This window comes from Chromatiales bacterium (assembly GCA_024234935.1).
In the GTDB taxonomy this organism is placed as follows: Bacteria; Pseudomonadota; Gammaproteobacteria; order Steroidobacterales.
Genome location: JACKNI010000002.1, coordinates 1 through 114,857, shown reverse-complemented (window position 1 = coordinate 114,857; position 114,857 = coordinate 1). Strand labels below are relative to the sequence as shown.

Sequence of the window (114,857 nt, the reverse complement as noted above, 5' to 3'; positions counted from 1 at the left end):
CAGCAGGACGGCACTCAATCCGGTTACCGCCAGATAGCGCTGTTGCCGGCCAAGCCGGTGAATGGCCACTGCCAGCAGCAGGGCCGGACCGGCCAGGGCCGTATAAAGCTGCCGGTCGTTGACCAGATCGAGCCGTGCGAGCAATGAGTTGCCCGGCGCCATCCACAGCAGGAACCACAGCACTGCAAAAGCGGGTAGCGGGAAGCGGCGGATATTGCTGATCGCCATGCCGGCAGCGATCACGATGCCCGCCAGCACCAGTGAGCCATCCAGATCGAGCGTCGTCAGCACCGGCAGGGCCGGGTCAGCGTTCAGGTGGTCGATGTCGAGCAGCTGGCCGAGCAGATATGCAACGCCATGCAACTGGGCGACGAGGTTTTCAGCGACCGGGCGCGTGGCAAGGCTGGTGGCCAGAAATTGCTGATAGGCGGGCAGCAGCAGGGCCGTGGGCAGTGCCGCCAGCAACAACAGCCAGTGCACTGCCGATTCCCGCCAGGCTTGCCGCCAGCTGAATGGCCGGGATATGTCGGCGGCGGCCCACAGCAGCAGTATTGCCGGCACCATGACCGCGCTCTCTTTGGTGGCGATACCCAGCAGCATGAGCAGCGGAGACGCGACATACATATGAATGACGGCGTGTTCCTTCCTGGTGCTGCGCCCGGCGACCCACACGGCGACGCTTGCCAGGGCAAAGAACGTGCTGAGCGACATTGAGCGCCCTGATGCGTAAGTCACGGCTTCCGTCTGGACGGGGTGCAGGACAAAGATCAGGGTGGCCGCAAACGCCAGCCCGCCGGACCGATGGCTGGTCTGCATCTCCAGATGCCGCATGAGGTACAGGATCAGCAGGCCGTTGCCCGCATGAATCAATATGTTGACGGCATGAAAGCCGACCACGCCAAGACCGCTGGCATGGTTGAGCGCATAGCTCAGCTTCAGCACCGGGCGCATACCCGGCATGGATGACCACCAGGCCGCGAGGCTCTGCACGCGTGGATCGCGGACGATCACGTCCCAGTCGTCGAACTGGAAACTCGCCTGCAGCGCATTGGCCCAGGCGATGGCTACCGCCAGCACGACGAGCAGCGGTGGCAGCCAGCGGGAGCCGGTGTCAGTGACGGCTGGCATCGAGTGCGGTGAAGGCATCTTCGACAAGTATCGAGGCTGACCACCAGCGATCCGGTGCATTGAGCAGCACGACTGCCACCTCGTCAGTGCCTCGGCGAACGAGAGCTACCAGGCACTTGCCGGCACCGCTGGTGAAACCGCTCTTGACGCCAACCGTGCCGGGCAGTCGTCCGAGCAACTTGTTGCCGCTGTCTTTGCTGAAGCGTCGTCCGCCCAGCGTGCTGATGGTGATCCCGGGCATCCTTGCTGCGCGGGCGAACTCCGCTTTGCTCATGGCAAGCATCGCCAGACGGTACAGGTCGCTGGCCGATGAGCGATGTCCGGGTGCATCCAGTCCGCAGGGATTGCGAAAGCTGGTCGCATCAAGGTGCAACTCCCGCGCCTTGCGGTTCATGCTGGCGACAAATCCGGTCACGCTGCCGGCAACGTGTTCGGCGAGCGCGAGGCAGGCGTCGTTGGCAGAGGTGACCAGCAGTGCGTCGAGCGCCGCCGCCATGCTCAGCTGCTCGCCGGCCCGCAGCCCGAGCCGTGAACCGCTTGCCGCAGCAGCAAGCGGGCTGACCTTGACGACAGCGTCGGGTGACCAGTGTTCCAGTACCAGCAGTGCCGTCATGATCTTGGTGAGGGATGCCGGGGGCAGGGCTCGATCCGGAGCACGCGCCCACAGCACCGCGCCGTTGACGACGACCAGATAAGCCGCCGCTGCTCTGGGCCAGGGATCGGGCGGTGGGCTGGTGTTGTCCGGCGTGGCTGCAACCGGCAACAGCAAGGCGAGCAAGAAACCCGCCAGCCGTTGCCGATACATCAGCAAGGCAGCCCTGGTCTAGCGACCGAACAGTCCCTTGAGCCGCTTGGCGCCTTCTTTCAGTACGTCCTGCGCTTTCGGCGCGACGCCGCCTGCTTCGCCACTACCCTGCATCATGTCCCGCGCATAGCTGTTGCAGAAATCCCGGTACTTCTCGGCTGGGGGCGTGCTGAAGCTGCGGCCTGCGCATTCGCGCTGGGCAATGGGCGCCGCGAGTGCCGGGCACTGGGCGCCGAGGAACCTGAAATCCTCGCGCTTGTTCGCGTCATCACACAGGCGTGTCAATGTAGACCCGGCTGCCACGCCACAGTATTTTTCCACTGCCGGGAGCAATCCGGAATCCAGCATCGGATCCCCGCTCGGCTGGCGCTCACTGGCCAGCAGATAGCCTTCCTGTGTGTTGAGCTTCGTGCAGAGCTGCTGCTTGTCCTTGGCCGCACACTTGTTGTTGGTGAGGCCTGCCGGCAGCATGGCGTCTGCCATTGCACCACATGACTGCCGCATGCCGGCCGCGGCCTGCGCCTCCATGGCAGCAACCTGTTTGCTCTTCTGTTTGGGGTCACAGGGTCCGCCACGCCTGCCCTCGGACACCATGACCATCGTTTCACCGTCGGCGGTAATGGTCATTTTCGAGGTATAGCTGTCCTTGCCGTGATAGGTCATCTCGCCGGTACCCGAGCCATCCGGGCAGTTGACCTTGTAGCTGTACCGCCCGGGCGAACTCTTTACATCGCTGATCGTGCAGCGCTTGTCGTCGCCCGACATCGCATCGGGCCCCTCGGCCCGGTCCGCAACGCAGACCTGCTGCTTCTGTCCGGGCAGTTTCATGCCCCCCATTTCCATGCTGGTCGTGATGTCCCAGCTGTGTCCCGGCTCTGTCTGGCCGAAGGCGGCCGGGGCGATCAGGAGCAGGGCGATGAAATGCAGACGCATGACAGATCTCCGATGGGTTACGACCGGCCGTGAGTATATGCCGGACCGGTGCCCGCCGAGAGAGCTTGCAACGTCATTAATCAGGGTGCCGGTTGTACAGGTTCAACGCATCACGCATCATCGGCCTCAAGAGGTCGGCCATGCCCGAAGCCGTGCGCAAGAAACCATTCGCTTTTCTCAACCGGCCGGTGTTCTGGCTGGCAATTGCCGGGCTGCTCGCGGCGTACGCGGCGCTCGGCTTTTACGCGGTGCCGCGATTGCTGAACGGCCTGCTCAAGGACACGGTCAGGGCCGAATACGGCCGCGAACTCGCCATCGGTGCGATCCGTTTCAATCCCTTCAGCCTTGCCCTGGAAATTGACGGGCTTGCCCTGCCGGATGCAGATGGCGGACCGCTGGTGGCCTTCGATCAGCTGCGCGTGGACCTGGACCTGGATTCGCTGTGGCATCGCGCACTGTCCTTTCGCGAGATCGCAGTCGACGGGCTGGCAGTCAACGCTGTCGTGCGCCCCGGTGGAGCGCTGAACCTTGCTGATCTGCAGTCTGCAAAGTCACCGGATGCCGAACACGAATCGCTGCCCCGCCTGATGGTGGCTGACCTGCGGGTCAGCAAGAGCCGGATTCGCGTCACCGATCTCGATCGTGCTGAAGCCTTTGTCGCGAATATCGATCCCGTCGAGTTCCGGCTGAGCGACTTCACGACCTTTCGCGACGGTGCCGACCGTTACCGTCTTGACGCGCATGTATTCGGCAGCGGGCGGATCGCCTGGCAGGGGACGCTGCAGGCTTCGCCGCTGGCCTCGGTTGGTGAGTTCCAGCTGACAGACCTGCCGCTGCCGGAGATCGCGGCACTTCCGGGCGATGCATTGCCGCTGGAGATTGCTCGCGGCAGCCTGGCGGTGCGCGGCCGCTACCAGTACGCGGATACCGCAGATGGCGCGCAAGTCGAGCTTGCGGATAGCGAAATCACCATCGCGAAAGTCGCGCTGCGCGCACGAGGTCAACCGGACGACTATGTGGTGCTCGACCGCCTGGTTGCCAGCGGTGGCCGGATGTCGCTCGCAGAGCGTCGACTTGAGTTTGCATCGCTGGCAATCGACGGGGGTACCGTGTCTGCCTGGCTGACGCCCGACGGAGAGCTGAACCTGTCGGCGCTTGCCGGCGGAGCGCCGGAGGCTGCGGGCCCCCCATCGCAGGCACTTGCTCCATCGGCCGCGCAGGAGCCGGCCTCCACCCCGAAGGCAGCCGTGCAGCCCGCGTCGCAGGCTGCGTCCTCCCGCAAGGACTGGGAAGTGCGTCTGCCCGCCATAGCCGCAAGCAATCTGGATGTGACCATCGAAGACCGCTCGGTGCAGCCGGTCCCGGTACTGCATCTGAAACCGCTCGGCTTCACGGTCAGCGACTACAGTACCCGGCCCGATGCCGTCGTGAACCTGACGGTGGATACCGCTGTGAACGAGAAAGGCAAGCTGCACACCGCAGCTGTGCTGGCAATGGACTCGCTGGCTGCACAGGCAGATATAGAGCTGGCCGATTTCGACCTGAGCGTATTGCAGCCCTGGGTAGCAAAAAAGTCGAGCATGACGCTGGTCTCCGGCGAGCTGGGGCTCAAGGGCAAGCTGTCCTATGTGCCGGCCGAGCCGACGGCAAGACTCGATGTCGAAGCCGATGTCACGGTCAGCGGCCTGCGCACGGTCGATAATGTCCTCGAAGAAGATTTCATCAAATGGGACCGGCTGCAACTCGACGGCTTGCGATACCGGTCCGCACCCCAAAGCCTGCGCATCCGCACGGTCAGCGCGCAAGGTCCATATGCGCGGCTGATCATTGCGCCCGACGGCAACACCAATGTAGCCGCGGTTCTCGCTGGTCCGGGAGCGACTGCGACGCCGGCGGGCGGGCCGACGCTGGGTGGGCAGACGGCAGATGTCGTGGTCAGTAATCCGTCTGCAGCGCAGCCGAAACCGGCGCCGTTCCCGATGCAGATCGGCACCGTCAGCATCAGGAACGGTTCGACAAACTTTGCGGACCTGAGCATCCGGCCGAATTTCGCGACCGGCATCGGCAAGCTCGAGGGCACGATCAGCGGGCTGTCTTCAGACCCCGCCTCACGCGCAAAGGTGGAACTCGACGGTCAGGTCGACCGCTTCTCGCCGGTTACCATCCGCGGCGAGGTCAATCCGCTGGCCGCCGAGGCCTGGCTCGACATGGCGATGAACTTCCGCAATATCGAGATGGCTTCGTTCACGCCTTATTCGGGGCGCTTTGCGGGTTACACGATCCGGCGCGGAAAGCTGTCTGCCGAGCTCAACTACAAGCTGAACGCGGGCAAGCTCCAGGCCGACCACAAGATTGTCATCGACCAGCTGGAACTTGGTGACAAGGTGGAAAGCCCGGATTCGATCGGCGTGCCGCTCAAGCTCGCGGTCGCCCTGCTCAAGGACCGCAATGGCGTCATCGATATCGACTTGCCGGTAGCCGGCAGTCTTGATGATCCGCAGTTCCGCATCGGACCGATCATCTGGAAGGTCTTCGTCAATCTGCTGAGCAAGGCGGTCACTGCGCCCTTTGCGCTGCTGGGAAATCTCTTTGGCGGCGGTGAAGACATGAACCTCATCGGCTTCCCTGCGGGAACGGCGACAATCGACGAAGCCGCACAGCGGAAGCTGGACTCGCTGCTGAAGGCGCTCGATGAACGTCCGGGACTGAAACTCGATGTGCCGGCGGTCTTCAGCCGCGAGGCGGATGCTGCCGGGATCATCGAGTCCCGGCTGAGGCGTGATGTCGTGGCGGCCAGGAAGGCTGAGCTGATTGCCAGAAAGCAGCCCTCGGACGGCTTGAACTTTGCGGCGGTCAGCGCCAACCGTGAAGACTACCTGCGCCAGCTGACTGCCGTATACCGCAAGGCATATGGCGCGAAGGCGAAACTGCCGGAGCCCCCGGCTCCGCCGGCGGGCGCAACGCCCGTACCGGATACACCGGAGGCAATGATCTCGCGGCTCGAGCAGGCGGTGCGCCAGCATGTCGAGATCACGGACGACGATCTGTTTGCGCTCGCCCGGGCGCGGGCCGAGGCGGTACAGGCGAAGTTGCTCGGTGATACCGATATCGATCCGGGCAGGGTGTTCCTGACGTCGCCGGCTGAAGGCCGGGCAGAAAGTGGTGCGGTGATCATGGAGCTTGCGCTGCGCTGAGGCTGGCAAGCCCTGGCGGGTTGCTTGGATACCGGGCGCCCTTCGTGTATGGTGCGCGCTGCTAAACAAGCTTTCGTCCGGTCAGCTCGTTCATTATCTCGCAGTTTTTGCACTGGAACTCCGCACGGCATCGCCGCTTGCGGCAGCGCTCCGGAAACACCCGAGACCATTACCCTGCCTCTACCGGACCAGAGGATTATCCCGATGACACGGGACGCTCTGCAGGCTGGAGAGGAAAATCAAAGATGTCATTTCAAACGCTCGGGTTGAAGCCCGAACTGTTGCGCGCCATTGCGGATAGCGGTTACGAAACACCGACGCCCGTACAGGCCCGCGCAATTCCCGAAGTGCTGGCCGGTCGCGACCTGCTCGCCGGTGCGCAGACGGGAACCGGCAAGACGGCCGGTTTTGTCCTGCCGATCCTGCAGTTGCTGGGCACACCAAAGCCCGGCGAAGCGCCCGTCGCTGCGGGCCGCAATGGCTGGCGCGCACCGCGTGCGCTGGTGCTGGTCCCCACACGTGAGCTCGCTGCACAGGTGGCGGAAAGCGCGCGCACTTACGGCCGCTATACGCCGATGGCCGTCACCGTCGTGTTTGGCGGTGTGGGTTTCAATCCACAGGCGGAGAGCCTGCGCCGTGGCACCGACATCGTTGTCGCCACGCCGGGCCGTCTGCTCGACCATGTGCAGCAGCGCACCATCGACCTTTCGAAGATAGAAATCCTCGTTCTCGATGAAGCTGACCGCATGCTCGACATGGGCTTCATTCACGACATCAAGCGGATACTCAAGCTGTTGCCGGCCAAACGCCAGAACCTGATGTTCTCCGCCACCTACAGCGAGGAGATCCGCACACTGGCCGCGGCTTTTCTGCATCAGCCGGTCAATATCGAGGTCGCGCGCCGCAATGCTGCGGTGGACAGCGTCACGCAGCATGTGCACGAGATCCGCAAGGAAGACAAGCGCCGGCTGCTGTCGCACCTGATCCGCACCAATGACTGGGGCCAGGTGCTGGTCTTTACACGCACCAAGCACGGCGCCAACCGGCTGACCAAGCAGCTGGAGGACGACGGCATCATCGCGTCTGCCATTCATGGCAACAAGAGCCAGTCTGCGCGTACCAAGGCGCTGAATGATTTCAAGCAGGGGAAGGTGACGGCACTGGTGGCCACCGAAGTCGCATCGCGCGGCCTTGATATCGACCAGCTGCCCTGTGTCATCAATTACGAACTGCCGAATGTTCCCGAGGACTACGTGCACCGCATCGGACGCACCGGCCGGGCCGGCGCCAGTGGTGTAGCGGTCTCGCTGGTATCGGCCGACGAGCGTGGGCAGCTCAAGGACATCGAACGCCTGCTGGGGCGTCCGCTCCTGCGTGCACAGTTGCCGAAGATTTCCGAGCCACCGGTGCGTCCGGGTCGTCCCGCGCAGCCGGAGCAGGACACGCGCGGTAACCAGGCGCATCAGCACCGTGACGGACAGCGTCATGGCCAGGGTGCCGGTCAGGGCCAGCGCCAGAACCGCTATCGCGGTAACCGCGGTGGCGGTGCGCGGGCACGCAGCGGTTAAACCCGAATCAGGTCCGCCCTGTTCCGCAGCGGTGCTTGTATATTTGAGGACTGCTTTCTGTAGCCCGTCAAAATCATCCGGGAGACTTGATGAATACGAAAGAACTCCGCTGCGGCCTCGTACTGGTTCTGACCCTGCTGGCGTTCTCGCCGCTCCACGCGGCAAAGGTCCGGGATCCGGACAGCCCGACCATCCTGCTGACCGGTTCGAATCGTGGTGTGGGCCTGGCCCTGGCGCAGGAGTACGCGGCAAAGGGCTGGAACGTGATTGCAACCTGCCGCACGCCTTCGAAGGCCAAGGAACTGCAGGCACTTGCCGCCGGCAATCCGAAGGTCCTGGTCGAGAAACTCGACGTGACCGATCTCAGGGAGATCGGCAAGCTTGCGGAAAAGTACCGCGGGGTTCCCGTCGATGTGCTGTTCAACAATGCCGCCTGGCTCGGTGAACCAATTGCCAGGCAGCAGTTTGGCAACCTCGATCAGGACATGTTCGTTGAAGTCATGAAGACCAACGCCTACGGACCACTGAAACTGTCCGAGGCCTTTGTCGAGAACGTCGCTGCCAGCGAGCAGAAAAAGATCATCGGCATGACCAGCGGGCTCGGTTCGCTGACAATCATGGCCCGGATGTCGCGCTTTTATTTCTACCAGATGAGCAAGGCGGCCATGAACATGGGCATGCGTGCGCTGCGCAACGACCTGCGGAGTCGCGGCATCATCGTGGCCATTGTGGCCCCCGGCATGGTCGACACGGATATGCTTGTCGCGTCCGGCTACAAGGGTGACAAACTGACGCCGGCCGACAGCGCGGCGGCACTTTACGCGATGGTTGCGGCGCTCACACTCGAGGACAAGGGCGTACCGGTCAATGTCGATGGCAAGCCCATACCCTGGTAGCCCATAAAAAGGTGCCATAAAAAGGTGCCAGATTTATTTTCCGTAAGAGCTACCTTTCCTTTCCTCCCATGAAAATAAATCTGGCACCTTTTTCATGTCCCTGAGTCGTCGCAAGCTGCTGATCAGTACGGCGGTGCTGGCCGGTGGTGGCCTCGCACTGACCTGGCTGCGCCCGGCCCGCAACCGGACGCCGGCGCCGGAAACGCCCGGTAACCTCTCGCCGAACGCCTGGCTGCAGATCACGCCCGGGGGCGACATCGTTCTGCAGGTCGACAAGGCCGAACTTGGTCAGGGTGTGATGACCGGTTTCGCCACCCTGCTGGCCGAGGAACTCGATGTGTCGCCGGCGCAGATCACGCTGCGTTTAGCGGCGATCAATCCGCTGTTCCAGGATCCGCTGCAAATGACGGGCGAGAGCAAGACCACGCGCACCCGCTGGCTGCCGATCCGGGAGACCGGTGCGCGGGCCCGGCAGATGCTGCTGCAGGCAGCCGCGAACAAGTGGCAGACCGATGTGGCCGCACTCGATACCGATGGTGCAGCGGGAGTCATCGACCGGCGCGGCAACAGGCGTCTGGCTTATGCCGAACTTGCAACAGCGGCGGCGCGCCTGCCGGTGCCTGACAAGGCGCCGCTCAGGGAGCCCGGTCGCTGGCGGTGGATCGGGACCACGGTACCGCGGCCGGATATCCTGCCGAAACTCACCGGTCGCGCGACATACGGCGTGGATACGCAACTCCCGGATCTGCTCGTCGCCGTGATCGCCCGCCCACCGCGTCTGCTTGCACAAGCACTTGGCCATGATGCGACTGCGGCGCGTGCGCTACCGGGCATCGTTGACGTGCGGGCTGTGCATACCGGCGTCGCCGTGCTTGGCGAGACTTTCTGGCATGCGCAACAGGGTGCGAACGCGCTCACCATTGAATGGAGTACGGGTCCGCTCGCCGGCATCAGCAGCGCATCGATCCGGGTGGAGCAGGGGAAGCAGCTCGATGCCGCCGACACGCACCGGGTGCGTGATGACGGCGATACGGATCAGGCACTGCAAGCCGCTGCGCGGTTGGTGGAGGCGGAGTACTGGCTGCCCTATCTGGCGCACGCCACGCTCGAGCCGATGAATGCCACGATCTGGTTCCATGACGGCGGATGTGAGGCCTGGGTGCCGAGTCAGGGACCCGACATGGTGCGCCAGGTGATCTGCGACATGTCGGGGCTGCCCCGGGAGCAGGTGCGGGTGCATACAACCTACGCCGGCGGTGGTTTCGGGCGGCGTGCGACCATGGAGTATGTCGTCGAGGCGGTGGAAATTGCGCGGCACACCACGCGCCCCGTGAAGCTGATGTGGACGCGTGAAGACGATATGCGTCAAGGTCTCTATCGCGAGGCGACGCTGCATCGCCTGCGCGCCGCGCTGAATGCCGACGGCGAGCCGCTGGCCTGGCAGCATCGACTGGTCGCCACAAACCTGAACCGGCTGGTTGTTCCGGTCGCGCTTGACGTGCTTGCACCGGAGTGGATGCCGCAATCCGTAACCGGCGGCTTCAGTGACGGCGTCACCAGCCTGCTCGATCGCTTCAGGGGTTCGGAGTCGGCGCGTGCCGGCGCGCGATCCATGCCCTATGCGATTCCGAATGTGCAGATCGACCTGGCCGACTGGAACCCCGGCGTTCCGGTGACGCTGTGGCGCTCGGTCGGTCACTCGTATACGGCTTTTGTCATCGAGAGTTTCATCGACGAGCTCGCGGCTGCAGCTGGACAGGACCCCGCAGCCTTTCGCCGACGTTATCTGGCGGCGGCGCCGCGCCACCTCGCCGTACTCGATCTGGTGCTGGAGAAATCCGGCTGGGCCACGCAGGTTCCGGGCCGCCACCGGGGAATCGCGATACAGGAAGCCTTCGGTACCATCGTTGCTCATGTTGCAGAGATCAGTATCGGCGCTGATGACGCCATTCGCGTGCATCGCGTGAGCTGTGCCGTGGATTGCGGACTGGTGATCAACCCTGACATCGTGCGTCAGCAGATGGAGGGCGGGATCCTGTTTGGCCTGTCTGCGGCGCTGTATGGCGAGATCAGCATCAAGGACGGCGCCGTACAGCAGAGCAACTTCCACGACTACCGCGTGCTGCGCATGGCTGACTCACCAGCCATCGATGTGCACATCGTGCCCGGGGGTACAGAGCCGAGCGGTGTGGGCGAGCCGGGCGTGCCGCCGATCGCCCCTGCGGTTGCCAATGCGGTGTTTGCGGCAACGGGGCAGAGATTGCGCACCTTGCCGCTGCGTCTTGGTGCCTGAAAGGTGCCGCTAAAAAGGTGCCACGCTAAAAAGGTGCCAGATTTATTTTTTCTCAACGGAAAAAATAAATCTGGCACCTTTTTATGGCACCTTTTTAGCGGAGAAAAAATAAATCTGGCACCTTTTAGGTGCGGCACCTTTCAGGTGGTCAGTAGCAGATAGCGCAGCGCTTCTGTACCGCCGGCATTATCTTCCTGATGCGGTACCCGGGCCGGGATGACAACCAGATCGCCGGGCCCGGCGGTGCAACAGGACTCCAGGCTCTCGCCCCAGCGGATCGTGGCCCGGCCGCTGATCACGCAGATGACGCTTTCGGTGGGCCCCTGATGAGGAGGTGCCTGACTGGCGCCGGGCGCAAGTTCCAGGCTGCGGGCAGCCAGTGTGCCGTGGCCGCCTGGTGCGTGGCTGAGTTCGGCTACAAGCCGGACAGCAAGATCTCCGGCACCACCCTGGCTGACCTCTTCGCTACGTATCACTCGTACGCCATGATCGCGCGAATTCGCAGGGGTTCCGGACATGCGCGGAATTATTGCATGGGGTTGCCAGGATCATCTGCCAGCCGTCTTGCGGCAACGCCGGCGTCTGAGTTCCCGGTACAGGGTATGCGTATCCAGATCGACCCCGCCGGGCCAGACGATCAGGCTGCGGCTGCGATCGATGCGCAGCTTCCGGAACTCGCGGACATCGCGCAATGTTTCCAGCGACCAGGGCGCCAGTTGTTCCTCGAGGTCGACGACACCTTCGGTGCCATCGGCGTAGGTGAGCCACAGCTGATAGCGTTCCAGGGGCCAGGCGGCGATGAGTCGGGAGATCATTGCGGCAAATCCTGCGCCGCGCCGCTGTGACCAACAAGTCGGCAATCTCTGCAAAGTTACCGCTTATGCAGCTTCAACCTTGCTGCCGCCAGAGTGCAACCCGCTCACGCACCAGCCGCTCGATGCCATCCCAGTCGGTTGCGCGCGGCGGTGGAAGCTCGCGGTTGGTTGAATTCACCACGACGATGGTTTCATGACCGGTGGCGCGCAGCGCCCTGATGTTGTCGGGACTGTCCTCCAGATACAGGTCGGCACCGACGGCTGCCTTGTCGCGCATGAAGCACAGGTCCCAGTAGGGAATGCCGTGTCGCTCCAGCCACTCGGTGGTCTGCCGGATCGCTTCCTTGTGGAACCAATGGATATACAGGCGGTGGGTGATGATGCGGATGCGGACTTCGGGGATGGTGTCGAGTCGGCGCAACGCCGCCGGTGCACCGCTGACCGGCGGCAGGCGCGCGAACAGCTCGCGTTCCTTCACCGCAAAACGATGCAGGGCATCGTAGCCCCCGGCAGCCTCCAGCCCCCATTCGCCGAAGCCATAACTGATCTCATCGGTCAGTTGCTGTTCGGCGAGGCCCAGCCACTCGGCAGCGACAGGCTTCAGCCCGCGCGCAAAATCCGCGACCACGCCGTCGAGATCCACGCCGAGTACAAATTGCCGCTCCGTTCTCATGACAGGCCGGCAGCCATCAGGCCGTGCGTTGCGTGATTTCGATCAGATGGTAGCCAAACTGTGTCTGTACCGGACCGTGTACCTTGCCGACCTCGGCGCTGAATACCACCTGATCAAATTCCTTCACCATCTGCCCCGGCCGGAACTCGCCGAGATCACCACCCTGTTGTCCGGAGGGACAGTTGGAGTGTTCACGGGCGATATCGGCAAAGTCCTCGCCTGCTTCGATGCGGGACTTCAGGGCTTCGCAGCTGCTTTTGTCGTCGACGAGGATGTGGCGGGCGCTCGCTTTGGTCATGGTCAAGGTCTCCGTTCGGCAGGGCGGGCAAGGCTAGCATGTCCCTGCGACATAAGGGACAAGCGGTCGTTTCTGCCGACGAGCGGTTGTAAGCTGATGAAAAATATGGATTTTTCCGTGGAAAACGGAAGTGCGTCACGGTCTCCGCGGGCCTCGATCGCCATAGTTGCACCCATCTGGAAGACGCGGAGATGACGGGTGTTTCGTTCCTGCCTGCATACACGGCGTACCGGTCTGGTTTCAGGCCATCGGGGCATGACAGCCATTGAGCTGCTGGCCGCGCTGTCCATCGTGGCAATTCTCAGTGCGATGGCCATTCCCGCTTTTCGTGATTTTCTGCAGAACAACCGCGCCGCCGAACAGAGCAATGCACTGGTCGGTGCGCTGGCGCTGGCCCGCAACGAAGCGGTAACCCGCGGCATTCCGGTGTCTGTCTGTGCGAGTACCGACGGCGAGAGCTGTGATCCCGTCGGCGGCCTGTTTACGGTATGGACGCCGGGCTGGATCGTGTTTACGGATGCTGCCGGAGCCCTCGGCACCGTGGACGATGCGGCAGTGCCGCCCGATACCGTGCTGCGCGTATTGCCGGCTTTGTCCGGCGAGGCGACGCTCGCCAGCAACACGAACTTCATTTCCTATACCCCCAGCGGCTTCCTCAGTGGTGGCCAGGTGTCATTCCTGCTGTCTGTTCCCGACTGTTCGGGTGACCAGAACCGGCAGATCGTCATCAATCCGCAGGGACGGGCCACGCTCAGCCATGTGGCATGTGGAACATGAACAGGAAGCCTGTCGTGAAGATTCCAGGACATATCCGGCACCAGTCGGGCATCACCCTCATTGAAGTACTGATCACGGTCGTGCTGGTTTCGATCGGCCTGCTCGGCCTTGCCGGCCTGCAGCTGACCAGCGTACAGAACAGCAACAGTTCCGGCGAGCGCTTCGTCGCCACCACGCTTGCACAGGACATCCTCGAGCGCATGCGTGCCAACCGCAACAGGGCCATCGGTCCCGGCAAGGTCTACAACCTGGCGATGGGTGCCGATCCGGGTGTGGGCGGTGTCGAAGGCGATGACCTGAACGCCTGGAAGGATGCGCTTGAGGCCGCGCTGCCATCCGGCCAGGGTGCGGTCCAGGTCGACAACAGCAATGTCGCAACGATCACGGTGCAGTGGACGGATGCCTCCGACAACAACCCGGACGACAGCCGTGCCATGTCGCTGGTGCTGAGTACGACGCTATGAACGGCTTCAACAGGCAGGCTTTCACCGGAATCAGGCACCAGCGCGGCATCGGCCTGGTCGAGATCATGATCGCCGTGACGCTCGGCATCATCGTTACCGGTGCAGTTGTGCAGATCTACCTGAGCACAAAGCGCCAGAACGACATGCAGGGCGGGCTCAGCGGCCGGCAGGAAGTCTCGCGCTACGCCACACAGCTGATCCAGCGGGATCTGCAGATGGCCGGCTTCCGTGGCTGCCTGCGCGACCTGGGGACTGTCGTGAACACGCTCAACAATCCGAACGACTTCCTCAACAACTATGCCCGGCATGTCGAAGGTTTCGAGGACGTGGTGAGCGCCGATCTGCCCGGCGAGATTACGGCAGGCGGCAACGTCGTCGTTGCAGATACCGACGTGCTGGTGATCCGTACGGTCGATAATCCGGATCTGCAGCTCACTGCCAACATGGTTAACAGTTCCGGCGATCCCGTGACGGTAATCGATCTAGACCCGGCCGCGCCGGACACTCCGGCTGCCGGAGATATCATGCTGGTCAGTGATTGCGGGGGGTCGGCGATATTCGAAGTTACCGGTTTTGATGAAGGTTCCGGCACCATCGCCCACGAGGCCGGCGCCGGCACGCCGGGCAACAGCAGCAAGAACCTGGCCCGCCGTTACACTGCCGGCGCACAACTCTTCACGCTGCGTACCACCACCTACTTCATACGCAACAACGCTGCCGGCATCCCAGGTCTCTGGCGGCGCGTCGGCAGCGGTGCCCCGCAGGAACTCGCCGAGGGCGTCGAAGACATGCAGATCCTGTACGGCGAAGACACCATCGGCAACGACCAGGTGCCCGACCTGTACCGGACTGCCGATACCGTCGTCAACTGGAATAACGTCGTCAGCGTGCAGGTTGCCTTGCTGGTATCCAGTGTGCGGGAACAGGTGGCTGACGCCGATCCGCGCACATTCGTTCTGCTCAATGAAGCGGCAGTCGGCCCGTTCAGCGATGGTCGTCTGCGGCAGGTCGTGAGCTTTACTGTGGCAGTGAGAAACCGCTTGTCATGAACATGAAATCAGCTTTCAGGAAATCTCCGGTGCGGAAAGGGATGCAGGCGCAGCGTGGTGCCGCGATGGTCATCGCACTGGTCATGCTGCTCGTGTTGACGCTGCTCGCAACGGCCAGTGCCCGCATGACGCTGCTCGAAGAGCGCATGACCGGCAATACCCAGGATCGCAATGTTGCTTTCCAGGCGGCCGAGGCCGGGCTGCGCGCCGGTGAACTGATTGCCCAGGTGCCGGTGATACCGGTTTTCGGCGGCGCGAACGGTGGCCTGTACAAGCCGGCTGATCCCGACGACATGCCGCTCTGGGAAACCCTGGACTGGAACAACGCCGCGGCTGTTCACGCCGATGCAGCCCTTGATGCCGCGATGGACGATCTTGGCGGCGCCACGGCTGATTACATTGTCGAGCAGTTGCCACGGGTGCCGACGCCGGGCGAAAGCCTGGCTGCAGATACCACCGTGGATGAAGCAACCTTTTATCGCGTGACGGCGCGCGGTGTGGGCATGGCAGGCAATGCCAGGGTCACACTGCAGACCACGTTCAAGCGCTGAGGCGACCCAGAATGAGCCATTGGAGGCACGATATGCGCAGCTCTCTCCGGACCGGGATGTCCACATTTCTCGCCGCCTTCCTGCTGACCATGAGCCAGGCGGGCAATGCGGTGTCGATTGCCCAGATGCCGCTGTTCATCGCCGCCGGCGTCACGCCGAACGTGATGCTGGTGGTCGACAACTCGGGCAGCATGAACAACATCATCTGGGCCACCGGTTTCAACCCGAGTGTCACCTATCCCGGCTGGGGCTGGAGCTCGACAGATGGCAATATCTATCATTCGGATCTGGCACGCGGTACCTGTGCGGTCGGTTGGGTGCGGGGCAGGAATAGTGCCGGGGTGACCAAATGCATGGTCCTGCCGGATCCGGTCGGCGGGCGGAATACCCGCTATTCCGGCAACTATCTCAACTACCTCTTCCAGACCTATGCCAACAACACCAATCTGACCGGTGGACAGATCCCGAATACCTACCGCATGGCCGTGGCTCGCAATGTCGCTACCCAGGTGGTCAACGACAATGCCAATCTGCGCCTCGGTCTGACCCGCTTCAATACCGATGCCGGTGGCCAGATCGTTCAGAACTGCGGCGCGACCACCGCCGCACTCAATACCTCCATTGCCGCCCTGAGCGCGACCACCTGGACGCCGCTCGCCGAGACGCTGTACGAGGTCACGCGCTATTTCCGTGGTCTCAAGAGCGAGTACAACGGAAACGTCTACTACACGAGTCCGATCCGGTATCGCTGCCAGAAGAGCTTCGTGATCGTCATTACCGACGGCTATCCGACCCAGGATGATAGTTTTCCGAACAATGATCCCGCGGACGTTGCGGACACCAGCCGCGCGCTGCCAAACTGGGACAACCTGGCGCCGACCACACTGGCGTCGGATTACCCGAATTTCCCGCAGTACTCGGATGGTTTCAAGACCGGCGCCTCGACCGACGAGGGCAATACCCTGTACCTCGACGACATGGCGAAGTTCGCCTATGACATCGACATGCGCACCGGGAACGATGACACCGGCAAGAGCTTTGATGATCCTGATGATCCCCGCCAGAACCTCGTGACCTATACGGTCGGGTTTACGGCAGCAAACCAGATGCTGGCAGATGCTGCGCAGTACGGCACCGGGCGCTACTACCAGGCCAATGACCAGGCATCCCTGACCATCGCCCTGCAGGCGGCACTGGCCGATATCGCCCGGCGCACCGGTTCAGCTGCTTCGGTGGCCACCAACTCGACGCGACTGGCCTCTGATACCTTCATCTACCAGGCGCGTTTCTCGAGCAAGGACTGGGGCGGACAGCTGCTGGCCTATCCGATTGGCGACGACGGCAGCATCGCCAACCTGGAAGAAGGGGAATCGGTCCCATCGCTTGACCTGGGAAATGGCAACACGCGTACTGGCTGGAACGCGGCCGAGCTGATGCCTGCCGCCGGCGATCGCAACATCTACACTTACGACCCGAGTGCGGCACTGGGTTCACGCGGCCGGGTATTCGCCTGGGCCAACCTGACAGCCGGCCAGCAGGCCGAGCTCAACAAGAATGTATTCGGCACGGCTGACGGCAATGGCGCAAACCGCCTGCTGTACCTGCGTGGTGATCGTTCCAACGAAGCGCCAAATGGTGTTGCTTTCCGGCCGCGCAGCTCGGTGCTGGGCGATATCGTGAATTCGGATCCGACCTATGTGGGGCAGCAGAACTATGGTTTTGACGTCTTGCCGGGGACAGAAGGAAGCTCCTATCTGACTTTCCGGGAGAGTGCGGCCTATACCGGCCGGACGCCCACCGTTTATGTGGCGGCCAACGACGGCATGCTGCATGGTTTCAACGCGGAGACCGGCGTGGAGCTGATGGCCTACATGCCGAATGCCGTTTATCCGCAGCTCAGTGCGCTCACGCATTCGTCCTTCAACACCAATCACCGCCTGATCAACGACGGTGCGCCGCGCGCCATGGACGCCTACATCGATGGCAGCTGGCGAACCATTCTGCTGGGCAGCCTGGGGGGCGGGGGCAAGGGTATCTATGCGCTGAATGTAACTGCCCCCGGCAGTTTTTCCGCCGGCAACGTCATGTGGGAGTTTACATCCGCAGATGACTCCAACATGGGCGTGGCAATCCCGAGTCCCACGATCGCGCGGCTGGCCAATGACAAGTGGGTTGCAATCGTGGCCAACGGCTATAACAGTGGCGGCAACGCGGAACTTTTCGTGCTTGACCTGAAGACCGGTGCAATCATCCGGGAGATCGATACCGGCGTTGGCGGTGACAACGGCCTGTCCAACCCGACGCCTGTGGACGTCGATGCGGACCGGATTACGGATTTCGTCTATGCCGGCGATCTCAAGGGCAACATGTGGAAGTTTGACCTGAGCAGCAGCAACCCGGCCGACTGGCATGTGGCATTCAGCAGTGGCGGCGCACCGGCGCCACTGTATACAGCCTGCAGCAGCGATCCGTGCACGGCGGGGAATCGCCAGCCCATCACTGCGCGCCCCGAGGTGGGTATCAGCCCGCCTGCCGGCTACTTCGTGTACTTCGGCACCGGCCGCTATTTTGCGGACGGTGACAACGGTGTGGGTACCGGCGCCAATACGGTCTATGCAATCCGTGACAAGAACGAGAAGGGCGCAACGACGCTGGTCCTGCCAGCAGCCGGGCGCTCGACTCTGGTGAAGCAGGAAGTGCTGAATGAACAGGTGATCAACTTCGATGGCCATATCGAAGGCATCCGCGTCACCACCAATAATGTGATCGAGGATGACGACGACGGCTGGTACCTTGACCTGCCGACTTCGGGCGAGCGCCAGGTCAGCACGCCGATATTGCGTGCCGGGAGAATCATCTTCACGACCGTCATACCCTCCGGCGACCAGTGTTCGGCCGGCGGTGACAGCTGGCTGATGGAGCTGGACGCCCTGTCGGGGTCTCGTCTGGAGTCTTCACCCTTCGACCTGAACCGGGATTTCGCCTTCGATGTCGAAGACTTCGTGCACCTGGATCCAAATGATCCGGACAGCCCGCTGGTTGCCGCCAGTGGCCGCAAGTCGAAGGAAGGCATCATCAAGACGCCAGGCATCATCAGCAGCTGCGGAGCGGGCAACATCGAATGCAAGTACGCCAGCGGCAGCAAGGGCAAGATCGATACGACCATCGAGAATGCGGGCAACCAGAAGGGACGCCTGTCCTGGCGTGAAATCCAGTGAGGAAGCGAAACATGCAACGAAACGATCACAGGGTCCCGGTTGCGCTGATCAAGGCGCTGGCGTTTTGCTCGCTGCTGGCATCGACGGTGCTGTTCGCCGGCGAGCCTGCGGAGCAGCTGGTGATCAGGATTGAAGCGGTCGATGTTCCGGCCAGGGAGATCCGCGCAAACGGCACTGATTACAGCCTCTCGGGCCGGGCAACCGTGACCTGGCCACAGGGTACGCGCCTTGAGCTTGGCGAGCTGAAGCCCGGCATGCGTGTGAGGATCGGCCTCGCGAAGCCTGGCGAGAGCGTGGTCGACAGTGTCGTACTGCTGCCGGACTGAACCGGACCCGCAACAAGGAATGTCCTGATGAAATCCAGAATGAGCGGCTTCACGCTGATCGAGTTGCTGATCGTGATGGTGATTGCGAGCATCCTGATGATGATCGCCGTACCGAGCTACCAGCAAAGTGTCATCAAGAGCCGCCGGGCCGACGGGCGGATCGCCCTCAACGATGTCGCGCAGCGCCTCGAACGCTGCTACACGCAGTTTGGTGCCTATGATGCCGCGGCCTGCGGAATTGCCGATGGTGACGAGATAACCTCGAAAGAAGGCTTCTACCTGGTGACGGCGACGATTGAAGAGGGCGATATTCCGGGCATTGCGACCTATAGCCTGAGTGCCGCACCCCAGGGCGCACAGGCCGACGACACGGATTGCGGCGACCTCGAATTAAACGCTGTCGGCGCCCGTTCCGCGACGGGCGACAATACCGCGCACTGCTGGTAATTCATGCTGACCAGTTGACGATGCCGCCATATGCGGTGCCGAGGACGATCAGGCCGAACACGATCCGGTACCACGCGAAGATCGTGAAATCGTGTGACACGATGAAGCGCAGCAGCCAGCGCACGCACAGGAACGCCGAGACAAAGGCCGCCACCAGACCGACACCAAACAGGCCGATATCGTGCACATCCAGCAGCGCACGATTTTTCCAGGCGTCATAAGCACCCGCGGCGACCAGGGTGGGAACGGCAAGGAAGAATGAAAACTCGGTGGCTGCACGCCGCGAAAGGCCGAACAGCATGCCGCCGATGATCGTCGATCCGGACCGCGAGGTACCGGGAATCAGTGCAAAGCACTGGGCACAGCCGACCAGCAGGGCGTCACGCCAGCTCATGTCGTCGACTTCGACGACCCTTGTCCGGTGCTGGCGTTTCTCGGCCCATAGAATCACGAAAGCACCGGCAATGAAGGCGATGGCGACCGGCACCGGCCTGAACAGCATCGCCTTGATGTAGCTGCCGAAGAGCAGGCCCATGATCGCCGCCGGCATGAAGGCCACCAGCAGCCTGGCGATGAAGCGCTGTGCGGCGGCGTCACTGAACATTCCGCCCAGAACACGGCTGAAGCGCAGCCGGTATTCCCAGACGATCGCCAGCATGGCACCAGTCTGGATCACGATCTCGAAGATCTTGCCTTTGTCGTCGTTGAAGCCGAGGAGGTCAGCCGCAAGGATCAGGTGACCGGTAGATGAAATCGGCAGGAATTCGGTCAGCCCTTCGACGATGCCGAGAATGAGGGCCTTGAGGAGGAGGGTGGAGTCCATCCGCCCATGGTACTAAATCGCACCGGGCGGGTTGGGGCCAGGCTGCAAAATAATCCGCAGCCTGGCCCCGCGCCGGAATCAGTAGATGTCGTGAACCGTGTTATGCACGTTGAACTTGCCGGTCGGGGTGATGATCTTCGGCCCCTTGATGACCTTCTTCAGCTTGCGGGTCTTGTCGTCCACGATCACGATCGCGGACTCGTCGGCCTGGCCGCTCCATACGGAGAACCAGACTTCGTTGCCGGCCTTGTTGTATTCAGGCTGTACGACGCGCTTCGGCCCGGGTCCGAGCTTCGCCCATTCGGCAATCGGCAGCACCTTGTATCCGGCATCGAGATTGTTGATGTCGAACACCGCGACCGTCTGGGCAATCTTTTCATCCGGATTCAGCGGCGTATCCACCCAGAGGTTGCGGGACTTCGGGTTCGTCTTGACGAACAGTGATCCGCCACCCTGGCCCTTCAGTACCTTGACGACCTTCCAGGCGTACTGCCCATGCTTGTCCGGATCGGTACCGATCATCGTGATCTTGTCGTTGCCCAGCGCACTGGTGACCCAGACCGGTCCGAATTCAGGGTGAATGAAGTTCGCGCCGCGGCCCGGATGTGGAATCTCGTCTACCGGCACCATGGCAGTCAGTTTGCGATCCTTTGAGTCGATGACCGCGACCATGTTCGATTTGTTCGCCGCAGTCAGGAAGTAGCGCAGGGTGGAGTCCCAGCCACCGTCATGCAGGAAGCGGGCGGCATTGATGGTGGTGACGCTGAGGTTGTTGATGTCACTGTAGTCCACCAGCAGGATGCGGCCGGTTTCCTTGACGTTGACGATGAACTCGGGGTGCTGGTGCGAAGCGACGATCGCCGCTACGCGTGGCTCCGGATGATACTCCTGCGTGTCGACGGTCATGCCGCGGGTGGACATGATCTTGAGTGGCTCAAGCGTGGCGCCATCCATGATCACGTACTGTGGCGGCCAGTAGGCGCCGGCGATGGCGTACTTGTCTTCGTAGCCCTTGTACTTGGAGGTCTCGACCGAACGCGCCTCCAGGCCGACCTTGATCTCGGCGACCGTCTGCGGCGGATTCATCCACAGGTCGATCAGGTCGGTCTTGCCATCGCGGCCGATGGTATACACATAACGACCGGAGTGGGACATGCGGGAGATATGTACTGCATAACCGGTCTTGATGATGGTGACGATCTGCTTCGTGTCCCCATCGATGATGGCAACCTCACCCGCGTCGCGCAGCGTGACCGCGAAGATATTGTCGAGGTTCAGCTTGTTCTGCGGACTGGTGGGGCGCTTTTCCGGCGGTACGAGTACCTTCCAGCTGTTCTTCATTTCCGGCATGCCCCATTCCGGAGGCTGTGGCGGCTCGTGCTGGAGAAAGCGCGCCATCAGGTCGATCTCGTCATCCGACAGCTGTCCGGACGTACCCCAGTTGGGCATGCCGCCCGGTGAGCCGAACTTGATCAGTGCCTTGAGGTAATCGGTGCCCTTGGCCTGGGTGAGATCGATGGTCAGCGGCTTGCCGGTTGCACCCTTGCGCAGCACGCCATGGCAGCCTGCGCAGCGCTCGAAGTAGATCTGCGTGGCCTGCTTGAATTCTGCCTCGGTCATCGGCGGCGCCTTGACCTTTGCCGTCCGCTCCGGGGGCTCTATGCCGATCGGTGCCGACTGGTAGATCTGCTCGGATTCACCGGTGCCGGGGTGACGCTCGCCTGCGCCCTGCTTGGCCTGCAGGTCATTGGCCTCGCGGAACTTCTTGATCTCTTTCGTCGTGATCTTGCCACCGGGATTGCCCCAGCTGTTCAGGACGTAGGTGGTGATCGCCGAGAGGTCCGCGTCGCTGAGATAGCTCATCGACGGCATGATGTTGTTGTATTCCTTGCCGTTGACGACCATCTTGCCCTGCTTGCCCTGGAGGGTGACTTCCATCAGCACCTTCGGGTTCTGGGCGATGTAGTCGGAACCGGCCAGCGGCGGAAATGCGCCGGGCAGCCCCTGCCCGTTGGCCTGGTGACAGGCGGCGCAGTTGGCCTGGAACAGTGCCTCGCCCTTGCTGCCCTTGCCGGTGGCCGCACTGGCGACCTCGGCCTTGTGTACTTCCGGTTCCCCTGATGCCGCAAGCCCCTGTACTGCAAAAAGCTGCAATGAAATTGCTGCAGTTCCTGCCAGTACCGCCAGGCTACGCCCCCTGAAACGGGTCAACGTCGACTGATTATTCATGAATAAATCCCCAAAAAAAGCACTGTCTGAGTATGTGATTGCTCAATCAGGACGCTAACGCGCTGCCACATGAGCAACAATCGTGACTTGTACCTAAGTTCTTGTACCTAATTTACTCCGGCGGGCGCGCGTTTCCAGGCACTTTCTAGAACTTGAGGCGGACGGTAATTCCGGCCTGGCGGCCCGGCGCGAGGGGGATCGCGAAGCCACGCGGAATGGAGCTTGCCCGCGCGACGCCCGGTGGTGTTGCGGGGAGCGGCGGATTGTAGGGTTGACCATCCGGATCCGTTGCCAGGCTGCGATAACGCCCGTCGAAGTAGCGGATCACGTCCGCCGGCGTGTCGTCGTCGAAGAGGTTGCGTACCCAGAGGCTTGCGTCCCAGCGGCCGTGCTGCAGTCCGGCCTGCAGGCCCACGAGCTGCCGGTCACCGGTCTCGATCAGGTTGTGTTCCTGGGCATACTTGGAAGACTCGTATGTCCAGTCGGCGGCTGCATACCACTGCGTATCGGCAGTCAGTGCCCGCTGATAGCGGGCCGCCAGCGAGGCCATGTGCTTCGGTACGCGGGGCGAATCCTTGCCGCTCACGTCACCCAGGCGCTGCGTATCAGCATAGCTGCCATTGCCGCCGCGCAGATCCGCTTCCTCCGGGCTGATGTACTCGTCGAATTCCGAACGGGTCCAGGCGTAGCTGGCATGCACGGAAAAATTGTCGGTCAGTGCCGCCTGAACTTCCGCCTCGATGCCGTATGCGTCGGTCTTGCCCGCATTGACCAGTATCGACGCGGTTCCGCCGCTGTCGAGTTCGATGAGCGTCGTCACCTGCTGGTCTGCAACCTCCAGATACCAGGTCGACAGCAGCAGCGTCAGGCGGTCATCGAGCATCGCTGACTTGAGGCCGAGTTCGTAGCTCCAGAGGGTTTCCTCATTGACGACGCGGTAGCTTTCGTCGGGCGATCCGTCGGTCAGCGTCGGTACCTTGCTGTTGAAGTCGCCGGGCTTCGTTCCCTTGGCGATATTCGCGTAGGCGGTGAGATCATCCGCAGCGCGCCACGCCAGCGTGAAACGCGGCGTCAGGCTCCTGAAGGTGTCATTGCAGCGCGTGCTGTCGCAGCCGGTTGCGCTGGCTGGTGTGGTGGTGACTGTCACCTCGTCTTCTGCCCAGCGCAATTCAATGCCTGCGGTCCAGCGCGGTGCGAAATCGTATTCCAGGCTGCCGAATACTGCGTGATTTTCCACCTCGTCCCGGCCACGGGAATCCGCTATCGGCGTGCCGAGTGTCGGGCCCGGTCGGGGGTCGATACGGTCGCGGCTGACGGTCTTTGCGTCACCCTTGTAGTAGTAGAGTCCGGCAATGAAACGCAGCGGCCTGTCGGTGGCCGAAGTCAGGCGCAGTTCCTGCGATACATCATCGAAGTCGCGGACTTCGTGAATCAGGAATGATCCTGGCATGGTTGGCGGGCTGGGATCATAGCCGCCATAGGAGCTGTCGAAGCCGCTTTCCAGCCTGTCTCTCAACAGGCCGGTCAGGCTGGTCAGCGTCATGCCGTCGAGACGCCAGTTGATCGCCAGACTGCCTGAGGTACGGTCAAGTTGATTGCCGGCACCACCGTTCTGTTCAAGAAGGTCGGTATAAAGGTTCAGGTAGTTTTCCGGCTGGGCCTTGCCAATGTAATAGCCGCGGGCGCGCGGCGCGTCGGCACTGCGCTCGCAGCAGTTGTTCAGCGTGCTCGGCTGCAGGTACATCGCGAAATGCTCATCGTCGGTGTGCTGCCAGGCCAGCCGCAGCGTGGCATCCAGGGCATCAGTCGGCCGCAGCAGCAGCTTGGCGCTCGCTTCGTCCGATTTTTCGCCGCCGAGGCTTGATCCGTCCCGGCTGTTGGTCCATTCGCCGCCGTATTCGCGGTGCCCCGCACCGATCCACAGGAGGGTACGGTCATCGACCAGTGGCCCGCTCCACCAGCCCGATACTTCATGGGTGTCATGTTCGGCGACGGTGAGCTTGACGGAAGCTGCCGGGGCCGCGAGCGGTGCGCGGGTCACATAGTTCAACGCGCCGGCGTAGGTATTGCGGCCAAACTGTGCGGATTGCGGACCTCGCAGGATCTCCACGCGCTCCAGGTTGTCCATCTCGGCTGCCAGCAAGCCGCCGCTGACATAGATGCCGTCCACGAAGGTACCGCCAGCGCTGGCATTGGCGACGCCGTTGCGTACGGTGGTGACGCCGCGAAATACCGGCCGGTATGAAGTGGCCTGCCGGCCAGTCGCGGAGTTCAGCGCCACGCCCGGCGTAAAGCGCGTGAGATCGACCAGGCTGACGACGGCCGGCGACTCCAGTTCATCCGTCGAGAACACCGTTGCGGAAACCGGTACCGACACCAGCGATTCACTGCGCTTGCGGGCCGTCACCACCACTTCGGGAATCGGTTCTGCAGCCGCCAGGCTCGCGCCGACCAGGAGCAGCAGAATCGAGGTCAGACTGCTATTTTTCAGACGCCGACGAACAATCGCGGGCTGACCCCGACCTGGAATGCATCGGTTCGGCGCAGGGGGCATGGGTGATCTCCGGATTCCGCTTGTTTGCCGTCAGGCGCGGCGCTCAGCTCAACAGTGCTTTCAGATCGGTGACCATTGGGCCACAACTCATTCCGCGGCAGACATACGCGGTTGTACGTTCGCTGCCTGCTTTTACAGACAGCACATCCGGCAGTCCGCTGGCATCGTTCGGAATCGCAAAGATCATGCGGTGTGGATTGTAGGCGGCGCCAAGTGTGCCGGCCCAGCTGGCGGCTTCTTCATCTGCACCGCGGATGATGATGATCTCGGGCGGTGCCAGGTATTCATCCAGCGCTTCCAGCAGGCTGCAGTGACCGTGCGGAAATTCCTGCATGGCCTGCCATCCGGCACGCAGTGTGCGTTCTGCTGCATCGAGGTAGCATACTTCGCCGAGCAGCCAGCCGAGCCGGGCCAGTGCAAAGGCGGCGATACCGTTACCGGCGGGCATGGCGTCGTCGGCGAACTGTTTCGGTCTGTGCAGCAAGGTTTCATGATCGTGTGAGGTAAACCAGAAGCCGCCGTTGCTGCTGTCCTCGAAATGCGTCAGCAGACAGTCGGCAAGCCAGATCGCATAGTGCAGATGCTCCGCGCTGAAGCGCGTCTGCAGCAGTTCGAGGACGGCATCCAGAAGATAAGCGTAATCGTCGAGATAGGCATTGAGGCGGGCCTGGCCGTCGCGGCTGGTGGCACGCAGACGGCCATCGGCCGTCAGCTGCGTCCGGATGAAATCGAGGCTGCGGGCTGCGTCGTCTGCCAGGCTGCTGCTGTTGAGCACGCGCGCGGTGATGGCCAGACCGCGGATCATCAGCGCGTTCCAGCTGGTGAGGATCTTGTCGTCGCGGCCCGGTGCGATCCGGCGGTTGCGCGCCCTGAGGAGCTTTGCCCGGCCGGTCAGCAGCAGGCGGCGTACAGCTGAAACCGGTTGCCCCGTCTGTTCGGCGATCTGTTCCATGCTCCGGCAGATGCGCAGATGCCAGGCGCTGATTCCATGCGCGGGCTCGGCAAAATTGGCCGGCTGGTCCAGGCCAAATCGGGGTACAAGCACCGCGTACTCATCCGCATCGACCAGTGCCTGGACCTGCCCGGGTGTCCACACGTAGAACTTGCCTTCCTGGCCTTCGGAATCGGCATCCAGGCTCGAATAAAAGGCACCTTCCGGTGACCGCATGTCGCGCAACACCCACGCGGCGGTGTCGCGCGCGATGGTCCGGTAAGTCTCGTCACCACTGATCTGGAACATCCGTGCGTACAGTGCGAGCAAGGGTCCGTTGTCGTAGAGCATTTTCTCGAAGTGCGGAATCGTCCAGTAGCGATCCACCGAGTAGCGGCAGAAGCCGCCACCCAGATGATCGTAGATGCCGCCTTCGGCCATGCGATTGAGGGTCAGCGCGGCCATGAACAGTGCCTCGGTATCCGGTTTGTCTTCATGGGCGGTACTGCGCCAGTGGTGCAGCAGTCGCTGAATGGTGGCCGGATGCGGAAATTTCGGCGCCCCGCCAAAGCCACCGTGTTCACGGTCGAACTGCCGGACGATGAGCTGTCGAAAAGCCGTCAGCGGCGTGTCGTCCAGCGCTTCGGTTGCGGCGGTCTGTGCCGGTTCGAGTTGCGCCAGTGCCGCACGTATCTGTTGCCCCTGCTGACTCACTTCGGCCGCGTTGGCGTGGTAGTAGGCTGCGACGCGCTCCAGTACGTCGGCAAAGGCCGGCATCCCGTAGCGCGCGTCATTGGGAAAATAGGTACCGGCAAAAAACGGCAGCTGCTCATCCGGTGTCAGGAACATGGTCAGTGGCCAGCCGCCGGCGCGCTGCGTGATCATTTGATGGGCGGTCTGGTAGATGCGGTCGAGGTCCGGGCGCTCTTCGCGGTCTACCTTGATGTTGATGAACAGCCGGTTCATGACCGCTGCCGTGGCCGGATCCTCGAAAGACTCGTGGGCCATGACGTGGCACCAGTGACAGGCCGAATAGCCGATCGAGAGCAGGATGGGCTTGTTTTCGCTACGCGAGCGCTCAAGCGCCGCGGCATTCCACGGGTGCCAGTCGACGGGATTTTCTGCATGCTGCAGCAGATAGGGGCTGGTTTCGCCGGCCAGATGGTTCATGGGGCGGATCCTGACTGTAAATGTCATCTGAATCCATTATCCTTTTTCCCGCGCTGCATGGCCTACGGTCTATACTTGCGCCCCTGTCACATGACGAGGCCTGCGGGGTCCCCGCGGAACCGGCAGCAAACGATGAAACGAGTTGACGATTTCCGGTTGAGATTCGGCAAGAGGGAGTTCGTGCCGATCATTACCGGCGGAATGGGTGTGGATATTTCCACGGCAGAACTTTCGCTTGTTGCCGCCCGGCTGGGCGGGATCGGGCATATTTCCGATGCCATGGTGCCCACGGTCTCCGACCGGCGTTTCAAGACCGGCTTCGTCAAGGAAAAGCAGAAGAAATTCAAATACAACGTCGCCAACCGCGACAAGTCGGCAGTCAAGTTCGATCTGGTACGGCTGGCCGAAGCGACCAGGTTGCACGTGGGTCGCACCATGGAGGCCAAGCGCGGTGATGGCATGGTGTTCATCAACACCATGGAAAAGCTCACCATGGGCAATCCGCGCGATACCTTGCGTGTACGCCTGACGGCGGCGCTCGACGCCGGCATCGATGGCGTCACGCTGAGCGCAGGCCTGCACCTCGGTTCGATGGCGCTGATTGAAGACCACCCGCGCTTCCGTGATGTGAAGATCGGCATCATCGTCTCGTCGCTGCGCGCGCTGATCCTGTTCCTGCGCAAGAGCGCGCGTCTCGACCGCTTGCCGGATTACGTCATCGTCGAGGGGCCGCTGGCCGGCGGCCATCTCGGATTTGGCCTGGACTGGGCGCAGTACGACCTGAAGACCATCGTCGACGAGGTTATCCGGTACCTGAAGCAGGAAAACCTGGATATCCCGGTGATCGCGGCCGGCGGCATCTTTACCGGCAGCGACGCGGTCGAATTTCTGGAAAGCGGCTGCGCGGCCGTCCAGCTGGCGACGCGCTTTACCGTGGCCCGCGAATGCGGCCTGCCGGAAAAGGTCCAGCAGGAATATTTCCGCGCCAGGGAGAGCGATATCGAGGTCAACCTGATTTCGCCCACCGGCTACCCGATGCGCATGCTGAAGAGCAGTCCGGCGATCGGTTCCGACATCCGCCCGAACTGTGAAGCCTACGGTTACCTGCTGGATGCCTCAGGCAACTGTGCGTATATCGAGGCCTACAACCGCGAACTCGACAAGCATCCGGATGGCGAAAAGTTTTCCGTCATGGACAAGACCTGCCTGTGCACGCACATGCGGAATTTCGACTGCTGGACGTGTGGCCACTACACCTACCGGCTCAAGGACACCACGCACCGTCTGCCCGACGGCAGCTGGCAGCTGCTGAGCGCGGAGCATATCTTCCGCGACTACCAGTTCAGCACCGATCACCAGATCCTGCTGCCGCCGGAAGAGGTCCTGCTGCCGTCCGAATAGGCGGCGCGGCCTTCAGACGCGGTAGCTGCCCGAGGTGCGTCCCTGCCCCGGCTTGTTCGGCGGATAGCTTTTCCATTTGTCGTGGTAATAGCGCATGCGCAGATCGCCAGCCGACTTCCGGTTGAAAGTCAGGTAGATGTTGCGGCGGGGCGCGTTGCTCGTGTTGGCCGGCGAGCCATGCGGCACATATGAGTCAAAGAACACCACGTCGCCGGGATTCGCCTCCAGCAGTTCATAGTCGCTGGCCGGTTCCCAGGGCGGATCCGCCTCGGTGAGCGGCTGCCACTCCGGCCCCATCAGCGCTTTTTCGTATTTGCCGTTGGCCAGAAAGCTCAGCGCGGCGTTGTCACGCCGGTTGGCATCGATGACCACCGCCATGGTGACAAAGAAGTCGGTATAGGCGTTCCAGCCGGCAGCCTGGTCCTGGTGCAGCTTGTCGGCACGGGTGCCCGGCAGCTTGTAGTTGACCTTTTCCTTGAACAGCACCGGTTCCTCGCCGAGCAGGTCGGTGATCGCGCCCAGCAGCTTCGGGGTGAGCATCAGACGGGTGATTTCCGGGTTGTGCTCGCCGAGTACGTGCTCGACGCGAACCAGCAGTTCTTCGCCGGTGACCGGACTCTGTTCGTAATAACAGGCCTCGGCGCCGTCCGGTGGGGGTGTGGTTTTCAGCGCATCCAGCCAGGCAGAGATTTTCCGTATGGTCGCCTGGTCATAAAAGCCGGGCTGCACGCAATAGCCGCGCTGGCGGAACCGTTCGACGTCCTGGGTGCTCAATTCCATCTGTTCATTCTCTCTTCTGTCTGCTGGCACGGGAGTGGCGGCATTATCACGTATTGTCACCCGCGGCGGCTATTTCCCAGACGGTTACCGCGTTGTTGATCGGCCTGGACTGCATGAGAAATTCATATATCGCACCGAGGTCGTCATCGGTCATGCCTGAAAACTGGGTCCACGACATCTGGGTGTTGAAGTTGTCAGCACCAAGCGGCAGCGCCTCTGCCCCGGATCCGGAATAGGCGCGAAAGCGGCTGATGAAATCCTGTTTGCTCCAGCTTCCGATTCCGGTTTGCGGATCCGGGGAAATGTTCGCTGACCGTACGGTTCCACCCTGCATCGGAAATGCCTGGCCCCCTGCCAAAGCCATTTCGGGGATCGAGCGTGACTGGGCGTTGACCGGTGTATGGCACCAGACGCAGCCGCCGAGAGTGGCAAGGTAGCGCCCGTATTCGACAGTGTTGCCGTGATCGACCTTGCGAAACTCCGGCGGTTTTGGAATTGCATTGACGATCAGGTTCAGCGGGAAGTCGAGCTGATGGCGTGGTACCTCGTTGGCCTGCGCCGGAATGGTGCGCAGATACGCGATGATTGCCAGCGCATCAGCCTCATCCATGAAGCGGTAGGCGTCGTAGGGCATGAGCGGAAAGAGCGCATGCCCGTCCTTGCTGATGCCCCCGGCCATGGCCCGGACGATTTCGCCGTCTGACCAGTTGCCCAGCGCCGATGGCGTGATGTTCCTGCTGATGATCACGCCGGGCAGGCCATTCTTCTCGTCGAAGCGTTCGCCACCCTTGCCCAGTGTTCCCGCGACGATTGGCCCGGAGAACCGGTTCCAGTCGCGTGTCGAGTGGCAGTCCATGCACACGGCCACATGCCGGGCGAGGTATTCGCCCCGGGCAAGAGTTTCCGGTGTGGAAACAGCCTGTACCTGGGGTATGGGCATGTCAGCTGGCAGCAACACGCCGAACCAGATGAAGAATCCACCGGCGCCGAGCACGAGCAGGAGGGCGGCACCGATCAGAACTTTGCGCAGCATGGGACTTTTCCTCTCCGCAGCGATGACGCATGGTAGTCAGGTCTGCGTGCGTCAGCCAGCGGCCCGATCCCGTACCTGAAGTCAGGCTGGACTATAGGGTATTGCCATCATATAGTCCGTCCTGACTATGGATTCCGCGACGTCGAAAAATCTGGCGGTGGCATCTGCTGCGCAGGCAACCCGCATGCTGATGGTACTCGGCGTCCTGCATGCCGGCGCCCGGCACGGTTATGAACTGCACCGCATCCTGGTGGCTCATGGAACGGTCTATGTGGATTTCAAGAAGCCGACGCTGTATCACCTGCTGGCCCGCCTCGCCGAACAGGGAGTGGTCGATCTGAAGTCCGAGACCGGTGCGCGTGGCCCGCGCGGCGAGCGTCTGGTCTACTCGATCACCGCGCGCGGCAGGGCATTGTTTCAGCAGCTCCTGCGCTCGGTACTCGGCAGTTATGATGGGAACAATGGCGGCTTTCAGGTGGCCGCCGGTTTCCTCGCGTGGATTCCGGTGCGCGAAGCGCAGGCCCTGCTGCGCAAGCGCTGCGCCGGGCTGCGCGCCCGGCAGGCGGCAATGCGCGAAGCAATGGAGCAGCATGTCAGTCTGGCGCAAAGCGGGGCCATGACCGAACAGCAGGCCACCTCGCGTTTCCTCAGCGCCGATCACCTGTTGAGCATGATGGATGCCGAACTGGCATGGATGGAAAAAACCATTGGATATCTCGGGCACGGTCCACGCAAGGCGCTGGTCGCTGCCATGAATTCGCGACGTCGTGCCGCAGGCGAATAGTCAGCAACATTATTTCATACGGAGAGAGTCATGTCGGAATTGAAGAAAGTGCTTGTCGCCGCTGTCGCGGGTCTGTTTCTGTCGCTGCCGGCATTTGCGGCCGGCACCGTGGATTTCAGCGGGAACTGGGAACTGAATACCGACAAGGGCCAGAACCTCGGTATGGTCAAGGCCATCGATGAGACGATCGTCGTGACCCAGAATGCGGAAAAACTGGTCATCGACTTCAGCTCGAAATTCATGATGAAGACCACCAAACGCCAGGTCACCTATGACCTCACTGGCAAGCCGGTGCCGAACGAAGGGGCAATGGGGGACAAGGCACAGACGGTCGCCCACTGGGCAAACGGGAAACTGGTCGTGACCTGGACCAGTGAAGGTGCGGTGGCCGGCTCGCAGACCGTGAAAACCGAGACGCGCTGGCTGTCTGCTGACGGCAGGGAAATGAGCGTCGAAACGGCGCGCGCGAACAAGCCGCCGATGGTTCTCGTATACGACAGAAAATGAAAGCAGCGACAGCGTTTGCAGTGACCGGCGCTGCCCTGGTGGCGGCGGCGGGCGGCTGGTGGGCGTGGAGCCAGGCCGGTGCTGATACGGAGTCTGCGACAGAGCGCCGCTTCGTCAGTCCCGAGCGTCGCAGCGTGGCCGCAACCGTGCTCGCTACCGGCGTCGTGCGCCTGCGGGTTGGTGGCGAGGTCCGTGTGGGCGCCCAGCTTTCGGGGATCGTCGACAAGCTGAACGTCGAGGTGGGGTCGAAGGTCAGGCGCGGCGACATCATCGCCACCATCGATTCCAAAGGACTCGAGGCGCGGCTTGCCCAGGCGCGGGCGCAGGTCGCTGTCATCGCGCAGGAAGTGCGACGGGCTGAAATCGAACTTGTCCGCATGCAGCGGCTCGATGAGCAAAAACTTGTTGCGGCCAACGATGTCGAGGATCGCGCACTGGCCCTGGATGAGGCCCGGGCGCGTCTCGAAAAGGCGCGCCGGGATGCTGCTGTTGTCGAAACCGACCTGGGTTATGCGGTGATCCGCTCGCCGATCACCGGTACGGTCGCCGCGGTGACCACCCAGGAAGGTGAAACCGTGGCTGCGTCCTTCACGACGCCGACCTTTGCCACCATCATCGAGGACGGCGCGCTGGAACTCATCGCCATGGTCGATGAAACCGATATCGGCAACGTCATGATCGGCAACCCGGTGCGCTTTACGGTGGAAGCGTATCCGGCCGAGGAGTTTGAGGGCCATGTGGTGCGGATTGCTCCGAAGGGCACGATCATCTCGGGTGTCGTGAACTTCGAGGTGATGATCCACATCGATTCGCCCACCGAACTGCTGAAGCCGGACATGACAGCGAACGTATCGATCCGCACTGCCGAGCGCGAGGCGCTGGTGGTGCCAAACGAAGTCATTCATCGTGACCGCTCGGAGCGCTTCGTGTTCGTTGATCGCGATGGTGAACCGCAGCGCCAGCCAGTCGTTGCCGGTACCCGCGATGCAGGCTTCACCGAAGTCATCCAGGGCGTGCAGCCTGGCGATCGCATACTGGTGGGGCCGCCGTCTGCCGAGGAAACCACCGGCCGGCAGGAAGACAGCCAATGATCGAATTACAGGGTATTTCCAGGATCTATATGCGGGAGGACGGTACGCCAGTGCCCGCGTTGCGGGATGTGTCTTTCAGCATAGACCGGGGTGAGTTCGTCACCGTGCGCGGTGCGTCCGGTTCCGGCAAGTCCTCGCTGCTCAATATCCTCGGCTGTCTGGATACGCCGACTGCCGGCACCTATCGTCTCGATGGCGAGGATGTGTCCGGCTATACCGATGAGCAGCGTTCGAACATCCGTTGCCGCAAGATCGGCTTCGTATTCCAGTCTTTCAATCTGCTGCCGCGCACAACCGCCGTCGAGAACGTGGAGATTCCGGCGCTTTATGTCGGCGGTCGCGTGGACCGCGACCGGGCGCTGGATATTCTCGGACGGGTGGGGCTGGCGGAGCGTGCCGGGCATTTCGTCAGCGAACTGTCGGGCGGCGAGCAGCAGCGCGTGGCCATTGCACGTGCGCTGATGAACGATGCGCCGCTGCTGCTGGCCGACGAGCCCACCGGAAATCTCGATTCCGCGGCGGGTGAGTCGATCATGCGACTGCTTGCCGAGTTGCATCGTGAGGGACGCACGATCGTGCTGGTGACGCACGATGACGGCGTGGCTGCATATGCGCAGCGTGAACTGCTGATCCGCGATGGTGTGATTGCCTCGGACCGTCCGCTGCCCGGGGTATCTGGTCGCGTGGCAGCCGTGCCGGCCGCTGGTTGAGATCGGTGCAATGAACCTGGCAAAAACCACAAAGCTCGCGCTGCTCAGCCTGTCGCGCAACCGGCTGCGCAGCTTCCTGATGATGCTCGGCGTTACGGTCGGTATCGCCTCGCTGACGGCGCTCGCGTCGGTCGGCGAAGCGACAAGGCAGGAAACCATGCGCCGCTTCAAGCGCATGCTCGGTACCTTCGACATGGTGATCATCGAGCCGGGCGGTGCCAGCACCCGCGGCATGCCGTCGCTGGCCACGGTCGAGCCGGTGCTCAAGTTTGCCGACGCTGCTGCCATCGCGGCCGAGATCCCGGCGGTGCGGCAGGTATCGGAAATGCAGTTTGCCATCGACCTCGATGTGAAATATCGCGACAAGGCCACCAGTCCCTCGGTGATCGGTGTGGCGTCCAACTGGACCGAGGTGCGGGGCGAGGAGATTGCCGCCGGCAGGGGCATTACGCCGGACGATGTGGCCTCCCTGGCACGCGTCGCGGTGATCGGCCAGGACGTGGTGAACGATCTGTTTGCCGGCGAAAACCCGCTCGGTCAGACGCTGCGCATCGCCGACGTTCCGTTTCAGGTCCAGGGCATACTGGCGTCGCGCGGCGTCGGGCCCGGCGGTGCGAGCATGGACAACACCATCGTCATTCCGGTGACCACGGCATCCAGGCGACTTTTCAATCGCGATTACCTGACTGCGGTGATCGCGCAGCTCAGGGATCCGACACAGTCGGAAAGGGCGATTGCCGATATCAGCGCGCTGCTGCGCGAGCGGCACGGCATCATTCCGCCAGCTGACGACGATTTCCGCGTCAGCAGTCCGGCGGCCCAGGTGACGCAGGTCACCGAAGTCGGTTCCACGCTCTCCAAGGTGCTGGTCGGTGTGGCGGTGATTGCCACGCTGATCGGCGGTACGGTGATCATGAGTCTCATGCTCATCGCGGTGTCCGAGCGCCGCCGGGAGATCGGTATCCGGCGCGCAGTCGGTGCGAGCCGACGCGACATCATGGTGCAGTTCCTGATCGAAGCCGCAGCGGTTGCCGTGCTTGGCGGCATCGTCGGCGTGCTGATCGGGGTTGCCATTACGCTGCTCATCACCATGCTCGGCGAACTGTCGCCGGCAATCATGTGGAGTGCGGTGGGGGGCTCGGTGCTGCTGTCGGCCGGCATCGGCCTGGTGTTTGGACTGCAGCCGGCATGGCGAGCCGCGAATATCGATCCGATCGAGGCACTGCGCTCCTGAGGGTATTCATGCGGTGTGGATGACATGGCGCCACCTGATGCGCGGCGGACTCCGCCAGATCTGGCGTTACCGGCTGCGTTCCATGCTGGTGATCTGCTGTGCGGCGCTCGGCGTGGCCGGTGCCGTTACCTCGGTGAACTATGCCTCGGGTGGCAGGCAGCAGGTTCTCGGCCGCATACAGCAGCTCGGCACCAGGCTGCTGGTGATCAATGCCGGGCAGAGCAGGAGCGTCGGTGGGCGTGCCCGTACCGGCACCATCGTGACGACGCTCACCGAGGCCGACTATCTGGCCCTGCGTCGCGATGTGGATGGCATCGCACGCTCCTCGGCAATGGTCAGTTCGGGGTTGCGTCTCAAGGCCGGCTACCTGTCGAAGGTTGCGCCGGTGCTGGGTGTGGAACCGGATTTTTTTTCCATCAAGTCATGGGCGCTGGCGAGCGGTGAATATTTCCAGGCCGAGGATGTGCGCCGCTCGGCCCGGGTGGTATTGCTGGGCTGGCAGGTGGCCCGGGATCTGTACGGTGATCGGGATCCGCTTGGCGAACGGCTGTTCATCAATCGTGTGCCCTTTGAAGTGGCTGGCGTGCTCGCCGAGCGTGGCCAGGGGCTCGACGTCATCAACGAAGACCAGCAGGTGTATGTGCCGCTGACGACAGCCATGCGCCGCCTGCTCAATCTGGATCACTACCGGTCGATTCTGCTCGACGTGAAGGAATCGCATGACATGGCGCGTGTTGCTGCTGATGTGACCGCGCTGCTGCGGGTCCGCCACCGGATCTCGCCATTCCGGCCCGATGATTTCTCCGTGGGCAGCCAGCAGGAGCTGATCGAGACGCAGCTGGCGGCCGCCAGCCGGCTGGGCTTTCTGGTTCGCTGGATCGGCTTCAGCGGGCTGGTGGTGTCGGGGCTCGGGGTACTCGCCATTGCCTGGATCGCCGTGCGCGACCGGACGCGCGAGATCGGCACTCGCCGCGCACTCGGTGCCAGGCGACGGGACGTGTTCTTCCAGTTTGCTTTCGAGGCCAGCACGCTGGCGATGATCGGTGCCGGCTCCGGTCTCGGTGCCGGGTGGCTGGCTTCGCGACTTGCTGCCAACCAGGCGGAACTGCCCTTTGTCTTCGATCTGGACAATGCCCTGCTCGCGCTCGGCATGGCCGTGGTGCTCAACTTTGTCTTTGCCAGCTGGCCGGCAATCCGGGCTGCGCGCATGGATCCCATCGTGGCCCTGCGCCACGAATAGCAGATTTGCGGCCTGACCCCGGTTTACAGGGACCAGCTCAGCTCGAAGCGCAGCATGGCGACGACTGCATTGCCGAGCTGAGCGTCGGCGCCCGGGTTGACGATGTACTGGACACCCGGTTGCAGCGTCAGCCAGTCGGTAACCGGTGCGCGCCAGGTGAGTTCGATGTTCGTTTCATGGTGGTCCGCGTCGGCGCCGGCGAGGCGCTGTGCTTCGCGGTAGTCGTCGCTGGTCATGGTGGCGGCGATGGCGAGGCCGATTTCATCATCTGCGCGCGCAGGCCAGAACCCCGTCAGCGTCGCACCGGTGCCGAGGTAGGTATCAAACTGGTTGAAACGCCCGGCCGCATGACCCAGGCGCAGAAAGCCGGCGACGGTCGCCGATTCGCCGCGCCAGAGGGTCCGGTCGGCAATGCCGTAGATGCCCGCGTTGCCGTTTCGCCGCAGGGGCAGATCCTCGTCATCGGTGCCCACCAGGGTGTCGAAGGTGGCCGTGTATTGCCATGCGCCGATCGCCAGCTTGCGCCAGTCGCCGCCGCTCCAGCCAGCTTCGATCACGAGCAGTGCACCATCATCACGCGAGAGATCGATTTCGTTGCTCGACGGGTCGTCGGGGTCCCCGGGCACGCCATCAAGGACAGCGACCTGGCCATAAGCACCGTTCCCGCTCGCGACATGCAGCCGCAAGGCCAGCGAGGTGACCGGAAAGATGGACGGGCCGTTCTCGCCGGTCTGGCCAAAATCGGTACCCATGCCCTGCGCACCGTTCAGAAACAGGCCGGCGGTCTCGATGGCGTCGAACTCCGTGTTCAGGTCGTAGAGACCCAGTCGGGCCGAGATCGTGCCGGCATCCGGTGCCCAGTCGAGCCAGGCCTCGTAGAGGCGCCAGGCGTCGGGCCCGCCATCGATATTGCTGACGACCTGTGCATCGCCGACATACTTCTCGCTGAAATCGGCACCGTTGTTGTGCAGGACATAGACGAGGCCCGACAGGCCCGGAATACCGAAGATGCTGCCGCGGTCGGCGGACAGTTGCAGATCGACGTTGTCGATATAGCTGTTGCCGGACCGGATGCCGCCGGTCATGTTGCGAACCAGGTCGCCGGTATAGGCAGCCGAGAAGTGAATGCCGTTGCAGCCGGGATGAGCGCAGTTGGCCTCAGCGACCGCTGACGACAGGGTAGCGATCATGACGAGGGCGACGATTGCCCGGGTTTGGCGGTTGATCGGGGTGGCACGACACATGACGAATACCAGGCTCCGGATGCTGGAGGGCCTGAACTGATCCAGATCAGCTCAGGACGGCGACTGACCGGCACAATGTACCATCGTGACCACACATGTCTTCCCTGTTACGCCACCGGAGCGACCCATGCGTGTAGATGTATTGCTTGAGCCAGACCAGACCGCCGCACAGCTGACCGAGCTGGCACAGCTCTGCGAGCGTTCCGGCATCCAGACCATGTGGTTGCAGAACTACGTGTCCTGCCGTGATCCCTTCATGTCCCTGGTGCCGGCTGCGCTGGCCACCAGCCGCGTCGGTCTCGGTGTGTGCGTCATCAGTCCCTGGGAAATGCATCCGGTCAAGATGGCCAATGCGGTGCTGACCCTGCATGAACTCAGCGCCGGGCGGGCGCGGCTCGTCATCGGCGGCGGCGGTGAGTGGCCGGCGCGCCTCGGCTTTGAAACGCCGCGGCGGGTGCGTGCGGTGCGTGAAGCGATCGAGCTGGTGCGCGCCGGGTGCTCCGGCAAGAGCCTCAGCTATCCGGGGGAGATCTGGAAGGTCTGGGGCTATCGACCGAAATTCGGCGCACCCGGCAGCGTGGCCGGTGCACCTGGCATGCCGCCGCTGATCTATGCGGGTGCCAACCAGCCGCAGATGTTGCGCGCAACGGCGCCGGCGGCGGATGGCGTGATGTACAGCGACATGCCGCGCGGACGGGTTGCGGAGACAGTCCGCCAGACTTATGCGGCGCTTGCCGACAAGGGCCGCCCGGCGGAAGGCTACCGGGTCAGCAATATCTGGGCCTGGCATGTCAAGGCTGATCGACAGGTGGCACTGACCGAAGCGCGACGCGAACTGCTGTTGCGCGGCCTGCTGGATCGCTGGTATCTCGAATCCTTTCTGTCGCCGGAAGATTGCGATTTTGTGGAGAAGAACAAGAGCGCCTTCTTCAAGGCATACCGCAACCGTGATGGTGTAATCGAGGGGGTGCCGGAACAACTGGTTGACACCTTGCTGCACAACTTCAGCATTACCGGAACACCGGACGAACTGGAAAGTCGCATGCCTGAATTGCTGGCATTCCATGCCGCCGGTGTCCAGGAACTCTGCTTCAGGCTGCATGACGATCCTGCCGATGCGATTCGGCTGATTGCCAAGCACGTGATTCCGCACCTGCCGCCGGACTGAGCGGTATCCCCGCCTGGCTTGCGGTTGTGCTGCGGTGGACCGACAAATGTCCGTGATCCTGCAGACACCGCGACTCGTGGTTCGCGAGTTCAGCCTGACAGATGCACCGGCGCTGCAAGGGATCTGCGGGAACCGGCGCACGATGCGTCAGGTTGGTGATGGCACCACGCTGGATCTCGCGCGCTGCGAAGAGTGGATCGGTGTGTCGCTGCGCGATTACGCCGGCAAGGGTCATGGCGCCTGGGCAGTGTTCGTCAAGGGCGAGGCGCAGATGGCCGGCTACGCGGGAATCGTGTCTGCGCCGCGCCGCGCAGATCCGGAAATCATCTATGCCTTGCGGCCGCAATGGTGGCGGCAGGGACTCGCCGGTGAGCTGATTCCGGCCCTGCTCGAATACGGGTTCTCGAAGCGCCGTCTGCCACGCATGGTGGCCACGGTGGCGCCCGGCAACATCGCCTCCTGCCGTGCGGTCGAGCGGGCCGGCATGCATTGCGCCGGCGAGGAAATCGAGCCGGATGGCCGCAGCATGCTCGTCTACGCGATCGAAGCGCCAACCAGCCAGCCCCTCTGGCGCAGTACCCCACACTGACATGTATGATATACAATACATGTATTCACAACACGCCGGGGCTGATCATGAAAATCGATGTGCTGCTTGAGCCGGACCAGACGCCTGACCAGCTCGTCGAGCTGGCGAAACTCTGCGAGCGGGCTGGTATCCAGACCATGTGGCTGCAGAACTACCTGTCGAGCCCCGATGCCTTCCTGTCGCTGGTGCCGGCAATCCTTGCCACCAGCAAGGTCCGGCTTGGTGTCTGCATCGTCAGTTCCTACGAGATGCACCCGGTCAAGATGGCCAACGCGCTCTTCACCCTGAACGAATATGCCAAGGGCCGGGCCGGGCTTGTCATCGGTGGTGGTGGCGAGTGGATGCTGCGCCTGGGCATGAAGGCCGACAAGCGGGTTACCGCCGTGCGCGAGTCGATCGAGATCATCAAGCAGGCCTCGGCCGGCAAGCCGCTCGCCTATCATGGCAAGGTATTCAAGGTGTTCGGTTACCAGCCGAAGTACGCCACCCAGGCTGCGCCGCTGGTGTATGCCGGCGCCAACCGCGAACAGATGCTGCGCGCGACGGTCGCGGCCGGTGACGGAGTGATGTACAGCGACATGCCGCGAGGCCTCGTGCAGAAGACCACGGATGCCGTGCGCGAAGTGCTGCAGGCGGCGGGACGGCCCGTCGAGGGATACCGTATCAGCAATATCTGGGCCTGGCACTTCAAGCGGAATCGCGAGGACGCGCTGCGTGAGGCGCGGCGCGAACTCTTGCTGCGTGGCTGGCTCGAGCCCTGGTACCTGGAGTCATTCCTGAGCGAGGATGAAGCCGATTTCGTCGTGCAGAACAAGGGCGCCTTTTTCAAGGCCTACCTCGGCCGCAGCGGCGTCGTCGACGGGGTGCCGGAAGAACTGGTCAACCGGCTGGTCGATAACCTGAGCCTGACCGGCAGCATCGACGAACTGCCGTCGAAGCTGCCCGAACTGGATGCCTTCGGTGCTGCCGGCGTCAACGAGCTCTGCTTCCGCCTGCACGACAATCCGGCCGAGGCGATCAGCCTGATCGGCGAGCACGTGGTGCCGAAGTACGCTTCGTAGGCGTTTCTTCAGCCGCGATCTTGTGGCCAGAAATTGGAATCGCGGCCCAGACCGCTCCTGCCGGCTGATTCCGCAGCTCAGTAAGCCGCCTGCCAGCGCCGCTCCTTGCCGCTGCCCCGGCGCAGGAGCGTGGTGCGGTATTCGTAGCGGTCTGGCCGGAACAGGGCTTCGATCAGCGCCACCGGGGCTTCGTTTGCATCGCTGAACAGGGTGCGCATCGCAATCAGGGGCGCGCCGACGGGAACCTGCAACTGCGTGGCGCTGAGGTCGTCGGCCACCGTCGCGGTGATCATGTGTTCGGCGCGCATCAGCGTGATGCCCGCCTGCTCCAGCGCCATGGGCAGCGAGTCCGATTGCAGCGCCTCGGTACCGAGCATGGCGGCGACCGGTTGTGGCAGATAGGCACTCATCACCGTATAGGGCTCGCGACCGGCGGTGCGCCGCCGCACGATGCGTGTGATTTCCTTGTGACCGGGCCCGAAGTGCGCGGCAACTTCCGTCGGCGTGGCGATGACCGCTATGGAAATCGTCGTCGCCCGCGTTTCGCCGGCCTGCCTCGCCGCCTCGTCCGTGAGGCCGCCGATGTTGTAGCGTTCCTGTCGCTCGGCCGCCTGCGCGACGGGAAAGGTACCCACACCGCGCCGCCGGTTCACAAGTCCTTCCAGCTCCAGGGCCTCCAGCGTGCGCCGGACGGTGACGCGTGACACGCCATACTGGGCCGCCAGCTGATGCTCGCCGGGCAGGGCGATTTTCGGATCGCACTCACCGTTGAGAATCTTCTGTCGCAGCGCCAGGTACACCTGGTGGTAGAGCGGTGTCACGGTGCGCTCGCCCGAGCCGAGCTTGCGCCGTGCGGCAGTTTGTCTCATGCGAGTCCTTCCCTGCGCATAGGTGCTGTCGATGGTACAGGGTGCACCATACGGTCGCTATTCCTCGGGCGGGTTCTCCGTCGCTTCCCAGCGCTCGCGGTGGGCCTGTGCGGCTTCGGCGCGGACGCTGGCGTGGCGGTTCGAGAGCAGCAGTGAGTTGGGGTCGCAGACACGCGCGCGGATGACGCCGAGGTCGACGGCGGCGTCGAACAGGCTCGGATACCAGCTGCGCCAGTTGGGCAGCAGGCTTTCCACTTCTTCGCGCAGGCTGGTCATGCCCCGAACTTTACGCCTGCGGCGGAAATCGCGCACCAGAGGCCGGTCACGGTATGCGCCGGGCGTTCGGCAGCGCATCAGCGGTGTGAGTCGTCGCTACAATGTTGCCGGTATGGACAAGCTGCTTGAATCCGCCTCGGCCGGCGACGCGCTGGCGCAGTACGAACTGGCGCTCGGATACGACAACACGGAGGGCGAGGGCCGCGACCCGGCAGCCGCCGCCCGCTGGTACCGGTTGGCCGCCGGCCAGGGGCATGCGGATGCGCAGCTGCATCTCGGCCTGATGTACGACAGCGGCGACGGCGTGGTGCAGGACGAGGCCGTCGCCGCGGATTGGTACCGGCGCGCGGCGGAGCAGGGAAATGCCGATGCGCAGGTCAACCTGGGCTTGATGTATCTCAATGGCTCGGGTGTTGCGCAGAACGACGCTGCGGCCCTGCAGTGTTTCCGCCTGGCAGCGAAGCTGAATCACCCCAAGGCACAGTTCAATCTCGGTGCGCTGCTGTACAACGGTACCGCGGGAGAGCCGGACCTGGGCGAGGTTTGCCAATGGTGGACGCTGGCAGCAATGCAGGGACATCCTTCGGCGCAACAGAACCTGGAAATCCTCACCGGCAAACTGTCGCGGGAACAGCTCGCGCGGAGCCAGGCTGCCGTGGCGGAGTTCATGCATCGGCTGTCGGTGTAGGCACGAGAGGGTTTTTCAGTTTCGACCTCGAGATGGTGGCCGTGCGCGCCGCGTGGGTTCGGCCTGGTGTGGATCTTCGGGCCAATAGTGTTTCGGGTAGCGGCCTTTCAGTTCCTTGCGCACCTCGTGGTAGGTGATTTTCCAGAAACTCTCGAGGTCGCGCGTGACCTGCACCGGCCGGCGTGCCGGTGACAGCAGCTTGAGCAGCACGCCGATCCGTCCGCCAGCGACGCGTGGGGTTTCGCGCAGGCCGAAGACTTCCTGCAGGCGCACCGACAGGCTGGGTATCGGCCCATCCAGGTAGTCGATGGCGATTCTCGAGCCGCTCGGTACCACGAGATGGGTGGGTGCGAATTCATCAAGCCGTTGCTGCTGTTGCCAGTTCAGCAGGCTGTAAAGGGCTGCACGCAGATCGAGACGCGCAAGGTGCGTGCGCCGGGAAATACCATCGAGCCACGGCAGCAGCCAGCTTTCGAGTGTGGCGAGCAGTGTTGCATCGCTGACATCCGGCCACGGCGGCGTCGTATCCGGCTGTGCATCCCGACTCAGGCAGACGCGCGCCTGCCACTGCCGGAGTTCCGTATTCCAGGGCAGGGAATCGAGTCCCATGCTGCGGATGCCTTCGAGCATCGCGACGCCGATTTGCGCACGATCCGGATCCGGCCAGATCACATCGCTCAGGATCAGCTGGCCGAGATTTTGCTGCCGCCGCGCGAGCACCGCCTGCTCGCGCTCGTCCCAGTACACGCGTTCGGTGTTCTGTATCGCATCACCGAAGTGCTGCTCGATATCGTTCAGGCGGAGCGGCACGGCGCTGAAGATCCGCGCCTCGCGTTCGCCGGCATCGAGTTCCGCAACCACCAGAAACTGGCTGCTCGCCAGCGACTGTGGTTCGGCGAAGAAGGCGCCGCGCCCGTTGCTGAGCTGATAGCGGCCCGAGCCCGGCGTGCGTGCGCGGCCGATGCGATCGGGATAAGCGCTGGCCAGCAGCCAGCCGGCTTCATGCACGTCCATGGCTGCGGGCTGGCCACGCAGCCCGAGCTGACGGGCAAGGCTCTCGGCACTGCGCTGTACCTGGCGGAGCGCGTGCCGGTCGGCATCCGGGTGCCCGATGCCATCCGCCTGGCGTGCGATGAGTTCCAGCCGCGTGCGCAGATCGGCGTCGCGTTCATTCGGTCGCGTGCGCAAAATGTCGCGCTCACCGAGCAGTGCGGCCAGTGCGCAACCGGTGCTGGCTATGCCGGCTGCCTGCGCGCACAGCAGCAGATGCGCGAGGCGCGGATGCGTGCCGAGCCGGTGCATCTCCCGACCGTGTGCCGTGATGCGTTCCTCGCCGTCCAGCGCGCCGAGTGTTTGCAGCAGTTCGCGGGCCTGTGCCAGTGGGCCCGCCGGCGGCGGCGTCAGCCAGGACAGTTCGGCTGCGTCGTGTGTGCCCCAGCAGGCGAGTTCCAGCGCCAGCGATGCGAGATCTGCGCTGACGATCTCGGCCGGCGTGTGCGCGGCAAGGCTGCGCTGCCGTGCTTCGGTCCACAGCCGGTAGCACACACCGGGCGCCAGTCGTCCGGCGCGGCCGCGCCGCTGATCGGCCGAGGCCAGCGAGATCTGCACGGTTTCCAGCCGGTTCATGCCGCTGCGCGGGTCGAACTGGTTGCGGCGTTCGAGGCCGGTGTCGATCACCACGCGCACGCCTTCGATGGTCAGGCTGGTCTCCGCGATGTTGGTGGCGAGTACCACCTTGCGCTGTCCGGCCGGCGCCGGCTGGATTGCCCGGTCCTGTGCTTCGCGGGGCAGGTCGCCGTAGAGCGGGTGCAGCTGTGCATCGATGTTGCCACTGAGCAGGCTTTCCACGCGCCGGATTTCGCCAGCACCGGGCAGGAATACCAGCAGGTCGCCTGCATCGTCGCGCAGCGCGCGATGGATCGCTGCCGCGACCTGGCGGTCGAGGTAGTCACTGCTGTCGCGTTCGGCGTAGCGCGTTTCAACCGGAAAGGAGAGGCCCGGCGAAGCGATCAGCGGTGCATCGTCGAGCAGGCTTGCGACCGCCGCACCATCCAGCGTGGCCGACATCACCAGCAGGCGCAGCTGTGGCCGCAATTGGCGGCGCGCATCCAGCGTCAGTGCGAGACCGAGGTCCGCCTGCAGGCTGCGTTCGTGAAACTCGTCGAAGATCACCAGGCCCACGCCCTCGAGCGCCGGGTCGCGCTGCAGTTGCCGGGTCAGGATGCCCTCGGTGACGACTTCGATGCGCGTGCGTGGACCGACTTTGGTATCCAGCCGCATCCGGTAACCGACCGTTTCGCCCACGCTTTCACCGAGCAGGCTTGCCATGCGGTTCGCCACCGCGCGCGCCGCCAGCCGCCGTGGTTCGAGCACCAGCATCCGCTGACCGGCAAGCCACGGCGCATCGAGCAGCGCAAGCGGCACGCCGGTGCTCTTGCCCGCACCGGGTGGCGCCTGCAGGACGGCGAGACCGGTGCGCGACAGGGCTGCCGCGAGCTCGGGGAGTGCGGTGGTGATGGGCAGAGTAGGCTGTGCGGGGACATTTATCAGGGGGGATTACCGCAGCAGCTTCCAACGTCCTCAATCCGCCCAATCCGCAATCCGCAGCCCCTTTACCCTGGCAAATTCCCGGGTATTGTGGGTCACCAGTGTTGCATCCAGTGACAGCGCGTGGGCGGCGATCATCATGTCCATGGGGCCAATGGGTTGTCCGCGTTTTTCCAGATCGGTGCGCAATTCGCCGTAAAAAACAGTCGCATCTGCGCTATACGCATGTACGTTGAAATCCAGGAGAAACTTCTCCAGTAAGGTCTGATTGGCTTTACGCCAGCGGCTTTTGTGTATGCCGAATCGCAGTTCAGACAAAGTGATGGTGGAAATCACCGGACGCTCATTGCGTGGCAATGCATCCAGCCTGGCGAGAATATTTTGCTGATATGTGGGCTGATTACCGGTAAGCAGATAGATGCAGGTATCGGTGTCCAGCAGGTAGGCCATGTTTACCAATCGCGCTGCTCAGGCTTCAGGGGTTGCTTGCGTTCAAACTCACCTTTGAATTTTCCCAGACAGGCACGTACATGGCGCCAGCGGGCTGACAATTTTGGCAGCAGCACAATGGCTTCACCTTCGCGGCGAATTTCGACTTCATCCTCCGAGAGGCGAAATTCCTTAGGGAGACGCACCGCCTGACTATTGCCATGTTTAAAGACCTTTGCAGTTTTCATGTGTGTGCCTCCATCACGAAGTATATACGCGAGAGTCTATACATACTTGTGAATCCGGTAACGAAAATAGGTTGGCGTTCTTCATTATCGATTGCGTTTGAAGATGCTCCTGCTCAGTGCCGATCTCGTTGCCGTGCGCTGCTATAAGGCTCCGCAGCGGCGATAAGCAGTCGTCCCGCTTTGTGCGATGTAGTCCGACGCCCGATAGTCAGTTTCACGTCGTGGCCCAGTGCATTCAGGAAAGTCAACAATCGCTCCAGTGAGAATCCGTCCATTTTGCCGTTCATCAATGCCGAGATCTTTGGCTGATTGACCCCGAGTACGCGAGCTGCCTGGATTTGCGACAGGCCCTGCTCACGGATCGACTGATGGATCAGTACACCGAGTCGCGCTTTATGCTGCAGTTCGCCTGCGCCAGGCAGCCCCAGATCGGCAAAGACATTGCCCGATCCCCACTCGACTTTGGCTTGCTTGGGTTTCGATTGGACCATGGCGTTTCTTGTGCTCAATCTACGCGACACGACTATCCTTATTCTGGGATATTCAGTCAAGGGGCTGGGATATATTTCCTCATGACGGTGCGGAACCTGTCCCATGGATAAATTGCCCGCAATCAACAGTTTCTATTTGCAGGCCCAACAGGCTGAAGCGTCCCTTGCCGGGGAATGGTCATCCGCAGTGCGTCTGGAAGTAGAAAGCCGGCAAGGGTGACGCTACCCTTTGAGGAACCTCGGGAAAGGGGCGCATCCCCTTCCTTCCGCGCCCACAAAGGAGAAAAAAGATGGACAGCAACTGGATGAACAAGCCGCACACCCGGCGTGACGCGCTGGGCTCGATGCTGATGGCCGGCAGCATGGCCGGGGGCGGGTTGCTGCTGAGTGCCTGCGCGGGGTCGGGCGGTCTGCAGAAGGCGAAAGCGGAGCGTGTGCCGGTGGATCTGAAGGATCCGGCACAGAGCCTGCGCACCTTCATCAAGTTGACCGGGGACCTGGATCCGGTGAAGGAAACCCCGGGCTGGTTTGGTGGCACGATCTTCGGTGACACGCAGCGCAACCGGCCGCTGATGCCGCTGATCGGCGTGGAGGGTTTCGGGGTGGTGCGCACCGAGGTACAGCCGGACGGCTCCTTCAAGGTGTTCAACCGCGAATGCGCTTTCTACAAGGACCTAAAGACGGGCGAGTTCATCGACAAGTGGACCAATCCGTACACGAAGGAAGTCTGCGATGTGAAGCCGATTCACAACCTTACGGTGAACGCACACCTGATCGTCAGCGAGAAGTTCGGTACCGCGATTGAAATGGACTTCGACGGCAAGCTGATGGCGGTCCCGCTGCGGCTCGGCTGGGAGACTTTCGGCGACAAGCTGTTCTCGACCTTCGAGGTACACACGGCATTCCCGAGTGAACTGACGCCAGAGAAGTGGCCGCGCGAGTCCGCCGGCAAGGTGTTGCGCATCGCCGAAATATTCCAGCGCTTCGCCAGTCTTGCCGAGGTGGAGAATCCGGCCACGACGAGTGCCGACTACTCCGGTACCTGGACGCGTGTCGGCCCATGGTTGCCGTGGATGCGCCAGGGGCAGGCCGATGGCTCACTGCTGTTTCGCACCTTCATGACCAAGCTGTCCGGCATCGACCAGTTGCCGGCCGGCCTGCGCAGGATCACCGAGGAACGCCTGCCCGAATTCTTCCAGGCACCGCCGGCAAGCAGTTGGGGCAGCAAGAATGACTCGAGCTTCAGCGTGTATGCGAAGGAGAGCACGCCGCTGCCGCCGAAGTAGGAGCGCCTTCAGGCGCGATGCGGGAGTACCGCATCGCGCTGCTTCGCTCATCGCGGCGGCAACGGACCGTCAGGCGGCGACTGTCAGCGATACGGCCGTATCAGCAAAGGCTTTCAGGATCTTCTGGTCGGCAGTGACCAGTTTCGTGCCCAGTCGCCTGGCGAGAGCAACGAATTCGCAGTCATATGCGGAGCAGGGACTCTGGCTCACCAGGCGCAGTACATCGTGAGACGGCACGTCGAATTCGCGATCGGCAAGCAGGGCTTCTGCTGATGCCTGTATGCGGTAAGCCTGCTCGAGCGTAATGGCTTTTTTCCGGATATACAGGCCGAGCACGTTGCGCATTTCACTGCGCCATAGCCTCGGAGCTACCCACTCCGGGTCGACGCCCAGCAGTTTTTCAGCATGCGAGGTCAGTTCCGTGGGCAGGTATAGATATACCACTACATTGCTGTCAACGACGATCACGGGCGCCCCTGTCCGGTTGCCTTTCTGATGTCGGCAGACTTGAACTTCCTGCCCTTGAGTTCATCCCGGATCTGGCGCGCCTGTGCGAGGTGCGCTTCATTGCCGATTCTTGCTGGCAGCAGTACCCGTTCCAGGCAGGCGATAACCTCGCTGTTGAGGCTGCGATGATGAGCTTCCGCAGCACTCTTCAGGCTGTTGTAGATATCGTCAGGTATGTTCTTCAGGGTTATGGTCATGGCCATTGCCGCAATCCTTCTGGAACCATTATGGAACCAGTATGGTTGCGACCGCAGATTATCGTCAAGACGTATTTGCTCATGTCCCCAGGGTGTTTGTCTCGCACGAAAACCGGGAGTAACCGGCAGATTCTGTTTGCATGCCGACGCGCTCCGCCGACACTCCGGCACTGCGCTGCGCTAGACTTGCGTCCATGCTCAGTTACCCTCACTTCGATCCGATCGCGTTCCGGATTCCCCTCGAATTCAACCTGCCCTGGGGCACGCACTTCGGCCCGCTGGCCGTGCGCTGGTATGGCATCACCTACCTGGTCGGCTTTCTCGGCGCCTGGATCCTGGCGCGCCGCCGGGCGCAGCGCGCGGATTCTCCGGTCACCCCGCTGCAGGTCGATGACCTGATCTTTTACGCCGCCTGCGGCGTGATTCTCGGTGGCCGGATCGGTTACATGCTGTTCTACGGTTTCGACCAGATCCTCGATAACCCGCTCAACATCCTGCGCATCTGGGAAGGCGGCATGTCCTTCCACGGCGGCTTCATCGGCGTGCTGGTCGCCATGTGGCTGTATGCACGCAAGCTCGATTGCCGTTTCTTCCGGCTCACCGATTTCATCGCGCCGCTGGTGCCGATCGGGCTCGGTGCGGGCCGTATCGGCAACTTCATCAACGGTGAACTCTGGGGCGCACCGACGACGGTGCCCTGGGCGCTGATCGTGGACGGTCAGGCGCGCCATGCCTCGCAGCTCTATGAGGCAGGGCTGGAAGGCCTGGCGCTGTTCCTGATCCTGTGGATCTGGTCGGCGCGGCCCCGGCCGCTGATGTCGGTGTCGGCGCTGTTCCTGCTCGGCTACGGGTTATTCCGGTTCGGCATTGAGTTCATCCGTCTGCCCGACGCACACATCGGCTATCTGGCCTTTGGCTGGCTGACCATGGGCCAGGTGCTTTCGTTGCCGATGGTGCTGGCCGGGCTCGTCATGCTGATGCTGGCCCTGCGCGGGCCGGACACGGCAGTGCGCTGAACCGGGGGAGTCTCGCTCTGCAGCAGTATCTGGACATGATGCGCCATGTGCGCGAGCACGGTGTGCGCAAGGACGACCGCACCGGCACCGGTACGCTGTCGGTGTTCGGATACCAGATGCGTTTCGACCTGGCGGCCGGCTTCCCGATGGTCACGACCAAGAAACTGCATCTGCGCTCGATCATTCACGAACTGCTGTGGTTTCTGCAGGGCGATACCAACATCGCGTACCTGCGCGAAAACGGCGTGGGTATCTGGGATGAGTGGGCTGACGAGCACGGCGATCTCGGCCCGGTGTACGGCGCACAGTGGCGTTCCTGGCCGGCACCCGACGGCAGCCATATCGACCAGATCAGCCAGGTACTCGGCGAGCTGCGCAGCAATCCGGATTCGCGGCGGCTGATCGTCAGCGCCTGGAATGTCGCGGAATTGCCGAAGATGGCGCTGGCGCCCTGCCATGCGCTGTTCCAGTTCTGGGTGGCGGAGGGCCGCTTGTCCTGCCAGCTCTATCAGCGCAGCGCGGATATCTTCCTCGGCGTGCCCTTCAACATCGCCTCATATGCACTGCTGACCTGTCTGGTCGCGGAACAAACCGGATTGCAGCCCGGCGAGTTCATCTGGACCGGCGGTGACTGCCATCTCTACCTGAATCATCTGGAACAGGCGGATGAGCAGCTCCGTCGCACGCCACTGCCGCTGCCGCGTCTGGTGCTGAAGCGCAAACCCGACACGCTGTTCGATTATCGCTACGAGGATATCGGGATCGAGGACTACGCCTGCCACCCGCATATCAAGGCGCCCGTCGCCGTCTGAGCGCTGCTCTCAATCCGCGCCACGCGGCACGCTGACGGTTTTTGCCGGCCCGTCGAGCCGCACAGCCGTGAGCCTGCGTCCCCATACGCAGCCGGTATCGATGCCGAGCAGCTTGTCACGCTGCAGGAGTCCGAGCGAAGCCCAGTGGCCAAACACGATGCGCACCATCGCAGTCTGTCGGCCGGGCAGATCGAACCACGGGATGAGTTCCGCAGGCTGTGTGCCGGGCGGACCATTCTCGACGAGATCGAGGCTGCCGTCTGCACGGCAGTAACGGATGCGGGTCAGGCCGTTGGTGATGAAGCGCAGGCGATCCTGGCCGGTCAGGGTTGGTGACCAGCGCGCCGGCTCGTCGCCGTACAGGCCGCGCATGAAGTTCGCGCAGCCCGGGCCGCGCAGGGTCTGTTCCACTTCGCGGGCCAGCTTGATGGTGAGCAGCGGATCCCATTGCGGTGGTACGCCGGCATGTACCAGCAGGGTATTGAGTTCCGGTCTGTAAACCGCCATCGGCCGATTGCGCAGCCAGCTTACGAGTTCCTCGCCATCCGGCGCCTGGAGAATGTCCCTGAGTTCCCGGTCTTTGGCGCGCGCCTGGTTGCCGAAGGCCAGCGCGATCAGATGCAAATCATGGTTGCCGAGTACCACGGTGGCCTGGCTGCCGAGCGACCGCACCAGGCGCAGGGTCTGCAGCGACTTCGGGCCGCGATTGACCAGGTCGCCGACGAACAGCAGTTCATCCTGCCGGGGGTCGATGTGCAGGTTGTGGATCAGCGCTTCGAGTTCGTCACAGCAACCCTGGACATCGCCGACTGCATAAATCGCCATGCGCGTCGTGAGCGTGGCGGATCAGTGCAGGACGCCGGGTACCGCGAGCCGGAAACACGGGATGTCGGCACGAAACTGCGCACCGTCATCGCTGCGCATGCCGTAGCTGCCTTCCATGGTGCCGACCGGAGTTTCGATCACCGCGCCGCTGGAGTAGCGGTGTCGCTGTCCGGGCATGATGGTGGGCTGTTCGCCCACTACGCCATCGCCACGCACTTGCTGCACCTTGCCGTTGGCATCGGTGATGATCCAGTGGCGGTCCAGCAGGCGGGCCGGCACGGCACCGGTGTTCTGGATGGTGATCGTGTAGGCAAACACATAACGCTCGCTCTCAGGTTCGGACTGATCGGCGAGGTAGTGGGTTTCCACGGTGATCTTGAGGCTGGTTGTGCTGGTATTTGCGGTCATGTTCATGGCCATTCTGGGAGAGGGCTCCCGTGCTTGGCAAGTCCGGGCTTCAGGCCGGCCATGAATCTGCCGAGCTGCAGCCAGTCGGCGGGCGGCAGCTGTTCGGGGCGCAGCCCCGGATCGATGCCGGCTGCGCCGATCTCGGCCGTCGTCGCCAGGCCACGCAGGCCATTGCTGAGCCGCTTGCGGCGCATGCCGAAGGCGGCAGCGACCAGCTGGTCGGCGATGGACAGGGTATCGGGATCGGCCAGTGCCACGGGGTGTGGAACCAGGCGCAGGAACACCGAATCCACCTGCGGCGGGGGCCTGAAGCTGCCCGGACTGATGCCGAACAGCTGTTCGATGCGGCAACGCAAGGCGAGCGCCACGGTCAGCCGGCCATAGGTCTTGTTGCCGGGGTCGGCGGCGATGCGTTCGCCGACTTCCTTCTGCAGCATCACATGCAGATCCCGCCAGATGCTGCCGAATTGCAGGAAATGAAAGAGCAGCGGCGTCGAGATGTTGTAGGGCAGGTTGCCGACCAGGCGCAGCTTCTCGCCCGGTGCTGCAAGGCTGCTGAAATCGAAAGCCAGGGCATCGGCGCAGTGTACGGTGCAGCGCCCGGTCCGGACCCGGCCGGGCAACTCGCGGGCCAGATCGCGGTCGATCTCGATCGCATCGAGCCGCGCGCCGCTTGCCAGCAACGGCAGGGTGATCGCACCCTCGCCGGGGCCGATTTCAACGAAGTGATCTGTCGCTGCGGGTGCGATATTCGCAATGATCTTGCGGATGATGTTGCCGTCATTGAGGAAGTGCTGCCCGAAGCGCTTCCGCGGCTGCGGCCTGGTCATGATTGCTGACGGGCGGCCATCTCGATGGCGAGCTTCACCGCTGCACGCAGGCTGCCCGCATCGGCGCGACCGGTGCCGGCCAGCTCGAAGGCCGTGCCGTGATCCACCGAAGTGCGGATGATCGGCAAGCCGAGCGTCACATTTACCGCGCGGCCAAAGCCGTGATGCTTGAGTACCGGCAAACCCTGATCGTGATACATGGCGAGTATGGCATCGACGCCGGCAAGGTTGCGGTCCACGAAGGCAGTATCGGCGGGTACCGGTCCGCTGATGGCCAGGCCTTCCTTGCGCAGTGCCGCCAGTGCCGGCGAGATTTCCCGCTGTTCTTCAGTGCCCAGGTGCCCGGATTCGCCCGCGTGCGGATTCAGGCCCAGCGCGACGATGCGCGGCTGCCGGATACCGAACAGCTTGCGCAGGCCGCTGTCGAGTATGCGCCCGGTGCTTTCCACCAGTGCCCGGGTGATGGCCGCCGGTACCGCATGCAGCGGCAGGTGCGTGGTCACGAGCGCCACGCGCAGTTCACCGGCGACCAGCAGCATGACCGGCCTGGGTGTGGAGGTGAGATCCGCAAGAAATTCCGTGTGTCCGGTAAACGGAATGCCTGCATCGTTGATCACCGCCTTGTGTACCGGTGCCGTGACCATCGCGCTGAACTGCCTCAGCCGGCAACCGGCGCTCGCCCGCTTGAGCAGCTCGAGTACCCAGGGACTGTTGCGCGGATCCGGATGGCCAGGTGCCGAGGGTGCGCGCAACGGGAGGTCAGCGACCGGCAGGCGACCGGGCCGGGCCGCTTCTGGTGTCGCACCACTGCCTGTCCAGGGCACCAGCTCAAGCTGCTGTCCCAGCATTCCCGCCCGCGCCGTCAGGAGCTTCAGGTCGCCGAACACGACAAGTTCAGCGGGCCAGGCCTGGTTGGCGAGCGAGAGCACCAGCTCGGGACCGATGCCGGCAGGTTCACCGCAGGTGATGGCGATACGTGGCAGCACTGTGCTCATCGGGGTTCCAGGTGCCATGACCGGCATTTTCCGGCAGCCGGAGCAGGCTAGATCCGGACTTCGACAAAAGCCTCGTCGCGCAGGCGGCGCGTCCAGAGTTCTGCTTCGTCACCGAGCTTGCTGTTGCGAATGGCGAGTACGGCCTGCTGGCGTTGCTTGTCGGCGGTCGCATCGTAAGTCCGGCGTTCCAGCACCTGCACGATGTGCCAGCCGAACTGCGTCTTGAAGGGTTCGCTGATCTCGTCGATCTGCAGGGCGCCCATGACCTTCTCGAACTCGGGTACAAAATTTCCCGGGGCAGTCCAGCCGAGGTCGCCACCTTCGACGGCCGATTGCGGGTCTTCGGATACAACCTTGGCGACTGCCGAAAAATCCTCGCCGCCGAGGATGCGCCGGCGGATCTCGGTGAGCTTCTGGCGGACCGTATCGTCATCCTGCACCTCATTGGTGGTCATCAGGATGTGGCGTGCATGGGTCTGTTCTTCCATGACCGGCTCGCCGCCGCGCCGGTCGTCCAGGCGGATCAGGTGGAAACCGCTCGCATTGCGGATCGGCTCGGAGACGCCGCCCTTGGGCAGGCCCGGTACGATGTCTGCAAAGATGCTCGGCAACTCGCTGCCCTTGAGCCAGCCGAGGCTGCCGCCTTCGAGGGCCTGCTGGCCGCTGGAGTAGGTCAGTGCCAGCTTGGCAAAATTTTCCCCGGCGAGGATGCGCGTGTGCAGCTCGTCGGCAAGTTTCCGGGCCTTCTCGATTTCATCCGGCTGCGCACTGGCTGAAACGGGTATGAGGATGTGCGAGATCAGGAAGTCCTCGCGCAGATTGGCCTTGCCTGCCTGACGGGCCAGAAACGCATCCACCTCGCGCGGCGAAACCGCAATCCGCTGCAGGACATCGCGTTGCCGGAGCTGGTCGATGGTGATCTGCTGTCGCAGTTCCTGGCGGTAGGCGCTGTAGTCGACGCCCTCGCGCGCCAGCACGTTCGGCAGTTCGCCGAGCGAAACGTTGTTGCGCGCGGCAATGGTGGCCAGTGCCTGGTTGAGCGTTTCGTCGGAAACCTTGATGCCTACTTTTTCGGCACGCTGCAGCTGGAGCTGCTGGATGATCAGCCTGTCGAGGACCTGACGGATCAGCACGTCGGTCGGGGGCAGCTGGGTATTCTGGGCCCTGAGTCGCTCGGTGATGCGCCGGGTTTCGAGCTGCAGTTCGCTCTTCAGTACCACGCCGTCATTCACGATTGCGGCGATGCCATCAAGCAACTCACCGCTGCTGCTCAGTTCGCGGCTTTGCGCCAGAACGCCGGATACCGGCATCAGCCCCAGCACCAAGCTGGCCAGCAGGGCCGGCAGGCGGTTCAGGAATGTGGCACTGAACCCGGTCGAGGCCGGGTGGAAATGCAGTTGCTGGAACATGAAAACGCCGGTTTCAGTAACGATCGTAGCCAAGAGTACCACGGTCGATCAGCCGTTCCGGACGGCTGTCGGGGCTGCCAAAGCCCTTCAGCAGCAGCTGCAGCGTGATGGTGGTGTCCGAATTGCCGTCGCGGCTGGTCAGGTTGCGCTGGGTAACAAGCCGCAGACCCCAGCAGCAGGTCGAGTACTCCAGTCCGAAGAAGCTCTCCAGCACCTGGTTGTCGAGCAGGGAGTAGTCGTAGCGGCCGACAAAACTCCAGCGTGCCGCGATCGGCCAGGTGCCCGTGATGTCGATTTCGCGCAGCGAGTCGCGGCGGAAGCGGTACGACAGGTTGACGATCTTGTTGTCAGCCGGCTTGTACATCACCCGCGCCTCGGCCATGCGGGTCACGTTCGCGTCGGAATCCCACTGGTAGCCGAGATCCAGGTTCCAGCGGTTGTTGATGTTCATGCCCAGCTCGGCGATATAGTCGGATGTGCTGTCGTCGCTGGGCATTTCACCAGGCAAGGTGACGTCCTGTGCGGTGAAGTATCGCGTTTCGCCGACCGTCGCGGTCAGTATCTGCGAGCCATCCGCCGAGCGCATCAGGCGGGTGGTGATGCCGATATTGAGCTTGTTGGTGTCGCCGAGGCGGTCGAGGCCTGCATAGCGATTGGTACGAAACAGCTGCACGATATCGAATTCGGGCTGGATCGTGTCGAAGACCGGCATGTCGCTCTGGTTCTCGTACGGCACATGGACGAACTGCAGCCGCGGTTCTATGGTTTGCAGCAATGTGCCGTCCTTGCCCCACGCGCGCTCGAGCAGGGTGCTGAGCGAGATGTTGTAGATCGGCAGGCTGCGGCTCGGCGACTGCGCGGCACCCGGTGCCGTCCGGTCCAGCGAATAAGCCGTGTAATCAAAGGCGGCTGCGGAATCCAGAGACAGGGCGCCGAAGCGCAACGGCAAGGCGATTTGTGGCCGGAGGTTGGCGCGCAGGCCCGTGGTACCGATGTCGCGGTTGAAGTAAGTGAGTTCCGATTGCAGCCGGTACTCGAGGCCCAGGGGGTTGTTGGGCCAATAGCCGTTGACTGCCACTTGCGGCAGACGCTGATACGGCCTCTCCTCCGCAGTCAGGGAATCGTCGAGGGTCTGGTAGTCCTCCAGTCGCAACAGGGCCGACCAGGTGCTGTCGAAGTACTCGAAATCCACACGCTGGCGCAGGTGGGTCTGGCTGGCGCTGCCGAGGCCCGTGGCAAGATCCTCGAAATATGCTGAATCGCTGACCTGTGTGCCGTCGATGGTTGCCCGCCAGCGGTCGTTGAGCTGCGACTGGTTGTACCAGTAGACCAGGGCGCGGTCTTCTCCGGTGACGTCATCGCCTGGCAGGAACTCGCCGTTGAGTGTGCCTTTGGTACTTTCCGACAGGTAACGGAACTCGCCCTGTGCCTGCAGGCCGCGCTTCGACATGTAGTGTGGCGTGAAAGTGGCGTCGTGGTCGGGCGCGAGATTGAAGTAGTACGGAACCGCGACCTCGACACCGCGCTGACCACCACTGCCGAAATCCGGCAGCAGCAGTCCGGAGCGGCGCCGGCCGTCGACGGGATAGGTCAGCCAGGGCGAATAGAGTATCGGCACGCCCTTGAACTCAAGTCGCGCATTGCGCGCCGTGCCGACGCCTGTTTCACGGTCGATGCTGAGCGAGCTGGCGCGCAGCAGCCAGTCGTCCTTGCCGCGCGCGCAGGTTGTGTAGCTTGCGTCCTTCAGTGTCAGCACCCGGCTTTCTTCCAGCGTGATGCTGTCGGCCGAACCGCGTGCCGGCAGCGCATACAGCTCGAATTTCGCCGCGTCGATCCTGAACAGGCCGCTCTCGGTGTTGTAGCTTGCCGAGTCGCCGGCCAGCCAGGTGTCCGGGTCGCGCAGATCGATGTTGCCGCTGAGCTCGAACTCACCGGTACTGCGGTCGTAGCGCGCGCTGTCGGCGCCCAGCTGGATATCGCGGCGCCGGAGTACGAGCCGGTCCTTGAAGATCGTGGGGCCGTTGAGATCGACCTCTACCTCACCGCTCAACACATCGAGGATGTCAGCGCTGACATCGGTGCGTGGCGCCAGCGGTTCGGGTGCCGGGATGGCGCAGCCGTATACCGGTACCGGTACCGGTGCCGGTACGGGTACCGGTACCGGTTCAGCAGCACCTGCGGCGGCAGCAGCCCACAGCAGTATCAGCAGTGCACGTCGCAAGGTGCCCCCAGAGAGCCAGGCGAGAATCGATGGGCGGAAGTATAACGGCCCGCTGCGCATCGCGGTCGGGCCAGTTTTCACCGTACCATTGCGCCATGCGTGCACTCATTCTTGCAGCAGGTCGTGGCGAGCGGATGCGGCCCCTGACCAGCGACATGCCCAAGCCCTTGCTCCGCGCCGGCGGGAAGCCGCTCATCGATTACCATATCGAGGCGCTGGCGCGCGCCGGGATCACTGAACTGGTCGTCAATCTGTCGTGGCAGGGCGCGAAGCTGCGCGACTACCTGGGCGATGGCGCCCGGTATGGCGTCCGTCTGCGCTTCAGCGAGGAAGGTCCGGAGCCGCTTGAGACCGGTGGCGGCATACACCACGCCTTGCCGCTGCTCGGGTCCGGGCCGTTCTGGGTGGTGAATGGCGATATCAGCTGTGATTTTCCCTTCACGGTACGCGGTCTGCCGGGCGGGACGCTTGCGCATCTCGTGCTGGTGCCGAATCCGGCGCACCATCCGGGCGGTGATTTCGTTCTGCGCGACGGACAGATCGTCATTCCGGATGCGGCGAATGCGGCGAAGCTCACCTTTGCCGGGATTTCGATTCTCGCCCCGGCGCTGTTCGATGGTGTGCAGCCGGGCCGCTTTCCGCTGGCGCCGCTGCTGCGGGCAGCGGCGGCAAAGGGTCAGGTGAGCGGTGAGTGCCACAAGGATCGCTGGACCGATGTCGGCACGCCGGAGCGCCTGCGCCAGCTGGATTCCGAACTGAACGGGTAGCGCTCCCTTTGGCAACTACAGCCAGCGCTGCAGCGGACGGTACAGCCAGCGCTTGACCTGCAGTTGCAGGGGAATCTCCCGCAGCCAGTTCGTTGTAAGGGCGGCGTTGTCCGGGTTGCGCCGCATCGTCCCGAACAGCGCGCGGAAATGCCCGCAGACTCCGGCATCGTCGGAAAAAATCATCGCCTCGACGAGCCGGTCATGTGCCGCATGTTCGAGGTTGTAGCTGCCAACGGCGACCTCCCGATCGTCGACGAGAAGTATCTTGGAATGCTCGCCGGCGTGGTTTTCGTAAATGCGGGCACCGGCGTTCAGGGCCGACTCGTAATGGATCGAGGCAGAGATCCAGGGAAAGTGGGTGACACCCAGCGAGTCCCGGTGGGAATGGAAGATTTCCACATCGACTCCGCGCCGGCAGGCACGCATCAGGGCCGCTTTCAGTACAGGGGCCGGTTTGCAGTAAAGCGATGCGATGCGCAGCGATTGCCGGGCACCGTCGACGAGTTTCACAAGTTCATCGGTGAGCCGGTTGTGCACGGTGCCGAACGGGAACAGCGGGCCTGATCGCTCGGCGGGATCCTCGCGAACATAGCGCAGCTGCCGGGTCGTTCCCGATACGGGTGGAACCGGGAGGAAACCGGCGAGCCGCGCCGTTTCCTCGCCGGAAAGCCGGGCGAACCGGCAGGCTTCGCGGAGCAGGTGCCCTACGATGTCTCCCTCGAGCTTCAGTGAAACTTCGCCCCACTGGGCGAAGGAGTGGTGAGCGATGTTGCTGCTGCCGAAAACCGCAACGCCACCGTCAGAGACCTGAATCTTCACGTGGAGGCCACCGCCGACCAGGCGATGCCTCAGAGATTGCGGCGAGTAATGGATGACCTGCCCGCCGGCGGCGACGAGATCACGCAAACGCTCCTGGAGTCCGGTATTTCCGGACGGACGGCCGAGATTCTGCGCGAGGTGCTGCCCGAAGCGATCGACGACGAGTATGACGCGCACGCCTCTCTGCACTGCGGCCAGCAGGGCGTCAGCCATCCTGCGGCCGCGCTCGTCGTTGCCAAGATAGTACGTCGTCAGCACAAGAAAACGCCGCGCACTGTTGACCATCAGCATGCGCAGGGACCACTCGTCCTCACGATTCGTGATGACGCCCAGACGGGTGGCAGTCAGATCCCGGATGCTGCTCATGGTTCGGCCACCACGGCTTTTTTCAGCAGCAGGGAGTACCGGATGCGCGAGTAGCAATCGTAGCCGGACGGCTTGCTGAAGATACTGTCCTGGTCGACCAGTGCGAGGGTGAGGCCCTCCTGTTCGGCAAGGTTGCGCCAGAATGAGCGCGTCAGGATGAACGAGCCTGAAGGCGGATGCTCGAATTCGGCGTGTCGGTCCGGATCATTCACGATACCGATATAGACCGTGCCGCCCGGCCGCGTGATGCGCACCATCTCGAGTACGGCCCGACGCGCCGCGTCGACCGAGTCGAGGTACAGAAAGACGCCGTGTGACAGCACCTTGTCGTAGCTCGAGGCTTCGACCGACGAGAGGTCGGTGATGTCAGCCACCCGGAAGTCACCAGACAGGCGGGACCGGGCGATGCTCACAAGGTTTTCCGCGAAATCGACCCCGGCAAGGGACACCGTCCGATACGCAGCCAGCTCGGCCAGAAAGGCACCCGACCCGCAGCCGGCTTCGAACAGGCGATCGCCATCCTCCACGCCGATGAAATCGGCCGTACGGCGGCACAGATCCGTCCAGTCGTCGCTGCCGATGAAGTCCCAGCGCGCGAAGTCCTTCAGATGGGCAAGATCCTTGCGCTCACCCAGACGGTTGTATTCCTTGCGGATTTCAGCCGGGATGACCATGGATTGCACAGTACCCGATCGGGCGGGGGGACGTTGGCCTTTTGCTGTGTGGACGCTTCCCTTGCCGCATGACACCCTCGAAAAGCAGCTCCTCAGCTATGCTGAAAGGAGACATTACCCTGAGAGCCAGTCAACATGATTGCAAATATCATCGGCCTGTTTGTCGGCATGATCATCGCGATCCCGGGCACCATCATGCCGGTACGGAAGTTTCTGGGTGTGCGCGGGGAAAAGACCTTCTTTTCACTGACGCTGATTCCCATTGCGTTGATCTACATCGGCTTCTCTTATTACTACGGTGACCTCACCGCGCTGCATGCCGAGATCGTCGGCCTGATCATCTTCACCGTGCTGGCACTCTTGTCGCAGTTCCTGGCCAGCTGGATCCTGGTTTCCGCCTATGTCGCCCACGCCTTGTGGGACCTGCTGCATGAGATTTTTGTCGGCGCGATTGGCGGCGCCATTCCGTGGACGCAGGTGCCGGTGGGCTACGCCGCGTTCTGTCTGGCCTATGACCTGATCATCGCAGCGTATGTCTACAAGCGTCTGCGTTTCTGGGACTGAAAGGCGCTACCTTTTCTGCGGCCTCATGCCAGCACGGGTAGCGCCCCTTTAAGGCAGGTCAGCAGCTCTTCAGCGACAGCCCGCAGGTCTGTCGGGCCACCCAACTCCTCGAGCGAGGTCACTGCAAGGCCGGCATGACCGCAGGGGTTGATGCCGCGAAAGGGCGTGAGGTCCATCGCGACATTGAGTGCCAGGCCGTGATAGGTCGCACCACGCCGGATACGCAGGCCGACGCTGGCGAGCTTGGCGCCGTTCACATAAACACCCGGCGCATCGCTGCGCGGTACGGCGGTGATGCCATGGCTCGCCGCAAGTTCGACCACCGCCGCCTCCAGCGCCGTGACGACGGAGCGGATGCCGAGCTTCGCCCTTGCCAGATCGACCAGCACATAGACGATCAGCTGGCCGGGGCCATGGTAGGTCACCTGGCCACCGCGGTCGGTCTGTACCACGGGTACCGCCCCCGTGCCGAGCAGATGTGCCGGATCGGTATTCAGGCCGAGCGTGTAGACAGGCGGATGTTCGAGCAGCCAGATCTCGTCGGGGGTGTCGGGCTGGCGTTCATTGGTGAAGCGCTGCATGGCCGCCACCGCGGCAGCGTAGTCGGTGAGACCGGGCAGCCGGCGGATGACGACGGGCGGTGGTGGCAGGATGGACACGCGCAGATCCCTGTTCAGAGCAGGAACAATACCTGCTCGCTGGAGCTGAGGGCGCGGTAGATGTCGTCGAGCTGCGCCTTGCTCGCTGCGGTGAAGTTGATCGTCACTGCGATATAGCGCCCGTTGCGGCTGGGCCGCGTATCAACCTTGCTGAGCGCCGCAGAACCGGCATGGATGCGGACGATCTCGACCACGTACTGTTCAAAGGCCGGCTGGTTGAGGCCCATGACCTTCAGCGGGAAGGCGCAGGGAAACTCGAGCAGCGTTTCCTCGCTCAATGTGTCGTTCCGTGCGGCTTCATGGCCTCGAAGGCGGCGGCAACCTGTCGCCATACCGGACCAGGGCGACCGTCGCCGACCTTCCTGCCATCGAGTTCCAGCACTGGTGTGACGCCGCGCGTCGCGGCCGCGATCCAGATCTCGTCGGCCTCGCGCAGGCGCTGTTCGCTGATCATCTCGTCGCGGCAGGCGACGCCGACTTTGGCTGCGGCCGCAAATACGGCAGCTGTCGTGGTGCCCGGCAACACTTCGGGGCCATCTGGCCGCCGGATCAACACGCCACGCTCGACGATGATCACCGAGCTTGCCGAACCTTCAGTCAGGTAACCGTCGCGCAACAGGATCGCTTCACCGGCACCGGCATCGCGTGAGGCCTGGCGGGCGAGCAGGTTGGCGAGCAGCGCCGTGGACTTGATATCGCAACGCGACCAGCGCTGGTCGGGGAGGGTAATGGCGCGCATTCCGAGCTGGTCGGGGTGCGGCTCGGTCAGTGTCGATACCATGCCGAATACGGTCGGACGCACGCTGTCGGGCGGAAAGGCATGATCGCGCCCGGTGTCGGCGCCGCGGCTGACCTGCAGATAGACCGACAGGTTCCCGCCGCCGTTCTGCTCGATCAGTCCGGCGATGATCTCGAGCCACTCGCCGCGGCGGTACGGATTGCGAATGCGGAGTTCGCGCAGACTGCGTTCGAGACGATCCAGATGGGGGTCGAGCAGAAAAGCCTGTCCGGCATAGACCGGAATGACCTCATAGACCGCGTCGCCAAACAGGAAGGCGCGGTCGAGTGGCGAGATGCGGACTTCCGCCAGTGGCATGAAGCTGTCGTTGAACCAGGCGGTGCGCAATGGTGCGGCCATATAGCGGTGGTTCCTACTCCAGCCAGAGCAGTACCGTGTCACGCCCCTGTTGCCAGAGCGATCCGGTCGGTACCGGTTTGAGTGGGTAAAGGCTGGCTTCGGCGATCAGTTTGTCGCCGAGGTTCAGGCGTACCGTGCCGAGGGCTGTTTTCGTATCGAGTGGTGCGATCAGCTGCGCCGGCAACGAGAGTTTCGAGCTGACCTGTTCCGCACTCCCGCGCGGCAAGGTTGCCCAGACATCCTGATTGACACCGATATTCACCAGCTCGGATTCGCCTTTCCAGACGCGTGATTCGTTGAGCGATTGCCCCGCCACCAGGATCCGTTTCGTTTCCCAGAAGCGATAGCCGTAGTTCAGCAGGGTTTGCGAGTCGCGTTCGCGGGCTGCCGGGCTGTCGGTGCCGAGCACCACCGCAACCAGCCGCATGCCATCGCGCAGGGCCGAGGAGACGAGGCAGTAACCGGCGGTGTCGGTATGGCCGGTCTTCATGCCGTCTACGGTGCTGTCCCGCCAGAGCAGGCCATTGCGGTTGCTCTGCGTGATGCCGTTCCAGGTGAAGTCCTTCTGCGAATACCAGCGATAGTATTCGGGGAACTCGCGGATGATGGCGTTGGCAACCTTGATGATGTCGGCTGCAGTCGTGTAATGCTCCGGGTCGGGCAGCCCCGTCGCATTGCGGTAGCTGGTATTTGTCATGCCCAGTTCTTTGGCGTACTGGTTCATCAGATCGGCAAACGCCGACTCGCTGCCGGCCACGTGTTCGGCCAGCGCGACACTCGCATCGTTGCCGGACTGGATGATCATGCCCTGCAGCAGTACGGACACCGGTACCTGGCTGCCAAGGTCGATGAAGCTGCGCGAGCCGCCGGTACGCCATGCCGTTTCGCTTATCGTGACCGGATCCTCGAGTCCGATGCGTTTGCTCCTGATGCTGCGGAACACTGCATACGCGGTCATCAGCTTGGTGATGCTGGCCGGGTCAAGGCGCTGATTCTCGTTGAGGCTGGCCAGCGTCTGCCCGCTGGTGTGGTCCACCAGCATGTAGGCCCTGGCGCTGATGGCCGGCGGGGCGGGTATCTGCGGGCCTTCGGCGCCTTGCGCCACAGCGGCGGTCAGTCCGGTCAGCCAGAGGAGGCTGGCCAATACGCGGGTCAGCGTACGTTGCATCATTCCTGGTGGGCTCCTGAAAATACTGTAGAAACTGGGCAGTCAGCTGCCGGGCGATTCAGTGACCAGGCTCGGACTGCCGGAATGCAATGGCGCGATGCGGGTTGCCAGCGCATCGTATTCGTCTGATCCCGACAGCGGGCCGATGCGCACACGGTAGAGGATCTTGCTGGCAGATGCATCGTAGCGGATGACGACGTTGTTGACACCATTGCTTTCCAGGCGGCTCTTGAGCCGTTCCGCGTTGGCAAGATTGCCGAAGGCACCGACCTGCATGTAGAGATGCTGCGCAGGCACCAGTGTCGGTGCAATGCTTTCGCCTGCTGGCGACGGCGCCGAAGGGCTGTTGCCGGGGCTGTACACGATCACTGGTCCGGCACCGGAGACTCCGCCCAGTGCCTCGACCTCGACTTCAGCCGTACCGGTTCGCACGATGTCGAGTTCCCTGGCCGCGGCAAAGGAAAGGTCTATGAGCCGGCCTTTTACGAAGGGTCCGCGGTCGTCGACCGTCACCACCACGCTCTTGCCGTTGCCGAGATTCGTGACGCGTACCAGTGAGGGCAGCGGCAAGGTTTTGTGCGCGGCAGTGAACTCATACATGTTGTAGATCGTGCCGCTCGAGGTGCGCTTGCCGTGAAAAGCTTCGCCGTACCATGAAGCCACACCGGTCTGCCGGTAGCCTTCGCTGCTGGGCATGACGAAGTAGCGTTCCCCGTAGACTTCATAGAAGGGCGGGTTGCCGGCGCCGGTTGCAGGTATCCCCGGTGCCGTTGCCGGAGGCTGGGCCGAGGGCGGCTTCTTCGCCGGTGTGCGGGCGACCGGGACGGACGGTTTGACGGGTCTTGCAGGACCCACGGCGGAGCAGCCGGCAAGGAACAGGCAGGCGCAGAGGCCGACGGCCAGGCAGCGCTCAGGGCGCAGCATCGCTTTTCCTGACCCCTGCCGCGATGGCTTCGCTGAGCTGGAACACGGCGAGCGCATACATCGGACTGCGGTTGTAGCGGGTGATCGCGTAAAAATTCTGGAAACCGACCCAGTACTCGGTGCCCTCCTCGCCGGCAAGGGAGATCAGCATTGCCGGCGCTTTGGCCGGCAGATCGGTGCTGAAGTCCACGCCCTGACGGCTGAGTGACTCGACCGTATCGCGCAACACGAGCTCGTTTTCGGTGTTGCCGCGGGTGTTGTCCGGCTTCAGTCGCGCCGGCACGGCCACCGGCTGGGCGCGTTGCCAGTTATGCACGACGAAGTAATTGGCAACGCTGGCGAAGATGTCGTTCCAGTCTGACAGGAGATTGCGCCGGCCATCATTGTCGCCGTCCACCGAGAAGTTGCGATAGCTGCTCGGGATGAACTGCGGCGGACCGAGCGCGCCGGCATAGGAACCGGTCAGCTGAGTGACGTCGAGTTGCTCGTCGCGGGCCAGCAGGAACAGCTGGCGCAACTCGCCACGAAAAAACTTGCTGCGCGGCGGATAGTCGAAGGCCAGGGTGGCGAGCGCATCGACGGCGCGGTAACTGCCGGTCCGGGTGCCGTAGAAGGTCTCGACGCCGACGATTGCCGCGATGATTTCCGGTGGTACCCCGGTTTTCCGGGCGATCTGCCGCAGCTCGGTCTCGTGTGTGTGGAAAAAGTCGACGCCGCTGCTGATGCGCCTCGGGGTCAGGAAAATTGCCCGGTATTCGGACCAGGGTTTGACCTTCTCCGCCGGCCGGCTCATGGCATCGATGATGCCCTGCTTCGACTCGATTCCCGCAAATACGTTGGACAGGTACTGTGGATCGAAGCCGTCGTTCGTGACCAGATCGGCAAGGAATTCACGCACTTCAGGGCGCGCGAGATCGAGGCTCCAGGCAGGTGTGGCGCCGAGCATCAGAGTGCCCGCAGCAGCGATCGACGCGGCAAAAGCTGCCGTGGCCCGTTGCCGGCCGTGAGGGGTCGGGATCATCGAGCTACCAGTTTCCGGTGGGTGTGAATGGACATCAGAATACCGAAACATGCCATCAGGGTCACCATGGAGGTGCCGCCGGCGCTGACCAGCGGCAGTGGTACGCCGACCACGGGGATCAGCCCCATCACCATGGCCGTGTTCACGAAGACATAAAAGAAAAAAGTGATGCTGAGTGTTCCGGCCAGCAGGCGTGTAAAGGTATCGGGTGCATTGGCGGCGATAAACAGGCCGCGGCCGACGATGAACATGTAAAGCGTGAGCAGCGCCAGTGCGCCGAACAGGCCGAACTCCTCGCCGATCACGGCAAAGATGAAGTCGGTATGCCGTTCGGGCAGGAACTCGAGTTGTCCCTGCGTGCCATTGAGCCAGCCCTTGCCGAATACGCCGCCCGAACCGATGGCGATCTTCGACTGGATGATGTGATAACCGGCGCCGAGCGGGTCGCTTTCCGGGTCCAGCAGGGTCAGTACGCGCTTGCGCTGGTAGTCGTGCATGACCATCCACAGTGCCGGCATGGCCGCGGCGGCGAGCGTTGTCGCCGCGACGATGTAACGCCAGCCGAGGCCGGCGAGAAAGATCACCACCGCGCCGGACAGCACGATCAGGATCGAGGTGCCCAGGTCCGGCTGTACGGCGATCATGCCCGCCGGCAGGAAGGTCAGGGTGATGACCATGGCCACCACGCCGGGTGATGGTGGCAGGGCGCGCTCGTGCAAAAGCCAGCAGAGCAGCAGCGGTACGCCGAGCTTCATGACCTCGGAAGGCTGGAAACGAATACCCACGTCGAGCCAGCGCTGCGCGCCCTTGCCGATGTCGCCAGTGGCGAGCACCAGTATCAGCAGCACGAGGCCGAGCGCATAGATGAACGGTGCGCCGCGCCGCAGCCAGCCAGGGTTGATCTGCGCCATGAACAGCAGGACGCCAAATGCGAGCAGCATGCGTGCTGCCTGGTCCATCAGTTCGCGAATCTGCTGTCCCTCCGCGCTGTACAGCGCCAGCAGGCTGAACAGCAACACACCGAGAATACCGACCAGCAGCGGGCCATCGAGATGCAGGGCCCGCAGCACGCGCGACAGCAGACCCTGCTCGACGCGGCTCCGGCTCTCGGTGCTGATGTTGAGCAGCGGGTTGCTCATGTTGCGGGTGCCGGCTTCAGGTAGGCATTGATCACATCCAGCGCGATGGGTGCCGCTGCCTTGCTGCCACTCTCGCCGTTCTCGATGACTACAGCGACGGCGATGCGCGGTGCATCAAGTGGTGCAAAGGCGATGAACAGTGCATGGTCGCGCCGCCGTTCATCGACTTCACTGGCCTTGTATTTCTGGCCTTGTCCGACTGAAAAAACCTGTGCGGTACCGCTCTTGCCCGCCATCGGAAAGGCAGCACGCATGCCGACGGCGCGCGCGGTGCCACGCGGACCCTGCATGACGCCGTGCATGCCTTCGATGATCGCATCCCAGTGCAGCGCTTCCTGTTCCTCGACGGGCGGCAGCGGTGTGGGTGCCTGGTACTCAATGGCGCCGGTATGAGGATCGCGCGCACCCTTGAACAGCGTCGGCTGAAAGCGCTTGCCGCGCGCCGCAATCGTCGCTGCCGCATGCGCGAGTTGCAGCGGTGTCACCAGCATGTAGCCCTGGCCGATGCCGGCGATGACGGTTTCGCCCGGGAACCAGACTTGTGCGGCCGGGTTCTTGAACACCTTTTTCTTCCATGCAGGCGAGGGCACAACGCCGGTCTGCTCACCCTGGAGATCGATACCGGTACTGGTGCCCAGCCCGAATTCGCGCATGAATCCGCCCATGCGCTCGATGCCGAGATCGCGGGCGACGCCGTAGAAATACACGTCACAGGACTGTTCTATGGCCTCGTACAGGCTGACGTTGCCATGACCCCCGGGCTTCCAGTCGCGGTAGCGGTGGCTGCTGCCCGGCAGCGAGAAATACCCGCCGCAGTACACGCGCTTCTCCGCGGAGGTGATGCCGAAATGCAGCCCCGCAAGTGCCACGATCGGCTTGATCGTCGAACCCGGCGGGTACTGGCCGCGCAGTGCGCGATCGAACAGCGGCCGGTCGATGTCCTCCTGCAAAGCCAGATAGGCGCGGCGGCTCAGTCCCGCACTGATCGCATTCGGGTCGTAGCCCGGTGTACTGGTGAAGGCCAGCACTTCGCCGTTGTCCGGATCGATGGCCACGACCGCACCACGCCGGCCGGCGAGCGCAGTGCTGGCAGCCAGCTGCGCATCAAGGTCGATGGTCAGGATGATGTCCCGGCCCGGCAGCGGCCGTACGCGGTTGAGCACCCGCATCTTGCGTCCATGCGCATTGACGACCACGTCTTCATGCCCTGCGGCGCCGTGCAGATCGTGTTCGAAGCTGCGTTCCGCCGCACTCTTGCCCACATGCGTGGTGCCGGCGTATTCAGTCGGGTCGAGTTCGCGCTTGTCGGCAACACTCATGCTGCCGACGTAGCCGAGCACGTGCGCTGCCGCCGCACCGTATGGATAGCTGCGCCCCAGTCGGGCGCGCATCTCGAGGCCGGGGAACTGCGGCCGACGTACGGCGAAGGCCGCCAGCTCTTCGTCGCCGAGGTGCTCGGCGATGATCAGCGTTTCGAAGGAGCGGCGGCTGGCCAGCAGTTCGCGGAGTTCGGCCAGATCCCCGGCGGCAAGAATGCGGGCAGCGACCAGCCGGTTCAGCGTGTCCTGCATGTCAGGAACCCGCTCGGGCGTGATCTCCAGCTGATAGCTTGGCTTGTTGTCCGCGAGTACCTTGCCGTTACGGTCAAGGATCAGGCCGCGGATCGGCGGGATGGGTTCGGCGCGGATCTGGTTGCCGCTGGACTGCGCGGAATAGTAGTCGTACTTGAGGACCTGCAGCTGGACCAGCCGGATGACCACCAGCGCGATGAGCGTCAACAGCATGAACACGGTGAGGAGAATGCGGCTGTTGAACAACTGCTGTTCCCGCCAGTGCTCCTTGATGCGCGATGCAGGTGCCATTTTTTCAGTGCGGCCTCAGCTGAAGCTCGATTTGCGCCGTTCCAGGCGTTCGCGGACGCGGTCCATCACGGCCATCAACACCGGCCAGAACACTGCCGCAGCAAGGATTGGTCCCCAGCGCTGCGGGCCCAGAGTGGCGCGCCCGGTTGCGCCATCGATCCACAGCAGCAGGAAGGCTTCGATGAAGACCAGGGCGAAAACCGCCAGTGTCAGCTGCCATACCGGGAAAACGCGGAGTTGCAGGTGCAGACGCAATACCACATAGCTGACCACGCTCAGGGTCAGCGCATGCTGGCCGAGCAGGCTGCCATGGGCGATATCGATGAGCAGTCCGAATACAAAGGCGGTGAATACGCCAAAGCGGCCCGGCCACATCAGCGTCCAGTAGATCAGCGTCATGGTCGTGAATGCCGGCCGCAAAGGCTGCGCAATGGCCGGCAGCGGCAGCAGTTCGGCAGCCAGAGCCAGCAGCATGAGGCACCAGACCGGCCAGCGTGCATTTCTCATTTGGCCGCTTCCGCTGCGGGCGTTGATTCCGTTTCAGTTGCGGTCCCGGCTTCGGGCTCGGGGCTGAACACGAGCAGCACTTCATGCAGGCGGTCGAGATTCGCCGCGGGCCTGGCCGTGACCTCCAGAAAGGCATCGCCTTCCGAGCCATCGACGGCGGTGATCGTGCCTACCGGATAGCCGGCCGGAAACCGGCCCCCCAGCCCCGAGGTCACCAGCAGGTCGCCGGCCTTCACGTCGGCGTTGCGAGTCAGGAATGGCAGCGACAACTGGTCCAGATCGCCCGTACCGACAGCGATGGTACGCATGCCGTTGCGTACGACTTCGACTGGCACTGCATGATCCGGATCGGTGATCAGGATGGCTTCCGAAGTGTAGATCTGGTCGCGGATGATCTGGCCAACGACACCGTTGGCGTCCAGCAGCACCTGGCCGGTGTATACGCCCTGGGGGCTGCCCTTGTTCAGCACGATCCGGTGGCGCAGCGGATCCATGTCCACGGCGAGGACCTCGGCCACCGTCATGCGATCCGCTACGCGCGAGCGCGTGTCCAGCAGGGCACGGAAGCGCTCGTTCTCCGCCTGCAGTGCAGCCATGCGCTGCAGTTGTGCGGCCTGGACGAGCGACTGCTCGCGCAGGGCTGCGTTGTCGGCAATCAGTGTGCTGCGCAAGGCCAGGTTGTCCTGCATCCAGTGCAGACCGGCTGCCGGCAAGTTGATGGCCACCTGCAGCGGATAGATTGCGGCGCTGAGCCAGGTGCGGATCTGGCCCAGGTAATCGCCGCGATGATCGACGAACATCAGGACGAGGGACAGCGTCGCGGTGAGAAAGAAGGCCAGCCCCGGGCTGGCATTACGGTAGCTTCGCGCTTCGCTGTCAGCTGAAGAAGACACCATGCCGGGTCCGCGTTTTCGGCGACGATTGCAGGGAGCGCGTCTGGAAGCGCCCGGTTATTGGTGCTCCAGCCGGCGTCATCGGCTGAGGTTACTCCAGCCCGAGCGTGGAAGGCGGAATTTTGTCCACCTGTTCGAGGATGCGGCCGCCGCCGCGCGCAACACAGGTGAGCGGTTCATCGGCGATCACGACCGGCAGGCCGGTCTCTTCCATGATCAGCTTGTCGATGAGTCGCAGCAGCGCGCCACCGCCTGTGAGCACGATGCCGCGTTCGGCGACATCGGCGCCGAGTTCAGGCGGTGTTTGCTCCAGAGCCTGTTTGACCGCCTGCACGATGCCTTGCAGCGGTTCCTGCAGGGCTTCGAGAATTTCATTGCTGTTCAGGCTGAAACTGCGCGGTACGCCTTCGGAAAGGTTGCGACCCTTGACCGAGATCTCCTTGACCTCGTCACCCGGGAATGCCGAGCCGATTTCCTTCTTGATGCGCTCGGCAGTGGCTTCGCCGATCAGGATGCCGTAGTTGCGGCGCACATAATTGATGATTGCTTCGTCGAACTTGTCGCCGCCGATGCGTACCGAGGCCGCATAGACGATGCCGTTAAGCGAGATCACCGCGACTTCCGAGGTGCCGCCACCGATGTCGAGCACCATCGAACCGCGCGCCTCGTGTACCGGCATGCCGGCGCCGACAGCGGCCGCCATCGGCTCTTCGACCAGCCAGACCTTGCGCGCGCCGGCACCTTCGGCTGATTCGCGGATTGCGCGGCGCTCCACCTGGGTGGAACCATAGGGCACGCAGACAACCACGCGCGGGCTGGGCCGGAAGTAGCGGCCTGGCGTGGCCTTGCGGATGAAGTGCTGGAGCATCTTCTCCGTCACCGTGAAGTCGGCGATGACGCCATCCTTCAGCGGCCGGATCGCGGTGATGTTGCCGGGTGTCCGGCCAAGCATGTTCTTGGCCTGCAGCCCGACCGCTTCCACGGTCTTGCCGCCGCGGCCGGGTTCCTCCCGGATCGCGACCACCGAGGGTTCGTCGAGCACGATTCCCTGACCCGCGAGGTAGATCAGCGTATTCGCAGTGCCCAGATCTATCGAGAGATCGTGGGAGAAATATCCCCGAAGCCGTTTCAGCATGATGCCCCGCGATCGGCGAGTGGTGAGAAGCAGAAGCTGGCTAATCTAGCAACGAGGGTCGGATTCAGCAACTGCGGTGTATTATCTGCGTTCGCGCCTGTGGCCTCCCGCCTGGCGTTATCAATGGTCTGGCTGCCGTGAAACTGACCCGTCAGGACGTGGAACACATCGCCCATCTCGCCCGCCTGGAGATCGGCGCCGAGGAGATCGACGGCGTGGTCGGGAAGCTCGACCGTATCGTGAGCTTCGTCGATCAGCTGCAGGCTGCCGATACCGGCAGTGTGGCGCCCATGGCCCATCCGCTGGATATGGCGCAGCGCCTGCGCCCCGATGCGGTGACCGAACAGAACCGGCGTGATGACTACCAGCGCAATGCGGCCGGTGTGGCGGATGGCTTCTATACCGTCCCACGCGTCATCGAGTAAGAGGTCCGGCTGCCGGTTTCCATGTCACGCAGAACCATTACCGAGCTTGGCCGCGCACTGCGCGCCCGTGAAGTCAGCAGCCGCGAGCTTGCTGCGGCCGCGCTGGCACGCATCGAGGCGGCAGACGGTGACCTGAACAGCTTCATCAGCGTCGAGCCGGCGATGGCGCTGGCCGCCGCCGACCGGGCCGACCAGCAGCTGGCCCGGGGCGAGGGCGGTCCGCTGACCGGCATCCCCTTTGCCCACAAGGACATCTTCTGCACGGCCGGCGTGAAGACCACCTGCGCTTCGAAGATGCTGGCGGACTTCATCCCGCCCTACGATGCGACCGTGGTCAGCCGGCTGGCCGAAGCCGGCATCATCATGCTCGGCAAGACCAACATGGACGAGTTTGCGATGGGCTCGTCCAACGAAACGAGCTTCTTTGGTCCGGTACGCAATCCCTGGGATCTCCACCGCTCGCCGGGCGGTTCTTCAGGCGGCTCCGCGGCTGCGGTCGCGGCGGGACTGGTCCCGGCCGCAACGGGTACCGATACCGGCGGTTCGATCCGCCAGCCGGCGGCGCTCACCGGGATCACCGGCCTGAAGCCGACCTACGGCCGGGTATCCCGTTACGGCATGGTGGCCTTTGCCTCGAGCCTCGATCAGGCCGGCGTGCTGACGCTGAGCGCCGAAGACGCGGCGCTGCTGCTGGGCGCGATGGCGGGTTTCGATCCGCGCGACTCGACCTCCGCCGACCTGCCGGTGCCGGACTATGCGGCACAGCTCGGCAGTGCGGTCGCCGGCAAGCGCATCGGCCTGCCGAAGGAATTCTTCGATGCCGGCCTCGAGCCGGCTTCTGCCACCGCGGTGCGCGAAGCGCTGCGCATTTACGAGCGGCTGGGCGCGAAGCTGGTGGAAATCTCGCTGCCGAGCCTGGCATTGTCGGTGCCCACCTATTACATCGTCGCACCCGCCGAGTGTTCGTCGAACCTGTCGCGTTTCGACGGGGTGCGCTTCGGTTACCGCCATGAAGGTGCGCAGACGCTTGAGGAGCTCTACAAGAAATCCCGCGGTCACGGTTTTGGCGCCGAGGTCAAACGCCGGATCCTGACCGGTACCTATGTGCTCTCGGCAGGCTACTACGATGCCTACTACCTCAAGGCGCAGAAGGCGCGGCAGCTGATCGCTGATGATTTCCGGCGCTGTTTCGCCGAAGTGGACATCATTGCCGGACCGACGGCACCGACGCCGGCCTTCCGGCTGGGCGAGAAAGTCGATGATCCGGTGCAGATGTACCTGAACGACATCTATACGATCGCAGTCAACCTCGCGGGATTGCCGGGCCTTTCGATCCCCTGCGGCTTCTCGGCCGGCCTGCCGGTCGGCCTGCAGTTGATCGGTCCGCACTTCGGCGAGGGGCCGCTGCTCAATTTTGCCCACCTCTATCAGCGTGAATCCGACTGGCATACCCGCACCCCCCCCAACGTGGGAGCGGCTTCAGCCGCGATTCCCCCGTCAATCACGGCTGAAGCCGCTCCCACAGCTGGTCCCACAGGCAAGCTGCGATGAGCTGGGAAACCGTCATCGGCCTCGAGATTCACGCGCAGCTCGCCACGCGCAGCAAGATCTTTTCCGGTGCGGCCACCGCATACGGCGCGGAGCCGAATACGCAGGCCTGCCTCGTCGATCTGGGCTATCCCGGCGTGCTGCCCGTACTCAATGCCGAAGTCGTGCGCATGGCGCTGAAGTTTGGCCTGGCGATTGGCGCCAGCATCGCGCCGCGCTCGGTGTTTGCGCGCAAGAACTACTTCTATCCCGATCTGCCCAAGGGCTACCAGATCAGCCAGTACGAACTGCCGATCGTGCACGACGGCCGGCTCGCGATCGAGCTGGAAGATGGCAGTTCGACATCGGTACACATCATCCGCGCCCATCTCGAGGAGGATGCCGGCAAGTCACTGCATGAAAACTTCGCCGGCCTTACCGCCATCGACCTTAATCGCGCCGGTACGCCGCTGATCGAGATCGTCTCGGCGCCTGACATGCGCTCGGCGAAGGAAGCGGTGGCGTACATGAAGAAGATCCACCAGCTGGTCCGTTATCTCGGTATCTGCGACGGCAACATGCAGGAAGGTTCCTTCCGCTGTGATGCCAATGTCTCCGTGCGCCGCAGTGGAACCGATCAGCTCGGCACGCGTACGGAGACCAAGAACCTCAATTCCTTCCGCTTTCTGGAGCGCGCGATCCTTTACGAGGTCGAGCGGCAGATCGAGGTGCTGGAAAGCGGTGGCAAGGTGATCCAGGAAACACGGCTCTATGATCCCGACCGCGACGAAACCCGTTCGATGCGCAGCAAGGAAGAGGCCAATGACTACCGCTACTTCCCGGATCCGGACCTGCTGCCGGTCCTGATCGGCGCCGACTTCATCGCGCAGGTGCAGGCGGAAATGCCGGAACTGCCGGATGCCAAGCGGGCGCGGTTTGTGGCCGAACATGGCCTCGGCACCGCGGACGCCGCACTGCTGGCCGCGAGTATCGAGCTGGCTGCCTGGTATGAAGCGGTGGTCATGGCCGCGCCGGGCAGTGCGAAGCTCGCCGCCAACTGGATCAATGGAGAGCTGATGGCGGCGCTGAACCGCGACGGGCTGACAATCGAGACGAGCCGCGTCAGCCCGGAGCAGCTCGCCGGTCTGTTGCGCAGGATCATGGATGACACGATTTCCGGCAAACTGGCCAAGCAGGTTTTCGAACTGCTGTGGTCTGAGGGCGGCGATGCAGATACGATCATCGACAGGCAGGGGTTGCGCCAGATTACTGACAGCGGCGCCATCGAGGCGGTGATCGATCAGGTGCTGGCAGCGAACCCGGAACAGGTGGCGGAATTCCGGGCCGGCAAGACCAAGGTGATTGGTTTTCTGGTGGGCCAGATCATGAAAGCCAGCGCGGGCAAGGCGAACCCCGCCCAGGTGAACGAGCTGCTGAAGCGCAAGTTACAGGGCTGACATCGGTGGGAATCAGCATGCCAGAACTGCAGACCTGGACGACGGAGCGGATCGTGCGGCTGGTCGCGCTGGTGCTGCTGGCACTGGCCTGCCTGCAGATCATCCTGCCCTTTCTCGGTGCCCTGGCCTGGGCGGCCATCATCGCGATCACGGTCTGGCCGGCATTCGTCTGGCTCGCAGCGAAGCTGGGTGCCCGACCCGTGCTGGCGGCAAGCATCTGCACTTTCGTGTTGTTCGTGCTGCTCGTGCTGCCTTTTGCCGTGCTCACCGCCACGCTCGGCCAGGCCGTCCCGCAGGTCGGGAACCTGCTCAAGGAACTGACGCTGTCCATCGGTCCGGAACCGCCGGCGTGGCTGAGCGGCCTGCCTTTCGTCGGTGAGCTGATCCGTGACGCATGGGTTGCGGGTGTTGCTGACGCCAGCGGGCTCATTCGCCGGACCTTGCCGGCGGCCGAGGAGGCCGGTGTATGGGCGCTGGCGCAGGGCGCGAACCTGGCCCTGGTGCTGCTGCAGTTCATCTTCGCCATACTGATCGCCGGCGTGATGCTGGTTACCGCAGACCGCTTCGCAGAGCTTGCGCAGCGCCTGGTCTCCCGACTGCAAATGGATCAGGGTGGTCCGCTGATCGGTATCGTGGTCAGCACCGTGCGCAGTGTGTCCATCGGACTGGTCGGTACGGCGTCCATCCAGGCGCTGGTAGCGGCACTGGGCTTTGGTCTGGCCGGTGTACCTGGCATCGCCTTGCTCGGCTTTGCCACTTTCCTGCTTGCCCTGATCCAGTTGCCGACCTTGCTCGTGTGGGCGCCAGCGGCGTTCTGGCTGTATCACACCGGCGAAACAGGCCACGCGATTTTTCTCGCTGTCTGGGGTCTGCTGCTCGTCAACTCGGTCGACAATTTCCTGCGCCCCTACCTGATCAGTCGCGGCGCCAAGTTGCCTTTCGCGCTGATCCTGATGGGCGTGCTGGGTGGCCTGCTGGCATGGGGAATGGTCGGGTTGTTCATCGGGCCGACGCTGCTGGCCGTCGCCTACTCCCTGGTCCGGACCTGGATCGGTGTCGCTCAGGAAGCCGTTGCAGCAACGCCGGCACCCCCGCAAGCCAAAGAGCCCTGAGTACCGCATATTCATTGGGTATTGCTGAAATATAAAGATATCTTTATATTTCAGCCATGGAGCTGGACCGGGCATTGAAGCAACTGGAGGCGGCGGCTGAGCCCAGCCGCCTGCGTCTGCTCGCGTTGCTGTTGCCGGGCGAGGCGACGGTCGGTGATCTGGTTGAGGTACTCGGCCAGAGCCAGCCGCGCGTTTCCCGTCATCTGCGCCTCCTGTCCGAGGCCGGCCTGGTGGAATCCTTCCGCGAGGGTCGTTCGATTTACTACCGCCTCGCCGATGCCGTACTCGATGACGGCATAGGCGACTATCTGGCCGCGCTGATGCGCGGTCCGGATCCCGTGGTGAACGAGGACCGTGAGCGCATGGCGCGATCGCGCCGGCAGCGCGAGCGAGATGCGCTGCGCCGGGGTGCGCGCTCGATCCGGGCGTCTGCTGCCGTGCCGGCCGGGCAGCCGCTCGCAGAGGTGCTGGAGGCGGTGCTCGGCACGGCGCCGCTCGGCGATGTCCTGGACGTGGGTGCCGGTGCCGGCAATCTCCTGCATCTGCTCGCGCCGCGTGCCCGACGTGTGGTCGGCGTGGATTCATCGGGCCATATGCGCCAGTTGGCCCGCTCGCGGCTTTATGGTGCCGGCCGGGCGCGCTGGACGATTCGTGATGCCGACGCCAGGGCCCTGCCATTCGAGGCGGGCGAGTTCCATCTGGTGATTCTCGATGAGGTACTGGGCACCGATACACAGCCGGAACTGATCCTCGGCGAGGCGCAGCGCGTACTCGCCACGCATGGCCGCCTGCTGATCTTTGACCGCATCTTGCCGGTGGTACGCGGCTTGCCGGCGGCACCGGTGCGCGGTGAGCTCTCGGAACGCCAGCTGGCAGCCCTGCTGCGTGATGCGGGTTTCAGCCTGCGCAGTCGCCAGTGGCTGCCGGGTCGTGCGCCCGACCGGGCGCTGTTTCTGGCGGAATTGACTGATATGGCCGACGCACCGGACGGAGCGAGGACGGGAACCCATGACTGAAAAAGCGAGCAGACCGCCGGTGCAGGTCTCTTTTGAATTCTTTCCGCCGAAGACGCCCGAGATGGAAACAAGACTCTGGCAGGCGATCCAGAAACTCGCACCGCTGCGGCCGCGTTTCGTCTCCGTGACCTATGGCGCTGATGGTTCGACCCGCGATCGCACCCACCGCATCGTGTCGCGGATCGTGGCGGAGACCGGCCTGGTCAGCGCACCACACCTGACCTGTGTCGGCGCAACGCGGGACGACATCCTGAGGATTGCGCGAACTTACCGCGATGAGGGGATCCACCACATCGTTGCGCTGCGCGGTGATCCGCCGCAGGGCGCCACGCGCTACGTCCCGCATCCGGGCGGTTACGCATGGGCGGTGGATCTGGTGCGCGGATTGCGTGAAGTCGCCGATTTCGACATCTCGGTGGCCGCCTATCCGGAGGTGCATCCCGAAGCGCCGGATGCCGGTTTTGACCTCGACAACCTCAAGCGCAAGTTTGAAGCAGGCGCCAGCCGCGCGATTACGCAGTTCTTCTACGATACGGAAAACTTCCTGCGTTTTCGTGACCGTTGTGTTGCACACGGTATCGACGGTCCGATCGTGCCGGGCATCCTGCCGATCGCGAAGTTCAGGCAGATGCTCAATTTTGCCAACCGGGCCGGGGCGAAAGTGCCTGCCTGGCTGCATGAGCGTTTTGCCGGACTTGACGATGACGATGCCGATACCCAGCGCCTGCTGGGCGCCAACGTGGCCATCGAGCAGGTGGAGACGCTGCGCCGGGAAGGCATCGACGAGTTCCATTTCTACACGCTCAACCGGGCGGAGCTGAGTTATGCGATCTGCTCAGCGCTGGGGCTGCGCCCGGCCGCCGGCCAGGCCTCGGCGGCGGTACCGTCATGAATGCGCCGGGGACCCTGCCGCACTTTGCCGAACTCGAAGTCCTGCTCGGGCAGCGTATCGTCATCCTCGACGGTGCGATGGGCACGATGGTGCAGAACCGCCGGCTCGATGAAGCGGACTACCGCGGCACGCGCTTTGCCGACTGGCCGAGCGACCTCAAGGGCAACCACGACCTGCTGAATCTCACGCGCCCGGACGTCATCAGCAGCATTCACCGCGAGTTCCTCGAAGCCGGCGCTGATGTCATCGAGACCAATACCTTCAATTCCAGCGCGCCCTCGCTGGCCGACTATGGCCTGCAGGCCTTCGTGAGCGAACTCAACCGTGCCGGGGCACAACTGGCGCGCAATGCAGCCGATGAGGTTGCCCGCGAGACCGGTCAGCCGCGTTTTGTCGCCGGCGTGCTGGGACCGACCAGCCGTACCGCATCGATTTCCCCGGATGTAAACGATCCGGGCCTGCGCAATATCAGCTTCGATGAACTGGTGGCGACCTACACCGAGGCAACGCATGCGCTGCTTGAGGGTGGTGCAGACTTCATTCTGGTCGAGACAATTTTCGATACCCTGAACGCCAAGGCCGCGCTCTATGCGATCGCGGTGGTTGGCGAATCGCTTGGCCGCCGGCTGCCGGTGATGATTTCCGGCACGATCACCGATGCCTCGGGACGGACGCTCTCGGGGCAGACGCCCGAGGCGTTCTGGAATTCGGTGCGGCATATCGATCCCTTCATGATCGGCTTCAACTGCGCACTCGGTGCCAGTGATCTGCGCCCGCATGTCAGCGAGCTTTCGCGCCTGGCCGATACGCGCGTGAGTGTGCATCCGAACGCCGGCCTGCCGAACGCCTTCGGTGGCTATGACGATACGCCGCAGGCCATGGCCGACATCCTCGGCGAGTTCGCCGCGTCCGGCCTGATCAATATGGTCGGCGGCTGCTGCGGCACCACGCCGGCGCATATTGCGGCGATCCGGGCCGCGGTCCTCCAGCATCCGCCGCGGGCGAAACCCTCGCTGCCGGTGAAACTCAGGCTCTCCGGGCTTGAGCCGCTGAACATCGGTGACGACTCGCTGTTCGTGAATATCGGCGAGCGCACCAACGTCGCGGGCTCTGCGCAGTTCCGCAAGCTCATCATCGCCGGTGACTACAACACGGCGCTGGTGGTGGCCCGGCAGCAGGTCGAAAACGGCGCGCAGCTCATCGACGTCAACATGGACGAGGGCATGCTGGATTCGGTTGCGGCCATGGACCGTTTCCTGAAGATTGTTGCGACCGAACCGGACATCGCGCGCGTGCCGGTGATGATCGACTCCTCGCGCTGGAGCGTGATCGAGACGGGGCTCAAGTGCGTGCAGGGGAAGCCGGTCGTCAACTCGATCAGCCTCAAGGAAGGCGAGGCGGCTTTCCTGCAGCAGGCACGCGAGGTCCGGCGTTACGGCGCAGCCGTGGTCGTCATGGCCTTCGACGAACAGGGGCAGGCCGAAACGGCGGAGCGCAAGTTTTCGATCTGCGAGCGGAGCTATCGTCTGCTCACGGAGCAGGCGGGCTTCCCGCCTGAAGACATCATCTTCGATCCGAACATCTTTGCGGTCGCGACCGGTATCGAGGAGCACAATGACTACGGCGTGGCCTTTTTCGATGCCTGCCGGCAGATTCGTGCAAGGCTGCCGCATGCCCTGATCAGCGGTGGCGTCAGCAATGTGTCCTTCTCGTTCCGGGGCAATGAGCCGGTGCGCGAAGCCATGCACACGGTGTTCCTGTACCACGCCATCCAGGCAGGCATGGACATGGGCATCGTCAATGCCGGCCAGCTGGGTATCTACGCGGAGATCGAGCCCGAATTGCGCGATGCGGCCGAGGACGTGCTGCTGAATCGTCGGCCGGATGCGACCGAGCGGCTGCTGGAACTGGCCAGCCGTTACCGGGACGCAGGACCCGGTGCAGCCCGGCAGGTCGCGCAGGTGGAATGGCGGCAGTGGCCGCCGAACAAACGGCTCTCGCATGCGCTGGTAAAGGGTATCGACGAGTTCATTCTGGAAGACACCGAAGCGGCCCGGTTGCTGGCCGCACGGCCGCTCGACGTCATCGAAGGTCCGCTGATGGACGGCATGAACGTGGTCGGCGACCTGTTTGGCTCCGGCAAGATGTTTCTGCCCCAGGTGGTGAAGTCCGCGCGGGTGATGAAGAAGGCGGTGGCGCATCTGGTGCCCTTCATCGAGGCTGCGCAGACAGGCGAGATCAAACGGGCAGGCCGGATCGTGCTCGCGACCGTCAAGGGCGATGTGCACGACATCGGCAAGAACATCGTCGGCGTCGTCCTCCAGTGCAACAACTTCGAGGTGATCGACCTCGGCGTGATGGTGCCCTGCGAACGCATACTCGACACTGCACGGCGCGAGAACGCGGACATGATCGGGCTGTCGGGGTTGATCACGCCCTCGCTGGAAGAGATGGTCAATGTCGCCCGCGAGATGCGCCGGCAGAAATTCAGCCTGCCCTTGCTTATCGGTGGCGCCACGACGTCACCGGCCCACACGTCGGTGCGCATCGATCCCGAGTATGACGGTCCCGTTGTCTATGTGAAGGATGCGTCGCGCGCGGTAGGCGTCGCGCAAAAGCTCGCCAGTGCCGCCGACCGGCCGGCCTGGGTCGCACAGTTGAAGGAGGATGCGCGGGTACGCCGTGAGCGGCATGGCCGGCGATCCGAAACCGTGGCGCACCGGCCGATCGTCGAGGCGCGCCGCAACCGCGTGGCCGTGAATTGGGATCACGCACCGGTCACGCCGAAATTCAGTGGCGTGCGCGTCTTCGACGACATTCCACTCACGGAACTCCTCCCGTACATCGACTGGATGCCGCTCTTCAACGCCTATGAGTTTCGCGGCACCTTCCCGGCGATTCTCGATGACGAAGTGTTCGGTGAGGCGGCGCGCGATTTCCACAAGGATGCGCGCAAGATGCTGGAGCAGATGGTTGCCGGCAAGTGGGTGACGGCGCGGGCCGTACTTGGCCTGTTTCCCGCCAATCGGATCGGTGACGATGATATTGCGGTTTACGCGGACGAGCAGCGTTCGGCGCCCCTGGCGACCCTGCACCATCTTCGCCAGCAGAAGCCGCATGGCGAAGATCAGCCGAATGCCTGTCTGGCCGACTTCGTGGCTGCGCACGATTCAGGAATCCGCGACTACATCGGCGCCTTTGCGGTGACGGCCGGAATCGGTATCGGGCCGCATGTGGCGGCCTTCGAGCGCGACAACGACGACTACTCCGCGATCCTGCTCAAGGCCCTGGCCGACCGGCTTGCCGAGGCCTGTGCCGAGTACCTGCATGCACAGGTACGCCGGGTGCACTGGGGCTATGCTGCGGATGAAGCGCTGGACAACGATGCGCTGATTGCGGAGAAGTATGTCGGTATCCGGCCTGCACCCGGCTATCCGGCCTGCCCGGATCACACCGAGAAGGAAACGCTCTGGCGGTTGCTCGACGTGGAGAAAAACATCGGCGTGCAGCTCACCGAGTCTTTTGTGATGTTGCCGGCGGCTTCGGTCAGTGGTTTCTATTTCGCTCATCCCGAGTCGCGCTATTTCGCGGTCGGTCGCATCGACCGGGACCAGGTCGAGGACTACGCACGGCGCAAGGGGATGGCGGTGGCCACGGTTGAACGCTGGCTGTCGGCCAATCTCGGTTACGACCCGCAGTAACCTAAAGGCTCAGGCAACGCTGCAGACCGGGCAGTCCGGCTTGCGCTGGATGGCCACGCTGCGCGTTGCGCCGCTGAGGCCGTCGTATGCCCAGAGTCGGTTGCCGAGGCCGGAGTCGAGCCCGAGCAGCAGCTTCAGTGCTTCGGTGGCCTGCATCGCGCCGACAGTGCCTGCGACCGGCGCGAGTATTCCCTGTCCCGCGCAGCTTTCGAAGTTCTCGTCTTCGTCGGAGTACAGGCACCGGTAGCAGGGTCCTGTGCCGCGGTTGGGGAAGACCGCGAGCTGGCCTTCGAAGCGGATCGCCGCACCGCTGACCAGCGGCTTGCGGGTCGCCACACAGGCCTCATTGATGAGCAGGCGCGTGTGGAAGTTGTCCGTGCAGTCGAGTACCACATCGCAGCCCTGTGCTGCGGCCTTCAGTGCGTCCACATCGAGTTGCCGGTTGAGCGTGTCCACCCGTACCGACGGGTTGGCCTCGCGCAGGCGCACTGCTGTGGTTTCGGTCTTGAAGGCACCCACATCGCCAGCGCGGAACAGCAGCTGGCGGGGCAGGTTGCTGGCATCGACGCGATCGAAATCGTTGATCAGCAGCTGACCGATGCCGGCGTTGGCCAGATACAGGCTGGCGACCGAACCGAGTCCGCCGAGCCCGACGATCAGCGCACTGGACTGCGCCAGCCGTTCCTGACCCTGTGCGCCGAACTGTGGCAGGGCGATATGCCGGGCGAAGCGCAGTGAATCGTTCATGCGGCCAGCCGCCCCTCGGTGACTCTGGGCTGTCCGGCCATATCCGTCAGTGTCGTGATGGATTCGAATCCCGCCTGCTTCAGCAGGCTCTGCACGGCAGTTGCCTGCCGGAAACCGTGCTCGAGCAGCAGCCATCCGCCGCTGTCCAGGTGTGCCGGGGCGGCTGAAATGATACGCCGGATATCCGCGAGACCATCGCGTCCGCCGCTCAGTGCGAGTCGTGGTTCAAAGCCGAGCCCGGGATCGGTCTCGCGCCATTCATCGTCGGCGATATAGGGCGGGTTCGAGATGATGACGGCAAACCTCTCACCGTTCAGCGCTGCAAACCAGTCGCCAAAATGGAAGCTGAGGTTGCCCGTTTCCAGCACGGTGGCATTGTGTCTGGCGACAGCGAGGGCCTCGTGGCTGAGGTCCGTCGCGACGACGCGACACTCCGGCCGTTCCAGGGCGATCGCTATGGCGATCGCGCCGGTTCCGGTACCCAGATCGGCGATTGCCTGCGGTGTCCGGGGCGGAATGCGGTTGAGGGCCTGTTCCACCAGCAGCTCGGTTTCGGGTCGCGGTACCAGGGTGTCTGCCGTGACGCTCAGCCTGAAGGACCAGAACTCGCGCTGGCCGAGGATCTGTGCCAGCGGGCGATGCCGTGTGCGCTCGCCAAGCAGGACGGCGTAGCGGGCTGCGGCTTCGGCGGGCACGGCTGCTGACAGCGTCCGGTAAAGGTATTCGCGCCGCTCATCGAGCGCGTGGGCCAGCAGCAGTTCGGCATCAAGGCGGGGCGAGTCGCTGACCGTGCCCAGCATGCGGGTGCCTTCGCGGAGCAACTGGTCGGTGCTCGTACCGGTCGCCGGGCCGGGCTCGGGACTGCGTTCTGCGGACATGCCGCCTATGTTAGCCTGCCCTTCGCGCAGGAGATCAGTCGATGTCAGCCAAACCACCTTCAGGAAAGCCCGGGACCGGTCATGCACCGGCCCGACAGTTGGCTACCCGCTGCATTCATGGTGGAGCAACCACCGATGCCGCGACCGGTGCGGTGATGCCGCCGATCGTCACCAGCACGACCTTTGCCTGGGAGGGATTCGGTCAGCCGCGCGAGCATATCTACACGCGCTCCTCGAACCCGACCCGCGATGCGCTCGAACGCTGCGTCGCCGAGCTCGAAGGCGGCGCGCGCGGGCTGGCTTTCGCCTCCGGACAGGCCGCAACTGCCGGCGTACTTGATCTGCTCGATGCCGGCAGTCATGTGATCGCGCCGCTCAATTTCTATGGTGGCACGCGCCGGCTGTTTGACGAGGTGCGCCGGCGTACCGGTGATCTCGATTTTTCATTCGTCGACATGTGTGAGCCTGGTAATGTCGAAGCCGCGCTGCGGCCGGAAACCCGCCTGATCTGGATCGAGACACCGACCAATCCGCTGCTGCACATCGTCGATGTTGCAGCCGTAACGGCGCTGGCCCGCGCGCGCAACATACCGAGCTGTGTGGATAACACCTTTGCGACGCCCTGCCTGCAACAGCCGCTGCGGCTGGGCGCTGATCTGGTCATGCATTCGGCGACAAAGTATCTGGGCGGTCACTCGGATGTGCTGGGCGGAATCGTCGTCGCTGCCGATGCGGAGCTGGGCAAACAACTGCACCAGCTGCGCAGTGCATCCGGCGGCGTGCTCGGACCCTTTGATGCCTATCTGGTCCTGCGCGGTATCAAGACTCTCGCGCTGCGCATGGAGCGTCACTGCGCGAATGCGCTGGCAATCGCGCAATTCCTGAACGGACATGCGCGTGTGGAGCGCGTGTTCTATCCGGGTCTGCCGGGTCATCCAGGTCATGCGCTCGCGAAGCGGCAGATGAGCGCTTTTGGCGGCGTGGTCTGTTTCGAGATCCGCGGCGGGCCAGGCGCCGTCGGCGAATTCCTCAACCGCTTGCAATTGTTTGCCATCGCCGAGAGCCTGGGCGCAGTGGAGAGTCTCGCCGGGCAGCCGGCAACCATGAGCCACTCGAGTGTGCCGACCGCTGAACGGCGCCAGATGGGCATTGCCGACAATCTGATTCGCCTGTCTGTCGGTATCGAGGCCGAGGCAGATCTGCTCGCCGACGTCAGCCATGCGCTCGAACATCATTGATGTCTGATGTATCAGATGGAGGTCAGGTCGACAGGCAGCGCTCGCTGCCCGAGAGTGGAAAGCCGGATCAGGCCGACGTATCGGGTCGGCCTGATCCGGCTCTGCGACTTATGCTGGCAATCTTTGCCTGGCTACGCCGGGCTCAGGCCTGAGCGTCAGTCGGTGGTTTGTTGACGGCGATACGCCGCGCCGGGCTCAGGATTGCCAGTACCACCACCACGATCAGCGCAACCACCACCAGGCTGATTTCCATGGCGTACTTTTGCGGCTGCACCCAGATCTCGGTCATCTTGCCCCACTTCTCCAGGATCTCATTGATGTTGTAGGCGATGATCGCAGTGGGTATCGCATAGCGCAGGGCCGGGGCCATGCGCTGGAACCACCACAGTCGCTGGATCAGATAAGCCGCCCATATGGCAAAGAATATGATCGACGCAAAGGTGAACCAGTGGTCGACGCCGAGAATGTTGGGGTTGTAGCAGAGCAGCAGCCAGATGTAGCAAAACCAGGTGACATAGATCGTTTCCAGGGCAACGATCCCGGCAATATTGCGTTGCTGTACGGAACCGCGCTCACCTGGACTCAGGTGCAGATTGCGATGCAGCCACATGAACAGGTTGCAGCGCGTGTCCTTGTTGTAAAAGAAATACATCAGCGAGGCCATCATGACGCCGATCGAGGACAGCATCACGCGGTATTCGCCCTTGGTGGGTTTGGCACCCCACATGACATCCTGCACACCGAGCTCGTCAGCCGTGTAGACAAAATTGAATTCGATCCAGGTCAGCCAGATCAGGCTGCCCCCCAGGAAGCCGAGCAGGGTGGCCGTATTTTCCGACTTGTTCCTGCCGATCCAGACCATCGCCGCACCGATGAAGCCGCCGACGATCGCGACGGTCGTCACGTTGTCCGGAAACCACTTGTGCTCCATCAGGTACATCACCGTGTGGCCGAGTCCCTGCCAGATGTAGACGATGAGCAGTGCGATGACCGCAGGCAAAGGGGCCTGATAAAGCTGTTTGAACCGGGACATGCTCTTCTCTCTTCCTGTTTCGATGGGAATATACTTATAACAATAACAAGCGCAGCTCCGCAGGGGTAGCTCTGCAACGAGAGTCAGCTCTGCAGGCTCTGCGTTGCAATCAGGGCTGCTGCCGGCTTTCTGTACAGCAAGGGCGAAGACCCAAGCTGTTGTTTTCGATCAGTCTGTCCTCGTATTGGTTCAACGGCGTCTGTAACTGTCCGATCTCGTGTCGGCTGGCTATACAAATGCCGCCACGCATGATCAGGCCGCACGGCGGGCTGGCCCGGATTTCGCCTGTCATGGCGACCACCTTGTGATCGCCGTCACACTTTTCGGCCCAATATCCCGGCTTCTGTCAAATTCTGCGGTGTTCAGACGGATGGTGGCGCGGAATTTGCTCGCCATTCAGGCAAGGCGGCCAAATGCTCGTGCACTCCGGAGGAGTAGCCAGCCAAGTTGCTGATGTGTTAAAAGAAATCACGAGTAAACGCCAGGGCGGAAGAAGGGATTCACACAATGAAAAAATCATTTTTAAGCATCGCAGCAATGGCGACCTTGCTGGTCATGTCCGGTAGCGCGAACGCCCAATCCAGCACTGACTGGCAGAGCATCAACATCGATCGCGAGGCGATACTGGCCAAATTCTGCGAACGATACCCCGCTGCACGGATATGCACGCAGGTCATACGCGAAGTTCCCGAAATTGATGCGAGCTCGGGCACCCAGGCGCTTGCGCTGGTGCTCGGTGTTGGCCTGCTCAGCGCAGAAGGTCTCCGCCGTCGTCGTCGGGCGATTCGCAGCCGCTGATTCCACTTCACTGACACCGGGTGGCTTGAGTCACCCGGTGCTCTACAACCTCCGTATCAAGATCCGGTTAACGGGCGTCCCGTTCTGCGGTGGCGGGTCGCCTCCCGTGCTGATACCCGTTATGACTTGCGTCACGTGACGCACAGGCTCAGCATTGACCGATGTTCCAACGACAGGAGTACAGGTGTTGAGTGTCGCTCACAAATGGCTTGAACAGGAACCATGGCCCACAGCGGTAATGCCCAAGCCGCTGCTCGAATCGCGTATCGAGCGGGTGCTGACCATGACCAATATCGGATATCTGGGTACGGTCAGAAAGGATGGCTCACCCATCGTCAGTCCTGTCGAGTTCTATGCGGACGGGCTGTCGGTGTACATTTTTCCGCAACCCAACAGCCCCAAGGTCAAGGCCCTGCGCCGCGACCCCCGGGTGAGTTTCGCGGTCGCCAACCCCATGGCGGGCTGGGCTTGCGTCATGGGTGCGCAGTTTTTCGGCAAGGGCACCCTGCTGGATCCGGATACGCCGGAGTGGGAGCACGGGATGAAGGTCTTCAAGTGGGTGGCTTCAAGTTTCGAGCTCGGCAAGATCAATGCGCAGCCGCCCCGAGGCCAGTTGCTGCGCATCGATCCGGACCGGATCGTCTATACCGAGCACTTCATGCGCAAGGAAGGTTACGCCCCGCGGCAGATCTGGGAACCGGGCGCATCGGGCGCGAAGGTTGTTCCAGGCAGGAATGCCCCGGTTTAGCCAGCCGCGTGCCAGGGTTAAGATGCGGCCCCGGATGGGCGGGTTCTCGACGGCAGGACATGGCATGAGCAAGCAACTGGCGCCAGGCATACAGGACCGGCGTTCGACGATCATGGGTTATGTGCTCGCGCTGCTGTTCTTCGTACTGTTCATAAACATCATCAATCTGCCGAGAACCGCGCTCGATCAGCGGGCCACGCTGCGGCTGATCCACGACAGTCTCGGCCTGATCGTGCTGTTGCTGGCGGCAGTTCGACTGTACTGGTACTACCGTGACCCCGCACCCCGGCCACCGCAGGGCCTGCCGGAGAGTTCCTTTGCCTTCAACCGGGCCATTCTGGTGTTCCTCTACGCGACCTTTACGGTCACCGGAGTGATCGGCTTCATCTATGCATGGGGCGAAGGGCGCGACATCGTACTGTTTGGCGCAACCCTGCCGGCGATGGTGGCGCGCGGGGAAGCGGTGCGCATTCCCATGGGTTATCTGCACAGTTCGCTCGGGTTCTACTATCTGATGCTGCTTTCCATCTGGTTTGTCTTCGGTTTTTACCAGCATTGGCGCTACAAGGTCGGCCTGCGCCGGCTGCTGCCTGGCGCCCGGGTCTGAGTTCATGGTGCTGAATCACGACGTTGCGGAGAGCGGAACTTGAGCGTTTCGGCGGGTACCCGCATTTTTCATTCGACGGTGCTGCTGGCGTTCCTGGCGCTCGCGGTGTTTTTTCCATACATCTGGTTCGGTGTAGTCCCCTTCGGGACCGACGACGTCGTACCTCAGGCCGAGATCGACCGGCTGCTGGCAGGAAAAAACCTTCCCGACTACTACGCAGAGCCGCTCCCGCCAATATCGGCTGAAGAACTGGAAGCGGAAAAGGTCGCCTTCACCTGGTGTCGTTTCTGTCACACCCTTGAAGAGGGAGGTGAGAACCGGGTCGGGCCGAACCTCCACCGGATCGTCGGCAAGCCGGCGGCTGTCGCGCCGCACTTTGTCTACTCGCAGGCGTTTATCGATGCGCGCAACAACGGGCTGGTCTGGACACCGGAGACGCTGGCTGCATTCATCGCCGCCAACAAGGCCGTGGTGCCGCATAACCGGATGCGATATCCGCCGATGATCGGTTTTGAAGTCAGCGCGGAACGCGATCGCCAGATGCTCGATTATCTGCTGCGCATGACGCGCTGAGACGCCGTTTCAGGCCTCAAGTTTCAGCCAGTCGGGCAGCGTCAGTCCCTTTTCGGCCAGAAACTGCCTGTTGAACAGCCGCTGCCGGTAGCGTAGCCCCGAGTCGCACAGCAGGGTCACGATCACGTGACCGGGGCCCAGCATTCCTGCCATGCGCAAGGCGCCGGCGAGGTTTACGGCACTGGAGCCGCCGACCAGCAGGCCTTCTTTCCGGATCAGTTCATAGACGAGCGGAATCGATTCGCTGTCCGGGATCTGGAAGGCGACATCCACGGGTGTGCCTTCGAGATTGGCGGTAACCCGGCTGTTGCCGATGCCTTCGCTGATCGAACCGCCCTCGGCCTTGAGTGCACCGTGCGTGTAATAGTTATACAGCGCAGAGCCCTGGGGATCGGCAAGACCGATCCGGATCGCGGTATTGCGCGCCTTCAGGCCGCGCGCGGTACCGGCCAGCGTGCCGCCGGTGCCGACCGAGCAGACGAAGGCATGCACGCTGCCGTTGGTCTGTGCCCAGATCTCGGCCGCCGTGGTCTGCTCGTGCCAGTCGCGATTGGCCGTGTTGTCGAACTGGTTGGCCCACGCCGCGCCCTGCGGGGAACTCTTGTCCAGCGCCTCGGCCAGGCGTCGTGACTGATGCACGAAGTGGTCCGGATTCGTGAAGGGGACGGCCGGCACCAGCCGCACATCGGCACCATAGGCGCGCAGCGTATCGACCTTGTCCCGACTCTGGTTGTCAGGCATCACGATGACCGTGCGATAGCCGAGACTGTTGCCCACCACGGCGAGACCGATGCCGGTATTCCCGGCGGTCCCTTCGACGATGATGCCGCCTGGCCGGAGCGTGCCGCGCCGTTCGGCATCGCGCACGATGCCGAGCGCTGCGCGATCCTTGACCGACCCGCCCGGATTCATGAACTCGGCCTTGCCGAGGATCTCGCAACCGCTGGCGTCCGAGAAATGGTTGAGGCGGATCAGCGGCGTGTTGCCGATGCAGTCCACGAGTCGGGTGAATGCGGGCTGGGTCATGTCGGGCTTCTGTGCGGGGTGATCCGGCAGCAAATTTTCAGTTGTCGAGTGCAGCGAGCTGTTCCGCCTGGTACTCATTGATCAGGGGTTCGATCACCTGGTCCAGATCGCCTTCCAGGATGAAGTCGAGCTTGTACAGCGTCAGATTGATGCGGTGATCGGTGACCCGGCTCTGCGCGTAATTATAGGTGCGGATGCGCTCGGACCGGTCGCCGGTGCCGACCTGGCTCTTGCGCCGCTCGGCCTGTTCGCTGTGCTGTTTGCGCAGTGCCGAGTCGAGCAGTCTGGCCTTGAGCAGGGCGAGCGCCCGGGCCCGGTTCTTGTGCTGCGAACGTTCATCCTGGCATTCCACGACGAGCCCCGAAGGCAGATGCGTGATGCGCACTGCCGAGTCGGTCTTGTTGACGTGCTGGCCACCGGCCCCGGAGGCCCGGTAGGTGTCAATCCGCAGCTCCGCCGGGTTGATCGCTATGGCGTCGATCTCCTCGGGTTCGGGCAACACGGCCACCGTACAGGTGGAGGTGTGCACGCGTCCCTGCGCTTCCGTTTCCGGTACGCGCTGCACGCGGTGGGCGCCGGATTCGAACTTGAGCCGTGAATAGGCGCCGTGACCGATGATCCGGCTGATGATCTCCTTGTAGCCGCCATGTTCGCCGGCACTGGAATTCACGATCTCGATCTGCCAGCCGCGCGACTCCGCATATTTCGAATACATGCGGAACAGGTCGCCGGCGAAAATCGCCGCTTCGTCGCCGCCGGCCGCCGCACGGATCTCCAGATAGATATTGCTGTCGTCGTAGGGATCCTTCGCGATCAGCTGCAACCGCACCTGCGTCTCGATGGCATCGAGCTCACTGCGTGCGCGCGCGAGTTCTTCCTGTCCCAGGCGGCGCAGCTCCGCATCGCTGTCATTGATCATGTCCATTGCTGCTGCCTGGTCGCCCTCGGTCTTCCGCCAGGTGTGAAACAGGCGGACCACGGGTTCGATCTGTGCGTATTCGCGGGACAGGTCGCGGAAGCGGGCCTGGTCACCGAGTATCTTCGGGTCGGTCAGCAATCCGCCCAGCTCTTCGGCGCGGGCGGCAAGTTTCTCGAGTTTTCCGACAATGGAGGCCTGCATTACGGCTATTATCTCTGACGTGAAGCATCGCGCTGACCCACAAGATTACCGCATTGCTCCGGTCGCACTGCTACTTGCGTTGTCGGTCCTGACAAACGCGGTCGCTGCCGATGCCCCGGACAGCCCGGATCTCCACCTCCAGCTGGCCGAGCAGGCCCTGCAGGACAGGGAGCTGGTTACGGCTGCCCGCGAGTTCACGGTTGCGGCCGAACTCAGTGACGACGTGACACTGGTCGAGCGGGCGACCCAGTTTACGTTTGGTGTCGGCTTTGATGCGCTGGCGGAGCGTGCTGCAGAACGCTGGACGGTGCTTGCGCCGGACAACCAGATCGCCTACGCGATCCTCGGGCGACTGCAGTTGCGGCGACATGCGATCGATGCAGCAACCGCGAGCTTTGAGCGCGCGCTCGGCTCCGTGGAGCCGCGCCGTGACGAGGTCTATCTCGCGCTTGCCAGTGACCTGGGCACGGAGGGCAATGCGCAACTGGTGACCCGGCTCTTGTCTCGTCTTGCGGCACAGGATCCGCTGGCGCCGGGCTTGCAGCTCGCGCTCGGTACCGCGGCATTGCGGTCGGGGAATCCTGAACTCGCCCTTGCTGCCGGAGAGCGCGCGTCCCAGGACGATCCGGGCTGGACCGAACCGCAGCTGCTTGTCGCACGCGCGCTGATGGCGACAGGACGGACGGATGAAGGCCTGGAGCGTGCCGCTGCGCTGGTGGCCGAAGACGAGAGCCCGCTGTCGGATCTCGCCTATTCCCGGCTGCTCGCCGATGCCGGCAAGATCGATGCGGCGCGCGCCAGGCTCGATGGACTGGTTTCACGCTACGGTGAGCGCACTGAAATCACCCGCACACTGGCATTTATCGATATGGCTGCCGGTGATCTGGATGCCGCGGACCGGCGCTTCGAAGAACTGGAAACGGCTGGCCAGGACCGTTTTGAAAGCTTCTATTACCGGGCGCTGATTGCCGTGGAGAAGGGCGATGCGGAGGGCGCACGCCGCTACTATCAGCGGATCAGTTCCGGGCCCTATCTGGTGCCGGCGCAACTTGCCATCGCCGAAACCTTGCGGCGTGAAGACCAGCTGGAGAGTGCGATCGAAAACCTGGAGGCTTTCAGGGAGGACCATCCGGCGCAGGCCTGGGAGGTGTTCCGGTATCAGGCGGAGTTGCTGCAGCTCGCCGGACGTCCGGTCGAGGCACTCGCGGTATACGACGAGGCGCTCGAGTACAAGCCGGCTTCGATTGAAATCCTGCTCTCGCGCAGTGGCCTCCTGGAGCAGCTCGACCGGATTGACGATGCGCTTGCCGATCTGGAGCGGGCGGTGCAGATCGCGCCGGACGATGCCCTGGTGCTCAATGCCTACGGTTATATTCTCGCCAATCGCACACACCGGAGCCGGGCCGCCTGGATCCAGGTCCGACGCGCGCTCGAGCTGGCGCCTCACAATCCGCCCATCCTGGACAGCGTCGGCTGGGCACTGTTCAGGATGGGCCGCCATGAAGAGGCGCGCAGCTATCTCGAGGAGGCCTACGCGCTGCTGCAGGATCCTGAGCTGGCGAGCCACCTTGCCGAGATCTACTGGAAGCTGGACGAACGCGAGCGGGCCCGCGAACTCCTGAATGCGACGCTCGAGGCCTGGCCGGACAGCAAGCCGGCGCAACAGACTGCGGAGCGGCTGCTGCATTGATCAGGTGTACCGGTCAGCGGGGCTGTCTGACGACCCTGCGCCTGTTGTCCTTGTTCCTCCCGCTGCTGGCCGGCTGTGCCACCCAACGCGTGGAAGCTCCAGTCAGCGCAGAGTCACCGGCCGTGCGCCAGGAACGTTTGCTCGGACTGGTCCAGTGGGAAGCGCGTGGTCGCGTTGCCTTCAGGTCCGCGGACAAGGGCGGGCAGGGCAGTCTGCAGTGGTTGCAGGATGGTGCTGCCACGCGGATTCACCTCAGTGGACCGTTTGGGGCCGGCGCCTATCAGATCGACTCGCTGCCCGGGCAGATCACTGTCCAGTCGCGCGGCTCCGAAGCCGCGCTCGAGTATCTCGGGCCGGATGCAGCGGAGCGGTTTCTGGTCGAGCAGGTGGGCTGGTCTTTTCCGGTGCGCAGCGTGCGCTACTGGCTGCTCGGTCTGGCAGATCCTGCGACGCCGGCGGTACAACAGTCTGATGCCGCCGGGAGGCTCCGCGAGCTGCTGCAATCGGGTTGGGTCGTGCGCTATGAAGACTATGCACAGGGTGCTGCCACGTGGCTGCCGCACAAGCTGGTGGTCGAGCGGGAAGATGTGCGCTTGCGTTTCGTGATCGACAGGTGGCTGTTCTGACCGCTGCCCCTCACCGCCATGAAAGCGTAAGATTGCGCCCCGGCGTGCGCCGATGCGATCTTGGGGCGTAGCCAAGTGGTAAGGCAGCGGGTTTTGATCCCGCCATCCGCAGGTTCGAATCCTGCCGCCCCAGCCAGCATCAGATGAATACAGAGAGTCCTATGGAACTGCCCAATATTGCGATTCTTGCCGGCAATGCCAATCCGGAACTCGCCCAGCGCATTGCCCGCCACCTGAAGCAGCCGCTCGGCCGTGTGCAGGTTGGCAAGTTCAGCGATGGCGAAGTGCTGGTCGAGGTTTACGAGAACGTACGCGGGCGTGACGTGTTCATCGTGCAGTCCACCTGCCCGCCGGTCAACGACAACCTGATCGAGCTGCTGGTGCTTGCCGATGCCTGTCGGCGCGCTTCGGCGGCCAGCATAACGGCGGTCATCCCCTACTTCGGATACGCGCGCCAGGATCGCCGCCCGCGTGCTGCCCGCGTGCCGATCACGGCCAGCATGGTGGCACGGATGATCTCCGAGTCGGGTATCAAGCATGTGCTGACGGTCGATCTGCACGCCGACCAGATCCAGGGCTTTTTTTCCATTCCGGTCGACAACGTCTACTCGTCGCCCGTGCTGCTCGGCGACCTGTGGCGCTGCAAGTACGAGCCGATGGTCATCGTCTCACCCGATGTCGGTGGCGTGGTTCGCGCCCGGGCGATCGCCAAGCGCATGGACGATGCCGAGCTTGCGATCATCGACAAACGCCGGCCGCGCGCGAACGTGTCCGAAGTGATGAACATCATCGGTGAAGTCGAAGACAAGGTCTGCGTGCTTATCGATGACATGGTGGATACGGCCGGTACGCTGTGTCATGCCGCCGCAGCACTCAAGGATCATGGCGCCAGCCGCGTGGTGGCTTATGTCACCCATGCGGTCCTTTCCGGTCCGGCGGTTGACCGGATCGCCAGTTCCGGGCTCGATGAGCTGGTGGTCACCGATACCATTCCGTTGTCGGCGCCGGCCATTGCCACGGGCCGCATCCGGCAGCTAAGCGTGGCTGAACTGCTGGCCGAGACCATGCGCCGTATCAGCCAGGCTGAATCAGTCAGCTCCATGTATCTGGACTGATCACGGGTCTGGGGGCGCTTCCAGCGCTGCCTGCCGTGCTATGATCCGCGGCCCTTCCGTCACGGCTCCCTGGTCGCAGGGGAGTTTGTCCATGGCGGCGGGTCAACCAGGAGAATAAACATGGCACATCAGTTCAATATCGCCGCGGAAACCCGGCGTGATGCAGGGAAAGGTGCGAGCCGCCGCCTGCGTCGCGAAGGCAAGATTCCCGGCATCATGTACGGCGGCGGAGAAGCTCCCATTGGCATCGCCTTCGACGCAAATGCCCTGCACCGGGGCATGGCCGAAGAGGCGTTTCTTTCCAGCATTCTCAATGTCACGCTGGATGGCAAGACACTGCAGGCGATCGTCCGTGACTATCAGCCGCATCCGGCCCGACGTACCGTATTGCACCTCGATCTGCAGCGCGTCGTAGCCACCGAAGAACTGCGCATGACGGTGCCGCTGCACTTCATCAACGAGGCGCTGTCCAAGGGCGTCAAGCTGGGTGGTGGTTCGGTTTCGCATCTCATGACCGAAATCGAGATCAGCTGTCTGCCGAAGGATCTGCCGGAATATATCGAGGTCGATATCGAACCGATGGAACTCAACGACATGCTGCATCTGCGCGACCTGAAGTTGCCGGAAGGCGTCGTGATCCCGGGTTTCGTCGCACATACCGACAGCGATCTGCCGGTCGTGCATCTGCATGTCCTGCATGTGGTTGAAGAACCGGTGGCCGAGGCGGCCGCTGCCACTACTGAAGCGGCCGCAGCGCCCGCAGCCGGCGCCGAGAAGGCTGCCGAGAAGCCGAAGACTGACAAGAAGTAGGCCGGATGCCGGTACCCGCTGCTGGCGAAGCGGCGGGTACCGGCTTTCCTGCAGTCACGCGGAGGGATACGCCAATGCTGATCGTGGGGCTTGGTAATCCCGGTCCGAAGCATGTCGGTGATCGCCACAACGTCGGCTTCTGGCTGGCGGATCTGCTTGCGGCTCATATCGGTACAACATTCTCGACTGCGCAGAAGCTGCAGGGCGAGGAGTGCCGTGGCGTGCTTGCCGGCAAGCCAGTGCGCATCGTCAAACCCGCGACCTACATGAATCGCAGCGGGCAGTGTGTCCGGCGGGTTCTCGCCTATTACAACATCCCGATGGAGCAGCTGCTGGTCCTGCACGATGAACTCGACCTGCCAGCCGGCAGTGCGCGTCTCAAGCGTGGTGGCGGACATGGTGGACACAATGGGCTGCGCGACATCCTCGCGAGCTGCGGGCCCGACTTCATGCGCCTGCGCATCGGCATCGGCCACCCCGGCCACAAGGATCTGGTTACTGACTATGTACTGCATGCCCCGGGCAGGGCCGAGCGCTGCGAAATCGTCGAGGCGCTCGGCGAATGCCTGAAGGCCATCGAGCTGCTGACGGCAAGCGGGCCTGAAGCAGCGATGCAGCAGCTGCACTCGGCCCTGCCGCGCAAGAATGGCGGCGCCGGGTTCGGGCCGGCCGGCTGAAGCGCATGTCGCCGCACCCGGTAATTTACCGGCTAACGTCCTGTGCAAAGGCTGCGTTCCTCTCCAGCCTGGCGCTGTTCTCGGCTGCTGATGCTGCCGATGCGCCTGCCTATCGGGCACAGGGGCTCGATACCTCAACCGTCAATTTCGTGCTGGGTAATTTCGAATTCGTGCTGCTGCACGAGCTGGCGCACGTGGTGATCGGCGAGCTCAAGGTGCCGGTGCTCGGGCCGGAAGAAAACGCGGCTGACTATCTCGCCGCAACTGCGCTCTTGAACACCACACGTGATGATCCCGTCAGCTACCGGCGCGCCAATACCTGGTTGCTGGCTGCTGCCGAGGGGCTCAGGCTTTCATGGACTGCCGGCACCGCGCGCGCCGGCGAACTGCCGTACTGGAACAATCACTCCCTCAATATCCAGCGCTTCTACTCGATCGCGTGCCTGCTCTATGGCAACGATCGCAAAGCCTACGCTGACCTGCCGGTGGCTATCGGCATGCCGGTATCGCGGGCCGAGGGCTGTGCAGCCGAGTGGCAGAAGGCCGACCAGTCCTTTCACTGGCTGCTGGATAATTTCGGGCGCAAACCCGGTGAAACCGCTGGTCCGGAGATTGCCATCATCTACGATGTGCCGCAGAGCCTGGCTGCGGCCGAGCTGCTGCGCGCCGTGCGGAAAGACGGCATGCTCGAACGGGTTGCAGCTGCGATGCGCGAGCGAATCATCCTGCCACGGAAAATTGCGCTGCACATGCGTTCCTGTGGTCGTCCGGAGGCGGCCTGGCAGCCTGAGCGGCAGGAACTGGTGCTCTGCTTCGAACTGCTGGATGCGCTGTACAAGCTGAGTGACAGCCGGCAGCCCGGGTTCAACCGTTCAGGAGGTATGCAGTTGCTGCAGTTTCCAGCCGTCGCTGGTACGGATCAGGGAGGCTGTCCCGCGACCACTGCCGAAATCCATCTCGGGGCCTGATTTAGGCAATATATTGAAAACGAAACTGACCGTTGCGAGATCACCGTCGACTTGAGCGCGAAGTACGGACAGGCGAAAGCGCACTTTGGCGAGATCAGCCAGTTCTGCCTTGAGGTGATTGTCGCGGTAGTCGGCCCAGCCCTGGTTGAGGTGCTTGCCTTCGATCATCATGAAGCGCTCGTCAGCCAGCACGAAATGTTCCGGAGCTGCGAGCTCGCCTGAGGTCAGTGCATCGTGATAGCCGGTCAGTGCCGCTACCACCTCCGCTTCTGCAGGTGATAAACCGCTCCCGGTCATCCGGACCGGTCCTCCTGCTGCGGCCGGTGCATGACCTTCGTCAGGCGAATCGGCTTCGGCATGCGAGTGTTCTGCACCCGACTCGTGGTCATGCCCTTCAGCGGTGACCTGCGGCAAGGCCATGACGCCGAGTCCGTGCCGATAGACGAGATCCGCACCGCGCAGGCCGGTACCAGTCAGTCCAGCGAAAGCAAGGAGCAGGACGACAGCAAAGGCCGGGCCGACCCCCTGCCCGCGACGAACGCGCAGGACATTCCAGAGTGCCAGCAGCAAGAACAAGGTGGCTGTTCCCAGCGCCCAGAACTTGTGGTTCTCCATTGCAAGATGGGCGGAATCATCATGAGTGACTGATCCGGCGGCCTGGAGGCCTGCTGCAATGGTCAGTACGGTCAGGGCCGCACCGAGCCACAGGTTCCAGTTTGCGGTGGTTTCAATGCCGTGCGCAGAGTGGTTGCGGCCCCTGAAAGCCGAGATGAGGAACAGCAGGGTCGCTATCGTCAGCAAAGCAATCGTGAAGTGAACGAAGATCGGGTGCCAGTTGGGGACGACTTCAATCATGTGCGGAGATCCTCCTCGGCAAAACGTCGATTTCCCGGCCGCCAGCCCGGCGCTGATTTTGGCAGCGCAGCAGAGCCGGGGCGAAACGGCTGGCCTTCATGGCATGATCGGTATCGGCCACCATCCTCGTGCAATGGTGGTCACTGCGTCAAACAAGAAGAATCAATAAATCGGGATCACCATCATGAGAACCCTTTTTTTCGGTGTGTTGCTCTGCCTGTGGTCTGCCACAGCGCTGGCACAGCCCGCTGCTTCCGGAGGGCCGGCACAAAACCCGCCCGATCGCTATGTGCTGGTCCATGCCGGCACCCTGCTGGCAATTCCGGGTGTCAGACCGCAGACGAAGATGACGGTCGTGATCAGGAACGACCGTATCGCCGCGATCGAGAAGGGCTATATCGCCACGGTTGCCGACGCGGCACCCGGGTCCGAGTTGCAGGTCATCGACCTGTCCGACCGGTTTGTGCTGCCAGGCCTGATGGATGCCCACGTACACCTCTGGCATGAGCCCACTTTCTCGAGGCATCGTGCGGAGCGGGGTGACCGTCACCCGTCGTGGCCGGGTGTTCCGGGTACGGGTGCGGAGGGTGCGGTCAACGCGATGATCTATGCACGCCGCAATCTGGCCGCCGGATTCACGACGCTGCGCGATCTCGGTTCGGATGACCAGTCCGTGTTCGCTGTACGCAATGCGATAAACGCCGGCAGGATGATCGGTCCGCGCATTCTTGTGGCCGGTTCCGCCATCGCGGTGACCGGTGGCCATGGTGACACGACACCCATGAGCCTGACCGGCGACGAGATGACGCGTCTGGTCAACGGTACCTGTGATGGCCCGATGGAGTGCCGAAAGGCTGTGCGCTACCAGTACAAGCTGGGTGCCGATGTCATCAAGTTCACCTCGACGGGAGGATTCGGTTCCAACACGGGTCTGGAGCCGCAGCTCTTCCCGGACGAGATTCAGGCAATCGTCGCGACGGCGCATCTCGTCGGCCTGAAAGCGGCAGCACATGCCTACTCGCCGGTTGCGATCAAGGAAGCGGTACGTGCCGGCGTCGATTCCATCGAGCATGGCTTTCTGCTCGATGACGAGGGGATCGCCATGATGAAGAAAGCGGGCACCTTTCTGGTGCCGACACTTTCGGCGAGCTATCCGCCACCGATCTTTCGCATCCCTGATCCGCCCTCGGTCAGGCTCAGGAACGAATACCGGGCTTTTGAGCGTGCCTATGCCGCAGGACTGAAGATCGCCTTCGGTACTGACGCGGGAACCTTCACGCACGGCACCAACGCCAAGGAGTTTGAACTGATGGTCGGTTTCGGCATGACGCCCATGGATGCCATCCGCTCAGCCACCGTCATGACGGCAGAGCTGTTCGGGATTTCGGCGGAAGCTGGTACGCTCGAAGCAGGCAAACTGGCTGATCTGGTCGCCGTAAAGGGCAATCCGCTCGAGAGCATCGCTGTTCTCGGCAATATCGATTTCGTCATGAAAAGTGGCCGCATCGCAAAGCAGGATGGCCGCATGACCGAGCCTTTCAGTTACCCTGCTTTCCTTGAGTAGACTGTTCCATAAAACCTTCAACAACGGAGTCAAGAAAAGATGCATTCCAGACAGGTATTTTCAGACCGCATTTTGAGTGCCACCGGCCTGGCCGTGAGCCTGCTGCTTGGCGCACCGCTGGCATCCGCCGGAGAAGCTGCGGCCCCTGCCACACAGGCGGGCACCGAGTTGCCTGTACGGCTGATTCCCAATGTGCCGAAGAATGCCGAGGCCTATTACGGCCCTGACAGCCTGCATGTGATTGCCCAGACGCAGGACCCACTGGCGCTCAAGGCCGAGGGGCGGGACAGCGGCGCCCTGACCTATACCTTTACCGACCAGGGTACGGAGGTACGTCGCATCAACGACAAGGGTCAGGATGCGTGTTCGTATTTCTTCCCCGATGGCAAACGCCTGGTCTGGACCTCAACCAGAGACAACATGGACATGCCGATCGGCAACTGGTCGGATTCCGATGACTACCCGCAGGGTGCCGAGCTGTATATCTCGGATCTTGACGGCAGCAACGTCAAGCGCCTCACCAACAACAAGTACTACGAGGCGGAGGTCTCGGTATCGCCCAATGGCGAATGGATCGTATTTGGCCGGCAGATCGACGGCAAGATGGATCTCTGGCGCATGCGTCCGGATGGCAGCGACGAGAAGCAGCTCACCTTCACGGACGACTGGCAGGAAGGTGCGCCTTTCTATCTGCCGGACAACGAGACCATTCTCCACCGTGCCTGGAAGCGCAGTGAGTATGGCAAGGTCCGGCCGACGCCAATGACCGTCTTCACCATCAAGAACGATGGTACCGAGCATATCGCGCGTACCTTCGATCGGGACATGAACTGGGCGCCGTACCCGGCACCCGACGGCCGGCACTACGTCTTCGTGCGTATCGTCGAGAACAACAACTGGGAAATCTTCCTCGGTGATCTTGCCGGTGGCGAACCGAAGCGTCTGACTTTCAATCCCGGCTTCGACGGCTTTCCCTCCCTGTCACCGGATGGCAAGAAGATGCTCTTTGCGCGCAGCACAGGCGGCGGCTTCATGGCGAACCTTTATACCCATGTGATGGACGTCTCCTCGCTCAACCTCGGGCCCGAAAACTGGAAGGGCGTACCGGCAATTTCGCCGCCGAAGTAACAGGGTTCATTTGATGACCAGTATTCGTAAGGGGTCAGGCGCCCGCCGCCTGCTGGTGACCGGCCTGGTTGCCGGTCTTGCACTGGGTGCGCCGTGTTCGCTCCTTGCGGATCAGGCCGTGCTGCATATGAAGATCGGGGATCCCGGCCGCAAGGGCCGGGAAGTCCCGGTTGTTCTCGATGGCATCACCGATACCGGTACCGGCGCGCTGATCACGCCGCAGGAAATGGCGCAGAAGCTTGCCGGTACCGGAATTCTTTTCATCGGCGAGAACCATACCAATCAGGAGTTCCATGACGTCCAGTTCCGTACGATCCGGGCGCTGCATGAAGCCGGGCGCGAGGTGCTGATCGGTCTGGAGATGTTCCCCTACACCGAGCAGGCGGTGCTCGATAACTGGAACGCCGGTCTTTACACGGAGAGCGGCTTCGTCGAACTGGCTGCCTGGTACGACAACTGGGGTTACCACTGGAATTACTACCGGAACATCTTTCTGTACGCGCGTGAGAACGGCATCAACATGTACGCGGTAAACAGTCCGCGCGATGTGGTGAAGTCGGTACGCGCCAAGGGCTTTGCAAATCTGACACCGGAGGAGGCAGCGCACCTGCCGCCGAAGCTCGCAGCAGAAAACGACGAGCACCGGAGCATGTACCGCGCCTTCTTCGACAAGGACGACAAGCTGCACATGAATGATGCAGCGCTCGACGGACTGTACCGGGCGCAGACCATGTGGGATGCCACAATGGGCTGGAATGCCCTGCAGGCGCTCAAGCAGCACGGTGGCCCGAATGCGATCATGGTAGTGCTGATCGGCGCTGGTCATGTGACCTTCGGTCTGGGCGCCGAACGGCAGATCGATTCGTACTATGACGGGCGCATCGCGTCACTGATTCCGGTGACCGTGGTGGACGATGACAAACAGCCGGTGAAGGAAGTCAGGGCCTCCTATGCAAACTTCGTCTGGGGGCTGCCCGAGGAAATCGATACCGTTTATCCGGGTATCGGCGTATCCCTGATGGGCTCGCTGGGCAAGGAGCCCGGGCAGATCATCCAGGTCAGCAAGAAGTCGGTGGCAGAACGGGCCGGGCTGAAAGTCGGCGATGTGCTGCTGAGTTTTGACGGTACGCCGATCAGCTCGGAAAAGACGCTGCGCAAGCTGGTTGCTAACCATCGCTGGGGCGATATGGTCAAAGTCGTGATCCGTCGCGATGGAAAGGAATCGGTACTCGATGTCAATTTCCGGCGTGCTGCCCGGTAGGACAGTGCCTGTGTCAGGAAACTAGCCGGGATATCGGGCCCGCATCAGTCGTGCGCCAGCACCGAGCGCGCGAAGCTTGCCGAGCGCGACCTCGTAGGCAATCGGTGCCATGCCGCAGTTCGTGCACGGCATGATGCGTTCGAGGTCCGCGTGTTCGGCGGCAGCCAGCAGGGTAGCGAGGACTTCTTCCGGTGTCTCGATGTGCTCCGCGGTCACCTGAATCGCGCCGACCATCAGCTGCTTGTCGGGCAGCAGCCGCAGCAGCGACAGCGGTACTCTTGATCCGGCACATTCCAGCGAAATCTGGTCGATGCGGCTCTCATTCAGTGCGGGAAAGATTTCCTCATATTGCCGCCATTCGCCGCCCAGCGTCGCTTTCCAGTCGATATTGGCCTGGATGCCATAGCCGTAGCAGATGTGTACGGCAGTGCTGCAATCGAGTCCTTCGATCGCGCGGTGCAGTGCCTCGATTCCCCAGTCCTTTACCTCTCGGGTGAATACGTTGAAAGCCGGTTCATCGAACTGGATGATATCCGCACCGGCGGCGACCAACTCGTGCGCTTCCGCGTTGAGTATTTCGGCAAAGGCCATTGCCATCTGCGGCCGGCTGCCGTAATAACCATCCGCGATCGTATCGCAGATCGTCATCGGACCGGGCAGCGTGAACTTGAACTTCCGTCCGGTTTGCGCACGACTGAAGCGCACTTCATCGAGATGCACGGGAGCGGGTCTGCCGGGTGGTGCCACGACCGTCGGTACGTCGAGTTCATAACGGTTGTTGCGGATGCCCATGCGGGTCATCTTCTGCCAGTCGATGCCGGTCAGGCCTTCAAGAAAGCCATGCACGAAGTGGCTGCGAAACACCTCGCCGTTGGTGACGATGTCGATGCCTGCTTCTTCTTCGTGTCGCATCCACTCTGCCGCTGCGCGGCGTTTACCGTCTTCCAGCGCATGGCCGCTGAGCTTCCATGCGCCCTTCAGGGTTTCCGGTTCCGCGAGCCAGTCGGGTCGAGGCAGACTGCCGGCGATAGTCGTCTCAAACATGGGCATGTACCTGGGTAATGGCGGCTCCGTTTGGCGCCGGCGTTGCAGAAACGCAATACGCGCTGCGCTGTTGTCCGCATACGATCATGTGGTCATCAGGACAGCCGGGCTATATTCTACGACTGCCGTATGGAGGTCAGAGCAATGAGTGCTGTTTCGCGATTTTTGTTCAAGGTGGTGCTTTGCCTGCTGACGTTGCCCGCACTGGCAGCGATATCGCCGGATCTTGATGGCCTTGTCGAGGTCAAGGCAAAGCGCATGGATGAGGCTTACCTGCTGCCTGGCGCGGATTTTCGCCAGTACACGGCGGTCATCATCGACACGCCCGACGTGGCCTTCGACAAGGACTGGATGCGCAACATGAATGAGACGCGCACCCTGTCCCATCGCGTCAGCCAGGCGGATGCCGGGAAGATCGCCGAGGCCACCCGTTCCGGGCTGGTGGAAGTGTTTCAGGAGGAGTTCCGCAAGGCGGGTTACACCATCGCAACCGCACCGGGGGCCGATGTCCTGCGCCTGTCACCATCCATCGTCAAACTTTATATCAACGCGCCGGATGTCATGGCACCGGACCGTTCGCGCACCTACACCATTGATGCCGGCGAGGCCACGCTGCAGCTGAAGGCCCGTGACTCGGTCAGTGGCGCCTTGCTCGGCATGGCAATTGATCGACGCGAGGCGCGTGGTAGCGGCTTTGTCACCTGGACGAACAGCGTGACCAACCGCAGCGATTTCAGGCGCCTTTTCCAGCAGTGGGCCAGGATCTGCATCAAGGGGCTCGATGAACTGAAGGCCGGTTCGCCGGTTTCACCTGAGCCGGTACAGCCGAAGTAAGCAGCAGATTCGGCGGGAAAACACCTTCCAGAGGTGCGCCCCGGGCGGATATTGGCCGGCCAGCGGCTTTTTCCTGTAAATTGGCCGCCCTTCTGAACATCCCGGTTGCATTTCATGGCCATTCGCTGCGGCATCGTCGGCCTGCCCAATGTCGGCAAGTCCACCCTTTTCAACGCACTGACTGCGGCAGCGATTCCTGCCGAGAACTATCCGTTCTGTACCATCGATCCGAACGTCGGCATCGTCGAAGTGCCGGATCCGCGCCTGCAGGAACTTGCCGCGCTGGCCAACCCGCAGCGCCTCCTGCCGGCTACGGTCGAGTTTGTCGATATCGCCGGGCTCGTCGAGGGTGCGTCGAAGGGTGAGGGGCTCGGCAACAAGTTCCTCGCCAACATCCGCGAGACGCACGCCATCGCGCACGTGGTTCGCTGCTTTGAGAACACCGACGTCGTGCATGTGTCCGGGCGCATCGACCCGATACACGATATCGAAGTGATCAATACCGAGCTGTTGCTGGCCGATTATGCGGCAGTCGAGAAGGCGACTGAAAAGGCCGAGAAGCAGGCCAAGGCCGGCAAGAAAGAAGATCTGGTGCGGCGTGATCTCCTGCAGAAACTGCGCGCGCATCTGGACAGCGGCCAACCGGCACGCACGTTTCCGGTACCCGACGAGCATCGCCAGGCCATCGACGAGATGTTCCTGCTCACCGCCAAGCCGGTGATGTATGTGGCCAATGTCGACGAGAGCGGTCTGGCCGGCAACGAGTTCGTGGACAAGGTACGGGCCCATGCGCTCAAGGACGGTGCCGAGGTGGTCGTGGTCTGCGCTGCCATCGAAGCCGAGATCGCGCAGCTCGACGAGGGCGACAAGCTCGCGTTCCTCGAAGACCTCAAGCTCAGTGAGCCCGGTCTCAACCGCGTGATTCGCACCGGCTACCGGTTGCTGGGCCTGCAGACCTATTTCACTGTAGGGCCCAAGGAAGTGCGCGCCTGGACCGTCCATGAGGGCGACACCGCGCCGCAGGCTGCCGGCGTGATCCATACCGATTTCGAGAAGGGCTTCATCCGCGCCGAAGTCATCGCCTACGCCGACTACATCGCTGGCCGGGGCGAGCAGGGCGCCAAGGAGGCCGGGCGGCTGCGGCTGGAAGGCAAGGAATATCTGATGCAGGAAGGCGATGTGGTGCACTTCCGCTTCAACGTGTAGGAGTGGCTTCAGCCGCGACCCCTTCCCAGCGCGACCGTCCGCCGCCGTTTTCTTGACACCCGGCAGGCCGGCTAAGACAATTCCGCCCCCCGTGTGGTGATGTAGCTCAGTTGGTTAGAGCGCGGCACTCATAATGCTGAGGTCGGTAGTTCAACTCTACCCATCACCACCAATTCAATCAGGCAGTTGCGAGCACTCCCCGCGAGCGTATGAGGGTCATTGCGGGACTTTTGCGGGAGTCGGATTCGCAGACCTTGTTTGCTGCCGCGATCAGGTGGGTCAGCTCAGCCGCTGAGTAGTGAGTCGTGATCCGGCTGGACTTGTGGCCCAACAGATCCTGACGGTCTTCCATGCTGACCCCCACGGCTCGCAGCCGGCGTCCAAAGGTGTGCTTCAGGTCGTGCACGCGAATTGACCTGAAGCCGTCCGGGCACCGCTCACCGATCACCGTTTCGTACCTGGCCGCCGCCCTTTTTCGCGCCGTTCTCCAGGCGGAGTCCAGCATCTTGGTGACCGGTCTGCCCTTGTAGGTGAACACCCGCGTGGCATGCACACCACGCTGCTCGTCAATGACTGACCGGGCCACGTCGTTCAGCACGATCAGTCGCTCCTCGCTGTTCTTGACGAACTGCTTGGGTATCACGAACACGCTGGTTCCGAGTTCCCTCACCGGACACTCCCAGTCCCACTGCAGCTTTACGACCTCCTGCTCCCGGGTGCCCGTGTTGACCTTGAACAAGGCCATCCGGGCCAGGTGGGCTGGCAAGGCTGCAAACAGCAGCCGCTGCTCATCCCAGGACAAGGGGTAAGGCTGCCTGGCGTTTTTGTTCGGCACGAACTGAATGAGCGGCGGCGTGAGCAGCCAGGTGAGACCGTGTTCGTCCCGCCAAAGCCGTGCCGCCAGATTCAGGATGCGCCGGACCACTGCCAGTGACCGATTGATGGTGGCCGGTTTGACCACTTTTGCTCGGCTGGTGAGATAGGGCTGCAGCGTCCCGATATGCACGCGATCGAGCGCCATATGACCGATGAAGGCATCCAGGTGTTTAAGCTCCTGGACATCCCGGTCAATGCTGCGCTTGTGCTGATGCTCGTTCACGTACTTGGCCGCTGCTTCCCTGAATGAACGGGTCGGTCGCACACCGTAGACTGTGGCCTGCCGGATGACTTCCATCCGGTGGACCAGGAAGCGCTCTGCCTCCTCCAGATTCGCGGTGCCACAACTCTCGGCAACCCGTCCATACCCCGTCACTCGCTTGTCGATATGCCAGACCCCACCACGCTTGATGAGGCCCGGGGTTCTTATACGTCCCATGGCTTTCTCCTTTCAGCCGAGGGACGCCCGTTGCGGCTCTTATAGTCGTCCGCCCAGGCATCGAGTTCAAGGCGGTCGAAGGCGATGCCCTGGATGCCAATCCGCACCTCGGTGAGATTGGGGCGGACTTCCCGGTTGAAGCGGTTCCGGTCCATGCCGAGATACCCCGGCGCGTCACGGAAGCGCAGCAGCCGTGGCAGGGGTCGTGGACGGGTGTTCACGGGTCACCCCGCTGGTCGGATAGGGCTACCAGGAGCAGGACGAACCGCGAAAGCGAATCGACAACGCGACGGGGCATAGTGAGTTTCTCCGGGGAGAAATTCTCCGCCGTGCCCGTTGCTCGCGAAACCCGCTCCAGCGCAGTCCAGCGTGGACGGCACGCGATAACTGACTGGAAGTCCTCGCGATTCGAAAGCTCAGCGGCAACGCAAGCGTCCGGGCGCGTGCCGCGCCACCCGATGTGCAGACCAAAGAAAGCGGCGAGAGGTGAGCCGTCGCCTTTTATCTTGCTCTACGCCAATCACGCGGCTCACTGTTCGAATTTGTGATGCGCGCGGTTGCCGGCGGAACGTAGCAAACCGACAACGTGGCTGCTCAGGACCGGTTGCCCAGTTTGTTGCGAACCTGTCAGCCGGCTGCAGTAATCCAGTACAGCAGCGTGTTAGGAACCTGCGCCAGAAGTCGTTCTTTTTTACGTAGCGCTCGTACGCCGCAGAGCAAAGGACTCGTAATGCTCAACGATGGGGAACGGGCCGTAGAAGTGTGCAGCTGGGGATTACAGTCCTGGTACGCTGCCGTCTCAGCACAGCGGCACTGCCACGCAGTTCGTCAGCGGCCCGGCTCGTAACTATCGTATTTCGGGAGGTCATCCACAATGTCCTCCCAGGCGGCTTTGGATGACGAAAAGATATGCGCCATTGGCCGCTCTGTGATGTCCGACTCGACGGTGCCCATTCGCACGCGAACCTGTTCAGGGCGGGCGATAGAACGGCTCAGGATAGGCGAGCCACAGGTGCGGCAGAAGTATCTGGTTTGGCCCGGAGTGGACTCGTAGCCTGCCAGTACGCTTTCGCCCTCGATAATCCGAAAATCGTTCGCGGCCACGATCCCATTCGTCGCGAACGCGCTGCCTTGGGCCTTGCGGCACCGCGAACAGTGGCAGTAGACGATGTTCCGGATAGCGCCTTGGATCTCGTATCGGACCGTTCCGCAGAGACAACTGCCGGTGTACATGATTCAGGTCCACTGTGACTTCAGTTGGCGTCAGCTTACCGCTGCTCTTTTGGCCCGGGGGAGGCCATCGGAGGGCTGTTTCAGTTCTCTTTAGGGATTCCAGATATTTAGAAGATTTACGGGCTCTAAATCCGCCTTTAGAACAGGGGCTTAGACCCTTGCGGCACGCCTGATAGCACGATAGTCCCACGCCTGATAGCACGATAGTTGGCACGCCTGATAGCACGAGGCTGTCAACAGCTTATCCACCGGCCACGGGAGCTGAACGCGGAATTGCAGCCCGGCCTACACCCCTGTCGACGGTGCTTGGGTGGGACCGGGGCCATGGCTAATCCCGGGATTTCACCCAATGAATGGATCCTTTAGGGGTGATCAGCCCTAGTAACTTTATCTTTACTTTCCTCCAGAATTGGTAAAGTATTCGTTACCATGAGTGCCAAACCTACCGGCCGATACCTCAAGACCACCGTCACCGGCGAGACGGTCGCGGCCTTCGTGCCGGACGCACTTCCGCCGCGATTTTCCGCCAAGCAATTGCAAACCTTGACCGAGCCATTGCGGGCTGCCGAAGCGGCGCTGGCCCGGCTCGATCTGGCAGGTGAGATGATCCCGTCGCTCGACTGGTTCATCTATGCCTTTGTCCGCAAGGAAGCCCTGCTGTCCTCGGAGATCGAGGGCACTCAGGCAACTCTTGTCGACGTCCTGGCCTGGGAGCAGACCGACCAACCCGGCGCCTCGACCATTGAAGACATCGAGGAAGTCACCAATTACGTCGCCGCGGTCAATCACGCATTCAAACAGATCCACTCAGCAAAAGGGGCGCCGATCTCGGTGCGCCTGTTCAACGACTGTCACCGCATGCTGATGCGGGGTGTGCGCGGCGCCAGCAAACAACCCGGCGAGCTTCGCCGCTCCCAGAACTGGGTGGGAGGGAGCCGGCCCGGCAATGCCGTATTCGTGCCGCCGCCACCGGAGCGGGTTGGCGAGCTGCTCGGCGATCTTGAGCGCTATATCCATGCTGAGGACGATCTGGCGCCATTGCTGCGTATCGCACTGGTACACGTTCAATTCGAAAGCATTCACCCCTACCTCGACGGCAATGGCCGGCTGGGCCGGATGCTGATCGCTCTGCTTCTCGACCACTGGCAACTGCTCAAGAGCCCGATGCTGTACCTGAGCCTCTATCTCAAGCAGAACCAGGCTGCGTACTACCGGTGGCTAGGCGCGGTCCGAACGGAGGGCGACTGGATTGGCTGGCTGCGTTTTTTTCTGCTTGGTGTCTCGGAGATTGCCGAGGACGCTAGCCAAACTGCGCGCGCCCTATACGCCCGCGTGAGCGAGGATCGAAAGACACTACTTGCAACGCCCGGTGCGACCATCACGGCCATGCAACTCTTCGAGCAGCTGCCCGAACACCCGGTTGTTACGATGCCGCTGGTGACCCGGCTCGTGTCAACCAGCAAGCCCACCGCGGGGAAGGCGATTGACGTGTTGATCAAAGCCGGCATCCTTGCCGAAGTTGGCGACCGTAAGCGTGACCGGTTGTACCGCTACGATGGCTATCTGCGGCTCCTTGATTAGACACTCGGAAAGAGATCACACCGCCAGAGTCCCGGAACCCCTATGACGGCAACAACACAGATAATGACCGAAGCCGACACCTGTCGGGAGCTGGTCACCCCCAAGCTGGTTGATGCTGGATGGGGTAGCGAGCCCCACGTGATCGGCGAGCAGCGCACCTTCACCAATGGCCGCATCATCGTCACCGGCGGCCGTGTACGTCGCGGGAAGCAAAAGCGTGCCGATTACCTGCTCTACTACCGGCGAGATTTTCCACTGGCCGTCGTGGAAGCGAAGGAGCTGGGCCTGCCTGCAGAAACGGGTGTGCAACAGGCCAAAGAGTACGCTGAGATCCTCGGCCTCAAGTTCGCGTATGCGACCAATGGTCACCGGATCATCGAAATCGATTACACCACCGGCACTGAGCGCGAGGTGGGCCGCTTCGCGACACCCGCCGAGCTCTGGCGGCGCCTGACGGCAGCCACTTCGCTGCCTGACCCCGCCACATCCCACTTGCTTGAACCATTCAACCTGGTATCCGGAAAAGTACCGCGCTACTACCAGCTGATCGCAATTAATCGCGTGATCGAGGCGATCCTGCACGGGCAAAAGCGCGTGCTCGCCACGTTAGCCACAGGTACCGGCAAGACCTGCGTAGCGTTTCAGCTCTGCTGGAAGCTGTGGAACAGCCGCTGGAACCGCACCGGTGAATACCGCCGCCCGAAGATCCTGTACCTCGCTGACCGCAACATCCTGGTCGATGATCCGATGGCGAAGATGTTCGCGCCATTTGGCGATGCCCGCCACAAGATCGCCGGTGGCGACGTGAGCCAGAGCCGGGATATGTACTTCGGCATCTATCAGGCGCTGTCCACCGCCAACGAAGAGGTGTTCCGCCAGTATCGACCAGACTTCTTCGATTTGATCATCATCGACGAATGTCACCGTGGCTCCAGTCGCAATGACAGCAACTGGCGCGCGGTTCTCGACTACTTCGCGTCTGCCGTGCAGTTCGGCATGACGGCAACGCCGCTGCGCGAGGAGTCTCGCGACAGTTACGAGTACTTCGGCAACCCGGTTTACACATACAGCCTGCGAAAAGGTATCGAGGACGGATTTCTCGCGCCTTATCGCGTCCATCGCGTCATCACCACGGTGGATGCCGCCGGCTGGCGCCCGTCCCGGGATGAACTCGACCGGTTCGGCAGGCCGGTGCCGGACGACGAGTACCAGACCAAGGACTTCGAGCGCGTCGTCGCCTTGCGTGCACGCACCAAGGCAATTGCCAAGCATCTTTCAGATTTCCTGAAAGGTGCCGACCGTTTCGCGAAGACGATCGTTTTCTGCGTCGACCAGGAGCATGCCGCTGAAATGCGTCAGGAGCTGGTCAACCTGAACAGTGATCTGGTCAGGCAATATCCCGACTACGTCTGCCGCGTCACCGCCGACGAAGCCGCCATCGGCCTCACACACCTCGCGCACTTTCAGGATGTGGACAAACCTACACCGGTGATCCTGACTACCTCGCAATTGTTGACCACCGGTGTAGACGCCGAGATGGTCAAGAACGTGGTCCTGGCGCGGGTCGTTGGGTCCCGTTCCGAGTTCAAGCAGATTATCGGGCGCGGCACGCGGTTGAAGGTCGACTACGGCAAGGAATACTTCAACATCATCGATTTCACCGGCACCGCCACCCAGCACTTTGCCGATCCTGACTTCGATGGCGATCCCGTACGCATCGAGGAAGTAACCATCGATGACACCGGCGAAACACTTGGTTCAGTCGTCGAAACGCCACCCGGGGTCGAAGAAGCACCCGCCGACTACCTCCTCGACATCATGGAAACCGGCGAGGGCCCGGGCGAGATACTGACCGAGCCACCGGCGGAGCCGCGCAAATTCTATGTGGACGGCGGCGATGTTGAGGTCATCGGTCACCTGATCTACGACCTCGATACTGATGGCAAGAAGCTCCAAGTCGTCAAGTACACCGAATATTCAGGCCGCACTGTCCGCACGCTGTACCCAACCCGCGATGCGCTGCAATCAGCCTGGGCCAACCCCGATACTCGCGGCGAGGTCTTGCGCGAGCTGACCGAGCGCGGCATCAGCTTCGAAGAGCTGGCGGCCAGCGCTGATCAGCCGGACGCCGATCCCTTTGACCTGTTGTGCCATCTGGCCTGGAACGCACCGCTGCTCACCCGTCGCCAACGCGCCGAGCAGGCCAGGAAGGCAGCGCAGGATCTGTTCGGCCAGTACGGCGATTCGGCCCGCGAGATCCTCACGCTACTGCTCGACAAGTACATCGAGCGCGGCATCGTTCAATTCAGCGCGTTATCCGAGCTGATGAAGGTGCAACCCTTCGACCGTTTCGGAAGTCCCGCCGAAATTGCCATGCGGCATTTCGGCGGTATCAAACCTTTCAAGGAAGCCGTCTCGCGCTTGCAGACGGCCCTTTATCAATAACGAGAATCCCCTGAATGGCTGCAGCCGAAAAGAAACCAAGAGCGAAAGGCGCCAAGGCGCCCGTGACCACACGCGACAACCTGTCGGCATTGATCGGCAGCGCCCGCAAGATCCTGCGCAAGGACAAGGGGCTCAACGGTGATGTAGACCGCCTGCCGCTGCTCACCTGGGTGATGTTCCTCAAGTTCCTCGACGATCTCGAAGTCGTGCATGCGGAAGAAGCGGAGCTCGACGGCAAGCCCTACCACGCCATCATTGAAGCACCGTACCGCTGGCGTGACTGGGCCGCGCGCGAGGACGGCCTCACGGGCGACGAACTGCTGTCCTTCATCAACCAGGACGAATGCCACCGCGCTGACGGCTCGCGCGGTGCGGGACTCTTTGCCTATCTGCGCGGGCTGGCGGGCACTGGCGAGAAAGGAAGCCAGCGCGAGGTGATCGCCAACGTGTTTCGTGGCGTCCAGAACCGTATGGTCAGCGGTTACCTTCTGCGTGACATCATCAACAAGATCAACGGTATCCACTTCACCAGCAGCGAGGAGGTTCACACCCTCTCGCACCTGTACGAATCCATGCTTCGCGAAATGCGCGATGCCGCCGGTGACTCAGGCGAGTTCTACACCCCACGCCCGGTGGTGCGCTTCATGGTGCAGGCGACCGACCCCAAGCTCGGCGAAACTGTCCTCGACCCGGCGTGCGGAACCGGGGGCTTTCTTGTGGAAGCTTACGACCACATTGCCCAGCAGGTAACCAACCCGGATCAGCGCCGCATCCTGCAACGCGACACCCTGTTTGGGCAGGAGGCCAAGCCGCTGCCCTACATGCTGGCGCAAATGAACCTTCTGCTGCACGGCTTGGAAGCGCCGCAGATCGCCTACGGCAATACCCTGGAACGGCGCATTACCGAGATCGGTCACAGCGAGCGCGTGGACGTGATCCTCACCAACCCGCCCTTCGGCGGCGAGGAGGAGGCCGGTATCAAGGCCAACTTCCCGGCCAACATGCAGACGGCGGAAACGGCGCTGCTGTTCCTTCAATACATCATGCGCAAGCTGCGGTATGCGGGTCATGGCGCCGAGCAGGGCGGTCGCGCCGCCGTCGTGGTGCCCAACGGCACCCTGTTTGGCGATGGCGTATGCGCCGTCATCAAGGAGGAGATGCTCAAGGAGTTCAATCTCCACACAATCGTGCGCCTGCCGCAGGGAGTGTTCGCGCCCTACACCGACATCCCGGCCAATCTACTGTTCTTCCAGCGCTCAGGGCCCACCGAAACCATCTGGTATTACGAGCTGCCTCAACCCGAGGGGCGCAAGAAATACAGCAAGACCGCGCCGCTGCCCTTTGAGGCCTTCCAGCCGGTGCTCGACTGGTGGAAGAAGCGTGAGGAAGGCCCGAAGGCCTGGCGGGTGGACTTCGCCGCCAAACGCGCCGCCGCTATCGACGCCGCCAAACCACACTGGCAACGGGCCGAAACCGAGCGCGCCAGCGTCCTCGCTCTTGGCAAGCCGATCCGCGAACTGGATCAGACCATCGGCAATGCTGCCAATGGCGACAAGGCCGCGCTGCAAGCGCAACTGCGTGAGATGAAGGCGCAGCAGCAGGCCCATGAGGCCGCCGCCAAGGCCGCGCAGGCCGAGGGCGACGCGCTCTACTGGCCGATCTACAACCTGGACCTGAAGAACCCGCATGCCGCCGAAGGGCTGGAGCACGCCGACCCGAAAGACCTGGTCGCCGCCATGCGCGCGGGTGAGGAAGATGTGCTGCGCCTGCTCGGAGAGATCGAAGCGCTGGTGGCCGAGGTTCAGGGATGAGGCAGTGGCCAGAGATCGCGCTGGGCGATGTGCTCTGTCGATCCAGCGAGCCTGCCGTTTGTCTGCCGGACGCCGAGTACGACGAAGTCACTATCCGTCTTTGGGGAAAAGGCGTCATCAGCCGTGGCAAGGTTCGCGGTGTTGATGTCACAGCTCCGCGACGTGTAGTACGTGCCAACCAGCTGATCCTTTCCAAGATAGACGCCCGCAACGGCGCAATCGGACTTGTTCCTCAAGAGCTCGATGGCGCCATCGTCAGCAACGACTTTCCTTCTTTCGAGTTTGCCGAAAGCAAGCAACTCGATCCGGCGTTCATGGGATGGATGGTGCGCTCCCGGCATTTCGTCGATCTGTGCAGGGCGGCCAGCGAAGGCACCACCAACCGCGTGCGCATCAAGGAGGATCGGTTTCTCGCACAGAAGATTGTGCTGCCACCGCTGCCTGAACAACAAGCCATCGTCAGCCGCCTCGACACGCTGGCGGAAAAGGCGCGGCAGGTCAACGAACACCTCGACTCCATCGAGCGCGACGGTGACCGACTGCTAGCCGTGCGCTTTCGTGACGCCATTGCAGATGCGGCCATGCGGTCGATGGCGGAAGTGGCGCCGTTGGTGAGGCGAGAAATCGATATCGAGCTTGAAGGGAGCTATCCGGAACTGGGCATTCGCTCTTTCGGCAAAGGCTCGTTTCACAAGCCGCCGCTCACCGGCGCCGACGTGGGCACCAAGCGGCTTTTCAGCATCGAACCAGGTGACTTGCTCTTCTCTAACGTGTTCGCCTGGGAAGGTGCCATTGCCGTTGCCCAAGCGGAGGATGCGGGCCGTTTCGGCTCACATCGCTTCATCACTTGTCGCGTTGATCCCGATATCACCTCGCCGGAGTTCCTGCGCTACTATTTCCTGACCAAAGCCGGTTTGGAGAAGATTGGCGAGGCATCACCGGGCGGCGCGGGCAGGAACCGAACGCTGGGTCTCAATAAGCTGATGGCTATTCAGGTGCCGACCCCATCCCCGGCCATGCAGCGAACCTTCGATACCTTGCAAACCAAGGTGGCAGAACTCAAAGCCACCCACGCTACCATACGCCAATCCAATGACGCACTGATCCCGGCCACGCTGGAACGCCTGTTTGCCGGAGCCGATTAATGCAGTTCGTCAACCACGGCCCAGATATTCCTGATGCACTGTTGCAGGCGCATGAGGAGGATCGCGTGGTGTTCTTCTGTGGCGCAGGCATTTCGTACCCCGCCGGACTCCAGGACTTCAAGTGGTTGGTGGATGCGATCTACGGCCATGTAGGCACTACGCAAACTGACATCGAGAAGAAGGCTTTCGAACGGGGACAGTACGATGCCACACTAAACCTGTTGGAGGATCGACTCCCTGGTCAACGACAGGGTCTAGCCGTTCGTAAGGCGCTTGCCAGCGTCCTGCAGCCTAGGCTTCGCCGCAAGGGGGCTACTGATACCCATGCCGCGCTGCTTCACCTCGGACGAGCCCGTGATGGGGCTCTGCGCTTGGTTACCACCAATTTCGACCGTGTCTTTGAACATGTTGCGAGACTCACCAAGGAGCCATGCACTGCCTATGCCGCGCCGATGCTGCCTGTTCCCAAGAGCAGTCGCTGGAACGGCGTCGTGTACCTCCACGGGTTACTGCCCGCCAACCCAGACGACGGTGCGTTGCATCGCCTTGTATTGACTAGCGGAGACTTTGGCCTTGCCTACCTGACTGAGCGCTGGGCAGCACGCTTCGTCAGTGAGCTGTTTCGAAATTACGTGGTCTGCTTCGTGGGATACAGCATCAACGATCCGGTGCTGCGGTACATGATGGACGCGCTGGCTGCCGACCGGGTGCTGGGCGAAGTAACGCCTCAGGCTTATGCACTGGCCGACTGCGAACCTGGTGGCGAGCACGACAAGACCATCGAATGGAAGGCCAAGGGCGTTGTCCCTATCCTCTACGAGGTGCCTGCCGCCAGCCACAATCATTCGGCGCTGCACAACACGCTGAAGGCCTGGGCCGCTACACACCGCGACGGGATTCTCGGAAAGGAGCGAATCGTGGTGGATTACGCCTTGGCGCGCCCTTCAGAAAGTACTCGCGAAGACGACTTCGTAGGGCGAATGCTCTGGGCGCTGTCTCACGACTCGGGACTGCCAGCAAAGCGCTTTGCAGACTTCAACCCTGTTCCATCACTCGAATGGCTGGAGGCCTTCTCGGAGAGTCGCTACCAGCATGGTGACTTGAGACGCTTTGGTGTGCCGCCGCGTTCAGACCCGGATGAGAAGCTGAAATTCAGCCTGATCGGCCGGCCCGCGCCGTACAGGCATGCGCCGTGGATGGTTCTGGTTTCAGGGAATGCTGCCGGCAGCCAATTCGATCTCGTGATGTTCCAACTTGCACGTTGGCTGGTGCGGCATCTGAACGATCCGGCGTTGGTCATCTGGGTGGCCGAACGAGGGAGTCAATTGCAGGACCGATGGCCTTGGCTGATCGAGCATGAGCTGGACCGCATCGCCCGATTAGAGCGTGAAGGAAAGACCAGCGAACTAGACGAGATCCGCGCCCAAGCTCCGAATGCCATCCCCGGACCGCTGATGAGAGCGGTTTGGCGCTTGCTGTTGACTGGACGGGTGAGATCGCCGGGACGTGATCTGGATCTTTACCGGTGGAAGGATCGATTAACGCGTGAGGGTTTAACCACCACACTGCGCTTGGAGCTTCGCCAGTTGCTGGAGCCAAAGGTGGTCTTGAAGAAGCCCTTTCGCTGGGTTGCGGACGAACAAAGCGCCGATCAGCCGACACGCATTAGGCAATTGGTGGACTGGGAGCTCGTGCTGACTGCCGACCACGTCCGTTCATCGCTTCGCGATCTCGCTGATGACAGTTGGCGGGCGGGACTGCCGGCTCTGATAGATGACTTTCAGCAACTGCTAAGAGATGCACTGGACTTGCTGAACGAGTTGGGTGAAGCCGACGATCGTAGCGACCGCTCGCACTGGGATTTGCCGTCGATAAGCCCGCATTGGCAGAATCGCGGGTTCCGTGATTGGGCGACATTGATCGAGTTGCTGCGGGATGCATGGTTGGCAATTCAGAAAACTGATCCGCAACGCGCCAGCAGGATCGCAAGTGGATGGTTTGACCTGCCGTACCCAACGTTCAAGCGATTGGCCCTGTTCGCTGCGAGTCAGGATGACTGTATCTCCCCCGAGCAATGGGTCGAATGGTTTGTCGCCGAGGAAGCCTGGTGGCTGTGGTCAGTGGATACGCGACGGGAAACCATGCGTCTGCTCGTGCAGCAAGGAGCAATGCTGTCGCCACAATTGCGAGCCACGCTCGAGGCGGCAATTGTCACGGGCCCGCCGCGAAAAATGTACCGGGACGACCTCGAATCAGAGGCGTGGCAGTCGTTAGTGGACCATCAGGTCTGGCTGCGGCTCGCCAAACTTCGTGAAGGCGGTGGACAACTCGGCGACGTTGCATCTCAGCGCATTGACAACTTGTCTGTTGTGAATCCCGAATGGAGATTGGCAAGCAACGAGCAAGACGAATTCTCTCATTGGATGAGCGGGACCGGAGACCCCGACTACGAAGCAAGTCGCGATGTCGACCTTGCGCCCCGTAAGCGGAGCGACCTGGTCAACTGGCTCAAGCAGCCCCCACCCGAGCGGCACTCGTTCTATGAAGACACGTGGCCGGCAACTTGCCGAACGCGGTTCTTTCATAGTCTCCTTGCTTTGTGTGATCTGGCCCAGGAAGGCTTGTGGCCCGCCGGACGCTGGAGAGAAGCCCTGCAGGTCTGGAGCGAAGAAGGTCTTGTCGCGCGGTCGTGGAGGTTTGCAGCACCTCTGGTCCAGAGAATGCCTGATGAGGTAATGCAGGAAAACGCACATAGCGTCACCTGGTGGATGGAGGCGGTGTCCAAGTCGATTGAACGACATGAAGCGATCCTGCTAGAACTTTGCCGGCGCGTACTGGCTTTGCCCTTGGAGGCAAGTACCGACATCAGTCAGGATGGTGAAGCGACACGCCGGCCTGTGGGCGAAGCCATCAATCATCCGATTGGGCATTGTACCCAAGCTTTGCTCAATCTCTGGTTCAAGCGCGAGCCCAACGA

106 protein-coding genes and 2 tRNA genes (1 of these 108 running past the window's edge) are annotated in these 114,857 nt (G+C 62.7%); 57 read left to right on the top strand and 51 right to left on the bottom strand.

What is annotated here, in order from left to right:
* The 3 genes in view from H6979_05890 to H6979_05880 are tightly spaced (at most 18 nt apart) and all read right to left on the bottom strand, a layout consistent with a single transcriptional unit that may run on beyond the window.
* Positions 1–1,128 carry the 5' portion of a tetratricopeptide repeat protein gene (locus tag H6979_05890; GenBank protein ID MCP5139367.1) on the bottom strand. The gene continues 288 nt to the left of window position 1, outside the view, so the window shows 1,128 of its 1,416 coding nt (coding positions 1–1,128); its start codon is at positions 1,126–1,128; the stop codon falls past the left edge of the window.
* Entirely contained in the window at positions 1,112–1,933 is an 822-nt protein-coding gene (locus tag H6979_05885; GenBank protein ID MCP5139366.1) for a D-alanyl-D-alanine carboxypeptidase, read from the bottom strand. Before H6979_05885 ends, H6979_05890 begins: the two co-directional genes overlap by 17 nt.
* 18 nt (positions 1,934–1,951) lie before the next feature.
* Entirely contained in the window at positions 1,952–2,866 is a 915-nt protein-coding gene (locus H6979_05880; protein ID MCP5139365.1) for a DUF3617 family protein, read from the bottom strand.
* Positions 2,867–2,958: 92 nt separating this feature from the next.
* Between H6979_05880 and H6979_05875 the strand changes: the two genes are divergently transcribed.
* The 4 genes from H6979_05875 (at position 2,959) to H6979_05860 (ending at position 10,817) form a co-directional block, all read left to right on the top strand.
* Complete coding sequence (locus H6979_05875) at positions 2,959–6,060, top strand: DUF748 domain-containing protein (GenBank protein MCP5139364.1); 3,102 nt, start codon at positions 2,959–2,961, stop codon at positions 6,058–6,060.
* A gap of 245 nt (positions 6,061–6,305) precedes the next feature.
* Positions 6,306–7,628, top strand: coding sequence for a DEAD/DEAH box helicase (locus H6979_05870; protein ID MCP5139363.1), 1,323 nt, complete (start codon positions 6,306–6,308; stop codon positions 7,626–7,628).
* An 89-nt stretch (positions 7,629–7,717) separates the two neighbouring features.
* Entirely contained in the window at positions 7,718–8,524 is an 807-nt protein-coding gene (locus tag H6979_05865; GenBank protein MCP5139362.1) for an SDR family oxidoreductase, read from the top strand.
* 94 nt (positions 8,525–8,618) lie between these two features.
* Positions 8,619–10,817, top strand: a complete 2,199-nt coding sequence (locus H6979_05860; GenBank protein ID MCP5139361.1) for a xanthine dehydrogenase family protein molybdopterin-binding subunit — start codon at positions 8,619–8,621, stop codon at positions 10,815–10,817.
* A gap of 140 nt (positions 10,818–10,957) precedes the next feature.
* Here H6979_05860 and H6979_05855 read toward each other — a convergent pair whose 3' ends face one another.
* From H6979_05855 to H6979_05840, 4 genes are all read right to left on the bottom strand, one after another.
* Positions 10,958–11,335, bottom strand: coding sequence for a cupin domain-containing protein (locus H6979_05855; GenBank protein MCP5139360.1), 378 nt, complete (start codon positions 11,333–11,335; stop codon positions 10,958–10,960).
* Positions 11,336–11,365: 30 nt separating this feature from the next.
* A complete protein-coding gene (locus H6979_05850; protein ID MCP5139359.1) occupies positions 11,366–11,632 on the bottom strand; it encodes a DUF2442 domain-containing protein in 267 nt (88 codons plus the stop codon).
* Positions 11,633–11,705: 73 nt separating this feature from the next.
* A complete protein-coding gene (locus H6979_05845; GenBank protein MCP5139358.1) occupies positions 11,706–12,305 on the bottom strand; it encodes a 5'-nucleotidase in 600 nt (199 codons plus the stop codon).
* A gap of 16 nt (positions 12,306–12,321) precedes the next feature.
* Positions 12,322–12,603 (bottom strand): peptidylprolyl isomerase, encoded by a 282-nt coding sequence (locus H6979_05840; GenBank protein ID MCP5139357.1) that lies wholly within the window; start codon positions 12,601–12,603, stop codon positions 12,322–12,324.
* A 255-nt stretch (positions 12,604–12,858) separates the two neighbouring features.
* On the opposite strand from H6979_05840, the gene H6979_05835 reads away from it, so the two are divergent.
* Genes H6979_05835 through H6979_05805 form a run of 7 tightly spaced genes read left to right on the top strand, consistent with a single transcriptional unit; the run spans position 12,859 to position 19,435 of the window.
* Positions 12,859–13,380 carry a GspH/FimT family pseudopilin gene (locus H6979_05835; protein MCP5139356.1) on the top strand — a complete coding sequence of 174 codons (522 nt, stop codon included), beginning with the start codon at positions 12,859–12,861 and terminating at the stop codon, positions 13,378–13,380.
* Entirely contained in the window at positions 13,377–13,844 is a 468-nt protein-coding gene (pilV, locus tag H6979_05830; GenBank protein MCP5139355.1) for a type IV pilus modification protein PilV, read from the top strand. The genes H6979_05835 and pilV overlap by 4 nt, the downstream gene beginning before the upstream one ends.
* Positions 13,841–14,893 (top strand): PilW family protein, encoded by a 1,053-nt coding sequence (locus H6979_05825; GenBank protein ID MCP5139354.1) that lies wholly within the window; start codon positions 13,841–13,843, stop codon positions 14,891–14,893. Before pilV ends, H6979_05825 begins: the two co-directional genes overlap by 4 nt.
* A complete protein-coding gene (locus H6979_05820) occupies positions 14,890–15,444 on the top strand; it encodes a hypothetical protein (GenBank protein ID MCP5139353.1) in 555 nt (184 codons plus the stop codon). The genes H6979_05825 and H6979_05820 overlap by 4 nt, the downstream gene beginning before the upstream one ends.
* Before the next feature lie 32 nt (positions 15,445–15,476).
* Positions 15,477–18,662, top strand: a complete 3,186-nt coding sequence (locus H6979_05815; protein ID MCP5139352.1) for a hypothetical protein — start codon at positions 15,477–15,479, stop codon at positions 18,660–18,662.
* Positions 18,663–18,673: 11 nt separating this feature from the next.
* A complete protein-coding gene (locus H6979_05810) occupies positions 18,674–18,988 on the top strand; it encodes a hypothetical protein (GenBank protein ID MCP5139351.1) in 315 nt (104 codons plus the stop codon).
* 27 nt (positions 18,989–19,015) lie between these two features.
* The gene (locus H6979_05805) at positions 19,016–19,435 is read left to right on the top strand and encodes a type IV pilin protein (protein ID MCP5139350.1); all 420 of its coding nucleotides are present in this window, start codon (positions 19,016–19,018) and stop codon (positions 19,433–19,435) included.
* A gap of 1 nt (position 19,436) precedes the next feature.
* Here the strand turns inward: H6979_05805 and H6979_05800 are convergent, their stop codons facing one another.
* The 4 genes from H6979_05800 to H6979_05785 form a co-directional block, all read right to left on the bottom strand.
* The gene (locus tag H6979_05800; protein ID MCP5139349.1) at positions 19,437–20,258 is read right to left on the bottom strand and encodes an undecaprenyl-diphosphate phosphatase; all 822 of its coding nucleotides are present in this window, start codon (positions 20,256–20,258) and stop codon (positions 19,437–19,439) included.
* Positions 20,259–20,336: 78 nt separating this feature from the next.
* Positions 20,337–22,487, bottom strand: coding sequence for a c-type cytochrome (locus H6979_05795; GenBank protein ID MCP5139348.1), 2,151 nt, complete (start codon positions 22,485–22,487; stop codon positions 20,337–20,339).
* 145 nt (positions 22,488–22,632) lie between these two features.
* On the bottom strand, positions 22,633–25,041 hold the full coding sequence (locus H6979_05790) for a TonB-dependent receptor (GenBank protein ID MCP5139347.1): 2,409 nt from the start codon (positions 25,039–25,041) through the stop codon (positions 22,633–22,635).
* Positions 25,042–25,084: 43 nt separating this feature from the next.
* Positions 25,085–27,142: a thioredoxin domain-containing protein gene (locus H6979_05785; GenBank protein ID MCP5139346.1), complete on the bottom strand. Its 2,058-nt coding sequence runs from the start codon at positions 27,140–27,142 to the stop codon at positions 25,085–25,087.
* Between the two features lie 132 nt (positions 27,143–27,274).
* Between H6979_05785 and H6979_05780 the strand changes: the two genes are divergently transcribed.
* Positions 27,275–28,543, top strand: coding sequence for a nitronate monooxygenase (locus H6979_05780; protein MCP5139345.1), 1,269 nt, complete (start codon positions 27,275–27,277; stop codon positions 28,541–28,543).
* 12 nt (positions 28,544–28,555) lie between these two features.
* On the opposite strand, the gene H6979_05775 is transcribed toward H6979_05780, so the two are convergent.
* Positions 28,556–29,323, bottom strand: coding sequence for a phytanoyl-CoA dioxygenase family protein (locus H6979_05775; GenBank protein ID MCP5139344.1), 768 nt, complete (start codon positions 29,321–29,323; stop codon positions 28,556–28,558).
* Positions 29,324–29,369: 46 nt separating this feature from the next.
* Complete coding sequence (locus tag H6979_05770; GenBank protein MCP5139343.1) at positions 29,370–30,356, bottom strand: cytochrome C; 987 nt, start codon at positions 30,354–30,356, stop codon at positions 29,370–29,372.
* A 184-nt stretch (positions 30,357–30,540) separates the two neighbouring features.
* Here H6979_05770 and H6979_05765 point away from each other — a divergent pair, with 184 nt between their 5' ends.
* The 6 genes from H6979_05765 to H6979_05740 are packed head-to-tail and all read left to right on the top strand — an operon-like array spanning position 30,541 to position 35,922.
* Complete coding sequence (locus tag H6979_05765) at positions 30,541–31,140, top strand: PadR family transcriptional regulator (protein ID MCP5139342.1); 600 nt, start codon at positions 30,541–30,543, stop codon at positions 31,138–31,140.
* Between the two features lie 30 nt (positions 31,141–31,170).
* Positions 31,171–31,647, top strand: coding sequence for a hypothetical protein (locus tag H6979_05760; GenBank protein MCP5139341.1), 477 nt, complete (start codon positions 31,171–31,173; stop codon positions 31,645–31,647).
* Positions 31,644–32,738: an efflux RND transporter periplasmic adaptor subunit gene (locus H6979_05755; protein ID MCP5139340.1), complete on the top strand. Its 1,095-nt coding sequence runs from the start codon at positions 31,644–31,646 to the stop codon at positions 32,736–32,738. Before H6979_05760 ends, H6979_05755 begins: the two co-directional genes overlap by 4 nt.
* Complete coding sequence (locus tag H6979_05750) at positions 32,735–33,448, top strand: ABC transporter ATP-binding protein (GenBank protein MCP5139339.1); 714 nt, start codon at positions 32,735–32,737, stop codon at positions 33,446–33,448. Before H6979_05755 ends, H6979_05750 begins: the two co-directional genes overlap by 4 nt.
* A gap of 10 nt (positions 33,449–33,458) precedes the next feature.
* Positions 33,459–34,682: an ABC transporter permease gene (locus H6979_05745; protein ID MCP5139338.1), complete on the top strand. Its 1,224-nt coding sequence runs from the start codon at positions 33,459–33,461 to the stop codon at positions 34,680–34,682.
* Between the two features lie 19 nt (positions 34,683–34,701).
* Entirely contained in the window at positions 34,702–35,922 is a 1,221-nt protein-coding gene (locus H6979_05740; GenBank protein MCP5139337.1) for an ABC transporter permease, read from the top strand.
* A gap of 23 nt (positions 35,923–35,945) precedes the next feature.
* Here H6979_05740 and H6979_05735 read toward each other — a convergent pair whose 3' ends face one another.
* On the bottom strand, positions 35,946–37,112 hold the full coding sequence (locus H6979_05735; protein ID MCP5139336.1) for a carbohydrate porin: 1,167 nt from the start codon (positions 37,110–37,112) through the stop codon (positions 35,946–35,948).
* Between the two features lie 181 nt (positions 37,113–37,293).
* Between H6979_05735 and H6979_05730 the strand changes: the two genes are divergently transcribed.
* The 3 genes from H6979_05730 to H6979_05720 are packed head-to-tail and all read left to right on the top strand — an operon-like array spanning position 37,294 to position 39,984.
* Positions 37,294–38,334, top strand: coding sequence for an LLM class flavin-dependent oxidoreductase (locus H6979_05730; protein MCP5139335.1), 1,041 nt, complete (start codon positions 37,294–37,296; stop codon positions 38,332–38,334).
* Between the two features lie 46 nt (positions 38,335–38,380).
* Positions 38,381–38,923, top strand: a complete 543-nt coding sequence (locus tag H6979_05725) for a GNAT family N-acetyltransferase (GenBank protein MCP5139334.1) — start codon at positions 38,381–38,383, stop codon at positions 38,921–38,923.
* A 47-nt stretch (positions 38,924–38,970) separates the two neighbouring features.
* Positions 38,971–39,984, top strand: a complete 1,014-nt coding sequence (locus H6979_05720; GenBank protein ID MCP5139333.1) for an LLM class flavin-dependent oxidoreductase — start codon at positions 38,971–38,973, stop codon at positions 39,982–39,984.
* A 77-nt stretch (positions 39,985–40,061) separates the two neighbouring features.
* Here the strand turns inward: H6979_05720 and H6979_05715 are convergent, their stop codons facing one another.
* Both H6979_05715 and H6979_05710 read right to left on the bottom strand, forming a co-directional pair.
* Entirely contained in the window at positions 40,062–40,853 is a 792-nt protein-coding gene (locus H6979_05715; protein MCP5139332.1) for a GntR family transcriptional regulator, read from the bottom strand.
* A gap of 57 nt (positions 40,854–40,910) precedes the next feature.
* Complete coding sequence (locus H6979_05710) at positions 40,911–41,129, bottom strand: hypothetical protein (protein MCP5139331.1); 219 nt, start codon at positions 41,127–41,129, stop codon at positions 40,911–40,913.
* Positions 41,130–41,214: 85 nt separating this feature from the next.
* Between H6979_05710 and H6979_05705 the strand changes: the two genes are divergently transcribed.
* Positions 41,215–41,817 (top strand): sel1 repeat family protein, encoded by a 603-nt coding sequence (locus tag H6979_05705; protein MCP5139330.1) that lies wholly within the window; start codon positions 41,215–41,217, stop codon positions 41,815–41,817.
* Between the two features lie 15 nt (positions 41,818–41,832).
* On the opposite strand, the gene hrpB is transcribed toward H6979_05705, so the two are convergent.
* The 4 genes from hrpB to H6979_05685 all read right to left on the bottom strand — a co-directional run bounded on the left by hrpB (position 41,833) and on the right by H6979_05685 (position 45,532).
* Complete coding sequence (gene hrpB, locus H6979_05700) at positions 41,833–44,364, bottom strand: ATP-dependent helicase HrpB (protein MCP5139329.1); 2,532 nt, start codon at positions 44,362–44,364, stop codon at positions 41,833–41,835.
* Positions 44,365–44,397: 33 nt separating this feature from the next.
* Positions 44,398–44,814, bottom strand: a complete 417-nt coding sequence (locus tag H6979_05695) for a type II toxin-antitoxin system VapC family toxin (protein MCP5139328.1) — start codon at positions 44,812–44,814, stop codon at positions 44,398–44,400.
* Positions 44,815–44,816: 2 nt separating this feature from the next.
* Complete coding sequence (locus H6979_05690; protein ID MCP5139327.1) at positions 44,817–45,041, bottom strand: AbrB/MazE/SpoVT family DNA-binding domain-containing protein; 225 nt, start codon at positions 45,039–45,041, stop codon at positions 44,817–44,819.
* A 113-nt stretch (positions 45,042–45,154) separates the two neighbouring features.
* Positions 45,155–45,532, bottom strand: coding sequence for an XRE family transcriptional regulator (locus tag H6979_05685; GenBank protein MCP5139326.1), 378 nt, complete (start codon positions 45,530–45,532; stop codon positions 45,155–45,157).
* A gap of 290 nt (positions 45,533–45,822) precedes the next feature.
* Between H6979_05685 and H6979_05680 the strand changes: the two genes are divergently transcribed.
* Entirely contained in the window at positions 45,823–46,818 is a 996-nt protein-coding gene (locus H6979_05680; GenBank protein MCP5139325.1) for a DUF1838 family protein, read from the top strand.
* A gap of 69 nt (positions 46,819–46,887) precedes the next feature.
* Here H6979_05680 and H6979_05675 read toward each other — a convergent pair whose 3' ends face one another.
* On the bottom strand, positions 46,888–47,286 hold the full coding sequence (locus H6979_05675) for a type II toxin-antitoxin system VapC family toxin (GenBank protein ID MCP5139324.1): 399 nt from the start codon (positions 47,284–47,286) through the stop codon (positions 46,888–46,890).
* A complete protein-coding gene (locus H6979_05670) occupies positions 47,283–47,528 on the bottom strand; it encodes an Arc family DNA-binding protein (protein MCP5139323.1) in 246 nt (81 codons plus the stop codon). The genes H6979_05675 and H6979_05670 overlap by 4 nt, the downstream gene beginning before the upstream one ends.
* Positions 47,529–47,716: 188 nt before the next feature.
* Between H6979_05670 and H6979_05665 the strand changes: the two genes are divergently transcribed.
* The gene (locus H6979_05665; GenBank protein ID MCP5139322.1) at positions 47,717–48,538 is read left to right on the top strand and encodes a prolipoprotein diacylglyceryl transferase; all 822 of its coding nucleotides are present in this window, start codon (positions 47,717–47,719) and stop codon (positions 48,536–48,538) included.
* 17 nt (positions 48,539–48,555) lie between these two features.
* Entirely contained in the window at positions 48,556–49,350 is a 795-nt protein-coding gene (locus H6979_05660; protein MCP5139321.1) for a thymidylate synthase, read from the top strand.
* Between the two features lie 9 nt (positions 49,351–49,359).
* Here the strand turns inward: H6979_05660 and H6979_05655 are convergent, their stop codons facing one another.
* The 6 genes from H6979_05655 to lptD are packed head-to-tail and all read right to left on the bottom strand — an operon-like array spanning position 49,360 to position 56,038.
* Positions 49,360–50,175 carry a symmetrical bis(5'-nucleosyl)-tetraphosphatase gene (locus tag H6979_05655; GenBank protein ID MCP5139320.1) on the bottom strand — a complete coding sequence of 272 codons (816 nt, stop codon included), beginning with the start codon at positions 50,173–50,175 and terminating at the stop codon, positions 49,360–49,362.
* Between the two features lie 21 nt (positions 50,176–50,196).
* Entirely contained in the window at positions 50,197–50,583 is a 387-nt protein-coding gene (gene apaG, locus H6979_05650) for a Co2+/Mg2+ efflux protein ApaG (protein ID MCP5139319.1), read from the bottom strand.
* Between the two features lie 2 nt (positions 50,584–50,585).
* Entirely contained in the window at positions 50,586–51,413 is an 828-nt protein-coding gene (rsmA, locus tag H6979_05645) for a 16S rRNA (adenine(1518)-N(6)/adenine(1519)-N(6))-dimethyltransferase RsmA (protein MCP5139318.1), read from the bottom strand.
* The gene (pdxA, locus tag H6979_05640) at positions 51,410–52,408 is read right to left on the bottom strand and encodes a 4-hydroxythreonine-4-phosphate dehydrogenase PdxA (protein MCP5139317.1); all 999 of its coding nucleotides are present in this window, start codon (positions 52,406–52,408) and stop codon (positions 51,410–51,412) included. Before pdxA ends, rsmA begins: the two co-directional genes overlap by 4 nt.
* Before the next feature lie 47 nt (positions 52,409–52,455).
* Entirely contained in the window at positions 52,456–53,817 is a 1,362-nt protein-coding gene (locus H6979_05635; protein MCP5139316.1) for a peptidylprolyl isomerase, read from the bottom strand.
* Positions 53,818–53,830: 13 nt separating this feature from the next.
* Complete coding sequence (gene lptD / locus H6979_05630; protein MCP5139315.1) at positions 53,831–56,038, bottom strand: LPS assembly protein LptD; 2,208 nt, start codon at positions 56,036–56,038, stop codon at positions 53,831–53,833.
* 95 nt (positions 56,039–56,133) lie between these two features.
* On the opposite strand from lptD, the gene H6979_05625 reads away from it, so the two are divergent.
* The gene (locus H6979_05625; protein MCP5139314.1) at positions 56,134–56,805 is read left to right on the top strand and encodes a nucleotidyltransferase family protein; all 672 of its coding nucleotides are present in this window, start codon (positions 56,134–56,136) and stop codon (positions 56,803–56,805) included.
* Positions 56,806–56,820: 15 nt separating this feature from the next.
* Here the strand turns inward: H6979_05625 and H6979_05620 are convergent, their stop codons facing one another.
* Together H6979_05620 and H6979_05615 are read right to left on the bottom strand one after the other, a co-directional pair.
* Positions 56,821–57,990: a phosphatidylserine/phosphatidylglycerophosphate/cardiolipin synthase family protein gene (locus H6979_05620; protein ID MCP5139313.1), complete on the bottom strand. Its 1,170-nt coding sequence runs from the start codon at positions 57,988–57,990 to the stop codon at positions 56,821–56,823.
* Positions 57,987–58,664, bottom strand: a complete 678-nt coding sequence (locus H6979_05615; GenBank protein MCP5139312.1) for a class I SAM-dependent methyltransferase — start codon at positions 58,662–58,664, stop codon at positions 57,987–57,989. The genes H6979_05620 and H6979_05615 overlap by 4 nt, the downstream gene beginning before the upstream one ends.
* A gap of 135 nt (positions 58,665–58,799) precedes the next feature.
* Here H6979_05615 and H6979_05610 point away from each other — a divergent pair, with 135 nt between their 5' ends.
* Positions 58,800–59,228 carry a hypothetical protein gene (locus H6979_05610; GenBank protein ID MCP5139311.1) on the top strand — a complete coding sequence of 143 codons (429 nt, stop codon included), beginning with the start codon at positions 58,800–58,802 and terminating at the stop codon, positions 59,226–59,228.
* A gap of 23 nt (positions 59,229–59,251) precedes the next feature.
* Here the strand turns inward: H6979_05610 and lipB are convergent, their stop codons facing one another.
* From lipB to H6979_05555, 11 genes are all read right to left on the bottom strand, one after another.
* Complete coding sequence (lipB, locus tag H6979_05605; GenBank protein ID MCP5139310.1) at positions 59,252–59,857, bottom strand: lipoyl(octanoyl) transferase LipB; 606 nt, start codon at positions 59,855–59,857, stop codon at positions 59,252–59,254.
* A gap of 44 nt (positions 59,858–59,901) precedes the next feature.
* Positions 59,902–60,165, bottom strand: a complete 264-nt coding sequence (locus H6979_05600) for a DUF493 domain-containing protein (protein ID MCP5139309.1) — start codon at positions 60,163–60,165, stop codon at positions 59,902–59,904.
* Positions 60,162–61,013: an aminotransferase class IV gene (locus tag H6979_05595; GenBank protein ID MCP5139308.1), complete on the bottom strand. Its 852-nt coding sequence runs from the start codon at positions 61,011–61,013 to the stop codon at positions 60,162–60,164. The genes H6979_05600 and H6979_05595 overlap by 4 nt, the downstream gene beginning before the upstream one ends.
* 25 nt (positions 61,014–61,038) lie before the next feature.
* Positions 61,039–62,193, bottom strand: a complete 1,155-nt coding sequence (locus tag H6979_05590; GenBank protein MCP5139307.1) for a D-alanyl-D-alanine carboxypeptidase — start codon at positions 62,191–62,193, stop codon at positions 61,039–61,041.
* Between the two features lie 42 nt (positions 62,194–62,235).
* Positions 62,236–63,117, bottom strand: coding sequence for a septal ring lytic transglycosylase RlpA family protein (locus H6979_05585; protein MCP5139306.1), 882 nt, complete (start codon positions 63,115–63,117; stop codon positions 62,236–62,238).
* The gene (mltB, locus tag H6979_05580) at positions 63,104–64,138 is read right to left on the bottom strand and encodes a lytic murein transglycosylase B (protein MCP5139305.1); all 1,035 of its coding nucleotides are present in this window, start codon (positions 64,136–64,138) and stop codon (positions 63,104–63,106) included. The genes H6979_05585 and mltB overlap by 14 nt, the downstream gene beginning before the upstream one ends.
* A complete protein-coding gene (gene rodA, locus H6979_05575; protein ID MCP5139304.1) occupies positions 64,135–65,277 on the bottom strand; it encodes a rod shape-determining protein RodA in 1,143 nt (380 codons plus the stop codon). Before rodA ends, mltB begins: the two co-directional genes overlap by 4 nt.
* Positions 65,274–67,139, bottom strand: a complete 1,866-nt coding sequence (gene mrdA / locus H6979_05570; protein ID MCP5139303.1) for a penicillin-binding protein 2 — start codon at positions 67,137–67,139, stop codon at positions 65,274–65,276. Before mrdA ends, rodA begins: the two co-directional genes overlap by 4 nt.
* Before the next feature lie 15 nt (positions 67,140–67,154).
* Positions 67,155–67,646, bottom strand: a complete 492-nt coding sequence (mreD, locus tag H6979_05565) for a rod shape-determining protein MreD (protein MCP5139302.1) — start codon at positions 67,644–67,646, stop codon at positions 67,155–67,157.
* Positions 67,643–68,542, bottom strand: a complete 900-nt coding sequence (gene mreC / locus H6979_05560; GenBank protein ID MCP5139301.1) for a rod shape-determining protein MreC — start codon at positions 68,540–68,542, stop codon at positions 67,643–67,645. The genes mreD and mreC overlap by 4 nt, the downstream gene beginning before the upstream one ends.
* An 88-nt stretch (positions 68,543–68,630) precedes the next feature.
* Complete coding sequence (locus H6979_05555) at positions 68,631–69,674, bottom strand: rod shape-determining protein (protein ID MCP5139300.1); 1,044 nt, start codon at positions 69,672–69,674, stop codon at positions 68,631–68,633.
* 137 nt (positions 69,675–69,811) lie between these two features.
* Here H6979_05555 and gatC point away from each other — a divergent pair, with 137 nt between their 5' ends.
* The 7 genes from gatC (at position 69,812) to metH (ending at position 79,804) form a co-directional block, all read left to right on the top strand.
* Positions 69,812–70,099 carry an Asp-tRNA(Asn)/Glu-tRNA(Gln) amidotransferase subunit GatC gene (gene gatC / locus H6979_05550; protein ID MCP5139299.1) on the top strand — a complete coding sequence of 96 codons (288 nt, stop codon included), beginning with the start codon at positions 69,812–69,814 and terminating at the stop codon, positions 70,097–70,099.
* Positions 70,100–70,120: 21 nt separating this feature from the next.
* Positions 70,121–71,650, top strand: coding sequence for an Asp-tRNA(Asn)/Glu-tRNA(Gln) amidotransferase subunit GatA (gene gatA, locus H6979_05545; GenBank protein ID MCP5139298.1), 1,530 nt, complete (start codon positions 70,121–70,123; stop codon positions 71,648–71,650).
* Positions 71,647–73,083 (top strand): Asp-tRNA(Asn)/Glu-tRNA(Gln) amidotransferase subunit GatB, encoded by a 1,437-nt coding sequence (gene gatB / locus H6979_05540; GenBank protein ID MCP5139297.1) that lies wholly within the window; start codon positions 71,647–71,649, stop codon positions 73,081–73,083. Before gatA ends, gatB begins: the two co-directional genes overlap by 4 nt.
* A gap of 17 nt (positions 73,084–73,100) precedes the next feature.
* Entirely contained in the window at positions 73,101–74,195 is a 1,095-nt protein-coding gene (locus H6979_05535) for an AI-2E family transporter (GenBank protein ID MCP5139296.1), read from the top strand.
* Positions 74,196–74,269: 74 nt separating this feature from the next.
* Positions 74,270–75,211, top strand: a complete 942-nt coding sequence (locus H6979_05530; protein ID MCP5139295.1) for a metalloregulator ArsR/SmtB family transcription factor — start codon at positions 74,270–74,272, stop codon at positions 75,209–75,211.
* Complete coding sequence (gene metF / locus H6979_05525; GenBank protein ID MCP5139294.1) at positions 75,204–76,103, top strand: methylenetetrahydrofolate reductase; 900 nt, start codon at positions 75,204–75,206, stop codon at positions 76,101–76,103. Before H6979_05530 ends, metF begins: the two co-directional genes overlap by 8 nt.
* The gene (gene metH, locus H6979_05520; protein MCP5139293.1) at positions 76,100–79,804 is read left to right on the top strand and encodes a methionine synthase; all 3,705 of its coding nucleotides are present in this window, start codon (positions 76,100–76,102) and stop codon (positions 79,802–79,804) included. Before metF ends, metH begins: the two co-directional genes overlap by 4 nt.
* A gap of 9 nt (positions 79,805–79,813) precedes the next feature.
* Here metH and H6979_05515 read toward each other — a convergent pair whose 3' ends face one another.
* Complete coding sequence (locus H6979_05515; GenBank protein ID MCP5139292.1) at positions 79,814–80,551, bottom strand: HesA/MoeB/ThiF family protein; 738 nt, start codon at positions 80,549–80,551, stop codon at positions 79,814–79,816.
* Positions 80,548–81,429 carry a peptide chain release factor N(5)-glutamine methyltransferase gene (gene prmC / locus H6979_05510; GenBank protein MCP5139291.1) on the bottom strand — a complete coding sequence of 294 codons (882 nt, stop codon included), beginning with the start codon at positions 81,427–81,429 and terminating at the stop codon, positions 80,548–80,550. Before prmC ends, H6979_05515 begins: the two co-directional genes overlap by 4 nt.
* 41 nt (positions 81,430–81,470) lie before the next feature.
* Here prmC and H6979_05505 point away from each other — a divergent pair, with 41 nt between their 5' ends.
* Positions 81,471–82,667: a PLP-dependent transferase gene (locus tag H6979_05505; protein MCP5139290.1), complete on the top strand. Its 1,197-nt coding sequence runs from the start codon at positions 81,471–81,473 to the stop codon at positions 82,665–82,667.
* Positions 82,668–82,809: 142 nt separating this feature from the next.
* Here H6979_05505 and H6979_05500 read toward each other — a convergent pair whose 3' ends face one another.
* The gene (locus tag H6979_05500) at positions 82,810–83,700 is read right to left on the bottom strand and encodes a hypothetical protein (GenBank protein ID MCP5139289.1); all 891 of its coding nucleotides are present in this window, start codon (positions 83,698–83,700) and stop codon (positions 82,810–82,812) included.
* Positions 83,701–84,207: 507 nt separating this feature from the next.
* On the opposite strand from H6979_05500, the gene H6979_05495 reads away from it, so the two are divergent.
* The 4 genes from H6979_05495 to H6979_05480 all read left to right on the top strand — a co-directional run bounded on the left by H6979_05495 (position 84,208) and on the right by H6979_05480 (position 86,426).
* A complete protein-coding gene (locus tag H6979_05495) occupies positions 84,208–84,498 on the top strand; it encodes a VPEID-CTERM sorting domain-containing protein (GenBank protein ID MCP5139288.1) in 291 nt (96 codons plus the stop codon).
* Positions 84,499–84,685: 187 nt separating this feature from the next.
* Positions 84,686–85,246 carry a pyridoxamine 5'-phosphate oxidase family protein gene (locus H6979_05490; protein MCP5139287.1) on the top strand — a complete coding sequence of 187 codons (561 nt, stop codon included), beginning with the start codon at positions 84,686–84,688 and terminating at the stop codon, positions 85,244–85,246.
* A gap of 64 nt (positions 85,247–85,310) precedes the next feature.
* Entirely contained in the window at positions 85,311–85,853 is a 543-nt protein-coding gene (locus H6979_05485; protein ID MCP5139286.1) for a cytochrome b/b6 domain-containing protein, read from the top strand.
* 39 nt (positions 85,854–85,892) lie between these two features.
* Positions 85,893–86,426, top strand: coding sequence for a hypothetical protein (locus H6979_05480; GenBank protein MCP5139285.1), 534 nt, complete (start codon positions 85,893–85,895; stop codon positions 86,424–86,426).
* A 9-nt stretch (positions 86,427–86,435) separates the two neighbouring features.
* Here the strand turns inward: H6979_05480 and H6979_05475 are convergent, their stop codons facing one another.
* Positions 86,436–87,452: a cysteine synthase A gene (locus H6979_05475; protein ID MCP5139284.1), complete on the bottom strand. Its 1,017-nt coding sequence runs from the start codon at positions 87,450–87,452 to the stop codon at positions 86,436–86,438.
* Positions 87,453–87,489: 37 nt separating this feature from the next.
* Positions 87,490–88,572, bottom strand: coding sequence for a peptide chain release factor 1 (prfA, locus tag H6979_05470; GenBank protein ID MCP5139283.1), 1,083 nt, complete (start codon positions 88,570–88,572; stop codon positions 87,490–87,492).
* Between the two features lie 79 nt (positions 88,573–88,651).
* On the opposite strand from prfA, the gene H6979_05465 reads away from it, so the two are divergent.
* The 7 genes from H6979_05465 (at position 88,652) to H6979_05435 (ending at position 94,458) form a co-directional block, all read left to right on the top strand.
* Positions 88,652–90,262 carry a tetratricopeptide repeat protein gene (locus H6979_05465; GenBank protein MCP5139282.1) on the top strand — a complete coding sequence of 537 codons (1,611 nt, stop codon included), beginning with the start codon at positions 88,652–88,654 and terminating at the stop codon, positions 90,260–90,262.
* Positions 90,259–90,888, top strand: coding sequence for an outer membrane lipoprotein LolB (lolB, locus tag H6979_05460; GenBank protein MCP5139281.1), 630 nt, complete (start codon positions 90,259–90,261; stop codon positions 90,886–90,888). Before H6979_05465 ends, lolB begins: the two co-directional genes overlap by 4 nt.
* Positions 90,889–90,949: 61 nt before the next feature.
* Positions 90,950–91,024, top strand: a tRNA-Gln gene (locus H6979_05455).
* Between the two features lie 31 nt (positions 91,025–91,055).
* Positions 91,056–92,003, top strand: a complete 948-nt coding sequence (locus tag H6979_05450; protein ID MCP5139280.1) for a ribose-phosphate pyrophosphokinase — start codon at positions 91,056–91,058, stop codon at positions 92,001–92,003.
* A gap of 120 nt (positions 92,004–92,123) precedes the next feature.
* Positions 92,124–92,813, top strand: coding sequence for a 50S ribosomal protein L25/general stress protein Ctc (locus tag H6979_05445; GenBank protein ID MCP5139279.1), 690 nt, complete (start codon positions 92,124–92,126; stop codon positions 92,811–92,813).
* Positions 92,814–92,887: 74 nt separating this feature from the next.
* Positions 92,888–93,490, top strand: a complete 603-nt coding sequence (gene pth, locus H6979_05440; GenBank protein MCP5139278.1) for an aminoacyl-tRNA hydrolase — start codon at positions 92,888–92,890, stop codon at positions 93,488–93,490.
* A gap of 5 nt (positions 93,491–93,495) precedes the next feature.
* Positions 93,496–94,458, top strand: a complete 963-nt coding sequence (locus tag H6979_05435; protein MCP5139277.1) for a hypothetical protein — start codon at positions 93,496–93,498, stop codon at positions 94,456–94,458.
* Here H6979_05435 and H6979_05430 read toward each other — a convergent pair.
* Positions 94,363–95,313: a nuclear transport factor 2 family protein gene (locus H6979_05430; GenBank protein MCP5139276.1), complete on the bottom strand. Its 951-nt coding sequence runs from the start codon at positions 95,311–95,313 to the stop codon at positions 94,363–94,365. The genes H6979_05435 and H6979_05430 overlap by 96 nt on opposite strands.
* A gap of 184 nt (positions 95,314–95,497) precedes the next feature.
* Between H6979_05430 and H6979_05425 the strand changes: the two genes are divergently transcribed.
* The 3 genes from H6979_05425 to H6979_05415 are packed head-to-tail and all read left to right on the top strand — an operon-like array spanning position 95,498 to position 99,266.
* Positions 95,498–96,877 (top strand): amidohydrolase family protein, encoded by a 1,380-nt coding sequence (locus tag H6979_05425; protein MCP5139275.1) that lies wholly within the window; start codon positions 95,498–95,500, stop codon positions 96,875–96,877.
* A gap of 39 nt (positions 96,878–96,916) precedes the next feature.
* Entirely contained in the window at positions 96,917–98,005 is a 1,089-nt protein-coding gene (locus H6979_05420) for a PD40 domain-containing protein (protein ID MCP5139274.1), read from the top strand.
* A 13-nt stretch (positions 98,006–98,018) separates the two neighbouring features.
* Positions 98,019–99,266 (top strand): ChaN family lipoprotein, encoded by a 1,248-nt coding sequence (locus tag H6979_05415; GenBank protein MCP5139273.1) that lies wholly within the window; start codon positions 98,019–98,021, stop codon positions 99,264–99,266.
* A 21-nt stretch (positions 99,267–99,287) separates the two neighbouring features.
* On the opposite strand, the gene H6979_05410 is transcribed toward H6979_05415, so the two are convergent.
* Positions 99,288–100,310: a methionine synthase gene (locus H6979_05410; protein MCP5139272.1), complete on the bottom strand. Its 1,023-nt coding sequence runs from the start codon at positions 100,308–100,310 to the stop codon at positions 99,288–99,290.
* 144 nt (positions 100,311–100,454) lie between these two features.
* On the opposite strand from H6979_05410, the gene H6979_05405 reads away from it, so the two are divergent.
* From H6979_05405 to H6979_05395, 3 genes are all read left to right on the top strand, one after another.
* Entirely contained in the window at positions 100,455–101,144 is a 690-nt protein-coding gene (locus tag H6979_05405; GenBank protein MCP5139271.1) for a DUF3313 family protein, read from the top strand.
* A 114-nt stretch (positions 101,145–101,258) separates the two neighbouring features.
* On the top strand, positions 101,259–102,350 hold the full coding sequence (gene ychF, locus H6979_05400) for a redox-regulated ATPase YchF (protein MCP5139270.1): 1,092 nt from the start codon (positions 101,259–101,261) through the stop codon (positions 102,348–102,350).
* Between the two features lie 95 nt (positions 102,351–102,445).
* Positions 102,446–102,522: transfer RNA gene (locus tag H6979_05395), tRNA-Met, on the top strand.
* Between the two features lie 6 nt (positions 102,523–102,528).
* Here H6979_05395 and H6979_05390 read toward each other — a convergent pair.
* From H6979_05390 to H6979_05380, 3 genes are all read right to left on the bottom strand, one after another.
* Complete coding sequence (locus H6979_05390) at positions 102,529–103,665, bottom strand: tyrosine-type recombinase/integrase (GenBank protein ID MCP5139269.1); 1,137 nt, start codon at positions 103,663–103,665, stop codon at positions 102,529–102,531.
* Positions 103,653–103,886 (bottom strand): hypothetical protein, encoded by a 234-nt coding sequence (locus H6979_05385; protein ID MCP5139268.1) that lies wholly within the window; start codon positions 103,884–103,886, stop codon positions 103,653–103,655. Before H6979_05385 ends, H6979_05390 begins: the two co-directional genes overlap by 13 nt.
* Positions 103,887–104,493: 607 nt before the next feature.
* On the bottom strand, positions 104,494–104,898 hold the full coding sequence (locus H6979_05380) for a GFA family protein (GenBank protein ID MCP5139267.1): 405 nt from the start codon (positions 104,896–104,898) through the stop codon (positions 104,494–104,496).
* A 429-nt stretch (positions 104,899–105,327) separates the two neighbouring features.
* On the opposite strand from H6979_05380, the gene H6979_05375 reads away from it, so the two are divergent.
* The 5 genes from H6979_05375 to H6979_05355 form a co-directional block, all read left to right on the top strand.
* A complete protein-coding gene (locus H6979_05375; protein ID MCP5139266.1) occupies positions 105,328–106,479 on the top strand; it encodes a Fic family protein in 1,152 nt (383 codons plus the stop codon).
* Positions 106,480–106,542: 63 nt separating this feature from the next.
* Positions 106,543–108,924, top strand: a complete 2,382-nt coding sequence (locus H6979_05370) for a DEAD/DEAH box helicase family protein (GenBank protein MCP5139265.1) — start codon at positions 106,543–106,545, stop codon at positions 108,922–108,924.
* 14 nt (positions 108,925–108,938) lie between these two features.
* Complete coding sequence (locus tag H6979_05365; protein MCP5139264.1) at positions 108,939–110,735, top strand: N-6 DNA methylase; 1,797 nt, start codon at positions 108,939–108,941, stop codon at positions 110,733–110,735.
* On the top strand, positions 110,732–111,880 hold the full coding sequence (locus H6979_05360; protein MCP5139263.1) for a restriction endonuclease subunit S: 1,149 nt from the start codon (positions 110,732–110,734) through the stop codon (positions 111,878–111,880). Before H6979_05365 ends, H6979_05360 begins: the two co-directional genes overlap by 4 nt.
* A partial coding sequence (locus H6979_05355) for an SIR2 family protein (protein MCP5139262.1) occupies positions 111,880–114,857 on the top strand: 2,978 nt, incomplete at its 3' end. The genes H6979_05360 and H6979_05355, both read left to right, overlap by 1 nt.

Excerpts from the sequence above, each read along its gene's own strand:
- H6979_05885 (MCP5139366.1), bottom strand. The coding sequence starts at position 1,933 with ATGTATCGGCAACGGCTGGCGGGTTTCTTGCTCGCCTTGCTGTTGCCG.
- H6979_05880 (MCP5139365.1), bottom strand. The coding sequence starts at position 2,866 with ATGCGTCTGCATTTCATCGCCCTGCTCCTGATCGCCCCGGCCGCCTTC.
- H6979_05870 (MCP5139363.1), top strand. The coding sequence starts at position 6,306 with ATGTCATTTCAAACGCTCGGGTTGAAGCCCGAACTGTTGCGCGCCATT.
- H6979_05865 (MCP5139362.1), top strand. The coding sequence starts at position 7,718 with ATGAATACGAAAGAACTCCGCTGCGGCCTCGTACTGGTTCTGACCCTG.
- H6979_05860 (MCP5139361.1), top strand. The coding sequence starts at position 8,619 with ATGTCCCTGAGTCGTCGCAAGCTGCTGATCAGTACGGCGGTGCTGGCC.
- H6979_05855 (MCP5139360.1), bottom strand. The coding sequence starts at position 11,335 with ATGTCCGGAACCCCTGCGAATTCGCGCGATCATGGCGTACGAGTGATA.
- H6979_05850 (MCP5139359.1), bottom strand. The coding sequence starts at position 11,632 with ATGATCTCCCGACTCATCGCCGCCTGGCCCCTGGAACGCTATCAGCTG.
- H6979_05845 (MCP5139358.1), bottom strand. The coding sequence starts at position 12,305 with ATGAGAACGGAGCGGCAATTTGTACTCGGCGTGGATCTCGACGGCGTG.
- H6979_05840 (MCP5139357.1), bottom strand. The coding sequence starts at position 12,603 with ATGACCAAAGCGAGCGCCCGCCACATCCTCGTCGACGACAAAAGCAGC.
- H6979_05835 (MCP5139356.1), top strand. The coding sequence starts at position 12,859 with ATGACAGCCATTGAGCTGCTGGCCGCGCTGTCCATCGTGGCAATTCTC.
- pilV (MCP5139355.1), top strand. The coding sequence starts at position 13,377 with ATGAACAGGAAGCCTGTCGTGAAGATTCCAGGACATATCCGGCACCAG.
- H6979_05825 (MCP5139354.1), top strand. The coding sequence starts at position 13,841 with ATGAACGGCTTCAACAGGCAGGCTTTCACCGGAATCAGGCACCAGCGC.
- H6979_05820 (MCP5139353.1), top strand. The coding sequence starts at position 14,890 with ATGAACATGAAATCAGCTTTCAGGAAATCTCCGGTGCGGAAAGGGATG.
- H6979_05815 (MCP5139352.1), top strand. The coding sequence starts at position 15,477 with ATGCGCAGCTCTCTCCGGACCGGGATGTCCACATTTCTCGCCGCCTTC.
- H6979_05810 (MCP5139351.1), top strand. The coding sequence starts at position 18,674 with ATGCAACGAAACGATCACAGGGTCCCGGTTGCGCTGATCAAGGCGCTG.
- H6979_05805 (MCP5139350.1), top strand. The coding sequence starts at position 19,016 with ATGAAATCCAGAATGAGCGGCTTCACGCTGATCGAGTTGCTGATCGTG.
- H6979_05800 (MCP5139349.1), bottom strand. The coding sequence starts at position 20,258 with ATGGACTCCACCCTCCTCCTCAAGGCCCTCATTCTCGGCATCGTCGAA.
- H6979_05795 (MCP5139348.1), bottom strand. The coding sequence starts at position 22,487 with ATGAATAATCAGTCGACGTTGACCCGTTTCAGGGGGCGTAGCCTGGCG.
- H6979_05790 (MCP5139347.1), bottom strand. The coding sequence starts at position 25,041 with ATGCCCCCTGCGCCGAACCGATGCATTCCAGGTCGGGGTCAGCCCGCG.
- H6979_05785 (MCP5139346.1), bottom strand. The coding sequence starts at position 27,142 with ATGAACCATCTGGCCGGCGAAACCAGCCCCTATCTGCTGCAGCATGCA.
- H6979_05780 (MCP5139345.1), top strand. The coding sequence starts at position 27,275 with ATGAAACGAGTTGACGATTTCCGGTTGAGATTCGGCAAGAGGGAGTTC.
- H6979_05775 (MCP5139344.1), bottom strand. The coding sequence starts at position 29,323 with ATGGAATTGAGCACCCAGGACGTCGAACGGTTCCGCCAGCGCGGCTAT.
- H6979_05770 (MCP5139343.1), bottom strand. The coding sequence starts at position 30,356 with ATGCTGCGCAAAGTTCTGATCGGTGCCGCCCTCCTGCTCGTGCTCGGC.
- H6979_05765 (MCP5139342.1), top strand. The coding sequence starts at position 30,541 with ATGCTGATGGTACTCGGCGTCCTGCATGCCGGCGCCCGGCACGGTTAT.
- H6979_05760 (MCP5139341.1), top strand. The coding sequence starts at position 31,171 with ATGTCGGAATTGAAGAAAGTGCTTGTCGCCGCTGTCGCGGGTCTGTTT.
- H6979_05755 (MCP5139340.1), top strand. The coding sequence starts at position 31,644 with ATGAAAGCAGCGACAGCGTTTGCAGTGACCGGCGCTGCCCTGGTGGCG.
- H6979_05750 (MCP5139339.1), top strand. The coding sequence starts at position 32,735 with ATGATCGAATTACAGGGTATTTCCAGGATCTATATGCGGGAGGACGGT.
- H6979_05745 (MCP5139338.1), top strand. The coding sequence starts at position 33,459 with ATGAACCTGGCAAAAACCACAAAGCTCGCGCTGCTCAGCCTGTCGCGC.
- H6979_05740 (MCP5139337.1), top strand. The coding sequence starts at position 34,702 with ATGACATGGCGCCACCTGATGCGCGGCGGACTCCGCCAGATCTGGCGT.
- H6979_05735 (MCP5139336.1), bottom strand. The coding sequence starts at position 37,112 with ATGATCGCTACCCTGTCGTCAGCGGTCGCTGAGGCCAACTGCGCTCAT.
- H6979_05730 (MCP5139335.1), top strand. The coding sequence starts at position 37,294 with ATGCGTGTAGATGTATTGCTTGAGCCAGACCAGACCGCCGCACAGCTG.
- H6979_05725 (MCP5139334.1), top strand. The coding sequence starts at position 38,381 with ATGTCCGTGATCCTGCAGACACCGCGACTCGTGGTTCGCGAGTTCAGC.
- H6979_05720 (MCP5139333.1), top strand. The coding sequence starts at position 38,971 with ATGAAAATCGATGTGCTGCTTGAGCCGGACCAGACGCCTGACCAGCTC.
- H6979_05715 (MCP5139332.1), bottom strand. The coding sequence starts at position 40,853 with ATGAGACAAACTGCCGCACGGCGCAAGCTCGGCTCGGGCGAGCGCACC.
- H6979_05710 (MCP5139331.1), bottom strand. The coding sequence starts at position 41,129 with ATGACCAGCCTGCGCGAAGAAGTGGAAAGCCTGCTGCCCAACTGGCGC.
- H6979_05695 (MCP5139328.1), bottom strand. The coding sequence starts at position 44,814 with ATGGCCTACCTGCTGGACACCGATACCTGCATCTATCTGCTTACCGGT.
- H6979_05690 (MCP5139327.1), bottom strand. The coding sequence starts at position 45,041 with ATGAAAACTGCAAAGGTCTTTAAACATGGCAATAGTCAGGCGGTGCGT.
- H6979_05685 (MCP5139326.1), bottom strand. The coding sequence starts at position 45,532 with ATGGTCCAATCGAAACCCAAGCAAGCCAAAGTCGAGTGGGGATCGGGC.
- H6979_05680 (MCP5139325.1), top strand. The coding sequence starts at position 45,823 with ATGGACAGCAACTGGATGAACAAGCCGCACACCCGGCGTGACGCGCTG.
- H6979_05670 (MCP5139323.1), bottom strand. The coding sequence starts at position 47,528 with ATGGCCATGACCATAACCCTGAAGAACATACCTGACGATATCTACAAC.
- H6979_05665 (MCP5139322.1), top strand. The coding sequence starts at position 47,717 with ATGCTCAGTTACCCTCACTTCGATCCGATCGCGTTCCGGATTCCCCTC.
- H6979_05655 (MCP5139320.1), bottom strand. The coding sequence starts at position 50,175 with ATGGCGATTTATGCAGTCGGCGATGTCCAGGGTTGCTGTGACGAACTC.
- apaG (MCP5139319.1), bottom strand. The coding sequence starts at position 50,583 with ATGACCGCAAATACCAGCACAACCAGCCTCAAGATCACCGTGGAAACC.
- rsmA (MCP5139318.1), bottom strand. The coding sequence starts at position 51,413 with ATGACCAGGCCGCAGCCGCGGAAGCGCTTCGGGCAGCACTTCCTCAAT.
- pdxA (MCP5139317.1), bottom strand. The coding sequence starts at position 52,408 with ATGAGCACAGTGCTGCCACGTATCGCCATCACCTGCGGTGAACCTGCC.
- H6979_05635 (MCP5139316.1), bottom strand. The coding sequence starts at position 53,817 with ATGTTCCAGCAACTGCATTTCCACCCGGCCTCGACCGGGTTCAGTGCC.
- H6979_05625 (MCP5139314.1), top strand. The coding sequence starts at position 56,134 with ATGCGTGCACTCATTCTTGCAGCAGGTCGTGGCGAGCGGATGCGGCCC.
- H6979_05620 (MCP5139313.1), bottom strand. The coding sequence starts at position 57,990 with ATGAGCAGCATCCGGGATCTGACTGCCACCCGTCTGGGCGTCATCACG.
- H6979_05615 (MCP5139312.1), bottom strand. The coding sequence starts at position 58,664 with ATGGTCATCCCGGCTGAAATCCGCAAGGAATACAACCGTCTGGGTGAG.
- H6979_05610 (MCP5139311.1), top strand. The coding sequence starts at position 58,800 with ATGATTGCAAATATCATCGGCCTGTTTGTCGGCATGATCATCGCGATC.
- H6979_05590 (MCP5139307.1), bottom strand. The coding sequence starts at position 62,193 with ATGCAACGTACGCTGACCCGCGTATTGGCCAGCCTCCTCTGGCTGACC.
- H6979_05585 (MCP5139306.1), bottom strand. The coding sequence starts at position 63,117 with ATGCTGCGCCCTGAGCGCTGCCTGGCCGTCGGCCTCTGCGCCTGCCTG.
- mltB (MCP5139305.1), bottom strand. The coding sequence starts at position 64,138 with ATGATCCCGACCCCTCACGGCCGGCAACGGGCCACGGCAGCTTTTGCC.
- rodA (MCP5139304.1), bottom strand. The coding sequence starts at position 65,277 with ATGAGCAACCCGCTGCTCAACATCAGCACCGAGAGCCGGAGCCGCGTC.
- mrdA (MCP5139303.1), bottom strand. The coding sequence starts at position 67,139 with ATGGCACCTGCATCGCGCATCAAGGAGCACTGGCGGGAACAGCAGTTG.
- mreD (MCP5139302.1), bottom strand. The coding sequence starts at position 67,646 with ATGAGAAATGCACGCTGGCCGGTCTGGTGCCTCATGCTGCTGGCTCTG.
- mreC (MCP5139301.1), bottom strand. The coding sequence starts at position 68,542 with ATGGTGTCTTCTTCAGCTGACAGCGAAGCGCGAAGCTACCGTAATGCC.
- H6979_05555 (MCP5139300.1), bottom strand. The coding sequence starts at position 69,674 with ATGCTGAAACGGCTTCGGGGATATTTCTCCCACGATCTCTCGATAGAT.
- gatA (MCP5139298.1), top strand. The coding sequence starts at position 70,121 with ATGTCACGCAGAACCATTACCGAGCTTGGCCGCGCACTGCGCGCCCGT.
- gatB (MCP5139297.1), top strand. The coding sequence starts at position 71,647 with ATGAGCTGGGAAACCGTCATCGGCCTCGAGATTCACGCGCAGCTCGCC.
- H6979_05535 (MCP5139296.1), top strand. The coding sequence starts at position 73,101 with ATGCCAGAACTGCAGACCTGGACGACGGAGCGGATCGTGCGGCTGGTC.
- metF (MCP5139294.1), top strand. The coding sequence starts at position 75,204 with ATGACTGAAAAAGCGAGCAGACCGCCGGTGCAGGTCTCTTTTGAATTC.
- metH (MCP5139293.1), top strand. The coding sequence starts at position 76,100 with ATGAATGCGCCGGGGACCCTGCCGCACTTTGCCGAACTCGAAGTCCTG.
- H6979_05515 (MCP5139292.1), bottom strand. The coding sequence starts at position 80,551 with ATGAACGATTCACTGCGCTTCGCCCGGCATATCGCCCTGCCACAGTTC.
- prmC (MCP5139291.1), bottom strand. The coding sequence starts at position 81,429 with ATGTCCGCAGAACGCAGTCCCGAGCCCGGCCCGGCGACCGGTACGAGC.
- H6979_05505 (MCP5139290.1), top strand. The coding sequence starts at position 81,471 with ATGTCAGCCAAACCACCTTCAGGAAAGCCCGGGACCGGTCATGCACCG.
- H6979_05500 (MCP5139289.1), bottom strand. The coding sequence starts at position 83,700 with ATGTCCCGGTTCAAACAGCTTTATCAGGCCCCTTTGCCTGCGGTCATC.
- H6979_05495 (MCP5139288.1), top strand. The coding sequence starts at position 84,208 with ATGAAAAAATCATTTTTAAGCATCGCAGCAATGGCGACCTTGCTGGTC.
- H6979_05485 (MCP5139286.1), top strand. The coding sequence starts at position 85,311 with ATGAGCAAGCAACTGGCGCCAGGCATACAGGACCGGCGTTCGACGATC.
- H6979_05475 (MCP5139284.1), bottom strand. The coding sequence starts at position 87,452 with ATGACCCAGCCCGCATTCACCCGACTCGTGGACTGCATCGGCAACACG.
- prfA (MCP5139283.1), bottom strand. The coding sequence starts at position 88,572 with ATGCAGGCCTCCATTGTCGGAAAACTCGAGAAACTTGCCGCCCGCGCC.
- H6979_05445 (MCP5139279.1), top strand. The coding sequence starts at position 92,124 with ATGGCACATCAGTTCAATATCGCCGCGGAAACCCGGCGTGATGCAGGG.
- pth (MCP5139278.1), top strand. The coding sequence starts at position 92,888 with ATGCTGATCGTGGGGCTTGGTAATCCCGGTCCGAAGCATGTCGGTGAT.
- H6979_05435 (MCP5139277.1), top strand. The coding sequence starts at position 93,496 with ATGTCGCCGCACCCGGTAATTTACCGGCTAACGTCCTGTGCAAAGGCT.
- H6979_05430 (MCP5139276.1), bottom strand. The coding sequence starts at position 95,313 with ATGATTGAAGTCGTCCCCAACTGGCACCCGATCTTCGTTCACTTCACG.
- H6979_05425 (MCP5139275.1), top strand. The coding sequence starts at position 95,498 with ATGAGAACCCTTTTTTTCGGTGTGTTGCTCTGCCTGTGGTCTGCCACA.
- H6979_05420 (MCP5139274.1), top strand. The coding sequence starts at position 96,917 with ATGCATTCCAGACAGGTATTTTCAGACCGCATTTTGAGTGCCACCGGC.
- H6979_05415 (MCP5139273.1), top strand. The coding sequence starts at position 98,019 with ATGACCAGTATTCGTAAGGGGTCAGGCGCCCGCCGCCTGCTGGTGACC.
- H6979_05410 (MCP5139272.1), bottom strand. The coding sequence starts at position 100,310 with ATGTTTGAGACGACTATCGCCGGCAGTCTGCCTCGACCCGACTGGCTC.
- H6979_05405 (MCP5139271.1), top strand. The coding sequence starts at position 100,455 with ATGAGTGCTGTTTCGCGATTTTTGTTCAAGGTGGTGCTTTGCCTGCTG.
- ychF (MCP5139270.1), top strand. The coding sequence starts at position 101,259 with ATGGCCATTCGCTGCGGCATCGTCGGCCTGCCCAATGTCGGCAAGTCC.
- H6979_05390 (MCP5139269.1), bottom strand. The coding sequence starts at position 103,665 with ATGGGACGTATAAGAACCCCGGGCCTCATCAAGCGTGGTGGGGTCTGG.
- H6979_05380 (MCP5139267.1), bottom strand. The coding sequence starts at position 104,898 with ATGTACACCGGCAGTTGTCTCTGCGGAACGGTCCGATACGAGATCCAA.
- H6979_05375 (MCP5139266.1), top strand. The coding sequence starts at position 105,328 with ATGAGTGCCAAACCTACCGGCCGATACCTCAAGACCACCGTCACCGGC.
- H6979_05370 (MCP5139265.1), top strand. The coding sequence starts at position 106,543 with ATGACCGAAGCCGACACCTGTCGGGAGCTGGTCACCCCCAAGCTGGTT.
- H6979_05365 (MCP5139264.1), top strand. The coding sequence starts at position 108,939 with ATGGCTGCAGCCGAAAAGAAACCAAGAGCGAAAGGCGCCAAGGCGCCC.
- H6979_05360 (MCP5139263.1), top strand. The coding sequence starts at position 110,732 with ATGAGGCAGTGGCCAGAGATCGCGCTGGGCGATGTGCTCTGTCGATCC.